Genomic DNA, 109,753 nt, shown 5'->3' with positions numbered 1-109,753 from the left:
AACAAGGGCTCACAGAAAATTTCGTGTCACTACAACGCATCGACAACCACGGACGCCAAGTGTTTGATCTATAAGGTGCTCTGGGTCGAAATTGCCTCAAATTCCGGCCGGAAATGTCGAACTCGGGAGTTCCATACCGGATTTGAAAAATTCAAAGGCGTATCCGGATGCATGATCCACCATATTGCATTGGCAAAGATGGCCAGCGCGAGGCATGGGCCGACGGCGAGAAAAATCAGAATCCTTTTCATGCCACAATCAATTCGTCATATACTTTAAGCCGCGACCCGGCAATGGGTACTTTCGGCGTGTCGGTAAATATAGAGCGGATACGATTCCAGTCAGTCAGCCGTTCAATCGTTACGCAACCCTCGCTTCTCCCCAGTCTTCCTTTCGGGTGCAGCCTGAACTGGCCGCGAACGATGCCATTGCAGATAACCTCGTCGTCGATATTCCCGTCGATGGCATAGAGCGAATACCATTCGCCCTTTTTATTGCCATTCAGGTCAAGCCGCTCCTTTAGCGGACCGAGGAGGCCGCCCGACTGCCGATCAAAAATGTAGTAGCGGGCGATGGGAATGGCACCATATCCCGGCGTACACATGAGAGCAGGTTGATTGATGTCATTTTCCTGGCCGGAAAAAGCCGGAAACGATAAAGCACCGATTTTTAATTCGCTCATCGGCTTACCATTCAATTTGAATGAGCATTGAAGCATCGGTTCCCCGGATTGACCATTCGGTGCCAAATTCCGAATAGTCAGATGTGATAGGCGGACGCATTGTATCGGCGTATTTTTTTGAGAAGGAAACTGTTTCAGGTTGGATTCGTTGCGCTGGTATTCTCGCGGTCTCGAAACGCGTCAAACCGGGAAACGCGGGGCAATGCATCGGTTTCGAGCCGGCTCCGTCGGCTGGATCGGCAGGCAGAGCCGCCTTGCGCTCGCGCTTCCAGGCGTCGGCTTCGCGTGATAGCTTGTCGATTCGGGTCACTTCGGGTCGCCCGGCGTCGAGGTGGTACAGTGACTCCGGGCCCGCGGCTGTGACTATCTCGTGTCCACCTCTATACAATACGGGCCAATACGGACCGAAAAAACCCGCAAGGGCCGCAAGACGGCGCAGTCTCCATGCCGATCGGCGCGAGGCTTTCCCGTTGAAAATCAGTTCGTTGCAATCTAAACGCTAATTCTGTCCTGACGTGTCCCTTCTGAAGAAATGCTTCATTGCCGGCGCAGTCGTCGTTGTGCTGGCCGCGGCGGCCGTCGCCGCTGGATATCACTGGGCCACGAGCCCGCTCGAACTGAACCCGGCGCAACTCGACGTCACCGTCAAACCGCATAGCAGCCTGCGCAGCGTCACGTTGCAACTCAAGCGCGGCGGCGTGCCGCTCGAACCCGAGCTGTTTATCGCGATGACGCGCGTGCTCGGCCTGCAAAGCGAACTGAAATCGGGCAACTACGAGTTCAAGAGCGGCGTCACGCCCTACGAGGTGCTGCAGAAAATCGCACGCGGCGACGTCAACGAATACGTGGCGACGATCATCGAGGGCTGGACCTTCAAGCGCATGCGCGCCGAGCTCGACGCGAATCCCGCGCTCAGGCACGACACGGCCGGCATGAGCGACGCCGACCTGATGAGCGCGATCGGCGCGCCGGAGGCGTCGATCGGCAACGGCGAAGGGCTCTTTTTCCCCGACACCTATCTGTTCGACAAGAACACCAGCGACCTCGACATCTACCGCCGCGCGTACCGTCTGATGCACGTGCGTCTCGACGAGGCGTGGCTCGCGCGCGCGCCGAACTTGCCCTACAAGACGCCGTACGATGCGCTGACGATGGCCTCGATCATCGAAAAGGAAACCGGCAAGCCGGGCGACCGGCCGCTCGTCGCTGCGGTATTCGCGAACCGCCTGCGCGCGGGCATGCCGCTGCAGACCGACCCGAGCGTAATTTACGGAATGGGCGAGAGCTACACCGGCCACATCAGGAAAAAAGACCTGCAGACCGACACTCCCTACAATACCTACACCCGCATGGGCCTGCCGCCCACGCCGATTTCGCTGCCGGGCGTCGCGTCGCTGCAGGCGGCCCTGAATCCGGCGCAAAGCAACGCGCTGTACTTCGTATCGCGCGGCGACGGCGGCAGCATTTTTTCTGACACGCTCGGCGAGCACAACAAGGCCGTGGACAAATACATTCGAGGACAATGATGGCGCGCGGCAAATTCATTACGTTTGAAGGCATCGACGGTGCGGGCAAGACCACCCATCTGGGCTGGTTCCGCGAACGGCTCGAGGCCAGGATCGCGGCGACCGGCCGCTCGGTCGTCATGACGCGCGAGCCGGGCGGCACGCCGCTTGGCGAGCAGATTCGCGAGATCGTGCTGCATCAGAAGATGGACCTCGAAACCGAGGCGCTGCTGATGTTCGCGCTGCGCCGCCAGCATCTGGCCGAGGTGATCGAGCCGGCGCTCGCGCGCGGCGACTGGGTGCTGTCGGACCGTTTCACCGATGCGACCTTCGCCTACCAGGGCGGCGGCCGCGGCTTGCCGCGCGACAAGCTGGAAGCGCTCGAGCGCTGGGTGCAGGGCGGTTTTCAGCCCGACCTCACGGTGCTGTTCGACCTGCCGCCCGCCGTCGCGAACGAGCGGCGCAGCGCGGCGCGCAATCCGGATCGCTTCGAAAGCGAGTCAGCGGCGTTTTTCGAGCGCACGCGCGCCGAATACATGCGCCGCGCGGAAGAGGCGCCGTACCGTTTCGCTATCATCGATTCGTCGCAAAGCATCGCGCGTATCCAGAAACAGCTTGAGGAATTGATTGCAGTTCTTTGATTTTTAAAGAATATAATTTCAAGCTTATAACGTTGTGCGAGCGCGTACCGTATTTGAGGACAAATCTCGGGAAGCGCTGTCAACCCACTGATTCAAAAAGAGAAACGATGATCTATCCGTGGCAAGCCGATGACTGGAACCGCCTGCAGCAGCTGCGCGGCCACTGGCCGCACGCGTTGCTGCTGCATGGCCAGGCGGGCATCGGCAAGCTGCGTTTCGCGCAGCACCTCGCCCAGGGGCTGTTGTGCGAGGCGCAGCAGGCCAACGGCGAGCCGTGCGGCGCCTGTGTGGCCTGCAACTGGTTCGCGCAGGGCAATCATCCCGATTACCGCATCGTCGTGCCGGAAGCGCTTGCCGCCGAAGCCGGCCCGGCCAACACCGCCAATGCCGCCGACGAGAAAGCCGACAAGGCCGACGCAGACGAAGGCAAGAAGACCCGTACGCCGAGCAAGGAAATCAAGATCGAGCAGATTCGCGGTCTGCTCGATTTCGTCGGGGTCGGTTCGCACCGCGGCGGCGCACGCGTCGTCGTGCTGTATCCGGCCGAAGCGCTCAACGTCGCGGCTGCCAATGCCTTGCTGAAGACGCTCGAGGAACCGCCCGCGGGGGTCGTATTCCTGATGGTGTCGGCGCGCATCGACCGGCTTTTGCCGACCATCATCAGCCGCTGCCGCCAATGGCCGATGAGCGTGCCCGCGCCCGAGGCGGCCACGCAGTGGCTCGCCGCGCAAGGCGTGGCCGATGCGCCGGCATTGCTCGCCGAAGCCGGCGGGGCGCCGCTCGCGGCGCTCGCGCTCGCCAGCGACGAAAACCGTCCGCTGCGCGACTGGACTTTGAAGCAACTGGCGGCCGGCGCCGGGTGCGACGCGTTCGCCTGCGGCGAGGCGCTGCAGAAGCTGCCGGTGCCGCTCGTGCTCGGCTGGCTGCAACGCTGGATGTACGATCTGCTCGCGCAGCGCACGGCCGGTGCGCCGCGTTATTTCCCGCAGGCGTCGGCGGCGCTTGCGCAGTGCGCGTCGCAGGCCGAGGCCAATGCGTTCGCGCGCTTTCTGCGCAGTGTGACGCGCCAGCGCGCGGTCGAAAACCATCCGCTGAATGCGCGCCTCGTGTTCGAGGAACTGTTTATCGGCTATCGCGCGCTGTTTGCATAACACCTTTTTTGGCCTTTTTGCGCTGTTTTCCCGTCTCCACGTCAACGTTTCAAGCCAACGCACCATGAGCCTTTCCTACCGCGACGCCACGCTCGACGATCTGCCCGCGATCGTCGCCATCTACAACTCGACCGTCGCGTCGCGGCAAGTCACCGCCGACCTCGAACCGGTCAGCGTCGAAAGCCGGCTCGCGTGGTTTCACGCGCATGGCCCGCAGAAACGTCCGCTGTGGGTCGTCGAAGATCCGCGCGCGCCGGGCCGCGTGATCGCGTGGCTGAGCTTTTCGGATTTCTACGGCCGCCCGGCCTACCAGCGCACCGCCGAGGTCAGCATCTATCTCGACGAAAGCGCGCGCGGCCAGGGGCTCGGCAAACAGTTGCTGGCCGCGTCGCTCGAAGCGGCGCCGGGCCTCGGCATCGACACGGTGCTCGGTTTCGTCTTCGGTCACAATGAGGCGAGCATGCGGCTTTTCCGCGGCTTTGGCTTCGACGTGTGGGGCTCGCTGCCGCGCGTCGCGGTGCTCGACGGCGTCGAGCGCGATCTGGTGATTCTCGGCAAGCGCCTCGCGCAGGCCGGCTAGGCAAAGCCAGCGGGACGGGCGAGCGAGGCGTGCAACCGGGCAAGGCTCCGCAGCCGGCCGCGGCCGCGCCATGTCCTGGCTACCTGATCGTCCGCCCGTCCGCCGGTCAGCTCACCAGCCCATTTTTTCGCAGGACCTCATCATGTTTGTCGACTCGCACTGCCACATCAACTTCGAAGGACTCGCGGACCGTCTGCCGCAAATCCTCGAAAACATGCGCAGCCATTCGGTCACGCACGCGCTGTGCGTGTCGGTGGACCTGGAAACGCTGCCGTCCGTGCTGGAGATCGCCGCGCGCCACGACAACGTCTACGCGTCGGTCGGCGTGCATCCCGATCACGAGGACATGCGCGAGCCGAGCGTGGCCGAACTGGTCGAGCTGGCCGCGCATCCGAAAGTCGTGGCGATCGGCGAGACGGGGCTCGACTATTACCGCCTCGAAGGCCGCTCGATCGCCGACATGGAGTGGCAGCGCGAGCGCTTTCGCACGCACATCCGCGCCGCGCACGCGACGAAGAAGCCGCTGATTATCCACACGCGCTCGTCGTCGGAAGATACGCTGCGCATCATGGCCGAGGAGCGCGCGGGCGAGACGGGCGGCGTCATGCATTGCTTTACCGAGCCGTGGGCCATCGCCGAGCAGGCGCTCGCGCAGAATTTTTACATCTCGCTATCGGGCATCGTCACGTTCAAGAACGCGACCGAGGTGCAGGACGTCGCGCGCCGCGTGCCGCTCGCGCGCCTGCTGATCGAAACCGACTCGCCGTATCTCGCGCCGGTGCCGTATCGCGGCAAACCCAATGAACCTGCGTACGTAAGTTATGTCGGACGCTTCATCGCGCAGCAACGCGAGATGTCGGACGAGGCGCTGGCCGCCGCGACCACGCAAAACTTCTTCAGGCTGTTCGGGATTCCGGCGCCGGTCGGCGCTTGAGTGTAAAGTCGAGTAACATCAAATGGATAGGGAAGTCTCCTAAAGCAAAACATGAAAAATATTTCGATGTCGTCCGCTGCTTTCCAACCCGCTTCGGCACCGGCCGCGCGCCGTGGCGCGGGCCTTGCCGCGGCGTTCGCGCCGGTGCGGCGCGCGGCGTTTGCCGCGACGCTCGCCTGCGCGGCGCTGACCACGCTGGTCGCCGCGCCCGCGCAGGCCGCACCGATCGACTCGCTCATCAAGGCGGTCAAGTTCGACGACATCGACGGTGTCAACAAGCTGATCGCGAAGGGCATGGACCCGAACAGCGTCGACAACCAGGGCATCCCGCTGCTCGTGATCGCCGCGCGCGAAAAGTCGGACAAGGTGGGCGCGGCGCTCGTCGCGAATCCCAAAACCAATATCGAGATCGAGGACAAGTCGGGCGAAAACGCGCTGATGATGGCCTCGCTTGTCGGCGACATCAACTTCGTGAACCTGCTGCTCGCGAAAGACGCCGAGGTCAACAAGAAGGGCTGGGCGCCGCTGCACTACGCGGCCGCGAACGGTCATGACGACATCGTCAAACTGCTGCTCGATCACTCGGCCTACGTCGACGCGGGTTCGCCGAACGGCACCACGCCGCTGATGATGGCCGCGCGCGGCGGCCACATGTCGACGCTCAAGCTGCTGCTCGACAACGGCGCGGATATCGGCGTGAAGAACCAGATCGGCATGACCGCGCTCGATTTCGCGAAGCAGTACAAGGAGCCGGACGCCGTCGAAGGGCTGACGGCGCGCATGCAGCAGGCGCAGCAGCAGAAGTAACCGGCGGCGAGCCGGCACGGGCAGTGTGCGGCGCAAACTCGCCGTGGGTGAATCAGCCGATGAGTTCGCCAGTGAATTAGCCAGTGCGCCCGGTTGGTCGCCGCCATTTGCCGGTGCGTGATGGCGGCCTGCCTGCTGCCGTCGCGTAAAACAGTGCAGAATGACGATCTCGGCGCGCCACGCGGTGTGCCGTCTGGACGCGGCGAAAGACCGCGTGATAAACAAACCTGGAAAGGAGCACCATGCTGCGGGCTTTGATTTTCGCCGGCGCGCTTGCTTTGCCGCTATCGGCAGCCGCGTTTACGGGAGGCGACCTCAACAAGCTGTGCACCAAGACCGACGTGGCTTCGCGCAGCGCATGCGCGGCCTATATCGAAGGCGCGGCTGACGGCATCTTCAACACGATCGATGCGATCGGCGGCACCACCGGTCCGCGCGTCGGCCAGTATTTCTGCCTGCCGGCGGACGCACGCTCGGCGCAATTGACCGACGCGGTGCGCCGGTACATCGCCGACAATCCGAACGCCGCCGGCTACAACGCGAGCACGGCGATTTCGCTCGGACTCGGCAAGGCGTTTCCCTGCCGAAGCGGCGGCTGATCCGCCGCGCCGGGCCTTCCGCCCGGCATCCCGGTAGCCCGGCAAACGCGCGCCGGGTGCCGCGGCGGCCGTTCTCCCTCAGGCGGGAGCGGCCGCCCGGGAAGTGAGTAGTCCCGCAGGCGTGCCGCCGTCGCTCGAGCCCGGAGGAAGATGCCCGTTATGCCTACTTTCGACGACTTCAGCCGCGTGGCCGCCGCGCCGCTGCACTCATGGCTCGGCGCGCTGGTCGTCACGGCCATCGTGACGGTGGTGGCGATCGGCTTTCATCGCTTCGGCTCGCGCATCGTCATGCGCATCGCCGAGCCGCATACGCTCACGAGCGTGGTGCTGCGCTACATCGACAAGCCGACCCTGTTCGTCCTCGTGATCTTCGTCTTCGCGTGGGTCTGGTCCGAGGCGCCCGATTCCCTCCATTTCATCGAACCCGTACGCGACGTCACCTCGATCGCGCTGATCGCCGCGCTCACGTGGCTGTCGGTGCGATCGGCGGCGGCGATCGGCGAGGCAATCATTCGCGCCCATCCGCTCGATACCGCCGATAACCTGCAGGCGCGCCGCATTCACACACAGGCGCGCGTGCTCGCGCGCTCGGTGATGATCGTGATCGTTATCGTCGGCATGGGCGGCGCGCTGATGACCTTGCCGGGTGTCCGGCAGATCGGTGCGAGTCTGCTCGCATCGGCCGGGGTGGCCGGTCTCGTCGCCGGTATCGCGGCGCGGCCGGTGCTCGGCAATCTGATCGCGGGCTTGCAGATCGCGCTTTCGCAACCGATCCGCCTCGACGACGTCGTCGTGATCCAGGGCGAGTGGGGGCGTATCGAGGAAATCACCGGCACGTACGTGGCGGTGCGTCTGTGGGACCAGCGCCGCCTGATCGTGCCGCTGCAATGGTTCATCGAAAACCCGTTTGCCAACTGGACGCGCAGCAGCTCGCAGATCATCGGCACGGTGTTTCTGTTCGTCGATTACCGGATGCCGCTCGCGCCGCTGCGCGAAGAGCTGGCGCGCATCGTCGAGCACGCGCCCGAGTGGGATCGCCGCGTGCAGGTGCTGCAGGTCACCGAGGGCACCGAGCGCGCGATGCAGTTGCGCGCGCTCGTCAGCGCGTCCGATTCCGGCCTCGCGTGGGATCTGCGCTGCCGCGTGCGCGAAGGGCTGCTCGATTTCATTCAGCGGCACTATCCCGAGTACCTGCCGCGCGCGCGGGCCGAGGTGTCGGCGGAACCGGAAAGCGGCGACGGCGCCCGTCTCGACCGGCTGCCGCGCGGCAGGCAGGCGCCGGCCGGCAGCACGGCCGCGCATACCGAAGCCGATCCGGTGGCGAGCCGCGTCGGCCGGCCGGAGGGCACAGCCGATGCCGCTGCTCTCGCTGCAGCGAGGAAGGCGCAGGAGCGGGCTTAGCCACGCGCTGGTTCGTGCTATGGGTACATTTGGGTAGGGCTTCGGCTGAGGGGCGCCCGGCAATGCAAGCCGTAGCCGTAATCGTTCGCACGGACCGACCAGCGCAATTCGACCAGGCACACGGTTTGCTGTCCATGCGTGCGCCGCGTCCACAGCCGCGAACGAGCCGGACCGGCGCGCATCCCGGCAACCCAAGGAGGATAGGCAAGATGGGCCGACTGATCGTCGTGTCGAATCGCGTCGCGACGCCGACGGAGACCAAAGGATCGGCGGGCGGGCTCGCCGTCGGCGTATTCGGCGCGCTGAAGGACGCGGGCGGCGTCTGGTTCGGCTGGAGCGGCGACGTAGTCAGCGAAACCGTCGCCAATGCCGGGCCGACGCTCGACCAGGACGGCGCCGTGACCTTCGCGACCGTCGGCCTCACGCGCAAGGACTACGACCAGTACTACCGCGGCTTTTCCAACGCGACGCTGTGGCCCGTGTTCCACTACCGCAACGACCTCGCGCGCTACGAGCGCGAGGAGTATGCGGGCTACCGGCGCGTGAACGCATGGCTCGCGCACAAGCTCGTCAAGCTGCTCGAACCCGACGATATCATCTGGATTCACGACTACCATCTGATCCCGTTTGCCGAGGCGCTGCGCAACGAGGGCGTCGCGAACCGCATCGGCTTCTTCCTGCATATTCCGTTTCCCGCGCCGCAGATCCTGCTCAACATTCCGCCGCACGAGGAGCTCGTGAAGTCGATGTCGTGCTACGACCTGCTCGGCTTCCAGACCGCCACCGACCAGCAGGCGTTCCACGACTACGTGGCGCGCCATGCGCGCGGCACCGTGAGCGCCGATGGCGTCGTCGAGGCGTTCGGGCGCAAGCTGCGCACCGGCGTCTACCGGATCGGCGTGTTCCCCGACGAAATCGCCGTGCAGGCGAAGCGCTACGAGAGCCGCCAGCATGTGCTCGACCTCAAGCAGAGCCTCGAAGGGCGCAAGCTCATCATGAGCGTCGACCGGCTCGATTATTCGAAGGGGCTCGTCGAGCGTTTCCGCTCGTTCGAGCTACTGCTCGAACGCTCGCCCGAATGGCGCGGCAACGTCACGCTCGTGCAGATCGCGCCGCCGACACGCTCGGACGTCGCGACCTATCAGAAGATTCGCCAGGACCTCGAATACGAAGCAGGGCGCATCAACGGCCGCTACTCGGGCCTCGACTACACGCCGATCCGCTACCTGAACCAGCAGTACGACCGCTGGAAGCTGATGTCGCTGTTCCGCGAATCGCAGATCGGCTTCGTCACGCCGCTGCACGACGGCATGAATCTCGTCGCGAAGGAGTACGTCGCCGCGCAGAATCCCGACGACCCCGGCGTGCTCGTGCTATCGATTTTCGCGGGCGCGGCTGCGGAGCTCTCCGGTGCGCTACTCGTCAATCCGCACGACTCCGTCGGCATGTGCGAGGCTCTGCAACGCGCCTTGCAGATGCCGCTCGACGCACGCCAGCGGCGCCACGAGATCAACATGGCGGCGCTGCGCAAGAACGACCTCGGCGTGTGGCGCGACACCTTTCTCGACGATTTGCGCCGCGTGCCGCTGCGCAAGCCGGGCGAGGGCGGCGGACATGGCTAGGCGCGGGCCGCCTGGCTCGCCCGACCTGTCGTCTTCGGCCGCCCGCTTGCGCGCCGCGTGCCGGGCGGGTTGCGGCCCCGCTTTGTCGTCCTGCCTGGTCGTCCCGCTTTGCCCCCCTCGCTACACTTCGCCGCGCCCGTCACCGGATGTAAGCCGGGTGTAACAGCACCGAGCAAATGCAAGACCGGCGGCTTTTCCCTGGCCGCCAGGAAATAATGAGCCTTGTCCGACGATGTGCGAACGATGGACGCCTGCCTGGGCGAAGCGCGCATTGATCGCGGGTAACGGCGCTGTCATACTCGGCGTCGCCGGCGCGCACCGCCACGAGGCGCAAGCCGCCGGCTCATGGAGACAGACTATGAAGATTGCGCAGATCGCCCCGTTGACCGAATCCGTGCCGCCGAAACTCTATGGCGGCACCGAGCGCGTCGTGTCGTACATCACCGAGGCGCTGGTCGAACAGGGCCACGACGTGACGCTGTTCGCGAGCGGCGACTCCGTCACGAGCGCGAAGCTCGAAGCGGTTTGGCCGCGCGCGCTGCGTCTCGACCCGGGCATTCGCGACCGCATCGCGCCGCATATGCTGCTGATGGAACTCGTGCGCCGCCAGGCCGAAGAGTTCGACGTGCTGCACTTCCACCTCGACTATTACTCGTTCTCGGTCTTCAAGCGGCAGGACACGCCGTTCGTCACGACGATGCACGGCCGGCTCGATCTGCCCGAGCAGCAGCCCGTGTTCGACACCTTCAACACCGCGCCGGTGATTTCGATCTCGAATGCGCAGCGTCATCCGCTGCCGCAGGCGCGGTGGCTCACCACCGTCTATCACGGCTTGCCGGAGCAGTTGTACACGCCGCAGCCGGTCGAGCAGAAGTACCTCGCGTTTCTCGGCCGGATTTCGCCGGAAAAGCGCGTCGATACCGCGATTCGTATCGCGGGGCGCTGCGGCATGCCGATCCGCATCGCCGCGAAAGTCGATGCGGCCGACCGCGAATACTTCGAGCGCGAGATCCGGCCGTTGCTCGATCTGCCGTATGTCGAATACATCGGCGAGATTGCCGACGGCCAGAAGGCCGAGTTTCTGTCCGGGGCGCACGCGCTGCTGTTTCCGATCGACTGGCCGGAGCCGTTCGGCCTCGTGATGATCGAGGCGATGGCGTGCGGCACGCCGGTCATTGCATTCAATCGCGGCTCGGTGCCCGAAGTGCTCGAAGACGGCGTGACGGGCTTTATCGTCGAGGACGAGATCGGCGCGGTCGCAGCGGTGGCCCGGCTGCACAAGATGCCGCGCGCGGGTGTGCGGCGCCGCTTCGAGGAGCGCTTCACTTCGCACCGGATGGCGCGGCAATACGTGGAGGCGTATCAGTCGGTGATTCGCGCGCAGAAGCGCTCGCGCTTCAAGGTGATCGATACGTCGGGAAGCTGATCTTCGCCGGCGGCGAGGCTGACTGCGGAGCGGTGAAGGGGGAAAAGAAAAAGCGGCGGTGCATCGACAGACGCACCGCCGTTTTTATGGCCGCACTAGCGCATTCGGACCCGCGCTCAGATCTTCAGGCGCGTGACCTTCGTACCTTGCAGCGACACGTCGCCCATCAGGCCCGCGTTGGTCATGACGAAGACCTCCACCGGGGCCGTGGCCGTGTTCGTGTCGATCGCGCCATTCGCACCGACCTTCACGAGCGCGACCGATGCATCGGCGCCGGCCGACCAGCCGTCCGCGTTGCGGAATTTGTCGAGCGAGTCCTGCGTCATGAACATGAAGATGAGCGCCTTCGACTGCGCGCCGGCCTGCAGGCCGAACGAGCCCGACACCGTGCTGTAGTAGCCGACCGTGGCACCGCCCACGCGCAACGCGCCTTCGCCATACTGGCCGCCGACGATGAAGCCCGCCTGCAGCACCGAAGGGAACACGAGTACGCCGCGCGCCTTCGAGACCAGCTCACGCGAGCCCGGTACGGTGGTGAACAGCTTGGACATCGTGCCGTCGACGCTGGCGTCGATCGATTGACGCTTCGAGGCGTTCGTGGCGGCGGTGGGATTGCTGTTGCCCGTCGTCGTGCAGCCAGCGAGTGCAAGGCCTCCGACAGCGAGTGCGGCGGTCGTCTTCAACATGAAGTGTCGTCTTTGCATCGTTTTTCTCCATTTTCTTCATCATGGATCCGTGGCGCAACCGCGAATGGCTTCGCCCGGTCGCTTTTAAGTTATAACACAGGCGACGCATAAAGGCGTGTGGCATGCGCATGCGAAAGCCTTATGGGATGGGGCTTTGAGGCCGATGGAGACCGACCGGCGAGTAATTTTGACTGGCTTCGAAGGGCGCAATGGAGGACATGGAAAACCTCCAAAGGTGCTGCGCGAGCGGGGCGTGGACGTATTGACGGCGAGATGCGCGCTGCGTACCGCGATCCTGGCGATGCGCCGGCGAGGCATGGACGAAGCGACACGGAGGCCCGTTTTTACCGATTTTCTGCGCAATGCGTGACGCGATTGGCATCGCATTGAAATGGCCGCGCTCGTGCAGCCATTTCGCGAGGCAAGCCGCACATGCCGCTTACCCGTGATTCGCCGGACTCTTGACCGGCGGCGGACGCCGCAGCGCGCGGCGCACCATGCCGATAATCACGCCGATCAGGAACAGGATCGCCGCCGGCACCACCCAGTAGCCGACGAACGCGTGCCACAGATAAGCCATCAGCGTCGAGCGTCGCACGCTGTATTCGTTGATCGCGTCCTGCTGGCGCGCCGCGTTGGCAGCCAGCACGTCGGCCGGGCAGCCGGCGGCTTTCGCTTCGTCGGGCTTGCCGTGGCAATGCGCGGGCGCGCCGGCCGCGCGTTGCGCGTCGGTGAAATTCCAGGTGGTCAACGCGCGGTCGAGGTCGACGGCGTTATACGACATTTCCTCGCGGATCTCGTTGACCGCAACGATCGCCACGGGCACGGCCCAGAATACGATGACCAGCAACCACCGCCTCAGCCAGCGGTTTTTATACTTCGATACCATCCTTGCCTCCGGTCGATGCTCAGCAGCACGAACGACAAGATGGCGGCCCGTTTGATCCGGTTGTGTCGGGTAGGTGAGGGTGGGCCGTCTCCGCAGCCATCATAGAAGAAAAACGGCGGGTTCGTGCGGGCGGACAGCGAAGGAAGACAAAGCGCGAGCCGTGCCGGCAAGCGCGCGGCCGGGCCGCGATGGGCGAGGCAGGCCCGATGCGCCGGCGCCCGCGTGCTCGACACAGGCGCCGGCGGGCGCCGGCAGATGCCGACGCCGTGGGAGACGGCGATTTCGTGCGGACGTTCTAGTTGGCAGCCGCCGGCGCCGACGACGACAGGCAGGTCTTCATGAACGCCTTGCGGTCGTCGCCTTTCTTGCCGGTGGCCTGGGCGTTGCACGCCTTCATCTTGTCCTGTTGGCTCATCGGCGCGGCGGCGGCCGGCTTCGCGGACAGGCAGGTCTTCATGAACGCCTTGCGGTCGTCGCCCTTCTTGTCGCCGGCCTGCTTGTTGCAATCGGCCATTTTGGTCTGCTGGCTGTTCTGCGCGAACGCCGGTGACACGAGTACCGCGCCGAGCACCAGCGCAGCGATAGCGGATTGAATCTTCATGGGACACTCCATCGGTGGTGAAAACGTTTTTGGTCGTTCATGCGCGCGGGCGTCGATAACGGAGAGGCCCCGGCGCATCCATTATGGCGAATGCCGTCTGCGAGAACGTAGAAAAATGCCATCCGGTTGACAAGGGGCGCCGCTCGTTTTCCCTTAGGGGCCCGGTTCACGCGGCATGGTCATGTGCTGTCCATGCACTCTGCGGTGCTGTACGGCCCCGTACCCGAGTGCAAAAAGAGCGGCATGAGAAAGCCGTGAGTCCGCTCTTCCCAGGCTGTTATCGAAGCTCGAACCCGCGCTTACCCGCGCTTTGACGATCAGCAGGCTTCATCCCGCCACAGGCCCAGGAGAAAACCATCGGGCATGAATAACGGCAGTTCTTTCCCGAACTTGAGCCCATATCGGCCTCTGAAAATTTTTTTTCGGCAAATCCTTAAATCGCACTCTTTCACGGGGATTTCGTCACGTCCTCGTCACACGCCCGCGACGATAATCCCCGCGCCCGCAAGTACAAAATCACACGGGCGACCCGCAAAAAGCGGGGGATTTTGCATTTCCAGATCTCGGGGATCTTCAGATGACCATCCGTCACTGCATCACGCTTCTCGTCGTTCTGATGCTCGTTGCGCTATCCGCCATTGGCGGCTACGCCGTGCTTCAGACCCGCAGCAGTGCCGTCAATGTGCGGCAGGTTACTCAAGGTGTCGTGCCGAGCGCGCTCGCGTCGGCGGACCTCGTCTCGCAGGTCAAGGACGTGCAGCTCGCGATGATGACGCTCGTCTATGCGCCCGACGCGAATATGGTTGCGCAGGCCCAGGCGCTTCTGAAGAGCAAGGAAGCCTCGTTGCAGGCCGCACTCGATGTGCAGGCCCGGGCCGCGCAAGGTCAGGCGCAAACGGGGCTCGTGAGCCAGGCGCGCGAGAGCCTCGCGAATTATTTCAACGCGGTCAATGACACCGCGAAGATGAAGGCCGAAGGCAAGAACGAACTTGCGCAGGCCTATCTGTTCGCGAACGTCGCGGAGTATCGCGACGAACTCGAAGGTATCGTCGAGACGCTGCGCATCGAGAAGAATCGCCAGAAGGACGCCGCGATCGGGACGCTGAACGACGCGCTCGCCACCACCACGACCGCGATCGCCGCCGCGACCGGCGCGGCCATCGCCGTGCTGGTGCTGATCAGCGCGCTGCTGTATCGCCAGATTACGCGTCCGCTGAGCCGCATGCAGGTCGAGATGAGCGAGATCGCGGCGAGCCAGGACTTCACGCGGCGCGTGCCGGTCGGCCGCATGGACGAGATCGGTCATTCGATCGTCGCGTTCAACGGCATGATCGAAAAGATCCAGCAAAGCTCGCTGCAACTGAAGCAGAAGACCGCCGACATCCAGGCGATGCTGCAGAACATGCAGCAGGGCATTCTGACCGTGGTCGAAGGCGTGGTCGTGCATCCGGAGTACTCGGCCTATCTCGAAGCGATCTTCGAAACGCGCGAGATCGCGGGGCGTCCGCTGCTCGATCTCGTGTTCGGCGGCACCGGCATCGGCAGCGACAGGCTCGCGCAAATCGAGGCCGCGCTCGCAGCATGCATTGGCGAAGACAGCATGAACTTCGAGTTCAACCAGCATCTGCTCGTCAACGAAATCACCAAGCCGATGGCCGATGGTCGCGTGAAGACGCTCGATCTGAGCTGGTCGGCCATCACCGACGAAAACGATGTCGTATTGCGCCTGATGCTGTGCGTGCGCGACGTGACCGAGTTGCGCGCGCTCGCTGCCGAAGCCGGCGAACAGAAACGCCGCCTCGAAATGATCGGCGAAATTCTCGCGGTGAGTCAGGAGAAATTCCATCACTTCGTCGAAAGCGCAACGGGCTTTATCCACGAGAACGAGCGCATCATTCGTCAGCATCACGAACCGAGCCACGAGGCGGTGGCCGAACTGTTCCGCAACATGCATACGGTCAAGGGCAATGCGCGCACCTACAGCTTTGCGCATCTGACCGGCGTCGTGCATGAAACCGAGCAGCGCTATGACGCGTTGCGCCGAGAGAACAGCAGCGAAACGTGGGACCAGCAGTTGCTGATCGAAGACCTGCAACGCGTGAAGGCGGCGCTCGAAACCTATGCGACGATCAACGAGGTGAGCCTCGGCCGCAAGGGGCCGGGCCAGCGCGGCGCGATGGAGCGCTATCTGATGGTCGATCGCGAATTGATCCAGAAGCAGTTGAACGTGCTCGACATGCTCGGCAGCGCGGACCCGGCCGATCAGCGCGAACTCGCGACATTGCGCGAATCGTTGCAGCGCGAGTTGCGTCTGCTCGGCACCGAATCGATCTACGAGGCACTCGCGGGCGTGATCGAATCGCTGCCGTCGCTGGCAGCCGAACTCGGTAAAGAAGCGCCCACGGTGCGTATCGACAGTAACGGCTATCGTGTGCGCAGCGAGGCGAGCAACACGCTGCGCAACGTGTTTACGCATCTGCTGCGCAATTCGGTCGATCACGGGATCGAGGCCGCCGTCGAGCGTCTTGCGAACGGCAAGCCGGCGGCCGGCGTTATCGATCTGGAAGTCGGTGTCGATCATCACGCGCTGCAGATCACGATTAGCGACGACGGGCGCGGCCTCGCGCTCGCGAAGATTCGCGCGGCCGCCGTCGCACGCGGCTGGATCGAGGCCGATGCCGCGCTCAGCGACGAAGCGATTGCGGAGATGATTTTCCGTCCCGGCTTCTCGACCGCGCAAAGCGTGAGCGAGATTTCGGGGCGCGGGGTCGGCATGGATGCGGTGCGCGATTTCGTGCGGCGCGAGCAGGGCCGCATCGAATTGCGTTTTACCGACGAGCGGCGCGGCGCGGACTATCGCCGCTTCCAGACCGTCGTGTATTTCCCCGAAAACTGGGCCGTGGACAGTCTCGACAAATCCGCCGATGCAGCGCAATCGCACGAGCGTGACGCGGATGCTGCCGCGGGCCGGGTCGTGTGTTGAGCGTATGTTGAATGTAGCGAGGGGAGCCGGTCGTGCTTGAACATTATCTTCTGACGGTATGCGTGGGCGGCATCGTCGCCGCATTGGTCACGGGAATTTTTTATCGCCGCAAGCTCAAGGCAGGCGAACAGGTGCAGCGCCTCGCGTGCGAGCGCGTCGCGGCGCTCGAAGCGCAACTGGAAGCCGCGCACGGCCTCGCTGAAGAGGCCAGCCGCGAGCATGCCGCGCTCGAAGCGAGGCTTGCCGATCTGCGCGCCGAGGCACAGCAGGGCGCGCACGAGCGCGATGCCTTGCAGACCTCGCTCGACGCCGCGCGTGCCCACGGTGACGAATGGTTGCAGCATGCCACGCGGATCGCTCAGGAAGCGGCTCGTCTGAAGACGCTGTGCATCACCTTCGAGCGCTGGCACGAGCAGATGATTTCGCTGATGTCGCAGAACCGCGACATGCACAAGAAGAACCAGGAACTGTCCTCGATCGTGCAGCACGTGCTGATCGTCTCGCTCAATGCGTCGATCGAAGCGGCGCGCGCCGGCACGGCCGGCCGCGGCTTCTCGATCGTCGCGGGCGAAGTGCGTTCGCTCGCGTCGCGTTCGCAGGACCTGTCGAAAAGCTATCGCGAGAGCCTGCATCGCAACGATCTGACGACGGCCGCGACGTTTCAGGATATTCAGGCGGGCGGCAAGATGATTACGGCCTCGCTCGGCGGCGTCGAGGCGCTGGCGACGCAGTTTCAATCCCGCCTCGAACAGGCCGCGGCGTGATTACCGATCAGGCGAAGCAAAGCATCGTGGACATCTTCTGCCACGCCGCGCGCGCGCGTTTGCCCGCGACGCCAGGCGATGCGTGCGAGATCGCCGCCGTGCCGAGGTGGAATCGCGATCGTCCGGCCGCGCCGTGCGCGACGGTCCTGACGATCTCGTCGATCGGCTTCCGGCTGCTGTTCGTGCTGCATTTCAGCAATGACGAAGCGACGCGCGCGTATTACGTCGGCGACGACACGACGCGCCCGCTGCCGGAAACGCTGATGGAACTCGGCAACCTCTGTTGCGGCTATATGAACCAGCAACTGGTGAACGTCTTCCCCGATCTCGGCATGTCGACGCCGTATGAACTGCATAGCGCATGCGTCGAGTATCTCGACGAATTGCGGCCCGATCAGGTGTGGACGTATGAGTTGACGATCGGCGGGGCGGTCCGGCTCGGCGTCACCTTATGTCTGTGCGCCCAGGCGCCGCTCGATTTCAGGGCCGAACTCGCCACGGCGGACGAGAGCGAAGGCGCACTCGAACTTTTCTAGCGACACTGCATTCGCACACTGAATACGATGAATCTCAGCAAGCCCGTCAGTAAGGTGCTCGTGCTCGACGACAGTCCTGCACACGCGGAAGCCCTGAAGCTCTTTTTCGATGAGCACAATCTAATTGCGCTGAAGGTGCGCGACAGCCGCCGCCTGAGCGCGGTATTGAGCACCAGCATCGACCTCGGCGGCGTGCTGCTCGCGGACGATTACGGCGGCTCGCTCGACGAGGCCGCTGCGGCTGCGGCGCGTATCAATACTTTGCGTCCCGAACTGCCGGTTATTCTGCGCTTGAGCGGCAACACGCCGCCCGAACAGTTGCCGCACGCATTGAAGAACGCGGCCTGCGCGAGCTTCGATGCCGCGAACATGAGCGCATTGTGCGCGGCTGTCGATCAATACATCTTCAGCCTCGACTTTCCGAATGCGCTCGTGCGCGGTATCGCGGAGATCACGGAAGCGCGGCTCGCGACGCTATTCGACGGCGTCACGGTGCGCCGCGACGCGCCTAGCGTCGTGCGCGATCGCATTATCTTCGGCGAGGTGTTCAGCCTGATTCCGCTCGAAGGCACATGGTGCCGCGGCTACATGCTGATGCAGGCGCAGGAGGACCCGCTGCTCGCGATGATCGAACGCGACCGCGCGGCGCGCCGGAGCGGTGCAAATGGTGCAAGCGGTACAAGTGGTGTGAGCGGCCCGGGCGCGGCGGAAGCGGGCTTTCGCGATCTGAACAACCTGCTCGGCGAGTTGACCAATCTGATCTGGGGCGCCTTCAAGGACCGCTTCCTCGGTCCGCAGAGTGCGCGCGAAGCGAGTCAGGTGCAGGTGCCGCTGCTGGTCAATCACAAGCATCGCTACATCTCGTTCGGCTCGGATAATCCGCAACTGCGTTTCCAGTATCTGTTGCACGACGAGACGAGCGGGCAATCGGTCGCGATCGACCAGCGCTTCGTGTTCAACCTGAGCTGGTCACCCGAAGATTTCTCTGAAAACACGCTGGATGTCGACGATCTCGTCGAATCGGGCGAGCTCGATCTGTTTTGATACAACGCGTCGGCGACGCAAGGACATTGGCATGGCAAAGATTCTGGTGGTGGACGATTCGAGCACCGTTCGCGATGAAGTCGCGGGCTTTCTGACCAAAAACGGTCTGGACGTCGCGACGGCCATCGACGGCAAGGAGGGTCTCGCGAAACTCAGGACGGATTCGAATATCCGGCTGATCGTGAGCGACGTGAACATGCCGAATATGGACGGCCTGACGATGGTCGAGAAAATTCGCGGCGAACTCGCGAACAAGACCGTCAACGTCATCATGCTCACGACCGAAAGCAGCCCGGCGATGAAGGAGCGCGGCAAGGCGGCCGGTGTGAAGGGCTGGATCGTCAAGCCGTTCAAGGGCGATGCGGTGCTCGAAACGTTCAGGAAGCTGGCGGGCTGAGCGGCGGCGGACCGCCGATCGCCGGCCTGTGGGACGTCAGGGCGGTGCGCGGCGGCCGCTCACCGATGCGACATCGGAACGTCTCGTGGTGCTCGTTGCGCACGAGGTTCGCCTGCCTCATCTCTCGCGGTCATTGATCGCGAGAGATGAGGCAGTCAGGCATGACGCGAAGGCTGATCGCCTGCGATCGTCGGCAACGGCAAGGCCGACCTGAACACGTTGTCCGGATCGAACCGGCGCTTCAGCTCGACGATACGCGCGGCATTTGCGCCGAAGCTTGCCGCCGCACGTGCCGGATCCCCATTCGCCAGCAGATTGGCATAACACCCCGGCAACGCATGCGTGGCTAGTGCGCTCGACAGACGGGCAACCCAGTCGGCGTGGCGCGCCTCATCGTCGTCACTGCCGGCGTTCCAGCCGGCGACGATCTCGATCAACAGGTGGGGCTCGCGCATCGCGAACGCGGTCGCGTCGGTGGCGATGCGCGTGGCTTCACCGCGGAACTCGTGCGTAACGATCGCGCAGCCGCTGGATGGACGTCGCGCGAACGCATCGAGCAGGATCTCGATCACGGCAGGAGACAGGGCAGGCAGCGAACGGGTGTCCATCAGCACGCGCTGGCCGTTCACGATGTGTGCGTCGAAGAGGGTATTCGATGCACCGTAAGGCTGATGCGCGATCATCGACATGAGTGGATCGCCGGCCGCGAGGAGTGGCGCGACCTGCGCCTCGGCGTCGCCGGGCTTACCACTCCACGTCGGCGCGACGAGCAGCACCGGCGAACCGTCGGGCCCACTGAGCAGACCGAACTGGACTGTCAGCGCATCCGGCCGGTCCGAGGCGATGCTCGCGTAATTCGCCAGCACGGCAGGTGCGGCTTGAATCGGGTAGAAGAGCGGACCGCTGTAGACCGTTTCGAGTCGATGCAGCCGGTGCTCCATCGAAACGACGACACCAAAATTGCCGCCCCCGCCGCGCAACGCCCAGAATAGATCCGCGTGTTGCGTGTCGCTTGTGTGGACGACGGAACCATCGGCCAGCACAACCTCGGCAGACACCAGATTGTCGAGTGCGAGCCCGAAACGGCCAACCAGCGACCCGTAGCCGCCGCCGAGCGTCAGTCCGGCCATCCCGACGGCACCCGACGCGCCGGTTACGACAGCCATCCCTCGCGGATCAGTCGCCGCGAACACGTCGGACGCCAGCGCACCGCCGCCGATCTGGATCGTTCGACCATGGTCGTGGGGCTGCACGTTGCGCATCGAGGTCAGATCGATCACCAGCCCGTCGCACAGCGCGCGACGCGCCCAGTCGTGGCCTCCGCCTCGCACCGACACGGCAAGCCCGCAGTCGCGCGCGATACGCAATGCGGTCTGGACGTCGGCGGCCTGACGGCATACATAGACGCCGGCAGGCCGGCGGTCGCGGCCGCCCGCCCAGATATCGATGGCGTTCTCATAGGACGGATCGCCGGGTATGGCGATCGGCGCATCGGGAAAGGTTTGCCGAAACGTACGGCTCGGGAACGGAGAAGCAGGGGGCATGGCTTGATCTCGCAAGGACAACGAACACGGGGAATATGCGCAAGCGGCGCGAGCCGCTGGCCGCGCCGCTTTGCGTGGGATACGTCAACGGGAACGGGCCGCTGGCCGGGGCGTGCCGATCGCGACAGGACGCACGATCGAACCCGACGCGCCGCGCAACGCGAGCGGGACGACGATGGCCGCGAAGAGCCAGACGCGATCTCGCGCGAGGTCGTCGAGCTTCAGGTTCTGGATTTGCAGTACCCCGGCTTCGACGAGATTGAAGTGATGCGTACCGAACGGCGCATCGGTCCGCATGCCGGCAGGCGGCGCGCTCGCACCCTGGAGCTGCCCGTCGTTCACCGGGTCGGTGAACGGGTTGTCGAGCCCAACCACCACGGGTTCGGACGCAGCGAGGAATGCCGCGCCCGCGGCAGACAACCCCGGGCCGCTGGTGTAGTAGGCGCCGTATCGGGCGTCGCTCCAGCGTCGCCCCCAGCCGGTGTGGATGAACACGATATCGCCGGGAAGAATGCCGCGCTCGAGCAGGTCCTGACGCGCCAGCATCGCGGTGAGATCCTGCTCGGTGATTTCGAAACCTGGCGGCAGTTCGTCGACGCCGTGGTAGCCCGCTGCATCGAGCAGAATTCCCGTGCTCAGGAGCGGTGGCACCTCATCGATTCCCAATCTCGCGAGACGTCCGTGCGGATCGGGTTTGACGACCCGTTGCGGCAGGCCGCCGAAATAGCTCACCTCGTCGGCCGGGAGCGGGCCATGCCCGTCCCAGACGTCTTTCAACACGCCGAAATGACCGAGCGCGTCGATATGCGTGCCCTGCTGGCCAAGCGAGCCGGTGACTGTTTCGAGATTCCCCGCGTGAAGGGTTCCGGGTATCCCCTGTGTCGAGCCGAATTCGAACGACAGCGGTTGCGCGAACGGCGACGACGGTGCGGTGTCGTCGATCGGGTGCGCGAGGTCGTAGCAGCGGGCGCCGCCGGAAAGGAATGGCGCGCAACGTGTCCATGTATCGGGGCCGATGTAGCGCCAGTTGCCGCGGATATCGTCAGGATAAGAAGGGGGCATGTCATCTCCATAGAGACGACCGATATTGGATGTAACGCCAGATTCTGTATTGGACGGATGTGCTCAGGCCGCGACCGGGGCCTGCTTTTCAGTTCCCGCTTTTTCAATTCCCCCTTCTCAATTCCCCCGGCGCCATGCCGTGGACCTGGCGCATCCATCGCGACAGATGGCTCTGATCGGTAAAGCCGGTCGCGGCGGCAACCTCGGAGAGAGGCTGCGCGCTGCCGCGCAGCAAGTCCACGGCATGCGTTACGCGCAGGCGCATCACGTAGCGATGCGGTGTCATGCCGGTCGCGTGCCGGAACAGCCGGGAAAAATGGAAGCGACTACAGCCCGCCACCGCGGCGAGTTCGGCCACTCCGATCGGTTCGCCGATATGCGCATGAACATAGTCGGACAACATGTTCAATGCCCGCCGACTCAACGCGCCGTGCACGGGGACGAGCGGCGCGGCGACGTGATGCGTGGCGACATGCCGGAAGATCTGGTCCGACACGCTGCTCCAGAACAGTGGGCCGTTCGGAAGCCCCGCTGCGGTTTCCGCGAGCAGCAGGCGCGCGAGGCGCAACAGAGGGGCGTCACGGCCGTGCAGGCGCTCGACCAGGCGCGGTTCGGCGATGTCCGCCCGCAGTGCCTCCATCGCGAAGCACTCGGACGACAGGACCAGCGATACGGCATCGATATCGTCCGGTGCTTCGACGCCACAATCCGCGTTGGCGGGGCAGATGGACAGCGAACCCGCTACCGCCCGATGTTCAAGGCGGCGCCCAGCGATTGCACACCGCAGCATCGACGGTGCCGACATATGGAAGCTGATCAGATGTTCGCCGCAGTGGCCGGCAAGATGCGCGCCGCCGGCAAAACGCAGTGCCGCGACTGCCACCCCGAGGTCGCCCGGCGAGCGCCCGTCGACGAGTACCGCAGGTGCCGCGCCGTCCGCCTGGATAGCGTGCAGGCCTTGTCCGTTCAGCGTTCGTTGTGCATCCAATCACCGCCTCCTGAATGAGCGAATCCGCCCGTGTCGATACACGAGCGCCGTGCATTCACATCCATGAGCAGATTCGCAAACGCGTCGAATGTAACCTGGAAATGAAAAACGGGCGCTGCATCATGCAGCGCCCGTCGACGTTTCAGCCCTGCTTCTGCCGGAACCTCGTCCCGGCAGAAACGGCATCAGCCCTGTTGCTTCACCTCGAGCCGGAACTTGTGCAGCAGCGGCTCCGTGTAGCCGCTCGGCTGCTGGCGTCCCTCGAACACGAGCGCCTGCGCGGCCTTGAACGCGATCGTGTCGTAGCCCGGCGCCATCGGCTGGTAAAGCGGGTCGCCCGCGTTCTGGCCGTCGACGACCTTCGCCATGCGCCGGAACGTCTCCTCGACGAGCTCGCGCTGGATCACGCCGTGATGCAGCCAGTTGGCGATGTGCTGGCTCGAAATACGCAGCGTCGCGCGGTCTTCCATCAGGCCGACGTCGTGAATGTCCGGCACCTTCGAGCAGCCGACGCCCTGGTCGATCCAGCGCACCACGTAGCCGAGAATGCCCTGGGCGTTGTTGTCGACCTCGGCGCGGATTTCCGCGTCGCTCCACTGCGCCTTTTCGACGACCGGAATCGTCAGCAGGCCGTCGAGCAGTTCGTCGCGCACGCTCGCATAGTCGGTGCGTTCGAGTTCCTGCTGAACCGCCTGCACGTCGACCTGGTGATAGTGCAGCGCATGCAGCGCGGCGGCGGTCGGCGAGGGCACCCATGCGGTGTTCGCGCCGGCCTTCGGATGCGCGATCTTCTGTTCGAGCATCGCGTGCATGAGGTCCGGCATCGCCCACATGCCCTTGCCGATCTGCGAGCGGCCGCGCAGGCCGGCGCTCAAACCGACCAGCACGTTGCTGCGCTCGTACGCGGCGATCCACTGGCTCGACTTCATGTCGCCCTTGCGCATCATCGGGCCCGCTTCCATCGCCGTGTGCATCTCGTCGCCGGTGCGATCGAGGAAGCCCGTATTGATGAACGCGACGCGCTCCGACGCTTCGGCGATACAGGCGAGCAGGTTCACGCTGGTGCGGCGCTCCTCGTCCATGATGCCCATCTTGATCGTGTTGCGCGGCAGCTTCAGCAGGTCTTCGACGCGCGCGAACAGCTCGCTCGCGAACGCGACTTCGGCCGGGCCGTGCATCTTCGGCTTGACGATATAGATCGAGCCGGTGCGCGAATTGAGCTTGTTGTTACGGTCGTGCAGCGCGCACAGCGTCGTGATGACCGCGTCGAGAATGCCTTCCGGAATTTCGCGGCCGTCTTTCGTGAGCACGGCCGGGTTGGTCATCAAATGGCCGACGTTGCGAATGAACAGCAGCGAGCGGCCATGCAGCACGACCGGCGCGGCGCCGTTCGCGGCGACGTACACGCGGTCTTCGTTCAGGCGGCGCGTGAAGGTCTTGCCGTTCTTCGTGACCTCTTCGGTCAGGTCGCCGTTCATGAGGCCGAGCCAGTTGCGATAGAGCTGGACCTTGTCGTCGGCATCGACGGCCGCGACCGAATCTTCGCAATCGATGATCGTGCTGACCGCGGCCTCGACCACGACGTCCTTCACGTGCGCGGCATCGGTCTTGCCGATCGCGTCGTTGGCGTCGATCTGGATGTCGAAGTGCAGGCCGTTGTGCTTGAGCAGCACCGACGACGGCGCGCTTGCCTCGCCCTGATAGCCGATGAACTGCCCGGGCGTCTTCAGCGCGCTCGTGCCGTTCTTCAGCGTGACGACAAGCTGGCCGCCCTCGACGCCATAACGCGTTGCATCGGCGTGCGAGCCGTTCGCGAGCGGCGCGGCTTCGTCGAGGAACTTGCGCGCATAGGCGATCACGGCCGCGCCGCGTACCGGGTTGAAGTCCTTGCGCCTGTCGGCGCCGTTCGTCTCGGGAATCGCGTCGGTGCCGTACAGCGCGTCGTAGAGGCTGCCCCAGCGCGCGTTCGCCGCGTTCAGCGCATAGCGCTGGTTCGACAGCGGCACGACGAGTTGCGGGCCGGCCTGTTCGGCGATTTCGCTATCGACGTGGTCGGTGGTCGCTTTGACCTGGGCGGGCACCGGCACGATATAGCCGATGCTTTCGAGAAACGCGCGATACGCGCGCAGATCGCGCACCGGGCCGGGATTGGCGCGATGCCAGTTGTCGAGTTCGGTTTGCAGGCGGTCGCGCTCGGCCAGCAGAGCACGGTTTTTGGGCGCCAGCTCGTGCACGAGGGCGTCGAAACCCGACCAGAAAGCGGCGCTGTCGAGTCCGGTGCCGGGCAGGGCTTCGGTTTCGACGAACTGGTCGAGATTGGCGGCGACCTGCATTGCGCCGCGCGGGTTCATCTGGGTCATCGACTGCTCCATCAGTTTGAATGGGACCGGCGAGGGGGCACCGGTCCGGGCTTGACAAAATTGCACTACGGGATTGCTCTACGCACTCGCGTCAGACCGCGAGCGCCTGAATGCCGGCCTTCGCGATCTGCACGTCCTGCTCCGACTTGACGCCCGACACGCCGACCGAGCCGATCACCTGGCCGTCGACGATGACCGGCACGCCGCCTTCGAGCGTGCCGAGCAGCGGTGCGCTCAGAAACGCGGTGCGGCCGTTGTTGATCATGTCCTCATACACCTTGGTCTCGCGACGGCCGAGCGCCGCGGTGCGCGCTTTCTCGGTCGCGATGTAGGAGCTCGCCGGCGCGCAGCCGTCGAGACGCAGCAGCGCGAGCGGATGGCCGCCGTCGTCGGCGACCACGATGGCGACGGCCCAGCTGTTTTTCTCGGCTTCCGCGCGGGCGGCGTCGAGAATGCGGGTCGTGTCGGCCACGCTCAATACGGCTTTGCTCAGCATGATGATTGTCCTGTCTCGGTGAGGGTAGGGAAGCGTCTAACGGTTTCTTGTCCGGTGAGCGGCGCGGCGGCGTTGCCGAGGCGCGCGATGAGGGCCGGGCGTGGGCCCTCGGGGGCCTCTCGGCGGCGTCGGGTCTCGATCCGGGCGCCTTCCGGCGGCCTTCCCGCGCGCGTGATGCCCGGGGATTTTACGTCCAAGCGCGCCGGGGCGATACGGCGGCTTCCCTGGGCGCGAGGCAAGCCGCCGGCGCCGCGCCCGACAACCCCGGCCTCCCGCACACGACGCACACCGGCTTCGGCGCTACTGGAAGCCCGCATGCGCGGCGTCTTACAATCGCCTCTCGACCTTAAAAACGCGCTTTTCACGCGCCGTACCGATCATGCCGACCATCCGCGAACTGTTTGTTTATCCGATCAAATCCTGCGCGGGCATTGCGCTCGACGCGGCGCGGCTGTTCGCGACGGGCCTCGAATACGACCGCGGCTGGATGGTCACCGACCCGCACGGCGCGATGCTCACGCAGCGCGCGTATCCGCGCATGGCGCTGATTCGCGTCGAGATCGGCGCGCAGGAACTGATTATTCGCGCGCCCGGCATGAGCGAGTTGCGCACGCCGCTCGATGCCGCGCGGCTTGGCGCCGCGCCGAAGGTCGAGACCGTGGTGTGGCGCGATGCGGTCTACGGCCTCGACACCGGCGCGCAAACCGCCGCGTGGTTCACGGCCTTTCTGGGGCAGCCCGCGCGGCTTCTGCGCTTCGATCCGGCGCGCGAGCGCAGCGTCGATGGCGATTACACCGCGAGCGTCGGCGGCGCCACGACCTTGTTCGCCGATGGCTTTCCGCTGCTGGTGGTCGGCCAGGCCTCGCTCGACGACCTCAATGCGCGCCTGAACGGCAAGGGCGCGCCGTCGATCGGGATCGACCGTTTTCGGCCCAACATCGTGCTCGACGGACTCGGCGCCTACGAGGAGGACTATGTGGAGACGCTGAGCGCCGAGGCGCAGGCGCACGGCGAAGCGGGCGTCGAGTTGCGGCTCGTCAAGCTATGCACGCGCTGCCCGATGCCGACCATCGATCAGGCGCGCGGCGCGCCCGATCCCGACTGGCCGAACGAGCCGACCGATACGATGCTCGGCTATCGCGGCAGCGCGCGCTTCGACGGCGCGGTCACGTTCGGCAACAATGCGCTCGTCGCGAGCGGCAGCGGCGCATGGCTGCGGGTCGGGCAGCGGATCGAGGCTGAGCTGGGGTTTGGCGATTGAGCGGTGCGATCAGCGTTGCCCGGTTGAACCCGTGCGGGATGGCTGGGTGTTTCTGGCCGCATGCGCATGTGTGGTCGCTGCCGCTGACTGTTGCTGACTGCATGAGCGTGGCGTCAATGCATGCCCCATCGAGCAGTCGGTAGGTCGCCCGCTACTTTTCCCCACTGCGTCACCGATCCGCATCACGACGAGATTGCCGGGCTGCCGAAGCCCATGCTCGCTCCTGGAACTCGCTCTTATTCTCCCTGCATGCAGGCTCGCAGCGCGCACGCGCACAGTGCTGCGTCGCACCATCGCTGTGCCTGGCCGCCTCGGAACGCGTCGCCTCAGCCCATTCTTCCGGACAGGCACGATCCGGCGCGAAGTCCCACCGCACGGTGCTCAAGCGCACCTTGAGCTCAACCCGAGCGCAGGTTTCGCGCGATTGGCACAGCCTTTGCGTTAAGCATCGCCAGCTACTCAAGGACATCGCGCTCATGAAAATCATCGTTATCGGTCACGGGATGGTCGGCCACAAGCTGGTCGAATGCCTCGCGCGGGACGGCGCGCACGGCCTCGACATCACGGTGCTCGGCGAGGAATCGCGGGCGGCCTACGATCGCGTGCATCTGTCCGAATTTTTCGCGGGCAAGACCGCCGACGATCTCTCGCTCGTCGAGCCCGGTTTCTTCGAGCGCCACGGCATCCGCCTGAAGCTCGACGCGCAAGTCGTCGCGGTCGATCGCGACGCGCGCACGGTGACGATCGCCGGCGGCGAAACGCTGCCCTACGACCGGCTCGTGTTCGCCACGGGCTCGTACCCGTTCGTGCCGCCGGTGCCGGGCCGCGAGCGCGCCGATTGCTTCGTCTACCGAACCATCGACGATCTCGAAGCGATGCGCGAATGCGGTGCGCGCGCAAAGACGGGCACCGTGATCGGTGGCGGGCTGCTCGGTCTCGAATGCGCGAAGGCACTGCGCGACATGGGCCTGCAAACGCATGTGGTCGAATTCGCGCCGCGTCTGATGGCGGTGCAGGTGGACGAGGGCGGCGGGCGCGTACTGCGCAGCCGGATCGAAGACCTCGGCGTGACCGTGCACACGCAGAAGAACACCACGGCGATCGTCGACGGCGAAGCGGGCACGCATCGCATGCAGTTCGCGGACGGCAGCCATCTCGACACCGACATGATCGTGTTCTCCGCGGGCATCCGCCCGCGCGACGATCTCGCGCGCGCCTGCGGGCTCGAACTCGGTGCGCGCGGCGGCATCGCGATCGACGACACCTGCCGCACGAGCGATCCGCACGTCTATGCGATCGGCGAATGCGCGCTGTGGAACGGCCAGGTGTTCGGGCTCGTCGCGCCCGGCTACGAGATGGCGCGCGTGGTCGCGAAGCAACTGCTCGGCACGGCCGCCGCCTTTGCGGGCGCCGATATGAGCACCAAACTGAAGCTGATGGGCGTCGACGTCGCGAGCATCGGCGACGCGCACGGCAATACGCCGGACAGCCGCACCTGGCAGTTCAGCGACGAACGCAAACAGATCTACAAGAAGCTCGTCGTGTCCGGTTGCGGCAAGCATCTACTCGGCGCGGTGATGGTCGGCGACGCGAGCGAATACGGCACGCTCCTGCAGATGATGCTGAACCGTATCGAACTACCCGAAGCCCCCGAATTCCTGATCCTGCCGCAAGCGGACGGCAACGCGAAACCGGCGCTCGGTGTCGAGGCCTTGCCGGCTGCCGCGCAAATCTGCTCGTGCAACAACGTCTCGAAGGGCGCGTTGTGCGCGGCCGTTTGCGCGGGCGCGGCCGATATCGGCGCGTTGAAAAGCGCGACCGGCGCGGGCACGTCGTGCGGCGGCTGCGTGCCGCTCGTCACGCAGGTGATGAAAGCCGAGATGAAGAAGCAGGGGCTCGCGGTCAACAACCACCTCTGCGAACACTTTCCGTATTCGCGCCAGGAGCTCTATCACCTCGTGCGCGTCGAGGGTCTGCGCAGTTTCGGCGCGCTGCTTGCGAAGCACGGTCACGGGCTCGGCTGCGATATCTGCAAGCCGGTCGTCGCGAGCATTCTCGCCTCGTGCTGGAACGAATTCGTGCTGAAGAAAGAGCACGCGTCGCTACAGGACACCAACGACTACTACCTCGCCAACATCCAGCGCGACGGCACCTACTCCGTCGTGCCGCGCATGGCGGGCGGCGAAGTGACGCCCGATGGCCTGATCGCGGTCGCCCAGGTCGCGAAGAAATACGGCCTCTATACGAAGATCACCGGCGGCCAGCGCGTCGATCTGTTCGGCGCGCGCGTCGAGCAGTTGCCGTCGATCTGGGAAGAGCTGATCGCAGCCGGCTTCGAATCGGGCCATGCGTACGGCAAGTCGCTGCGCACCGTGAAGTCGTGCGTCGGTTCGACGTGGTGCCGCTATGGCGTCGGCGATTCGGTCGGCCTCGCGGTCGAACTCGAGAATCGCTACAAGGGACTGCGCGCGCCGCACAAGATCAAGTTCGGCGTCTCGGGCTGCACGCGCGAATGCGCGGAAGCGCAGGGCAAGGACGTCGGCGTGATCGCGACCGAGAAGGGCTGGAATCTCTACGTGTGCGGCAACGGCGGCATGAAACCGCGCCACGCGGAACTGCTCGCGGCGGACCTCGATCACGCGACGCTCGTGCGCTATATCGACCGCTTCCTGATGTTCTACGTGCGCACCGCCGACCGTCTGCAACGCACGAGCGTGTGGCGCGACAACCTCGAAGGCGGGCTCGACTATCTGATCGACGTAATCGTCAACGATCGCCTCGGTGTCGCCGCCGAACTCGAAGCGGAGATGCAGCACGTGATCGACACCTACGAGTGCGAATGGAAGAAGGCTGTCACCGATCCCGAGACGCGCAAGCGCTTTCGCCATTTCGTCAACAGCAGCGAAGCCGACGGCCATGTCGCGTTCGTCGAGCAACGCGGCCAGATCCGGCCGGCGACGCAAGCCGAGCGGCAGACGCGGCTCGGCGAGAGGCCGGTTATTCCGGTGGTTGCCGAGACGGTTTGACGGCGCCGCTGCTGCTGTTCCGTTGTTATTCCGCTGTTTGTCTACTGTTTGCCCGCTGTTCGCCCGTAGCTTTCCCGCTTGTTCGACGATCTTTCAACGAGGACCCGAGCCATGAAAAACGACTGCCTGCCGCGCCCCTGGACCGCGATCTGCCCACTCGACGACATCGTGCCGAACACCGGCGTCTGCGCCCTGGTGAACGGCGCCCAGGTCGCGGTTTTTCACGTGGACGACGGCGCGGACGACAGCACCGTCTACGCGATCGATAACTTCGATCCGGGTTCGCATGCGGCGGTGCTGTCGCGCGGGCTGGTCGGCAGTGTCGGCGAGCGCATCGTCGTGGCGTCGCCGATCTACAAGCACCACTTCGATCTGCGCACGGGCGAGTGCATCGAGACGCCGTCGTATTCGGTCAGCGCCTTCGCCGCGCGCGTCGAAAACGGCCAGGTGTGGGTCGCGGTTTGACGCGGAATTCGCGCATGTCCGCCACGAACGTAAAAACCGTGTGTCCGTATTGCGGCGTCGGCTGCGGCATGGTGCTGCACGTCGAGGACGGCCAGGTCGTGAAGATCTCCGGCGACCGCGAGCATCCGGCCAACTTCGGCCGGCTCTGCACGAAAGGGCAGTCGGCGCACATCGCGCTGCGTCAATCGGGCCGCCTCGAAGGCGCGTTCGTGCGCCGCGCGCGCGGCGAAGACCCAGTGCCGCTGCCGATGGCGCAGGCGCTCAGCAGCACCGCGGCGCGCTTGCGTCGCCTGCTCGACGAACACGGTCCCGATGCGTTGTCGTTTTACGTGTCGGGACAGATGTCGCTCGAAGCGCAGTACCTCGTCAACAAGCTCGCGAAGGGCTTTATCGGCACCAACAACATCGAGTCGAACTCGCGTTTGTGCATGGCGAGCGCGAGTAGCGGCTACAAGCTGTCGCTCGGCGCGGACGGGCCGCCCGGTTCGTACGACGACATCGATCACGCGGACCTGTTCTTCGTGAGCGGCGCGAATATGGCCGACTGTCACCCGATTCTGTTTCTGCGCATGATGGATCGCGTGAAGGCGGGCGCGAAGCTGATCGTCGTCGATCCGCGCCGCAACGCGACCGCCGAGAAAGCCGATCTGTTTCTGCGGATCAAGCCCGGCACCGATCTCGCGCTGCTCAACGGCCTGCTGCATCTGCTGCACGAAAACGGCGCGACCGATGCCGCGTTTATCGACGCCTTCACCGAAGGCTGGGACGCGATGCCCGCGTTTCTCGCCGACTACACGCCGGAGAACGTCGCGCGCATCACGGGCCTCGCGGCCGACGACATCCGCCGTGCGGCGCAGATGATCGGCGCGGCGCAAGAGTGGATGAGCTGCTGGACCATGGGCCTCAATCAGAGCACGCACGGCACCTGGCACACGAACGCGATCTGCAATCTGCATCTGGCGACCGGGCGCATCTGCCGGCGCGGCAGCGGACCGTTCTCGCTGACGGGGCAGCCGAATGCGATGGGCGGCCGCGAAATGGGCTACATGGGGCCCGGCTTGCCGGGGCAGCGCTCGGCGCTCGTCGCGCAGGACCGCGCGTTTGTCGAAGACCTCTGGGACATTGCGCCGGGCACGCTGAAACCCGACGCGGGCACGGGCACGATCGACCTGTTCGCGCGGATGGCGGCGGGCGAGATCAAGGCGTGCTGGATCATCTGCACGAATCCGGTGGCGAGTCTCGCGAACCGGCAGAACGCAATCGCCGGTCTGCGTGCGGCCGAACTCGTGATCGCGCAGGACGCGTTCCTCGACACCGAGACCAACCGTTACGCGGACGTGCTGCTGCCCGGCGCGCTGTGGGCCGAGGCCGAAGGCGTGATGATCAATTCCGAGCGCAATCTGACGCTGATGCAGAAGGCGCTCGAACCGCCGGGCGCGGCCTTGCCCGACTGGCAGATCATCGCGCGCGTCGCCTGCGAAATGGGCTTTGCCGATGCGTTCACCTATGCGAGCGCCGACGCAGTATTCGACGAGATCGCGCGCGCGTCGAATCCGGCAACCGGCTACGACCTGCGCGGCGCGAGCCATCGCCGCCTGAAGGACACGCCGCTGCAGTGGCCGCTGGCTTCCGCGGCTTCGGACTCGCGCAATCCGGTTCGCTATCTGAACGACGGCGTGAGCCAAACGTTGCGGCTCGCCGCCGATGGCACCTATCCACGTCTCGCGTTTCCGACCGCGAGCGGCAAGGCGAAGTTTTTCGCGCGGACCTATGCGCCCCCGGCCGAATTGCCGGACCACGCATTCCCGATCGTCCTGAACACGGGCCGCGTGCAGCATCAATGGCACACGCTGACGAAGACCGGCAAGGTGGCGATGCTCAACAAGCTGAACCCGGGTCCGTTCGTCGAGATTCATCCCGACGACGCGGCCGCGCTCGGCATTCGCGCGAAAGACCCGGTCGAGATCCGTTCGCGCCGGGGCCGCGCGGTCCTGCCGGCCGTCGTGACCGAGCGCGTCAGCGCGGGCCAGTGCTTTGCGCCGATGCACTGGAACGACGTATTCGGCGACGACCTCTGCATCAACGCGGTCACGAACGATGCGACCGACCCGATTTCTCAGCAACCCGAACTGAAATGCTGCGCGGTGGCGTTGAGTCCGGTGACGGTTCCGGTCAGCGCCGATGACGTTGCGGACGCATTCGAGCGCCGCGCCGAGGCCGTTACTAAGACTTCTGCCGATGCCTCTGCCGAAGCCTGTGCGGATGCACACACAGCAACGCCGACCGCCAGCGCCAAGGACCTACCCATGCCCCGTATCGAAGCCCTCACGAGCCTGCTGCAACTGCGGCCCGAGCCGGCGCCGTCGCTCAGCGAGGCCGAGCATGCGTATCTGGCCGGCTTCGTGAGCGGCTTGCGTTCGGCCGAAGCGCAGGGCATCGAGAGCGTGCCGGTGCTGCCGGGCAGCGCGCCGTTCGACAGCGCGAAGCGATGTTACGTCGACGGTTTGCTCGCCGGTCTTTATAGCCGCAGCATGACGAACACCGCTTCGTCCGCGGCATTGACCGGCAGCGCACTGGCGACGCGGGGCGCGGAACCGCGCGAAGCCGGCGCGCCCAATATACGGATCGTCCGCGCGCGTCCGAAGGTCACCTTGCTGTGGGCCTCGCAAACCGGCAACACCGAATCGCTGACCGAGCGCTACGCGACGCGTCTGATGGAATCGGGCTTCGAAATCCGCACCGCGTGCATGGCGGACTATCCGTTCGCGACGCTCGCGAAGGCGCAATACGTGCTGCTGATGACGAGCACATTCGGCGACGGCGACGCGCCCGACAACGCCCAGGACTTCTGGACGCAGTTGCAGGCCGACACGGCTCCCAGGCTCGACGGCGTGCGCTTCGCGGTGCTCGCGCTTGGAGACCGCAACTACGACCCGTTCTGCGGCCACGGCCGCCGGCTCGACGAAAGGCTCGCCGCGCAGGGCGCGCTGCGTCTCGCCGCGCGCGTCGATTGCGATACCGACTACCAGGAGGTGGCCGATGCGTGGCTCGAACGCGTGATCGCGCGCATCAAGGAAGAAGATGCGGCGCTGCATGCGGTGCCGCCGGGCGGCATGATCAACGCGGTGGTGCCGGGCATCGTGCCGACGAAAGCGCGGCCGGCCGCCTCGCGCCTCGTCGGCAATCTGCGCCTGAACCGGCAGGGCGCCGCGAAGGACACGCGCTACGTGTCGTTGCATACCGCCGAGGCGAACCTCGAATACGAAGCCGGCGATGCGCTCGGCGTGTGGCCGAGCAACTGCCCCGAGCTCGTCGACGAACTGCTGACGCTGAGCGGCCTGCCGCGGGAAGCGCCGGTACAGGTCGCGGGGCTCGGCGAGATGCGGCTCGCCGATGCGCTCGCGAGGCACTACGAGATCGCGCGGCCGAGCCCGGAAGCGCTTGCGTTTGTCGCCGCACGCAGCCGCGACGGCGCGCTGCGCGATCTGCTCACGCCCGCGCGCAAGGCCGATCTCAAGCAATGGCTATGGGGACAGCAGCTTGCCGACGTGCTGCACGAGTTTCCGGTGAGCCTCACGGCAACCGAACTCACGAGCGTGCTCAAACGCCTGCAGCCGCGGCTCTATTCGATCGCGTCGAGTCCGAAAGCGCATCCGGGCGAAGTGCATCTGACCGTTTCGGCGGTACGCTACAGCAATGGGCGGCGGCATCGTAAAGGCGTGTCGTCGACGTTTCTCGCGGACCGCGCCGACGAGACCGACGTGCCTGTTTTCGTGCAGACATCCGCGCATTTCCGGCCGCCTCGCGAGGCCGGCACGCCGGCGATCATGGTCGGCCCCGGCACCGGCATCGCACCGTTTCGCGGCTTTCTGCACGAGCGGCGCGCACGCGGCGACCGGGGTCGCAACTGGCTGTTTTTCGGCGAGCAGCATGCCGCAAGCGATTTCTACTATCGCGACGAACTCGAAGCGATGCGCGCGAGCGGTCTGCTGACGCAACTCGACGTCGCCTTCTCGCGCGATCAGGCCGACAAGGTCTACGTGCAGGACCGCATGCGCGAGCACGGTGCGCAACTGTGGGCATGGCTCGAAGACGGTGCGCATTTCTACGTGTGCGGCGACGCGAACCGGATGGCGCGCGACGTCGACGCGGCGCTCAAGGACGTGATCGCGACGCACGGCGGCATGAGCGAGGAGAGGGCGCTCGAATACGTGAGCCGCCTCACGCGTGAAAAGCGTTACGCCCGCGACGTGTATTGATCGCGCTGCGCCATGAAGCGTGACGCAAGCGCGCCGGCACACATGGCATGAGGCTTGCATATTCATGCGCGACGGCGGAATGAGCAGCTCGCGCATATCGACGCGCGCTGCAACGAATCCGATCGTTCGACGACAGGCAATCAGTTTGATAAGGATCTCTGATGAACAACGTGATGAACTCTCTTAAAAGCGGAGACTGGCGCGCACTCGTTGCCTGCTTCCTGTATTTCGACACCGGCTTTACCGTCTGGGTACTCTATGGACCGCTCGCGCCGTTCATCAGCAAAAGCATCGCGATGACGCCCGCGCAACAGGGCCTGCTCGTCGCGGTGCCGGTGCTCTCGGCGGCGATTCTGCGCGTGACGCTCGGCAATCTCTATCAGTCCGCGCATGGCAAGCGCATTGCGCTGATGGGCGTGCTGCTCTCGGCCGTGCCGACGCTCGTGCTGCCGTCGTTGCAAACGGTGCCGTCGTACGAGATGCTGCTCGTGCTCGGCGTGTTCCTCGGCGTCGGCGGGGCCAGCTTCGCGGTGGCGTTGCCGATGGCCGGCAGCAACTATCCGCCGAAAGTGCAGGGGCTCGTCCTGGGACTCGCGGCGGCCGGCAATATCGGCGCGGTGCTCGACGGCTTCCTGTTTCCGCAACTCGCGACACGCTATGGCTGGCAGATGGCCGCCGGCGGTGCCTTGCCGCTGCTCGCGATCGCCGCGATCACGCTGTATTTCTGGGCCAACGACGCGGGCGTCAAGAGCGGCAGCGTGCTGCGCGCGTTCGGCAGCTTCGCGGCAACGCTCGTCGGCCTGATCGTGCTCGTGCTGTTCGTCGAAGCGGGGCTGTTCGGCGCCGGCAAGAGCGGCGTGCTGCTGTTGCCGGTGATCGGCGCCTTGCTCGCGATCGCGGTGCTGCCGAAGCGCTATCGCTCGGTGCTCGGCGAGCGCGATACGTGGGTCATCATGCTTGTCTACAGCATCACGTTCGGCGGCTTCGTCGGCATGTCTTCGTATGTGTCGCTGCTGCTGACGAGCCTCTATCAGCTGAGCAAGATCGACGCGGGTCTGTTCATGGCGCTGCTCGCCGCGACCGGCGCGATGGTGCGTCCGCTTGGCGGACTGATCGCCGATCGCGTGTCCGGCGTGCGCGCGCTGACCGTGCTGCTCGCGATCATCGCCGTGTGCGACTTCGTGTTCGCCGCCGCGATGCCGTCGCTCGCGGGCGGCATCGCGCTGCTGCTGTGCCTGTACGTCGCTTTCGGGCTCGGCAACGGCGCGACGTTCCAGCTCGTGCCGCATCGCTGGGCGGGCCGCACGGGCCTGATGTCGGGCATCGTCGGCGCGGCGGGCGGTATCGGCGGCTTCTATCTGCCGGTCGTGATGGGTATCGCCAAGGAAAGCACGGGCAGCTATCAGATGGGCTTCGCGACGTTCGGCGCGCTGGCCGCCTGCGCGTTCCTCGCGATCGTCGCGCTGCGCCGGCCGTGGATGGCCTGGTCGATGCACACGGGCGTCATGCACGCACACGTCGCCGAATAACGCGCCGAGAAATGTGCCGAGAAACGTGCGCCGGGAGAGAGCCTGCTCCGATGCAGGCTCTCATGGCGATGCCTCAAAAAAAGCGCAGCCAAACACTTGCATATCGCGGGTCGTGTTTCTAATATGCAGTCAGGAGGCTGCATATGAACTCATCGACCGATCGCATCGAAAAACAGATTCTGCTGAATGCGCCGCGCTCGCGCGTTTGGCGCGCGCTCTCGAACGCCGAGGAATTCGGCCAATGGTTCGGCGTGAATCTGACCGGCAAGCAGTTCGTCGCCGGACAATCCGTGCAAGGGCACATCACCTATCCGGGCTACGAGTATCTCGTCATGGACGTGTTCGTCGAACGCGTCGAGCCCGAGCATCATCTGTCGTGGCGCTGGCATCCGGCCGCGGTCGATATGGCCGTCGACTACACCCCCGAGCCGACCACGCTGGTCGAATTCGATCTGAGCGAGGTCGGCTCCGGCACGCTGCTGCGCGTCGTCGAATCGGGCTTCGATCGATTGCCGCTCGCGCGCCGCGAGGCAGCGTTCCGTCTGAACGACGGCGGCTGGACGCAGCAGATGGGCAATATCGAACGACATGTCGCCCAAGGCTAAGGCCACGCCGGCGCGATCGGGCCTCGATAGACCGGGCCTCAAGGCCGCGACGCTGCGCAACTGCGCGCCGGTGTTCGCGGCGCTCGGCGACGAAACGCGTCTGCGTTTGCTCGCCGCCCTGTGCGCGGGCAGCGCGATGTCGATCGCGCAACTGACGGCCGGCACCGAGATCACACGGCAGTCGGTCACGCAGCATCTGCAGGTGCTGGCCGACGCGGGCCTCGTGCGCGACGTGAAGGTAGGGCGCGAGCGCCTGTGGGCGTTCGAGTCCGCGCATCTCGATGCGGCGCGGCGCGCGCTCGACGCGATTTCGCAGCAATGGGATCAGGCGCTGCTGAAGCTGAAGGCCGCCGTGGAACCGTGAATGGCGCGGCGGATTAAAGGGCGACGAATGTTGAATTCGCCTTTTAGATCCGGGTTCTAAAACGGGATTTTCAATCGAAATACAACAGCCCGTGAACGACGCCACATGCGCCCCGGATTTTTTAAGGGGTCAAGACGCAACGACAACCCGGACACGGCCCGCTCACGCCCCAACCACCGAGCCCCGCCGGATCGGCCGCGCCAGCGGTTTTCAAACAGTCCCGCCGAACGCCACCGGCTCCGAGGCATCGAGCTAGCAGATTGGCGAGCCAAAAAAAAGAGACAAATTTGCAACGGTGAAATATTTTACGAATAATCCGTTACGCATCCTGCGATCTTGTAAGTGGATGCTATAAACCGGAAGCCAAAATATTCAACTTCAGGGACAAGAAGAATGAAACGCAACGTGTGGAGTGCGGGACTGTGGGGTGGCGCGTTCCTGGCCGGCGGCATGCCGGTCTACGCGTGGGCGGCGTGCTCGCCGCCCAACACGTCGCCGTCGAGCAATGCGACCATCGCCTGTAGCGGCGCGAGCGTGCCGTCCGTCGTGGCGATGACGGGCAGCACCAATGTCACGATCAATCTCGATGGCACCGCGAGCGGCAGCTATGTGCTCTCCAGCACGGCCACGCCGTTTTCCGTCGATACGTCGAGTTCGATCACCAATAACGGCAATCTTTCGCTGTCGGGTAACGGCACGGGCGTCGCGAATCGCGGCGCGATGCTGATCGGCATGAGCAGCGGCAATACCATTACCAACGGCGCGAGCGGCGTCATTTCGACCACGGGCGCCTACAACGACGGCATCGCCGCGAACGGCGACAACAACACGCTCGTCAACAACGGCACGATTACCACGAGCGGCGCGAACTCGTACGGCATGACGGCCGCGTGGGGGCAAAGCAATACCGGCGCGTCGGGCAATACGCTCATCAATACCGGCTCGGTGACGACCTCGGGCAGCAACGCGCGCGCGGCGTCATTGCTCGGCGGCAGCGGCACCATCAACAACAGCGGCACGCTGACGGCCTCGGGCAGGGACAGCACTTCGGTCTACATGCAGGGCAACAACGATACGCTCGTCAACAGCGGCACGATTCGGACCACCGGCACGGCATCGAGCAGCGGCAACGTCGACGCGGTGGTGTCGAACACGATCGGCAGCTCGTTTACGGCCACCATCACGAACGAGGCGGGCGGCCAGATCATCAGCGACAACGGTATCGGCGTGCGCTCGACCAACGGCAATACGACGATCACCAACGCGGGCCTGATTCAGGGCGGCGGCGGCACGGCCATCAAGAACGGCAACGGCAACGACTCGCTGATCCTGCAAACGGGCTCGCAGATCATCGGCACAGCCGATGGCGGCGGCGGCGCCAATACCGTGCAGCTGCAAGGCAGCGGTACCGCGTCGAACGCGTTCGTGAACTACCAGAGCCTGACGATGGCGGGCACCGACTGGACGTGGGCCGGCACCGGCACGTTCGCGACCGCGCTCGTGCAGAGCGGCACGCTGAACCTGACCGGCACGCTCGGCACGACGACCGCCACGGTCGTCGCGACCGTCGATAGCGGCGCGACCTTGCAGGCGAATGCGGCGAACCTGCCGCTCTCGGTGACCGACAACGGGCTCGTGCGCTTCCAGCAGGACAGCGGCGGCACCTACACCGGGCTCATCTCCGGGACGGGGGCGGTCGAGAAAACCGGCGCGGGCACGCTGACGCTCGCACCCGCGGCGGCGGGCGGCAACACCTACTCGGGCGGCACGACGATCACTCAGGGCACGCTCTCCGTCGCGGCCGACAATGCACTGGGCGCAGCAACGGGCGCGCTGACGCTCAACGGCGGCACGCTGCAACTCGGCGCCAGCTTCGATCCGGCGGCCAGCCGCGCGCTGTCCATCACCGCGAACAACGGCACGATCGACACCCAGGGGTTCCAGTCCACGATCGCGCAGAACATCACGGGCGCGGGCTCGCTCACGAAGCTCGGCACCGGTACGCTCACGCTCAATGGCACCGCCAACAGCTACGCAGGCGGCACCCAGGTCGACGCGGGCACGCTGGTCGTGGGAGACGCGGGCAATGCAGCCGCGCTGCTGTCGGGCGGCGGGCCGGTCGGAGTCGCAACGGGCGCGACGCTCGGCGGCTATGGCGGCGTGAACGGCAACGTCACGAACAACGGCACGATCGCGGTGGCGAATGCAATCACCAGTCTCGCGAGCGGCCCCGTCGGCAATTTCCAGATCAACGGCAATCTCACCAATGCGGGGCTCGTGCGGCTCGGCGGCAGCGGCGTGGGCAATACGCTGACCGTGGCGGGCAACTATGTCGGCCAGAACGGGGCGATCGCACTGAACACCTATCTGGCGGGCGACGGCGCGCCCTCGGACCGGCTCGTCATCAGCGGCGGCACGGCAAGCGGCGCGAGCACGCTGAACGTGACGAACGTCGGCGGCCCGGGCGGCGAGACGCTCGCCAACGGCATCGAGGTCGTGCAGGCCGCGAACGGCGCGACCACTGGCGCGAACGTGTTCTCGCTCGCGGGCGGGACCGTCAAGGCGGGGGCCTACGAGTACTACCTCGCGAGAGGCGGGGTCAGCGCCGGCACGGGCGACAACTGGTATCTGCGCAATACGATTCCGGAAGCCACCCAGCCGCCGATCACCACGGCGCCGGGCACGCCGGAGTCGATCGTCGACGAGGTCGACAAGGCCGAAGAGGGCACGCCGGTCTACCGCACCGAGGTGCCGCTTTATACGGAAGCGCCGAGCGTGGCGCGTCAATTGGGTCTCCTGCAGATCGACACCTTCCACGACCGTCAGGGCGAGCAGGGCCTGCTGACCGAAAACGGCCGCGTTCCCGCTGCATGGGCGCGCGCGTGGGGGGCGTACAGCAATATCGCGCAGGGCGGCACTGTGAAGCCCTCGTTCGACGGCTCGGTGTGGGGCATGCAGGTCGGCCAGGACCTCTACGCGGACACCCGCGCGGACGGCTCGCGCAATCACTATGGCTTCTTCCTCGGCTTCGCGCGCGCGGTGGGCAGCGTGAACGGCCTCGCGCTGGAGCAGTACGACTACGATGCCGGCTCGCTGCAGGTCAATTCGTACAACCTCGGCGCCTACTGGACGCACATCGGCGCGGGCGGCTGGTACACCGATGCGGTCGCGATGGGCAGCGCGCTTACGGTACGCACCCATTCGACCGACGGCATCGGCGGCTCGACCGACGGCAACGCGTTTACGGGTTCGCTCGAAGCGGGCTTGCCGATCGCGCTGGCGCAAGGCGTGACGCTGGAGCCGCAGGCGCAGCTGGTGTGGCAATGGCTCGGGCTGAGCCGGTTCAACGACGGCGTCTCGGACGTGAACTGGAATAACGGCAACACCTTCCTCGGCCGCCTCGGCGCGCGCCTGCAATGGGCATTCGACGCGAACGGCGTCAACTGGAAGCCGTATCTGCGCATGAACGTGCTGCGCTCGTTCGGCGCCGACGACAAGACCACCTTCGGCGGCGTGACGACGCTGGGTACGCCGGTGGGGCAGACCATGGGGCAGGTCGGCGTGGGCGTCGTCGCGCAACTGACGAAGCGCGGCAGCGTATTCGTGACCGCGAGCTATCTGACCAACCTCGGTGGCGAGCATCAGCGCGTGATCGGCGGCGACGCCGGCGTGCGCTGGGCGTGGTGAGCATGCGTGAACATGCGTGAGCGAGCATGAAGGGGCCTCTTGAGGGGACTTCGACCCGAGGGGCCCTGATAAGCGGGGATTGAGGCCAGAGACTGGATTGCGGGGCTGAAACCGCAGGACTGAAACCCGTAACCGGGAAGAGGGAGCAGGACGCGGGAACGATGCCGGGAGCCCCGCCGCGAGGGCTCCGCTTCCAGGGGAGGCTAGTCTGCGAGCCGCTTGTCCGCGAGCGCGTTCTGGCAGTCGGCCAGCACCTGCTTGAGCAGCCGGGCTTGCGGGTCGATTTCGTCGGTATCGAGAATTTCTTCGACCGCATCGCGCGCCCAGTCGGCCTCGACGAAGCGCGCGTGGCGCCGCGCGATTTCGACCGCGGTGGCCGACAGCTTCGCGATAGAAAGCCAGTCGGCTTCGCGTGCGCGGCGATCGAGCCACTTGTGCGCGGACTGCACGTGAAACGCCGCGTCGGGCCAGTCTTCGTTCAGATAATAAGCGCCGAGGCTTCCGCACGTGAGCCAGCACAACAGCTCGAGGCGGTCACGGGGACTCAGATGTTGGCGTACATCACTCATGGCGACGCTCGCTGCGGTAAATGGCTTCCCGGTGAGGACGGCGCTGCGCCATCCCCGGCTTTCATCAAACGCTTTAATCAAACATTAGCACGCGCTCTTCCCGGGCGGCAATTCCTGACCTACCCTGGCGCGCAGCATGGCCGCGGGCCAGGGTAGGAGCGGGGAATGCGCGGCTCGCAAGGCCGATGAGCCCCGCGTTTGCCGCTCGAAATAGCCTGCCCGGAATGGCCTCGTGTGCCTTGTTTGCCGTTTTCCGAAGTCCTTTTTCCGAAACCCCGCGGCCCAACGAGGCCTGACTACCCGCGCAACTCGGTCCCCAAGGCCGTTGCCGCGCCGGCGAACGTGGAGGCCATCGCCGCGTAGTGGTGCCACTCCAGCTTGTGGCCGAGCCGGAAGACCATGAAGGCGTTGCTGAGCGCCATTCTCAGGGCTTCCATCATGAGCCGGTCGGTGGTGACTGACGGGGTGGCCCGCAGCGGCGCCTCGGGAATCTGGCCCTTCAGCTTGCTGCCCATTTCGGCGAGTGTCGTCGAGATCGTCAGCGGCACGAACTCGATGGGCAGGAACCGGGTGTTGCGTCCCCAGTCCTTGGCGAACTGGAGGACCGGGTTGTCGTTCTCGCTGTCGAGGCCGATTTTCAGAACACGCATCAAACGCCCGTCCTCGGGTTTCGCGCCGCCGAGGAACTGGCCGAGGTTGGCGAGGTTCTGCCCGATAGAGGACGTCAGGCCCGCGATCGCGGCGCGGTTGTTGACGTTCGACAGCCACTGGTTGCCGGTGGGCGGCCCGATGAAGCTCAGCAGCAGGCCGGTCGCGCCCAGGCTGGTCATGCCGCGCAGGAACGCAGTCTCGTGCGTCGTGAGGTTCTTCGACGCCTTGGTCACCGCCTCTGCCATCTTTGTCGCATCCTCGAACACCGTCTCGATCTGGGCCCGCAGTCCGTCGTTCTTGGGCAGGCTGTTGCTCACGTCAGTCGCCGCCTTCCGGATCGAATCGAGGTCCTGCTTGAATTTCTCCATCTGCGCCTCGTGATCGTGGGGCGAGACGGACTGCAACATGGCCCGGCTGGTTTCCATTGCCGCCGCCTCGGCGATGTCCTGCGCCGATCCGGCCGGGGCGGTGAGGGCCCGATGCACGCCGGACATGGAGTCGAAGGCCCGGACGATGTGCGCCTGCATGGCCGGGACCTGACTCGTCCACAAGTCATTAATCAGGGTATTCACATCGGTATTGCCGCGCCCGCCTTGCGTCACGAGCCCGCGGCCGTCTTCCAGGTCGATGTCGGATGCTTCGATCGGAAGAGCCCCGGCGGGTGCCTGCTGGCTTTGGGCCGCTCTCAGCTCGTCGGTATTGACGAATTCGATGGGCTGTCCGGCCTTATCGCTGCCGCCGCGCAGATGGCCGATGGCGCCGAGGACCGGCTTGTTCAGCGCGCCCGTCTGCAGCACGCCGCCCAGCCCAACCAGCCCGAAGCCGGCGATCTGCCCGAACGAGGGGGCGGCCTGTCCGCTCGCCGCATTGGTTCCGAATTGCCCGGCGAGTGTAATGAGCTGATCGATGGCCTGGCCGAATCCCTGGATCGTTTTGATATCTCCGCCGGCTTTGGCCCAGCGCCTCGGCCCATCGGTACCGGGGATGTACTCGCCGACCCCGGCGAGGGTCAGGGATAGCAGGATGCGCTGCGTGACCAGCAAGGCGGTTTTGGCGGTGGTTTCGAACGCGCTGGCCTTGCCCGGGAGGATGGCCTCCACGCCGTACCAGGCACCGAACTTGAACCCCATCGCGATGGCAACTTCCGCGGCGGCGATCGCTTTCTGCACCGGAGTGGACTTCAGCCATTCGGTCCAGCTGCGACTCTTCGCCGTGTCGGCCTTGCCGGACCCCAGGGACTGGGTCAGGTGGTCGCGCAAGTGGTCCAGCCCCTGTTTTTGCAACTGCATCATGGATATCCAATGCTGGACCTCTTCAAGATGCCGGATCTGGGTGTCGTGCGGGACGGGGCGATCCGCCTTGTTCAACGCCGCCCTCACACGGCCGTGCATCTTGCCGATGTCGCGCAGCGAATCCGTCAATGTCCTGGACAGATCGTCGAGGTTGCTCAGCATCGTTTGCGCTTCTTCATGGCCGAGGCGCGCGAGCTGACCGGTCGACATATTCCGCAGTTCGATCTCGGGCGCCGTGCCGGCGCTCGCACCGGTGGCGGCCGGCGTCGCGGCCTCCGTCGAGGAGCGTTCCCGGCCGGACAGAGGCAACGACCCGCGCGGCCTGTTGGCGGTGGCCAGGCTCGGGTTCGAGCTCGGGCCTGAGTTCGTCGCGTCGCCCGAGTTCTGTGCCGTGTCCTGCGCCGGATTCTGCGACCTCGCACTGTTCTTCCTGCTGGTGCTGCGCGCAGGCAGGTGCGAGAAACGATCGTCCTGCGATCCTCGGGGCTGGACGGACGGAGTCGTCGTTCGTCGCGCGTCCTGAACGTCGTTGTCGTGCCCGGATGAGAGCACGCTGGCGGCTGCGCTGGAATCGCTGAAACGGGAGGAGGAGGTGCGGATTTCGGGCATGATCGGATGTCGGGTTGGGGAGTGGGACAAACGGCCTGTCCATCACCACTCCGGCCTGACGATCGGAAAAGATCGCGGACCCTGCACGCAGACTCATGCAGTGCTCGATGTGAACATACGGCTCGTCGACTATCGTTGCGAAAAAGACTGGCAGCGATAGTCGGCCTCCTGACGATTTCGTTCTTCCCTGGTCGCGAAATTACGGACGATAATCCGAATCCATCGGCTCAACCTCGCTCCACCCATAACAACCCATGCTGCGAATACTCGGCAAGACCACCTCGATCAACGTGCGCAAGGTGCTGTGGACCTGCGCGGAACTCGGACTTGCGTTCGAACAGGAAGACTGGGGCTCGGGCTTTCGCTCGACCGAGGTCGACGCATTTCGCGCGCTGAATCCGAACGCGATGGTGCCGGTGCTGTGCGACGGCGACTTCGTGCTGTGGGGGTCGAATTCGATCATCCGCTACCTCGCCAACCGTTATCGCGGCGCGTGGCTTTATCCCGCCGATCCGTGCGAGCGCGCGCGTTGCGATCAATGGATCGACTGGCAGGCGAGCGAGCTCAATCGTTCGTGGAGCTACGCGTTTCTGGCGCTCGTGCGGCGCTCGCCCGAGCATCAGGACCCGCGGCAGATCGAGCTGTCGCGCGCGAACTGGGCGAAGCATATGGGGATCGTCGAGCAGCAGCTCGAACGCACGGGCGCGTATATCGCGGGGCCGGCGTTTTCGCTCGCGGATGTGCCGATCGCGTTGTCGGCCAATCGCTGGCTCGACACGCCGATACGGCATGACGATTTTCCGGCGCTGGCCGCGTATATGGCGCGGCTGGCCGGGCGGGACGGTTATCGCGCGTATTGCCGCAACGGCACGCCTTGATTGGCGAGCTTTTACGCTTGGGTTTTCAGCGCGCGGTGTACTGCATGAGGTGTGCTGCGCGCGATGTACTGCATGAGGTGGCAGAGCGGGTCATGCAGTCACACCGCATGCAGCCACACCGCGAGCGCGGCGAAGAACCGCAGTAGGGACAAGACCAACCGGAACGCAACACCGGGCGCGGAATCGACAGCTCGACTCCGCGCCCTCGCTTCATCAAACCTGCACGAGATTCGGAATCTGCACGTCCGGGTTGACGTCCGCGTCGTAATCGACGCCCTTCATCTCGAAGCCGAACAGACGCAGAAAATCGCTCTTGTAGCCGGCGAAATCGGTCAGTTCGTAGAGGTTGTCGTTGGTCACCTGGTTCCACAGTTCCTGCACGCGGCCTTGCACCTGCGGATCGAGTTCCTTGTAGTCGGCACGCAGACGGCCTTCGTCGTCGAGATGCGGCTGGCTGCCGTAGAGGCTGTCCTTGTAGAGGCCGTAGACCTGCTCGATGCAGCCCTCGTGCGTGCCTTTTTCCTTCATGACCTTGAACAGCAGCGACAGATAGAGCGGCATCATCGGGATCGCCGAGCTGGCCTGCGTGACGACCGCCTTCAGCACCGCGACGCGTGCATCGCCGCCCTTGGCCGCGAGCTTTTCGCGAATGCCGAGCACCTTCTGGTCGAGGTCCTTCTTGGCCGCGCCGATCGAGCCGTTCCAGTAGATGTCGTGCGTGATCTTCTCGCCGAGGTAGGTGAACGCGGTGGTTTTCGCGCCGTCGGCGAGCACGCCGGCTTCGGCCAGCGCGTCCATCCACATCTGCCAGTCTTCGCCGCCCATCACCGCGACCGTATGCGCGATTTCTTCCGGCGTGGCCGGTTCGAGCACGGTTTCCTTGATGACTTCCTTGTCGGTGTCGATGCCGCGCAGGTTCACTGCCTTGCCGATCGGCTTGAGCACCGAGCTGAATACCTCGCCCGTCTTCGGATGCTGGCGCTTCGGCGCGGCGAGGCTATAGACGACGAGATCGACCTGGCCGAGATCGCGCTTGATGGCTTCGATCGTGCGCGCCTTCACCGCGTCGGAGAACGCATCGCCGTTGATGCTGGTCGCGTACAGGCCTTCGGCCGTGGCGAACTTCTCGAACGCGGCGGTGTTGTACCAGCCGGCCGTACCCGCCTTGGTTTCGCTGCCGGCGCGCTCGAAGAACACGCCGAGCGTCGCCGCGCCCGAGCCGAACGCGGCGCTGATGCGGGCGGCGAGACCATAGCCCGTCGACGCGCCGATCACGAGCACCTTCTTCGGGCCGTTGGCGATGGGGCCGCGTGCCTTCACATACTCGATCTGCTCCTTGACGTTGGCTTCGCAGCCGGTCGGATGGGTCGATACACAGATGAAGCCACGCACACGCGGTTTGATGATCATGAAGCACCTCTTGTCGGAATTGCCGACATTATAGTGGCCCCGCCGCCGTGGCCGGGCATTCGCGCGGGGGCGGGTCGGCGCCGGTGCAGCGCGTGTTGCCACTCCGCGCAGCGCCGGGCAGCCTCAACCGAACCGTCCGTACGTGCGGACGTGCGAACCATCAGGCCAAAGGCCTATGCCGTTTCGAAGCGTGATTCGCATTCCGCAACCAATCTTCGGTATCCGGATATGTCACGCATAGTCGAGCGCGACACTACAGACACCATCCTTTATGTTTGGTTTGCCGAATCCGTGCACCTTTTTCGGAGATTTCCATGCGCTCCCGCATTCCGCCGCAAATGCCGCAAATGCCGCGAGTTACCGATCATCCTCAATGGGCCCAGGATCCCGGTCACCCCGTCGTCCCACAACAACCGGTCTGGCGAGGTCCGGCTCCAAACGAGCTCTTCCAGAACATGCCGCAGACAAGACAACGGCGGCCGTCCCTGGCGCCGGCAGGTCCGTTTCCGGTGATGGTGCATCAGCCCGTTATACCCGTCCTGCCGCCGGCCAATATCGCTCATCCCCGTGTTCCATTCCCCGTTGCGCAGACAAGGCAGCGGCGGCCGTCCTTGCCGGCAGGCCCGTTTCCGCTGATTCCGGGGACGGCGCATCAGCCCGTTATCCCAGTCACGCTGCAGACCCATATCGCTCACCCCCATCTTCCATTCCCCGCTATGCCGGTCATACCGACTGAGGCAGAGATGGCTGGGAATAAAGGTCCGGCGAAACTCGTCAAGAGGCCGCCACTGCGTGACCGTTCGAACAGCTTCTCGGAAGCCGTCAGTACGGTGGTCAAGTCGGCGAAACAGGCGTCCGCGGCAATCGGAAGTATCTTGCCGAATAAAGGCAAAGCGCCGGTCGAAAGCACGAAAGACGGCCTTATCGTGCGAGGTGGCGCACACCTTTCTCATGTTCTGTCCTTTCTCATGAAAGAGGACGTGCCGGAGCAATCAGTTTTGATCGCCGTAAAAAAGGGCGACGAGATTAGCTTGAAGTGGGGACGGGAGTACGATAACGAGACGGATACCGACCGGGACAGGGCGAGAACGTGCCTCGAGCAGATCCTGTCGGAATCCATTCAGCCGGATGGAGGGGGAGTCAGTACACGCAGTGAAAAAGGCTGGGAAATTATCGAGAACCGTCCGGGACGCGGCAGAACGCTCAGCCAGGTAGGCGCTGATCGAAGGATCGTAAAAGAGAACCGCCCAACCCAGAATAAGCTCCTCAAGAACACACTTCGGACTCTGTCAGGGACAAGACCGCTTACGGCCAAAAAACTGCGTGGCATTTTGCCGAAAATGTCTGAAGAGATTTATAAAACGATGGCTTCAAAAATTCCGGCGGCGCAACGACGCACGGATGAAGCACCACGCCCCTTGGGCGATTGTCTGGCGGAATGGATGGACGCCCTCGACACCGCGCTTTCGAAGGCGAATAAAAGAAGTACGCCTGTCATTGAAATCATGAAGAACCAGGCTCGGGAACAATGGCTGTCACATGGGCTCGGCGATGAGCAGACTGCGAATTACTTCTACAGAATGATCGCTTACTGCAATAGAAATGGGCTGGGCGAACTTTCCGGGCTATGCGGTAAGCTGTCTACAGAATTATCTCGTGCCGTCGCCATGAAATCTACCGCTGCCGAGCGGATTCGGTGGACCGGCGCCATGGATGGCGACACGGGAATGAACGCTCGGGCATATGGCAGTCAAATGAGGAAAACATGGGAAACAGCGCTAATCCTTCATTTGACAGAAAAAGGGACGCCGCCTAAAGCCATTCGAGCCGCCGATAGTTTCAGAGCTTCTCTGCGCTGGATACTGACAGATGTAGCGGCCAGGCGGCCCGCTGATTTCGATGCGATTGCAGGTTTTATTCAGCACAGCTCGATCGGATACAACCCTCAACTCCAGCTACATTCGAACCCGGCCCTCAAGAAATTTGTCGAGCCGGGCTCGGCTAATGCGGGGAACAAGCTGCTCGCCTATCTCAATCAGAAAATCAGGACCGGCGCAGATATTGGACCCATTTATCTGATGGATGCACCTATTGTTGAAGGCCTGCGTGCGTTCCAGGATCCATTGGCCTGGATGTGGGAGCCGCAAGAAACCTTGGGAGCAGTTGAGGAGCTCACAGCGGAACGTGACCGAAACATTGCTAGTGTTGAGAAGACGAACGTGGCCGGGCGTGGAATTCAGCCGATTCATATGCCCCCGCTAAGACACGACCCGATGAAAGATTCGACCACATCGAAGCCTTCCAATCACTACAGATTGAACCTCACCAATCCGACGAGAACAAACTCCATTTCGCTCGAGCATGATTTGCCAATGGCGAGCGGGGTTTCGGGGTCGGCCCTGCTTGTCGCGAAACTGATGCTGTCAGTGAACAAGCAATTGCCGGGGCAGCTCGACCCCGAACATGTGATTCTGGGTACAGCCATGTCGCTACTCAATGACGGAGGTCATTCTCTTTCCGAGGTCATGTGGCCACTCAATCAGCTCAAGGCACGCGGGATCAACCTGGGTTTTATCGACCAGCCCGTTAATCCGGCAAACTACGTCGCTGATTATCGCCACTTCTTTAACGCTTTCAGCCATGATGGCGAAACAATGGCCGCGTTGAACGATGCGCAAGACTACGCTTATACGGAGATGATTGCCCACCGCCGAAAGATTACCAGCGATAGCCTGGCTGTCGACGACCTGTCGGCGCGCAAGTAAGAATAGATAAAACGCGCCCGTGGCCGGTTCGGATCGCCTTGATCGCGGATGGCCTCGAACATGAACCGTGCGGTGCGCCGGTCTCGCTTCGGGCGATGACGGTCCGCACGCAGCCGGCTCGCCAGTTGCGCCGCCCACTCGTCGTCGACGCTCGGGCTGGCGTGCGTCGGACACGTCGGCTCGACGACATTTCTCGAAGTCCCGATACAGCGATCCCTGACATGGAAGACGGTGAGCACGCGCGAAACGCATGGATGGAAGAATTGCCGCCGTGCGCGGCCCACATAACAGGCTATTGAAGCGGCACTGAGCATTCGAGCATCAAAAATCGGCGCCCACCCCACATCTTGGTACGATTGCGCCTTTCCCCGCGGACGACAGCAAGCGTGAAGCGCCTCATCTCCTCATTTCTGGCCGCCCTCAACCAAGGGTTGACCCTCGCGAACCCGCTGATCGCGCGGGGCTGGTGGCATCTGCGCCATCCGACCCGCCGTACCGTCGCCTGGGGCTTCGCCGCGCTGCCGGTGCTGTTCGTGCTGTATGTGCTGCTGCTGATTCCGTTCACGCCGAGCATCGGCGACATCCGCAAGGCGAAGATCGAGCAGCCCGCGCAGATTCTCTCCGCGGACGGCAAGCTGCTCGCCGAATTCAAGCCGTCGAACCGCGAGTGGGTCAGCCTGAAGGACATCTCGCCGACCGTCGTGAACGCGCTGATCGCGACCGAGGACCACCGCTTCTACGAGCATTTCGGCCTCGACTGGCGGCGCACCGCGTCGGCCGCGCTGCACACGTTTTCGGGCGAGCGCCAGGGCGGCTCGACGATCACGCAGCAGCTCGCGCGCAATCTCTATCCCGACGAAATCGGCCGGGCGCCGACGCTCACGCGCAAGCTCAAGGAAGCGATCACAGCGGTCAAGATCGAGATGCTCTATACGAAGCCCGAGATTCTCGAGACCTATCTGAACACGGTGCCGTTTCTCTACAACGCGTACGGCATCGAGATGGCCGCGCGCACCTATTTCGACAAGTCGGCGGCCGATCTGAACGTGCTCGAAAGCGCGACGCTCACGGGCATGCTGAAGGGCAACAGCTACTACAACCCGGTGCTCAATCCCGAGCGCGCGCTGCAACGGCGCAACACGGTGCTCGGGCAGATGGTCAAGTACGGCAAGCTGACGCCCGCGCAGTACGACATCCTGAGCCGCAAGCCGCTGCGCCTCGATTTCGAGCGCCAGATCGAGCCGCCTGGACCCGCGCCGCATTTCACGCAGCAGCTGCGCAAGTGGCTCGTCGCATGGGCCGATCGCAACGACTACAACATCTATTCCGATGGACTCGTCGTGCGCACGACGCTCGATTCGCGTTTGCAGACGATGGCAACACAGACCGTCAAACTGCAAGGCAACCAGTTGCAGGGCATCGCGAACTCGGCATGGGGCACGCGCACGGGCTGCTCGGCGGACAAGGATCTGCTGCGCACGTTTCTGCGCGAAACGCCCGACTTTCGCGCCGCCAGAGACACGGGCCTGTCCGACGACGATGCCCTGAAGCATCTGCTCGCCGACCGCCCGCTCGTGCAGAACGTCTGCGAGACGAAGACGCGCGTGCAGGCCGACTTCCTCGCGATGGATCCGCGCACCGGCGAAATCAAGGCGTGGGTCGGTAGCCGCGACTTCAGCGAGGACCCGTTCGATCACGTGCAGCAGGCACGCCGTCAGCCGGGCTCGACCTTCAAGCCGTTCGTCTACGCGGCGGCGTTCGAGGCGGGTGCGAAGCCCGACGATAAGCTGCCCGACAACCCCGTCGAAATCCAGTTGGCAGGCGGCGAAGTCTGGAAGCCGAACGACGAGGACGAACCGAGCGGCCGCATGATCAGCCTGCGCGACGCGCTCGCGTATTCGCGCAACCGCATCACCGCGCAGGTGATGGAATCGGTCGGACCGCACAAGGTCGCGAGGCTTGCGCGCGCGATGGGCGTGCGCGACAGCGAGCTCGATCCGGTGCCGTCGCTCGCGCTCGGCACGAGCCCCGTCACGCTGAAGGAGATGGTCTCGGCGTACGGCACGATCGCGAACCTCGGCAATTACGTCGAGCCGCTGATGGTCACCCGCATCGAGGACCGCAACGGCAACGTGCTGGCCGAATTCGCACCGGCCGCGCCGAAACGCGAGCTGCCCGCCGATACCGCGCGTACGCTCGTCGACGTAATGCGCGACGTGGTCAGCCGCGGCACCGGCGCGAGCATCCGCACGCGCTTCGGCGTGCGCGGCGACGTCGCGGGCAAGACCGGCACGACCCAGGGCAACGCGGACGGCTGGTTCATCCTGATCCAGCCGCAACTGGTGGCGGGCGCGTGGGTCGGCTTCAACGACAGCCGCGTGACGCTGCGCAGCGATTACTGGGGGCAGGGGGCGCATAGCGCGCTGCCGATCGTCGGCGATTTCTTCCAGCGCGCGCAGCGCTCGCGGCTCGTCGATCCGCGCGTGAAGTTCGATACCGAGCAGCCGCCCGGCTGGTTCGCCGAGCGCGCGGAGCGGTTGCGCGACTGGATCGAGCATCTGTTCGCGCGCACGCCACAGAAGCAGGTGGTTGTGCATGCGCCGGCGCGCAGGGCGCCGGTGGCGTCGGCGGGGACGTCCGGGGAGGCGTCCGTTAGTTCGCCTACTCCGCTTACTCAGGTTATTCCGGTTGTTCCGGTTGTTCCGGCTCAACCGGGGTCTGCGGCGGCCGGCGCTTCGGCGGCGCTGGCCGAACCGCGCGAATTGCCGCCGTTGTTGCCGACGCCGGGAACCGCTCCCGCGCCGGCCACCGGCAATGCCGTCGACGGCGAAACGCATGGCGGCGGCGCAGCGGCCATCGCGCCGACGCCCACGCCCGACGACGTCGTGCCGCCCGATGCGGCAGGTCAGGGCGGACAAGGACAAGGGGCCGCCAACTTCTGAGTGGCACGGCACCTGCATTGTTAAAAGACACGCAACAGTGTTTTCGGCGCGAGCGGCTGATCTCGCGCGATCGATTGCCGATAATCGAGGCTTGCTAAATCAGGCCGGGCAATCGGTCAAAAAATGCAGGTGCTGCACAATGTGTGATCTGAATTCGAACGGTATTCCCGGCTCGTGCGCGCGAAAGCCTGAGCCGGCAGAGAAGAGGGCGCCGCTCGCGGCCCGCATGCGTGGTTTCGCCGCGGCGGTGCTCGCATGCGCGAGTCTCGCTGGATGTGCATCGAGTACCGACGTCGTCGCGACCGATAAACCCGGCACTTACACGGTCGCGGCAAGCGCAACCGGTGGACGCATGGCATGGGCCCGCGCGCATGAACTCGCGATGAACGAAGCGCGCGACTATTGCGAGCGCCGCGGTATGCAAAGCAGCGTAATGGCGGAAACCGTGAGCGGCGTGAGCGTGATGACCGAGCATGGATCGTCGGTCAATTTCGAGTGCCATCCGAAGTTCTGACGACAATGCCTGCGCTGAGGCGCAAGCGCACGCCGGTGCAGGTGTATCGACGAGGCTGGCGATATAGTCAGCGCCCCTACAGGTTCGATTCCTGTGTCGTTTGAATCCCCGACGAAAATCGCGAGCCGTTTTGCGGATGCGCTCGCATTCTCTTTAATCATATGAGTCATGTGAGGCGCGCCGGGGTTTCAGGTCCACGATTCGCCTTGCTGCCACTGTGCTCACTTCCTGGTACTCGTTCCCCGTTTGACGAATGACGCGCCTGCAAAGTCTGTCGTCGTTCGCCCCTGCGAGGCGTTTTTTTCACGCGAACGACGGGTAGGGCGTGTGGACGTTTTCGGCGCCCGTGCCGCTTCCAGCTTCCGCGACATCGTCTCGATGCGCTGCCGCAAGAGATCGGCCGTGGCAGCGCGTTCGGCCAGCAGTGCGTCCTTTTCCGCGAGTTGCGCGCCGCTCAGCGCATGCCGTGCGTTCGATGTGGCCAGCTCGGCCTTCGTCGCCGCGAGTTCGTCACGTAAGCCGTCACGCTGCACGCGCGATTCGGCCTCTAGCGTCGCCGCCCGCTCATGGCTGGCCTGAAGCTCCTTGCGCAGCCGCTGCGCCACGGCCCGTTCGCTCTCGATTTCGAGCAACGCGCGCTTTTCGGCGGCCGCAAGCCGTTGTTCGTTCTGTTCGTGCGCGCGGCGCAGCTTGGCCAGTTCGTCGGCGAAATCGCGACGGGCGTCGGCCAGCGCGGCGATGCCCGCCGCAGTTTCCTGCTTCGACGCGGCAAGTTGCGCCGTCAGCATCGCGTTGGCGGTTTGCAGCTCGACGATGCGCGCTTCGAGCCCGCCGATCTGCGCACGCAGCGCGGCGGCGTCGTGCGCCGCCTGTTCCGCCTGCTGGCGCGCGTCGAGCCGCTGCGTTTCCCGTTCCCGTGCCTCGTCGCGTGCCGCCGCGATTTCGCTCTGCGCGTCCTGTCTGAACACGTCCAGCGCTGCGCTTGCGACGTCGTTGGATAGCCGCCAAAGCTGGGCCGCCAGATCGCCGGCCGCCGCCGCGACCTCGGGCGGCAGGTCCGGGCGTCCAACGTCGACGCGAGTCTTGTCGCGAACCTCGCCCCAGAAATCGCGCAAGGCCTTGGCCGGCGCGCTCATGCTGCCTTTGCGCACCAGTTGATAAAGCCGGTTCGCGGTCGGCGTTTCGCCGTAGCGGAAAAACAGCAGCGCGCAGACCTCGCGGTATAGCATCTGAGTGTCGGATGCGCGTTCGCGGGCGGCTTCGATGTCGGATTCGAGCGTCATGGCGTGTTTGAGGCTACGGAATGAACGATAAATTGATAATACAACGTAATACGATAAAAATACTACACTTTCACCTCTTAAACACGACATTAGTACTATAATGTCGTGTTTAAATTTATGGGAAAGCATCGACGGCGGTTCGCTCATCCCTGGGCGCGGCGACGTACAGAACGGGATTGCGATCCGTGTGACGTGGTAGCCGCCAACAGTAAAACGACCGCACCGGACTTTCCTGCTTCGCCGCATTGCACGGCTATTCGTCTTTGGAGCACCAAAAGATATTCAACGCGAGAAACTGTCTAGCCGGTCATCCGAGATGTATTCGCATCTAAAGAAAGAGTCATGAGCCCAACAATCGACGGACTCCGCAACCGGTCCGTATCGGCGTCACACCTTGCTGACGAGGCGTCTTCCGAGACGGCCAAGCCTGAGTCAAGTGCGATAGGAAGCTCGGCAAGTCCCCGGAGTCATCCCGCACTCAATGGCTTGAGCCCCCGGCCAAAGAAACTGCTGACATCCGCCGAGGCGCCTTTGGCCGCCTATGCGGCAGCCAGAACCCTTGTCGGCGAGGCGCTCGATCCCGAGTCAACTACCCAGCTTCGCAAGGCGAATGACGCGATGGACAAGGCGCGTCGCGCATTGTCAGCCGGAGCGGGCAATATCGCGCGAACCGGGAGCCCTGGCAACATGGATGCGCTACGGCGTACGAACGCGACGCGTGCGTTAGCAAAGGCGTTGAGTCACTCGCTGTGCAATCCAGGCGAAGAAACGGCGGCGCTCGTCCGTTGCTGGCCGCGCCAGATGCTCAGCGAAGTCTTGCGGGACATGAGCGCAGAGGAAAGGAGCGACTTGCTGAATCATGTGGTGGCGGCAGCAACGGCGTTGTCGCTTTCCGCACCTACAGAAACCGCAGCGAGGGACGCATCAAATATTTAACGATCTTTGTTCGCGGACAACCAGCGCTATCCTGAGCGCAACCCGTCTGGTCCCGTCCTGTGGCTCGGCCACCGGCGTATCATCACGGACTATCTGCTGGCTCGCCGCGAAACCGTGCTGCACATCATGGACGCGCATTACACGAGCGCCGCCACGATGACGCCGGGCGCGCAACCGCAAGCCGACGGCACGTTGATCTATCCGGCTTAGTCACCGGGCTGAGCCGTTCCAGGGCACCCCGGCCCATCCGTCACCTTGCCCCACAGAATGGCTGTCAAGAAACCCACAACGCTCGAAATCCTGCTCCGCGACATCCGCTCCTGCACCCTGTGCGCGCCGACGCTGCCGCATGCACCGCGACCGGTGCTGGCTGCCTCCGAGCAGGCGCGCATTCTGATCGTCGGCCAGGCGCCGGGCGCGCGTGTGCATGCGTCCGGCGTTCCGTGGAGCGATGCGAGCGGCAAGCGCCTGCGCACGTGGCTCGGCGTCGACGACAGCACCTTTTACGACGCGTCGAAATTCGCCATCGTGCCGATGAGTTTCTGTTTTCCGGGGCGCGGCCCGAGCGGCGATCTGCCGCCGCTGCCCGCGTGCGCCGAGCGCTGGCATCGCGAGCTGCTCGGCCACCTGAGCGCCGTGCGGCTCACGCTGCTGATCGGACAGTACGCCCAGCGCTTCGGTCTCGGCGCCGCCTATGGACCCAGCATGACCGATACGCTCGTCCGCTGGACCGAGTTTGGACCACGGATCATGCCGCTGCCGCATCCCTCGCCGCGCAACATCGCCTGGTTCAAGCGCAATCCGTGGTTTGACGCCGATGTTTTGCCGACATTGCGCGAGCGGGTATCCGCGGCCCTGGCGGCTCACTAAAATAGGCGCAATTACGCAACCGGCGTTCGCCCTCAGGAACTCTCCGAATCGTGTCCAAAGCCTTGCCGACAGCCGCATCCAGCGCCGACCTCGTCACCGTTCAGCCCGTCGAATCGCTCGTCGTGCCGGAACTGCTCGATGGCCGCGACGGCACCAATCGCGGTGCGAGCGAAAACTCGCAACTGTCGGCGCGCAACGACCTCGACGCCGTGCGCGCATGGCTCTCCAATTACGCGGACACCAAGACCACCTTCGACAACTACCGCAAGGAAGCCGAGCGTCTGCTGCTGTGGGCCGTCGTGCAGCTCGGCAAGCCGCTGTCGTCGCTGACGCACGAGGATCTGCTGCTATTCAAGGCGTTCATCGCCGATCCGCAGCCTGCCGCGCGCTGGGTGTCGGCGAGCGGCGGCAAGTTCGCCCGCAGCGACGAACGCTGGCGGCCGTTCAACGGCCCGCTGTCGCCGGCCAGCCAGCGCCAGGCGCTGATCATCCTCAACGCGATGTTCACGTGGCTCGTCAACGCCGGCTATCTGCGCGGCAATCCGATGGCGCTGCTGCGGCAACGCGCGAAGCGCTCGGCGCCGCGCGTCACGCGCTATCTGTCGACGTCGCTATGGGACGAGGTGAAGCTGTTCGTCGAGCAACTGCCGCAGGACACCGACGCGCAACGCGCCTACCACGCGCGCTGCCGCTGGTTGACCACGCTGTTCTATCTGCAAGGCATGCGGATTTCGGAAGTCGCGGGCGGCCAGATGGGCCAGTTCTTCAGACGGCTCGGCGCCGACGGTCAGGACCAGTGGTGGCTCGAAACGCTCGGCAAGGGCGACAAGGAGCGGATCGTGCCGGTATCGGTGGAGTTGATCCAGGAGCTGCGCAATTACCGCACGCTCAACGGTCTCGCCGCCCTGCCCACGCGCGCCGAGGAAACGCCGCTCGTGCTGCCGTTCAAGGGCCGAAGCCGCTGCCTGTCGCGCTCGGCGGTGCATGATGCGATCAAGGGCATCTTTGCCGGCGCGGCGATGTGGCTGCGCGCGCGCGGCCCGGAATTCGCCGATCGCGCCGATGAGCTCGAACGCGCGTCGGCGCACTGGCTGCGCCACACGGCCGGTTCGCATCAGGCCGACGGCGGCGTCGATCTGCGCACGATCCGCGACAATCTCGGCCATGTTTCGCTGAATACGACCAGCCTTTATCTGCACACCGAGGACGATGCGCGGCATACGGAAACCGTCAAGCGTCATCGCATGAACTGGGATGCGGCGAAATCGAAAGACGGCAATTGATCAACCCGCTGCTTGAGCCGCCCTCCCGCTTTCCCCGCATTTGCCCGTTCTTCCTCCGGCTTGGCGCCAATCCCGCCCCATTGCCCGCTAGAATTGCCGGCTTTGCCCGCGTCGGGCGCGCCGCAAGGCAAAATACGGGTTTTGCGCGCGCCGCACGCGCCGCGTTGGCGTATTGAGAATTGTCGCGGAGTACTGCGGATTGCCTTGCAGCGCCGGCCTGCCCGGTGGCCGAACGGCGTTTTTCCTGCGGCGCGCGAATCCGCATCATCACGGCCCTGCCCGGCCCGTCAAGGTTTCACGGCCTCTGACGCCCGTGGCGAGGCGAGGACGGCTCGTCCTTTGACAGAGCCCATCAGGAGCATTTATGAGCAATTCGAACCCATCCTTCCTCGGCCGGATTTCACTGGCTGTCGGCACGTTTTTCAGCATCCTCGGCAATGGCGGCTTCGCGGCCGACGTGCTGCGCCTGCGCAACGGCGAACCGGTCGGTGCGGCGCCCGCGCCCACGCCAGCCCCCGCCGAAACGCCTGCACCGACGCCGGCGCCCGCCCCGCAACCGAAACCAGCACCGGTGCTGAAAGAAGCGACGCCCGACGCCGCCCTGCAACTGCTCGGTCTGCTACAACGCGATGCGCGTTTCATCGACTTCGTCGAGGAAGACATCAAGGGCTATAGCGACGCCGACATTGGCGCGGCCGCGCGCCTCGTCCACGAAGGCTGCCGCGCGACGCTGCGCGAGCACTTCACGATCCGCCCGGTGCGCGACGAAGCCGAGGGCAGCCGCGTCACGCTGCCCGCGGGCTTCGATGCGAGTTCGGTGCGGCTGACCGGCAACGTCGTCGGCAGCGCGCCGTTTAACGGCAGCATCAGCCATCGCGGCTGGCGCGTCGACGAGGTGCGTCTGCCGAAGCTCGCGGACGGCCATAACGCGAAGGTCATCGCCCCGGCCGAGGTGGAGCTATGAGCGACGCCCGCTATTCGATCGGCATCGACCTCGGCACCACGCACTGCGCGCTGTCCTACGTGGACACACACGCGAGCGACGGCGAGAAAACCACCCAGGACGTACTGCCGATCGCGCAGCTCACGGGCCCCGGCGCGATCGACAATCTGCCGCTGCTGCCCTCGTTCCTCTATCTGCCGCACCCCGACGAACTGGCCTCGGGCGACCTCTACCTGCCGTGGACCGGCCAGCGCGAATTCGCGGTCGGCGAGTTCGCGCGCAGCCGCGGCGCCGGCACGCCGATCCGGCTCGTGTCGAGCGCGAAAAGCTGGCTGTGCCATCCGGGCGTCGACCGTCGCGCGGGGATTCTGCCGAACGATGCACCGCCCGAAGTCGCGCGCGTCTCGCCGCTCGAAAGCTCGGTGCGCTATCTGACGCACCTGCGCGAGGCGTGGGACCACACGCACCCGGACGCGCCGTTCGCCGACCAGGACGTCACGGTGACGATTCCCGCCTCGTTCGACCCGGCCGCGCGCGAGCTGACCGCCGAAGCGGCCCAGGCCGCCGGCTTCACGCGCATGACGCTGCTCGAGGAACCGCAGGCGGCGCTCTATAGCTGGATCGAGAAAAGCGGCGGCCAGTGGCGCAAGCAGGTGCGGGTCGGCGACATCATCCTCGTCGTCGACGTCGGCGGCGGCACGACCGACCTCTCGCTGATCGCGGTGATCGAGCGCGACGGCAATCTCGAACTGCATCGCGTCGCGGTCGGCGATCACATCCTGCTCGGCGGCGACAACATGGACCTCGCGCTCGCGCACGTGGTCGCACGCAAGCTCGCCGCGCAGGGCACCCAGGCCGACGCGTGGCAGTTGCGCGCCCTCACCTACGCGTGCCGTTCGGCGAAGGAAACGCTGCTCAGCGACCCCGCCACCGACACCGTGCCGCTCGTCGTGCCGAGCCGCGGCTCGAAGCTGATCGGCGGCTCGATCCGCACCGAACTGACGCGCACCGAACTGACGCAGACGATCCTCGAAGGCTTCTTCCCGCAAGTCGATAGCGCGGCGCGTCCGGTGAGCCGCGCGCGCGTCGGTCTGACGCAGCTTGGTTTGCCGTATGCGCAGGACGCCGGCATCACGCGGCATCTGGCGGCGTTCCTCGGCAGGCAGGTCGGTGCGCTGGCCGAACTCGCAGGGTTCGGCGGTGTGGCCGCCAATGACGCGGCCAACGCGGCCGCGCAAAATGCGAGCTTCCTGCATCCGACCGCGGTGCTGTTCAACGGCGGCGTGTTCAAGTCGGCGCTGCTGGTCGAGCGCCTGATGGGCACGCTGAACGGCTGGCTCGCGGCCGAAGGCGCGGCAAGCGCGCGTCTGCTCGAAGGCGCGGACCTCGACCTCGCGGTCGCGCGCGGCGCGGCCTACTACGGCTACGTGCGGCGCGGCCGCGGCGTGCGGATTCGCGGCGGCACCGCGCGCGCCTACTACATCGCGATCGAATCGGCGATGCCGGCCGTTCCCGGCCTCGAACCGCCGGTACAGGCGCTGTGCGTCGCGCCGTTCGGCATGGAAGAAGGCACCGAGGCGGAACTGCTCGCGCAGGAGTTCGGCCTCGTGGTCGGCGAACCCGTGCATTTCCGCTTCTTCGGTTCGTCGGTGCGTCGTCAGGATCAGGTCGGCACCTTGCTCGATTACTGGAGCCCCGAGGAATTGCAGGAGCTCGAGGAAATCCAGGCGACCCTGCCGGCAGCCGGCCGCGCGACGGGCGAGGTCGTGCCGGTGAAGCTGCACGCGCGCGTGACCGAGGCCGGCACGCTCGAACTCGAAGCGATCCCACGCGGCTCCGAGGAGCGCTGGAAGGTCGAGTTCGACGTGCGCGGCGGCGCGCAGGCGTGAGCGAGCGGGTAAGAAGGCTGCGCAGATGAAGCGATACAGCGTCGGCATCGATCTCGGCACCAGCAACACGGTGCTCGCCTACGCGGAAACCGGATCGCACGAGATTCGCGTGTTCGGGATCGAGCAGCTCGTGAGTCCCGGCGAAGTTGCGGCGCGTCCGCTGCTGCCGTCGGTGCGCTATCACGCGGCCGAGGGCGAGCTGAGCGCGGCCGATCTGCCACTGCCGTGGTCCGCTGCGAGCGCCGCCGTAGGCCACGGCAAGGACGCCGCGCAGCCGGTCGTGGTGGGCCGGCTCGCGCGTCTGCTCGGCGCACAGGTGCCGGGCCGGCTCGTCGCGAGCGCGAAAAGCTGGCTCTCGCATGCTTCCGTCGATCGCGTTGCGCCGATCCTGCCGTGGGGCGCGCCCGACGAGGTCCACAAGGTCTCGCCGGTCGAGGCAAGCGCGAGCTACCTCGCGCACGTGCGCGCCGCGTGGAACCAGCAGTTCGCCCACGCGCCGCTCGAACAGCAGGACGTCGTGCTGACGGTGCCGGCTTCGTTCGACGAAGGCGCGCGCGCGTTGACCGTCGAAGCGGCGCGGCTCGCGGGTCTGCCGTCGCTGCGGCTGCTCGAGGAGCCGCAGGCCGCGTTCTACGACTGGCTGTTTCATCATCGCGAGCGCCTGGCCGGCGAACTCGCGAAGACACGGCTCGTGCTGATCTGCGACGTCGGCGGCGGCACGACCGATCTCACGCTGATCGAAGTCGCGTTGCGCGGCGACGGCGAGCCGCAGTTGACGCGCATCGGCGTCGGCAATCACCTGATGCTCGGCGGCGACAACATGGACCTCGCGCTCGCGCATCTGGTCGAGGCGCGGCTGCCGGGTGGGGCCGGCGGTGCCGCTGGCTCCGGTGACGTCAGGCAGGCGCCGCAGCGCTTGTCGGCGGCGAGCCTGTCGCAATTGGTCGAGCGCTGCCGCAGCGCGAAGGAACAACTGCTTGGCGCGCAGGCGCCGGAGTCGGCCTCGATCACGCTGCTCGGCGCCGGGTCGAAGCTGATCGGCGGGGCGCGCAGCGCGCAGGTCACGCGCGACGAGGTCGAAAAGATCATCGTCGACGGGTTCTTTCCGAAGGTCGCGGCGCACGAACGGCCGGGGCGGCCGCGCGGCGCGATTGTCGAATTCGGTCTGCCCTATGCAACCGACGCGGCGGTCACGCGCCATATCGCGGCGTTTCTTGAGCGCTTCGCGGCGCAGTCGCGCAAGGCGCTGGCCGTGGGTGCAGAAGCGGATGCGAACGCAGATGCGCCGGCGGATACGGCCAGCGCGTCGGGCCCTGGCAACGCAACCGCCCTGCCCGTGCCCGACACGCTGCTGCTCAACGGCGGCGTGTTTCGCGCCGACGCGTTGTCGCGCCGTCTCGCCGAAACGCTCGGCGACTGGCGCGGCGCACCGCTCAACGTCCTGCACAACGACAATCCCGACGTTGCGGTGGCGCGCGGCGCGGTGGCCTATTCGCTCGCGCGCGCGGGCTTGGCGCCGAAAATCGGCGGCGGTTCCGCGCGCAGCTATTTTCTCGTGCTCGACGAAACCGGCGCGGGCAAGCCGGATTCGGCACACGGCTCAACCCAGGATTGCGCGCCGAACCCGCCACACGACACCCCACCCGCATCGCGCGGCATCTGCCTGCTGCCGCGCGGCACCGAAGAAGGCCACGAGATCCTGATCGCGGAGCGTACCTTCGCGTTGCGGCTCGGGCATCCGGTGCAGTTTCACCTCGTGTCGTCGAGCGCGGACACCGTTTATCAGCCCGGCGAACTCGTCGATCTCACGGGCGGCGACTTCATTCGTCTGCCGCCGGTCGCGACCGTCGTGCAGCCGCGCGACGGCCAGAATGCGCGCGAGACCACCGTGCGCATCGCGACGACGCTGACCGAAGTCGGCACGCTCGACGTGCACTGTCTCGCGCTCGACCACCCCGCGCAACGCTGGCGGCTCGAATTCCAGTTGCGCCGCGACGCCGCGCAGGTGGATCTGCCGGCGGATGCCGCGCACGAACGCCATCCCGCGCTCGATCGCGCGATCGAACTGATCGACCGCTGTTTCGGCTCGCGCGCGCAAAACGTCGATCCAAAGGAAATCAAACGGCTGCGCGCGCAACTCGAACAGCTGCTCGGACCGCGCGATAGCTGGAACAGCGCATTGCTGCGCGAGCTGTTCGGCGCGCTCTGGGAACGCGCGCGCCGCAGACGGCGCTCGGCCGATCACGAACGGCTCTGGCTCAACCTCGCCGGCTATTGCGTGCGGCCGGGCTTCGGCTATCCGCTCGACGAATGGCGCGTCGAGCAGCTGTGGTCGCTGTTCGACGACGGCATCCAGTACGTCAACGATAGCCAGGTCTGGTCCGAATGGTGGACGCTGTGGCGCCGCGCGGCGGGCGGCCTCGGCGAGGACGCGCAACTACGCGTGCTCGAGGCGATGGACTATCTGGAGAAGACCGCGCAAGCGCGCCACAAGCTGCCGTTCGATGTCGCCAAGACCGGTTTTGCCGATAGGGTGCGGCTGTCCGCCTCGCTCGAACGGATTCCGGCCGAGCGCAAGATCGAACTCGGCGAGGCCGTGCTCGCGCGCCTGAAGAAGCCCGCGGAAAACCACCAGAGCTGGTGGGCGGTCGGGCGTATCGGTGCGCGGCAGCCGTTTTACGGCAGCGCGCATAGCGTCGTGCCGCCCGCGGTCGCCGCGCAATGGCTCGACGCGATTCTCAAGCTCGACTGGAAGAAGATCGACCCCGCCGCATTCGCCGCCGTGCAGATCGCGCGCATGACCGGCGACCGCTCGCGCGATCTGCCTGACGATCTGCGCGCGACGGTCGTGCGGCGGCTCGAAGCGGCGAGTGCGCCGCGCGCGTGGGTCACGATGGTCAGCGAAACGGTCGCGCTCGATAACGCCGATGAAGGTCGTGTGTTCGGCGAGTCGTTGCCGGCGGGGTTGAAGCTGATCGGCACTTGAGGCTTGAGGTTGGAAGCCTCAAGCCGAGGCGTTTTTTGCGGGCAGCGCGCCTGCGCTGTTCCGCCCCGGTTTTCCCGCGCTCTATTGACGCAATCTGAAACTCAATACCGCCTGCGCCGCGTCGAGATCGCCTCGCTCCTGGAGTCTTTCCGCGAGCAGTTCGCGAAACATCGGCAGCTTGTCTGCGTCGTGTTGCTGGCTGAACTCGCGCAACACCTCGGCAATTGCCGCATGCTGGCTTTCCGGCGTCAGCGTACTCGCGACGTACGAACTGCCGCGCGCCAATTCCAGCAGATAAAGCAACCGGCAATGCGTCTTCTCGGCTTGCCGGCCAGGTTTGCGTCCACGGGGCATCGTTATTGTTCGCAGCCGTTATTCATAAGGTTATCTCAACAGTGCAAGCTTAAGAAAACCTTATGACCGTTCGTGCAGCGGCAATTTGCGCGTACGATTTTGATCGTACGCATTAACGGGGAAGTAATGGGGAATGCGTTGCCTGCGATAGGCAGGCATGGTACGCATCGCCGGCCGGAAACGGGAAAACAGCGAACAGCAAGCGCAGGCAGCGCTCAAGGCAAGCCAACTGCGTGCCCGATCGTCAGGATCGCTGATGATCGGGCACGCCGCGCCGTACTATGGTTTTACGCTTTACGCCATCGTTACGCGGTTGCGCCCGCTATGCTTCGAGCGATACAACGCCTGATCCGCACTCGCGAAACCATCGCGATGCGCGGGCCGCGACGACTCCGTGATGCGCGTCAGCGACGCGCCCACGCTGACGGTCACGATGCCGAGCGGCGACGCGCCATGCTCGATCGCGAGGTCGGCGACACCACGGCGCAGCGCTTCGAGCGTGTCTTCGAGTTCGAACGCTCGCGCCTGCAGCACGAGCAGCCCGAACTCCTCGCCGCCCATGCGTCCGGCGACGATGCGCTCGTTGTCGGCGGCGGCCTGCATGACCGAGGCGACCTTGCGCAGACATTGATCGCCGGCCTGATGCCCGTACGTGTCGTTGTACTGCTTGAACCAGTCGACGTCGACCACCACCGAGCCCATTACGTCGCCCTCTTGCGCTTCTTTCCAGCGGCGCGCGATGCTGTCGAGCAGGAAGCGGCGGTTATAAAGCTGCGTGAGCGGATCGATCGCGGTGGCGGTGCGCATCTTCAGATCGTTTTCGATCATCGCGCGCAGATGGTAGAACACGCCGCGTTGCCCGGCATCGAGCCGGCCCGGCGACGGGTCCATCGCGCACAGCGCACCGACGATCTCGCCGTTCGGCGCGCGTAGCGCAATCGCCGCATAAAACCGCACGAACGGATGACGCCGCACGAGCATGCATTCGCGGAAGCGGTGGTCGTGATGCGCGTCTTCGATCACGAACAGATCGGCGTCGCGCACCGCATAGTCGGCGAGCGAGCAGGCGCGCGTGACGAGCGGCATCGCCATGCCGACTTCGGCGCGGTAATGCTCGTGCTCTTCGTCGAGCAGCACGATCGCGGTGATCGCCGCGCCGGTCACGCTCTTGAGAATCTCCGCCGCGTGCGTGAAGCATTCGCGCATTACCTGATCGTCATGCAACAGCCATTCGATGACCGAAGACTCCACCTCGGCTTCGCCGGTCGCGGGGGGCTCGATGGGCATCCGGCTGGCCAGGCGGTCGTTACTGTAAGCGAGTTGCACGGCAAGGTTCCAGAATGGGATTAGCTCATGTCAACGGCATAGGCCGGCGAAACTTGAGCGCCGATCGAGCGATCGCGAGAAAAGATGACGAGGGGGCGTGATTGCGCGAACCAGGCCTCGTTGCGAGGCGATTTCACGCCGTATTCAGCAGACAAATACGTCGTACGAAGCTGTCGTGCGGAGCCGCTTCGACGTCGCGGCGATCAGGCGGATCGATGAAAGATTGGCTGCGGAAAAACGCAGCAGCGAGGAGGCAAAAGCACGAACGGACGGCGGAAAAAAGAAAACGGGGAAGGACATCCCTTCCCCGTTCTTCACGAGCCTGCTCCGGATTGACGCCCGGATTTACTCTCGCACGGACTCGCGCATTGACTCTGGCAGTTACTCTTTATCCGACTTCACCTGCGGCAGCGCCGAGACGTCGTTCGACGACAGCAGACCCACCTGCGAGTAGATACGCAGCTTGTCGCGCGTATCGGTGATGTCGAGATTGCGCATGGTCAACTGACCGATGCGGTCGCGCGGCGAGAACGTCGACGCAACCTTCTCCATCGACAGACGCTCGGGCTGATACGTGAGGTTCGGCGACTTCGTGCTGAGGATCGAGTAGTCGTTGCCACGGCGCAGCTCGACCGTCACTTCGCCGGTGATTGCGCGCGCGACCCAGCGCTGTGCAGTTTCACGCAGCATGATCGCCTGCGGATCGAACCAGCGGCCCTGGTACAGCAGACGGCCGAGACGGCGGCCGTTTTCGCGGTACTGCTCGATCGTGTCTTCGTTATGGATGCCGGTAACGAGACGCTCGTACGCGATGTTCAGAAGCGCGAGGCCCGGAGCTTCGTAGATGCCGCGGCTCTTCGCCTCGATGATGCGGTTCTCGATCTGGTCGCTCATGCCGAGACCATGACGGCCGCCGATCCGGTTCGCTTCGAGCAGCAGCTCGACCGCGTTCGGGAACGTCTTGCCGTTCAGCGCGACCGGCTGGCCTTCCTCGAAGCGGACCGTCACTTCTTCCTTCGCGACCTGCACGTCGTCGCGCCAGAATGCGACGCCCATGATCGGGTTGACGATCTTGATGCCCGATTCGAGGCTTTCGAGGTCTTTCGCTTCGTGGGTCGCGCCGAGCAGGTTCGAGTCGGTCGAATACGCCTTCTCCGCCGACATCTTGTAGTCGAAGCCCGACTGGCGCATGAACTCGGACATTTCCGCGCGGCCGCCGAGTTCGTCGATAAACAGCTGGTCGAGCCAGGGCTTGTAGATTTTCAGGTCCGGGTTGACGAGCAGACCGTAGCGGTAGAAACGCTCGATGTCGTTGCCCTTGTACGTGCTGCCGTCGCCCCAGATGTTGACGCCGTCTTCCTTCATCGCGGCGACGAGCATCGTGCCCGTCACGGCGCGGCCGATCGGCGTCGTGTTGAAGTAGGTGACGCCCGCCGTCGAGATATGGAACGCGCCGCATTGCAGCGCCGCGATGCCTTCCGCGACCAGTTGCGCGCGGCAGTCGATCAGGCGCGCGCCTTCGGCGCCGTATTGCGTGGCGCGACGCGGGATCGAATCGTAGTCGTCTTCGTCGGGCTGACCGAGGTTGGCCGTGTAGGCATACGGCACGGCGCCCTTCTTGCGCATCCAGTGCAGCGCGGCGCTGGTGTCGAGGCCGCCGGAAAACGCGATACCGACCTTCTGGCCGATCGGAAGACTTTCAAGGATTGTGCTCATAAGCAGTAGCGTTAAACTCGACGTACGGGGAGATTGGGGGTAACAGCTGAGTATCGGGCAAGCCTGGCGATCAGGCAAGTTCGCGGGAGTATACCGTGAACAGGCGCTCAGCCTTGGTTTTTGCCCGCCGGCGGGGGCTTGCGCGGCCCGTATCGCCGTCTGTCCGTCGCGTCGCGAGCGGCCTGCGTTGCTTGCGCTTGAAACCGCTGTGCAATCGCTTTGTAGTCGCTTGGCAGCCGCTTTCATTGTCCCTGTCCTCACCCTCTTCCACTCGACGCCGCCATGACCACGACCGCCACGCCTCTCACGACGAACGCCTCGCTCATCACCAACGTGCGTCTTGCCGACGGCGCGCGCGTCGACGTATCGATTGCCGCCGGCCGCATCGCCGCGCTCGGTCCGGGCCTCGCGCGCGAACCCGGCATGCGGATCGAGGACGGTGCGGGCGCGCTGCTGCTGCCCGGTTTCGTCGAAGGCCATACGCATCTGGACAAGACCCACTGGGGCATGCGCTGGTATCGCAACGAGGTCGGCCCGAAGCTCACCGACCGTATCGAGAACGAACGGCGCTGGCGCGCGCAAAGCGGCCACGATGCGGGCGCGCAGTCGCTTGCGCTCGCGCGCGCGTTCATGCAGGCGGGCACGACGCGTTTGCGCACGCACGTCGATATCGATACCGACGCGGGTCTGCGTCATCTCGACGGCGTGCTCGCGACGCGTCAGACCCTGCGCGACGTGTTCGACCTGCAGATCGTCGCGTTTCCGCAATCGGGGCTGCTCGGCCGGCCGGGCACCGACGCGCTGCTCGATCGCGCGCTGGCCGCCGGCGCCGACGTGCTCGGCGCGCTCGACCCGGCGCTCATCGACGGCGATCCCGTGCAGTCGCTCGACCTGACGTTCGGCCTCGCGCAGCGGCATCAGAAGCCGATCGACATTCATCTGCACGAGCCGGGGGAAATCGGTGCGTTTACGCTCGGCCTGCTGCTCGATCGCGTCGCGGCGCTCGGCATGCAGGGGCAGGTGGTAGTCAGTCACGCGTTCTGTCTCGGCGCGCTGCCCGAGCGCGAACGCGATGCCCTGCTCGCGCGTCTCGCGGACCTGCGCGTCGCATTGCTGACCACCGCTCCGCCGTCGGTGCCGGTGCCGCCGCTCAAGGCGTGCCTCGAACAGGGCGTGACGCTGTTCGGCGGCAACGACGGCATCCGCGATACGTGGACACCCTACGGTTCACCCGACATGCTGGAACGCGCGATGCTGATCGCGATGCGCTACGGCCTGCGCCGCGACGACGACCTCGCGCTCGCGTTCGATTGCGTGAGCGGCGTGGCCGCGCGTGCGTGCGGATTCGAGTCGTATGGATTGCAAGCCGGTGCGCGCGCCGACCTCGTGCTGGTCGACGCGGACACGCTCGCGCATGCGATCGTCGCGCGGCCGGTGCGCAAGCTCGTCATGGCCAACGGCAAGGTGGTCGCGCGCGATGGCGCGCTGGTTGCTCAGTAGACGCGCAGCAGGTCCAGTTCAGCGCGGAGAAAACCTCAGGGCCGCTCGCCACGCGCGAGCCGCGCGTCGATTTCGTGCACGACCGGCAGCAGATCGGCCACGCTGTCGATCACGTAATGCGCGCCCGCCGCCTTGAGCTTGCCGATCGCGGCGTGACGGCGCGCGGCGAACTCGTCGGCGGACAGTGCCTTCACTTCCGCTTCGCTCATGCCGAACGCGTTGCCGCTCACCGCGACGCCGACCGCCCACGTGCCGCCGTTGATGCCCTCTTCGATGCCGACCTCGGTATCGTCGACCTTGATCGTCTCGCGCGCGCGCCATACGCCCAGTTGCGGCAAGGTCTTGTAGATCATGTACGGCGACGGCCGCCCTTCCGGCGTATCGCCGGTGCAGACGATGCTGTCCGGCGAGAAGCCCTGCGCGGCCGCGCCCGGCACGATTTGGTCGATGATCTCGCGCGTATAGCCGGTGGTCGTGCCGATGCGCACGCCGTCGTGACGCAATGCGCTCGCGACTTCGGCGACGCCGGGAATCACCGCGCTATAGCTGGCCGCGACCGCGATGTTCTTCGGCACGAACACGTCGTACACGGCATCGATATCGGCCTCGCCCGGCGCGTGGCCGTAGCGCTCGGCCCAGGCTTGCGCGACGCGCGGCAGCGCCATCAGCGCCGCGATATGCGGGCGCTTGGCCATGCCCATCGGGCCGCGCGCTTCGTCGATCGTGACCGGCACGCCGAACTGCGCGAAGGTTTCGACGAATGCACCCATCGGCGCGCGCGAACCGTAATCGACCACTGTGCCGGCCCAATCGAAAATCACCGCTTTAACGTGCTTCATCTTTCCCGATCCTTTGCAATCCGAATGTGTTGCGCGAGTGCCGCACAAGTGCCTGTTGCACCTGTTGTGCCTGTTTACGCGGCCTGCGCGAGTTGCTTGCGTTCTTCGAGCGCGGCGGCCGGCGGCGCCGCGTGCGGCACGCCCATCGTGCGCAGCGCCTGCGCACAGGCGTCGACGACGCGGCGCATCACGGACGCGTCGACCTGGCCGATGCAGCCGATGCGGAAACTGTCCACCACCGTCAGCTTGCCTGGATAGATGATGAAGCCCTGCTGCTTCATCAGTTCGTAAAACTGGGCGAATTCGAACGACGGATGGGCCGGCGAGAAAAACGTCACGATGATCGGCGAGCGCCAGTGCGCATTGAGCAGCGGCTCGAAGCCGAGCCCCTGCATGCCGGCGACCAGCACGTCGCGATTGTTCTCGTAGCGCGCGAGCCGAGCCGGCTGTCCGCCTTCGAGCGCGTAAAGACGCAGCGCCTCGATAAATGCCGCGACCGTATGCGTGGGCGGCGTGAAGCGCCATTGGCCCGTGCGGTTCATCACGTCCCATTGATCGTGCAGGTCGAGCGCGAGCGAATGGCTGCGGCCCTTCGCTTCCTGCAACGCGCTCTTGCGCGCGATCACGAAGCCGAAGCCCGGCACGCCCTCGATGCACTTGTTCGCCGACGAGACGAACGCCTCGCAGACGATCTGCCGCACGTCGAGCGGCACCGCGCCGAAGGCGCTCATCGAGTCGATCAGCAGCTTGCGGCCTTTCTTCGCGACGGCGGCCGCGATTTCTTCGAGCGGGTTCAGGATGCCCGAACTGGTTTCACAATGAATCGCGACGACGTGCGTGATCGACGGATCGGCGTCGAGCATGCGCTCCACCTCGATGCCGCGCGGCGGCAGATAGTCACCCTTGTCGAGCAACGTGCAGGCGCGGCCGAGATAGCCGAGCGTCGTCGCCGCGCGCTTGCCGTAGGCGCCGTTCGCGAGCACGAGCGCGTGGCCGTCGCGCGGGATCAGGCTGCCGAGCATCGCTTCGACGCAGTAGCTACCGCTGCCTTGCAGCGGCACGCAGTCGTACTCGCCCGCGGTGTCGCCGGCAATTTCGAGCAGGCTCGCGCGCAGCTGCGCGGTCATCGCGCGGAAGTCGCCGTCCCACGAGCCCCAGTCGCGCAGCATCGCCTGCCTGGTCGCGAGCGCCGTAGTCAGCGGCCCCGGCGTCAGCAGATAGGGCTCACCGCCGGCCGGCGCGGCGCAGGCGTTTTGAGCGCGGGTGGCCGACGGCGCTGCCGGCGTGCCTGCCGGTGACGCCGGTTGTGCCGACGTGGCTGCTGCCGCTGCTGAACCGCCGATCACGCTTTCCATGTCCGCCACTCCGCTAGAACTGATGTCGATAGCCGACACAGTATAGAAAGCCTGTCCATCGGTAAAATCGATATAATTGATAGAGGTATCGCTAAAACTTATTCGATGGCGAGGCACACGTGCAATATGCGCAATTACGGGCGTTTCATGCGGTCGCGGAACATGGCGGGTTTTCGAAGGCGGCGCAGGCGTTGTCGCTGACGCAGCCGGCCGTGTCGGATCACGTGCGGCGGCTCGAACAGGATTACGGCGTCAAGCTGTTCGAGCGCGGGCCGCGCGGCGTCGCCACGACGGAACTCGGCTTGCGGCTTTTCAGCGTAACGCGGCAGATGCTCAGCTGCGAGCGCGACGCGCGGCAATTACTCGAATCGGCGGGCGGGCTCGAATCGGGCTCGCTTTCGCTCGTCGCCGACGCGCCCGATCTCGCGGTCGCGCTGATCGGCGCGTTTCGCAAGCAGCACCCGGGCATCGTCGTGACGCTGTCGGTCGCCAATGCGGCCGAGTGCATGCAGCGCGTGCTGTCGAGCGCGGTCGACGCGGCGATCACCGCCGCGCCGCAGGTGCATAGCCGGCTCGAAGCGCGCGTGTTGCGGCGCGACCCGCTCGTCGCGATGGTGCCGGCCGGCTACGCGGTCGCAAAAAAGCGCCGGCTCAGCTACGCGGAACTCGTCAGGCAGCCGATGATTTTCCGCGAGCCGCAATCGGTCACGCAGCAACTGCTCGAAATCGAACTCGTGCGCGAGTCGTTGCAGGTCGAGCCGGTGCTTTACGTCGACGGGCGCGAGGCGCTGGAAGAAGCGGTCGCGCAAGGCATGGGCGTCGGCGTGATCGCGCGCGCGGAATTCAAGGAGTCGCGGCGCATCCGGATGGTGCCGCTACAGGATTGCCAGGTGCAGATGACCGAATCGCTGACGCGGCTCGCCGAACGGCCGGGCTCGAATCTGCTCGATGCGTTGTTTGCGGTGGAGTTGGCGGGGGCGGTCGAGGGGGAGCCGGAGTCGATTAAGGCCGATTCCACGCTGGTGCCGCATAGTTCGTAAAATTTCTGTGCGCTGGAAAGACGGACAGCAAAAAGCCGACCCGCGAGAGTCGGCTTTTCGTTGATAGGCATGCGAATGGTGAACTACCGATACTCGTCAATCTCAAGTGTCTCGAACTCGACAGCCAACTCCGCGCCGGCCGTTGCAAGGATTATCGCGACCTGGCGCCCCGGCGTGTCAGAAAAGCGCTCGCTTTTCGAAAGCATGGCAAGTGCGAGGTCGTAATTCGTATCCTCCGGCTTGAGAAGCTTTAACTCGAAGACAATGTTATTGGATACGCTGAAATGTTCAACGGTGCAGCGACTGGTTCCGCTAAAAGTGGCGGTTGCCCGCTTCCCGTCATCTTCCAGCAGGACAATGAGTTTGTGCCTGTCGCGAACGGCAAGAGCACTGATATTCCAGTCGTGGAAGTAGTTGAATTGAGTTAACTTGTCCATCAAACCAATCCCTTTTCAAGGCAGCCGGGAATACTCATTGAACGACAAACAGAAAACGCGCTAAGGCGCTGGCGTGACCGAAATGAACTGCTTCAACTCCGGCTTGTATTCAGCCAGCACGCTCAGAATGGCCGCACCGAAACGACGTGCGAATTCGTCGTCAATGTTGAAATCGAACTCTTCCAGCAGCACGGGAATATCCAGTTTCCCCTCACACAGGGGACGTACCTCAGCCTCGGCGACAGCATTGCACACCAGCATTTTTTGCTCGGTATCGTAACGAACGACAATCGAACTGGGGGTTCTTTGCTTGCTCATATTGGTCTCGTGTATCCCATGCAAGTGTTGGCATGGCTTGACGCACATTCAACGTAACCGCTACTGCCTCGTACAACACTTGTTAGGGCAGTCAGGCTCAAACGAGATTTCAACGCGCCGACCGTTTTCGACATCGTTCTTCGAATAGACTCGTGAACTTGCCTTTACCGTTCCACGCAAGAAGCCAAATTGATCGAGCACGGCTCTACCCGCTATCAGGCGCGCTTGGGCCAATTGCGCTGGATTCCGTTCGCGTTCCTCAGCATGCCCGCTTACCCACGTTATTTCTTTGGTTTTGTGATTCGCGTAGGTAATCTTTTGATCGGCTACCCAGTTGACTAGTCGTAAAACCTCATCGGCGAGAATAATCGCGCTATCTGGCGGGAAATAGATATCGAAATTCTCGCCAGGCATACATGCGAAAACGGATCCCGATATCAGCATCGAAAGAATGGCATAGAGCTTATGCATTGTAGGTGACATATCCGGCGATGCTGTCAGCGTTATCGATTGCTCTTTTAAAGTCATTCCGGCAAAACATGAGGACTCCGCTGCACAGCAGCTTTCGGGCGAAACGCTGATCGTAGCAGTTCATAGGCACCCAGCGGTACATCTACAACGAGCCTTGACAACTTTTAACTTCGCATAGGAATGCGATTGGTTTTTGATCTGTGCCAAGGCGAATTTGATATATCGCAAACACGCAAAGCAAACGACAAACCCAACGACAAACGGCGCGGCCTTCCCCACTTCAGGCCACGCCGCTCGCAACGAGCGTTACATCCAATCAAACCAACGCCAAATCAATACCCCGCCCCCCCACCTCACCGCAGCCCGCCACTCGCGATCAACGATTCCCCCGTCAACCAGCGCGAATCGTCCGAGGCGAGGAACGTCACGACATCGGCGATATCGTCGGGCCGGCCGATGCGTCCGAGCGGCGTTGCGCTGAGCGTCCACGTTTCGAGGTCGGAGCCGATCACGCCGGCGCTATGCGCGCCCTCGGTCTCGACCATGCCCGGATTAACCGCGTTGACGCGAATCCTGCGCGGGCCGAGTTCCTTCGCGAGCACGCCCGTGATGCCGTCGACCGCGCTCTTGGTCGCCGTATAGACCGCACTGCCCGACGGCGTGATACGGCTCACGATCGAGCCCACGTTGACGATGCTCGCGCCCTCGCCGAGATGCTTGACGGCCGCCTGGGTCACGAGCAGCAGACCGAGCACGTTGATATTGAAGTGGCGATGAAAATGCTCCTCAGTGATCGCTTCGATCGGCGCGAATTCATAGACGCCCGAGTTGTTGACGAGGATATCGAGCCGGCCATACGTCTCGACGGCCGCATCGACAATGCTCTGCGCGTCCGCAGCCTTCGACACGTCGCCGCCGACGGCGACCGCCTTGCCGCCCCCTTCGGCGATGTCGGCGACCACCTTGTCGGCGCCCGCGCGGCTCGACGCGTAGTTCACCACCACCGACGCGCCCTGCGCCGCCAATGCCTTCGCAATCGCCGCACCGATGCCTTTCGATGCGCCCGTCACAACCGCTACCTTGCCAGTGAGCTTGCTCATGATGTGTCCTCTGAAGGGTTCGCGCCGGCGTGCCGCTGCGGGAAACCGCAGGGTCCACGCCGATGAAGCTGCCAATGCAGTAGCGCTGTCATTGAACACAATGTAGGTAGCGCGGCGAGCCGGATAAAGCGAATCGAGCCGAACAGATACGCCGGTTGCGGCGAACAATCGACCAGGCAACCAGCCGGCTTGCGCCGGATCGCATCATTGACTCGAGCCTGATGGCCATTGTTTTCCGCTTTGCGCGTCCAGCCGATGCTTCTATAATCGTCCCATCTGTAAATCGTCGTTTCACATATAAAACAAAAGACGCTTATCCCTTCGAGCCGCCATTCGGCGAATCCCATCGAATCCATCGCGCTCGCCGTCTTCTGAACGAGAACCTGTCATGTCTGCCTTGCGCCCCACCCGTGTGCGTTACTGGATGCTGTTGCTGGTGTTCGTCGGCACCGTCGTCAACTATCTCGACCGCGCGAATCTCGCCGTCGCCGCGCCGCTGATGAAAAACGAGTTCGGGCTCGGCCCGGTCGAACTGGGCTTTATCTTCTCCGCGTATTCGTGGACCTACGTGATCGCGAACATTCCGGGCGGCTGGGTCGTCGACCGTTTCGGCTCGCGCGTGATGTATGCGTGCGCGATCTTCATCTGGTCCGCATTCACGTTCGCACAGGGTTTCGCGGGTCGCTTCGCGACGCTGTTCGGTTTGCGCCTCGGCGTGGGCGTCGCCGAAGCGCCGACCTTTCCGGTCAACAATCGCGTCGTCTCGATCTGGTTCGCGCAGCACGAGCGCGGCTTCGCGACGAGTGTCTATCTGGTCGGGCAGTACGTCGGCATGGCGGCGCTCACGCCGCTGCTGTTCTGGATCGCGCATCGCTTCGGATGGCGCGAGATTTTTCTGTTCACGGGCGTGCTCGGCATCGTCTGGGCCGCGGTCTGGTACGCGATGTATCGGGACCCGGAGCACAGCCGGTGCGTCAATGCGGCCGAGCTCGACTATCTGCGCGAAGGCGGCGCGCTGATCGACCGTCAGACCGGCACGCGGCAACATCACGCGTTTCCGTGGCGCAAGCTCGGTGTGCTGTTTCGCAACCGGCAGATCATCGCGATCTGCGCGGGCAAGTTCGCCTCGCTATCGTCGCTGTATTTCTTCCTGACGTGGTTCCCGACCTATCTGATCTCCGAGCGCCACATGACGATACTGAAGGCCGGCAGCGCGAGCGCGGTGCCGTTCGTCGCGGCGTCGGTCGGCGTGGTCGCGGGCGGGCTGTTATCGGACTGGCTGCTGCGGCGTGGCGCCTCGGTCGCGACCGCGCGCAAGACGCCGATCATGACGGGCCTGCTGCTCGTGCCGACGATGACGCTCGCGGTGCTGACCGACACCAACTGGATCGTGATCGCGATCATGTCGTTCGCGTTCTTCGCGCAGGGTGTCGCGTCGGCCTCGTGGTCGCTCGTCGCCGACATCGCGCCCGAAGGCATGGTCGGCATCACGGGCGGCGCGGTCAATTTCGCGGGCAACCTGTCGGGCATCGTGACGCCGATCGCGATCGGCTTCATCGTGCGCGCGACCGGTTCGTTCGGCTGGGCGCTCGGGCTCATCAGCCTGTTCGCGATCATTGCCGTGCTGTGCTACACGTTCCTGCTCGGCGAGGTGAAGCGGATCGAGATTGGAGATGAGCGGCGCAATGCAACTGACAATGCGGGGCCGCGTGACGCCGCGCGGGATTCGGCTGATGAAACGCGTGTGTGAGGCGAGTCCACGGTGGTGAGTCAACGCGGATGAAGTGAAGCCGGTTGAAGTTGCCAGGGTATGCCAACGAGTGCCGATGCGTGCCGATACGCAACATGCGCAACGTGCACATCATGCGCACCGGCGCTCGGCAAGCCACACCGCCGCTCACCGCCTGCGCATGAGCGCAATCTGCACGGCCACGCTCGCGAACACCGCGAGCGCGCCGAGCGTATCCAGAATAACGGGCCACACGATCTCCCTCCTTCGATATCCACTGCGCTCCTGTCTTGTCAAACGAACGCGCGCGCGGTCAATTGAACGCCGAGGCCGAGCAGACAGACGAAGAACCAGCGCCGGAAACTCGCCGCGCCGATGCGTCCGCGCACGCGCTGGCCGAGCCACATGCCGACGAGCGCCGGCAGCACGGCGGCAAGCGAGTTGCCCAGATCGTCGAGCGCGAATGCATGCGCGCCGGCGAGTCCGATCGCGAGTGCGAGCGTCGACACCGTGAACGACAGTCCGAGCGCCTGCACGAGGTCCTCTTTTTTCAGGTCGAGCCCCTGCAGATAGGGGACGGCCGGCACGACGAACACGCCGGTTCCACCGGTCAGCACACCGGTCGCCACGCCGATCACGGGCGAGAGCCAGCGCTCGTGGCGCGCCGGCACCGGAAAGCGCCACGCGAGCAGGCCGGCCGCCGCATAGAGCATCAAGGCGGCGCCGAGTCCCGCGACCGCCCATGCGCCGCCTCCGCCCGCGATGAACGGCGCGGCCACGAGCGTGCCGACGACGATGCCGGCCATCATCGGCCAGAGGCGCTGCGCGAGCGCGCGCACGCTCGCTCCCGCGAACAGTTGCCACATGTTCGTGACGAACGACGGCAACAGCAGCAGCGCGGCCGCCTGCGCCGGCAGCATCAGCGTGCCGAGCACGCCCATCGCGACCGTCGGCAGCCCCATGCCCGTTACGCCCTTGACGAAGCCGGCCACGACGAAGGTGACGGCCACGGTGCCGACACGCGCGACGACAGGCAGGGCAAGCAGCGGCGCAAACGAAGAGGCCATCGGCGGAATTCCGTTGAAGAAGCGATGCTGGCGATTTTCAAGCGCCGCAACGCGCTCCACAATACGTAAGATACGTAGCGTGGCTTAGTCTGGGGCTAAGGCAGAAGCTCAAGCTGAAACGCTGAAGCTTTAGCGATGCCGTGCTGAAGCCAGCGCCCCGGATCGAACCACCCCAACGCTTCGAGCTTCACCCACCCTCTCTCGCGGCTTGCCCCGCCCCCTCGCCCATGCGCTTCGACCTCATCGATCTGCGGCTCTTTCTGCACATTCTCGATACCGGCAGCATCACGCACGGCGCCGCGCGCACGCATATGTCGCTGCCGTCGGCGAGCGCTCGGCTGCGCGGCATGGAAGAAACGCTCGGCATGCCGCTGCTCGAACGCGGCCGCCGTGGCGTCGAGTCGACACCGACCGGCGACACGCTCGCGCATCATGCGCGGCTCGTGCTCGGCCAGATCGACAGAATGCAGGGCGAGCTCGGCGAGCATCAGCAAGGACGCAAGGCATGCATCCGGCTGTGGACCAATACCGCGGCGATCACCGAGTTTCTGCCGTCCGCGATCGGGGTTTTTCTGCGCGAGCATCCGAACGTGCAGGTCGATCTGAAGGAGCGCCAGAGCAGCGAGACGGTCAAGGCGGTGCTGAGCGGCACGGCGGAGATCGGCATCGTCTCCGATGCGGTCGAGCACGGGGCCTTGCAAACGCTGCCGTTCGCGGTCGACACACTCGTGCTCGTCACGAGCCGCGACGATGCGCTGGCCGCGCGCCGGCGCGTCGCGCTCGCGGAAGTGACGGAGCGTGAGTTCATCGGCCTGAGCGCGGACAGCGCGCTGCAAACCTATCTCGGCGAACGCGCGTTGCTGGCCGGCCAGGCGCTCGCGTTCCGCGCGAACGTGCGCACTTTCGACGGCGTTTGCCGCATGGTCGAACAGGGCGCGGGCATCGGCATCGTGCCGGCCACGGCCGCGAAGCGCTATCGTGGCACACCGGGTATTCGCACAATCGAACTGAGCGATCCGTGGGCCACGCGCCGTTTGCTGATCTGCATGCGCGACCTGAATACGATGCCGCGCGCGGAAAAAGCCTTGGTCCGGCATCTGGCGGGCATCTAGCGAACCTGCTTCGCATCGCTTCAGACGATGCGCGGCCGCGCTCGCGATTTCACGGCTATTGCTATCATTCGTTGCCGTCCCGGACCGCTGCACCGGGAGCACGGGCGGGCATGCTCAAGCGTGCTCGGGCACCAGCAGGCGTAAGCAGGCACAAGCAGGCACGCCCAGACAGACAAAAAGGAAACACACCCGGCATGCCGTCCGGCACGCACGAGAGGTATGCATGGAATTTCGCCAGCTTCGCTACTTCATCGCGGTCGCAGAGGAAATGAACATCACGCGGGCGGCCAACCGTCTGCATATGACGCAGCCGCCGCTCTCGCGGCAGATCCAGCAGATCGAGGAAAGCGTGGGCCTGCCGCTCTTCGAGCGCGGCTCGCGGCCCTTGCGGCTCACCGAGGCCGGGCGCATTTTCTACACCCAGGCGAAACGGCTCGTCGACGAAGCCGACGAACTCGCGCCGCTCACGCGCCGGCTCGCGCAGCTGGCCGAGCGCATCGTGATCGGCTTCGTGCCGTCGACGCTCTATGGCGCCCTGCCCGCCGTGATCCGCGCGTTTCGCGAGGCCGCGCCGAATATCGAGCTCTCGCTGATCGAAATGTTCACGATCGAGCAACTGGCCGCGCTCAAGGGCGGCCGTATCGACGTGGGCTTCGGCCGTCTGCGTTTCGACGACGAACAGCTCGCGCGCGAAGTGCTCGTCGAGGAACGCATGATCGCCGCACTGCCGCAAGACCATCCGCTCGCGCGGCAAAAGAAGCCGTTAACGCTCGCGGCGCTGGCTCAGGAAACGCTGATCGTCTATCCGAGCACGCCGCGGCCGAGCTATGCCGACCAGCAGCTTTCGGCGATGCACGATCAGGCGCTCGAACCGAAGGCGATTCATGAAGTGCGCGAATTGCAGACCGCGCTCGGTCTCGTCGCGGCGCAGGTGGGCGTGTGCCTCGTGCCGGAGAGCGTCGAGGGGCTGCGCGCGCATGGCGTCGCGTACCGGCAGATTCCGTCGGCCAATGCCGCGTCGCCGATCATCATGAGCCGCCGTCTGCAGGACGAATCGCCCGCGACGACGCTCATGTGCTCGCTCGCGCGGCAGTTGTTCAAGCGGAGCTAAGGGTCAACTGAGGGTCAACCGGGGGCCGCGGCGCGGCAAGCGCGGCGCGTCAATCCGTGCCGTACTTCGGCGAACGCGGCCCATACAGCAGCCCGTTCGGCGGCCCTGCCGACAGCAGACGCGCGCTCGTCAGGCCCGCCACCTCGTGGCCTTCGTCCATCAGCGAATGCGCGACCTGCTTGACCGCCGCCTGCACGAGCATCCCGACGAGCCCGCCTCCTATGTTGACGTTCATGCCGACCTCTTTGCCGGTTGCGCTGCCGAGGCCTTGCCAGAGCACGTCGCCGGTTTTCAGATCGACGAGTTTCGCCGACGCGGCGACGACCGTCGTGCTGTCGATGATCTGGTAGACCGAGCCGTATTGCGTGATCTTCGAATACAGCACGGCGTCCGCGCCGAAGATGTCGCGCAGCTTCGCGGGCGCGACCTGCTCGATGTCATTTGGCGTCGTGAGGCCGTTCTGTTTGAAGGTCTCGTCCATCAGCGCGACCGGAATCACGTAGTAGCCGGCTTCCGCGAGCGGCAACGTCATTTGCGACAACACGCTCGACGACGCCTTCACGTCCGCCGTCTCATTCACGGGCGGCAACACGAGAATCGCGCGCGGCTGTGCTTTCTTGAACGCGGTGTAATCCGCATGATGCGGCTGGCTCGCGCACGCGGCCAGCAGGCCGAGAATCGACAGCGCCGACACGAGCTTCAGGGAAATCAGTTTCAGCATGGCGTAGCTCTTATTGTGGTTTGGACTTCTTCAACAGAAAGTCCATGTACGTCGACGATTCGGGGAACAGCTGCTCCTCGGCCACGAATTCCTGCTGCGCGTCCTGGTCCTTGCCGACGCTCGCGTACAGCATGCCCAGATGCGCATGGAAACCGGGCGGCGGCGTCTTGCCCTGGGCGCGGATCGTCTGCCGCGCTTTTTCGAGCGCGTCGATCTGCTGCTGCAGGCTCGACTGTCCCTTGAAATATTCGTAGACCTGCGGCTGATAAGCGTCCCATTGGTACAGCGGCGCGGGCCGTTGCGCCGCGCATCCGCCAAGCAGTGTCGCGGCGACGAGCGGCAACCATGCGCCTTTCGTCATGAAGGTGGTTTTCATTGGATCGATGAGGTGAGTCGAAAAAAGAGTGGGCAGCGCGATGCGGAACGTGGGGAGAAATTCGGTATGAAGTGTGATTTCAAGCGTGATTTCAAGCGCGACTTCAAACGTAATTTCAAACAGGATTTCAAGCGCAGCTTCGGACGTGAAGCGAATCGCGCGCCGCGCCGCATTGCGCTATTTGTGAGGTGTTCCGTTCTGGCGTGCGCTTATCTGGCGGCATTCAACGCGCCGGCATCGACCTGCTCGACGAGATGATTGACCGCTTCCTGAATCGCCAGATCGAGCACCTTGCCGTTCAGCGTCGAGTCGTAACCGGCGGTGCCGCCGAAGCCGATGATCTCGCGGTTCGACAGGCTGAATTCGCCCGCGCCCTGGCTCGACAGCACGACTTCGGACGTCGTCGTGTCGACGATATTGAGGTTGACCTTCGCGTAGGCGATCTGATTTTTGCCGCGGCCGAGAATGCCGAACAGTTGCTGATCGCCGACTTCCTTGCGGCCGAACTCGGTCACGTCGCCGGTCACGACGAAACGCGCGCCCTTCAGGTTCTGCGCTTTCTTCATGAACGCGGCTTCCTGCCTGATCTCGTCGAGATTGTCGCGATCGAGCACGTTGAAGCGATGCGTCTGTTGCAGACGCGTAATCAGGATTGTTTTCGCCTGGCTGCCGAGACGGTCGATACCGTCCGAGAAAATGCCGCGCATATAGCTCGAACGATTATCGAATTTGCCGAGCGAGACTTCGACCGGCTTGCCGGCATAAGGCGTTTGCGCACTGGAGACCACCGGCACCGGCAAGGTTTGCGACGATTCGGTTGCACAACCGCCCAAGGCGCCGGCGATGGAAAACAGCGCCAGCACGCCGAACTTCATAGACGTTTTCAAAGGATGGACCCCGATGGAAAGACCAGATAAACAGCTTCGCGAAGCGTCCGTTTCTTTTGCAGCGGACGTCGCCTGATCTGAATGATGAGCAATGGATCGCTTCGCAGCGGTGCTGCATGACGACGCGAACGGCAGGCGTTCGCGCGATGCCTGTCGCGCCGCCCAGCGGATCGCCACCTTATCGTGGCCGGCTGGCGCGAACTGTCACGCTTTGCAAAATACGTCGTACGTGTACAACGATTTCAGGAAATAAGCCTTGTCTGATTGATTCGAACTACTGCAAATCGGCTCGGCTTTTTATATGGTGACTCGGCGTTGGGATAGATGTTCTGGAACAGGCGAAATATGAGCCGCGCCATCGATGCTTTTAAAAACCCGATGACGCGGCCTGGCTTTTTAACCGGTTTTTCTACTGTTTTTTCCGGCGTCCTATCTCAGTCTTATTTCACCTCATTGCCCCGACTTCATTTACTTCACATCGAACCCATAATCGCCATGCGTGCGATGTCCATCCGATGCGACGGCCACCCAATGCACGGTGTAGTGTCCCGCGGCGAGCGTCGGCAACGGCACCGTCATCACGTCGGCCTGCTGCGCATCGACCGCGGACTTCTGCGCGTTGACCTGCTTGCCGCTCGCATCGGTGACGGTCAGCGAGCTGAACGCCGGTTCGAGCGGCCCGTCGAACGTGATCCGCACTTGCGCAGGCGAGGCGATCGTCGCGCCCGCGCCCGGCTCCTGCTTCTGCGGAAACACATGCGCGAATGCGGCGCTCGCGAGCGTGGCGCCGGCGAGCAATACGGCCGCGCGCAATGCGCGAGTCTTCAGGTTCTGTTTCATCATCGTTCTCCTGCGTTACTGAAAGAGTGGTTTGCCGAGCGTGGCGGGCGCGATATCGTCGAAGAACAGGTGCGCCTGCACCAGAATGCCGACGTGCGAGCCGCTTGCCCGGTTGAGCGGAATCTGCGCTTCGATGCCGAATTGCCCGTAGCGATTCATCCAGATGAAGCCCGGATTGACCGTGCCGGTCGTTTGTCCCTGGCTGCGCGACAGCGGAATTTCCACGAGCGGAATCAGGTTCGCGAACGGCTGCGGCAGACCGGTGTCGTGGACGTGCTGCTGCAGATACGGCAGGCTGTACTGCACCGTGAAGCCATAGTCGAACGCGTTCGGCTGACCCGCGCCGGTGGTCAGCGCGGAGCCCGCCTCGGCCGTTACCGCGACGGGCCGCAGATAGGCGAGCGAGTCCGGCAGATCGCCCATGCCCTTGCCGACGTAGACGGTCGGCGAGATCGTCGAGAAGTTGTCGGCAATCGCGCGACTGCCGGTGCCGCCGAGTTCGGCGTTCACGCCGATCGAGGTCATCAGTTCGTGCGGCTCGTTCACGTACAGCAGGTACTTGAGGCCGACGCCGAAGTTGTCGAAGCCGCGCGCGCCCGGGTTGTTCTGCATGACGTAGCCGCCGTCGACCGAGACCGCGAGGCGCGGCGTAATCAGCTTGTCGTATTCGAAGCTGAACGTGTTGACGCTCTGGTCGCCGTTGTCGCCCGGTACGCGTTGATGGCCGTACTCGAAGTCGGCTTCGTCGCCGACGCCGGGGTCGTCGACGGCAAGCGTCGAGGGAAAGACGCGGTCGCCCGCGATTGCATGGGCATGGGCGAGCGACGGCGCGCCCAGCGCGATCAAGGCCGTGAGCAAGGCCGCCGGCATGGCATGCGAGGCCGCGCCGACGGTTGCGTTGCAGGCCGCATTGAAGGCCGCGCCCGGCAGCCCGGCCGCGAAAGCGGCGACCGATGTGGTAACCGATACGGTAGCTGATGCGGCCGAAGCGCCGCACCGCGCCGGCGCGGCGGCCAACGCGAAAGCGGTGCGCGGCGCAGAGCCGCCGCGCGTTGCTGGAGTGTGCATGTGTGATCCTGTCTGTTCGGTTGCGACGGGCCGGCGCACGTCGGCGTATGAGCGTGCGCGAGCGGACGCGCGCGGCTGGGCGCGGCGCGTCGTCGAAAATGCGAGTCAGGAAGCGAACGGCGGGGCGCGAGGTTGCGCGAAGGCGAGCGGCTCGGCACGGCGTACGCTGTCGAAGCGAACCGCGACCTGCTGCCGATGCGTAGGGATCGCGACGGCGAACAGCGTCTCGATGCCCGGCATCACGGGCAGATGCGCGAGCAGACTGCAATAGCCGCAGGCGTCGCCATCCGACATCCACGCGTGCTTGCCGGGCGCATCGCCGGGCGCGCCGTCGTGCATCGGCATCGACATCCGCATGGCCGGCATCGATGCCCTAGCGCCGATCGCGTCGGCCTCCATGCCGTCCATCGACGCCCGGCAATGCGCGCCGGACAGCGCGGCAGCGGTGTCGCGGGCCGCGAGCGTATGCGAGATCGTCGGCGCGAGCGTCGTCATCAGGATCGCGAGCAATCCAAGCCAACTGCCGATCTTCCGGTGCAAACGGGTCAACATGCGGGGTAACGGGTGCGCGGCGCCAGGCGACGAAGTGACGGTCCTCGATCGATAGACCGCGAGATGCGCGAAATTATGCCATGCAAGAGCCCCGCGGCTCGTCCGCGCGCCGGCCTCGTCGCCTAAGCGCCACCGACGCGCCCGGGCGCGGTCAATAGAGCAAACTGCCGACGGCAAACCCGCCGCGCACAGGCGACAATGCCTGATCCCGGCTTCCGGCACGGAGTGTTCATGAAAGCGCAGCGCCCGCGTCCCTTGCCTCTGCCTCGCGAATCCACGCGTGCCGAATGGCGCCACCACGTGATGCCCTACTTCCTGACGGCGCTCGCGATCACGCTGGTGGTCGTGCTGATCGTCTGGATCGCGAACCCGGCGCCGCCGCGCACGATCACGATCAGCGCCGGCCCGCGCGACAGCTCGTTCATCGTCACCGCGAACCAGTACCGCAAGATCCTCGCGCGCAACGGCATCCACCTGAACGTGCTCGAATCGGAAGGCTCGGTGCAGAACCTGCAACGGCTGCTCGATCCGAAACAGCACGTCGATCTCGCGTTCGTGCAGGGCGGCGTCGCCGAGGGCGTCGATACGTCGTCGCTGGTGTCGCTCGGCAGCCTGTTCTATGTCCCGGTCGTCGTGTTCTATCGCGGCACGGGTTTGACGCAGCTCTCGCAGCTCGAAGGCAAAAAGATCGCGGTGGGCCGCGAGGGCAGCGGCACGCGGCTGCTCGCGCTGCAACTGCTCGCGGCCAACGGCATCGAACCCGGCGGCACGACCACGCTGGTGCCGAGCGACGGCCTGCAGGCCGCCACGCAACTGGTCGCGGGCAAGGTCGACGCGGCGATCCTCAGCGGCGATTCCGCGACGCGCGGGCTGATGCTGCGCCTGCTCAAGGTGCCCGGCATTTCGGTGATGAATTTCGACGAAGCGGCCGCCTATACGCGCCTCTTCCCGTTTCTCGACCAGATCGAATTGCCGCCCGGCGTGCTCGATCTGAAGCGGCGCATTCCGCCCGAGACCGTATATCTGGTCAGCCCGACCGTCGAACTCGTCGCGCGCAGCACGCTGCATCCGGCGATCTCCGATCTGCTTATCGAGGCGGCGCAGGAAGTGCATGGCCAGGCGGGGCTCCTGCAGCACGCGGGGCAGTTTCCGAATCCGGTCGCGCACGAGTATCAGATCAGCGACGACGCACTGCGCTACTACCGGACCGGCAAGGGCTTCCTGTACCGCACGCTGCCGTTCTGGATCGCCAGCATCGGCGACCGCACGCTCGTGCTGCTGCTACCGGTCGCGGTGCTGCTCCTGCCCGCGATGCGGGTGGTTCCGGCGCTCTACCGCTGGCGCGTGCGCTCGCGCATCTATCGCTACTACGGGATGCTGATCGCGATCGAACGGCACGCGCTCGCCGGGGCCACCGAAGAAGAGCGCGCCCATCTTCTCGCGCGCCTCGATCAGATCGAGGCGGCGCTGAACCGCCTGCGCATGCCGCTGGCGTACGCGGATGCGTTTTACGTACTGCGCGAACATGTGGGCTTCGTGCGCAGCCGGTTGTCGGCGGCGCGGCCCGTGATGGAGGCCTGAGGGGGGCCTGAGGGGGCCTTTTAAGTCTGAAAGTGCCGGGGGCAGTGCGTCGAAGCGGTGCCCTGACATGGGCACCTTGCCGTTCATGCGTGAAGCGGTGCCCTGCAACGGGCCCCTCGCGGTTTATGCCTCCGAGGGCGGTGCCGCCGGGGTATCGGCTTGCGTGCTTGCCGGCGCGGCTTGCTCACCGCCGGCTTGCGCGGCAGGCTGCGAACCGGCTTGCAGGCTGGTTTGATCGGCCTCGGCCGCCGCTACGGCATGGGCCTCGACCGGCGCGCTCGCGGGTTCGACCGGCATCACGGTCGCATCGACGATCGGTGCCTGCTGCGTCCCCCACAGCAGGCTGCCGCAGCCCGACAGCGCGGCGAGCGCGAGCAGCGAGAACACGGCGATGAGCGAGCGGAGCGGGCGGAATGAACGAAGAAGCGAACGAAGAAGCGAACGAAGCGAACCAGGCCGCTCGGGCGAGTGAATCGGCAGACGCCAGGCACGCGAGGCAGGGCGCGGAAAACCGCCAGTCATCAGGAAAAACTCCATGGGCCAGTGCGGACGGGCGCGATAAGCCGCCGCGGTTGGGACAGGTACGGGCCAGAGTTTAACCTGTGCGGCCGCGCCGGCCGCTTTCCGGGGACCGGGCGCGGGCGTCCGCGGGCCGTCGCGCGGCGTTTCGACGCATGCGGCGTGCCGCGCGAACCCGGCGGATTCGGGGGGCCGGGCCGTAGGTGTAAACGCGCGGCGCCCGCGTACGAGCCGCCGTCGCGTCAAAGATATAAGCCGCGCGACATGTCCGGCATGCCATTCATGCGATTGGACACATATTTGTCTTCGCCTACATTGCGAGACAGAAAAAGCGTCACCCCATTAAATCAATCCACGAGACGAACCTGATGATGGCTGCGGCAAGCGGCCGTTTCAGCGCGCTGATAAAGGAGGCACTCACCATGATGGAACCCCAGGCTCTCGCGAATCCCGAAGTCGCGAGCGAATCGTTCGACGCCGAATCGTTCGGCGCAAAGGGCTTTCTCGACCGCTATTTCGAAATCTCCGCGCGCGGCAGTTCGCAGCGCCAGGAGATCGTTGCGGGCATCACGACCTTCCTCGCGATGGTCTATTCCGTGTTCGTCGTGCCGGGCATGTTCGGCAAGGCGGGCTTCGACACCAGCGCGGTGTTCGTCGCCGTCTGTTTGACGACGGCATTCGGCTCGCTCTTGATGGGCGTGTGGGCGCGCCTGCCGATCGCGATCGGCTGCGCGATCTCGCTGACCGCGTTCACCGCATTCGGCCTCGTGCTCGGCAAGGGCCTGCATCCGACCGTCGCGCTCGGCGCGGTGTTCCTGATGGGCGTCGTGTTTACCGCGATCTCGGTGACGGGCGTGCGCTCGTGGATTCTGCGCAACCTGCCGACCGGCATCGCGCACGGCACCGGCATCGGCATCGGGCTCTTTCTGCTGCTGATCGCCGCGAACGACGTTGGGCTCGTCGTCAAGAATCCGGGCGCCGGCTTGCCGGTGTCGCTCGGGCATATCACGGCGTTGCCCGCGCTGATGTCGGTGGTGGGGCTCGCGGCGATTTTCGGGCTCGTGCGGCGGCGCGTGCCCGGCTCGATCCTGATCGTGATCGTCGCGATTTCGGCGCTCGGGCTCGCGATCGATCCGGCCGTCGCGTTTCACGGCGTGTTCGCGGTGCCGTCGCTGAGCGCGCCGGGCCATGCCTCGCTGATCGGCGCGATGGACGTGAAGGGCGCGCTGTCGATGGCGGTGCTGCCGAGCGTGCTCGCGCTCGTGATGACCGCCGTGTTCGACGCGACCGGCACGATCCGCGCGGTCGCGGGCCAGGCCGGGCAGCTCGACGCGAACGGCCGGATCATCAACGGCGGCCGCGCGCTGACCGCCGATTCGCTCAGCTCGATTTTCTCGGGCCTGCTCGGCGGCGCGCCGGCGGCTGCGTATATCGAGTCGACGGTCGGCGTGGCGGCGGGCGCGAAGACCGGCATGGCGGCGGCGGTGGTCGGCCTGCTGTTTCTGGTCGTGATGTTCTTCTCGCCGCTCGCGGGTCTGGTGCCTTCGTATGCGACGGCGCCCGCGCTGATGTACGTGGGTCTGCTGATGCTGTCGAACGTGAGCAAGCTGCATATGGATGACATGGTCGACGCGATGGCCGGGCTCGTGTGCGCGGTGTTCATCGTGCTGACCGCGAATATCGTGACCGGCATCATGCTCGGCTTCGCGACGCTCGTGATCGGACGTGTCGTGAGCGGCGAATATCGCAAGCTCAATATCGGCACGGTGGTGATCGCGGTCGTGCTGGTCGGGTTCTATCTGGGCGGCTGGGCGATCTGAGTTGCGTTGCAGGGAGTCGTTGTTTTTCAACGGCTGTTTTCACCAGCAGTTCTTCACCGGCTGTTCTCCACCCGTTGTTCTCCACTTTCACGCGGTACGTCGCGGTTCGATGCTTTGAGCCGCGGCGTACCGCGTGTCTTTTTCGCTCGCATTCCTTGCCGCACATGGCATGCCGTGCGAGTGCGCCGACCTGTCCTTGACTTTCGCGCTAGCGTTTCTAAACCATAAGTTCATGGTCAGGGCCCGCATCGCGCGGGAAAGGAGACGCAAATGGAACCGCAACACCGTATCGGCACGCGAGACGAGTGGCTGGCCGCGAGCCGCGCGCTGCTCGCCGAGGAAAAAGCGCATATGCGCGCCGGCGACGAACTCGCGCGCAAGCGTCGCGCGTTGCCGTGGGTCAAGGTCGACCAGACCTATACGTTCGACACGCCGCAAGGGCGCCGGACACTCGCGGAGCTATTCGACGGCCGCAGCCAGCTGATCGTCTATCACTTCATGCTGGGCGAGGATTGGGAAGAGGGCTGCGTCGGCTGCTCGTTCCTCTCGGATCATATGACCGGCATCGTCACGCATCTCGAACATCACGACGTGAGCTACGTGACGGTGTCGCACGCGCCGCTCGCGAAAATCGAGGCGTTCAGGCGGCGCATGGGCTGGACGTTTCCGTGGGTATCGTCGAACGGCAGCGAGTTCAATTTCGACTACCACGTGTCGTTCACGCCCGAGCAGCTGGCGAGCAGGACGGCGTTCTACAACTTCGTCGAGCAGGACGTCGGCATCGACGAGCAACACGGCCATAGCGTGTTCTACAAGGACGAAAACGGCGACGTGTATCACACGTACTCATGCTACGGACGCGGCGACGAGCGTTTCGTCGGCGTCTACGCGCATCTCGACATCGCACCGAAAGGCCGCAACGAGGCGAGCAATCTGACCGACTGGGTCAGGCATCACGATCGCTACGAGGACAAGGCGGGCGGCGCGTGTTTCGCGTGTGGTTCGTGAGCGATGCGATGAGGTGAGGCGCGGCTGCTGCGTGGCCTGTGCGTTGGCGTTGCGAAAAAGCGGCTGGAGATGGGCGTGTACGCGGCCGCTGTGCCGCGCGTGCCACCGATGCGTCGGTGCAGTATCGACGCGCTATCGGCGACGTTATAACGCCATGTCGAAGGCGGGCTTGAGGAACAGCTCCATTGCCATCACGGCGAGGCTCATCGCGGCAGCGGCGAGGGTCAAGACGCCGTATTCGTCGTAGCGCGCGTCGTAGAGGCACGCGATAACGAACAGAATCGCCAGCAGGTTGGTCAGCCAGTCGAAATTCAGCGCGAGGGTCATCGATTGGGTCCGGGCTCGTGTGCGATGCGGACGGTCGAATCGCACGGTCAAATCGGCGCGATTCTATCGAAACGAGCTTACGGATTCGCAACGGCTGCGCTTACACAGATTACGGGGCGCCACGCCCGGCGCGGCGCCCCGTCCGGCGTCCGGTTACGCCGCCATCATGTCGTGCTCGATCCACTCGATCACCGAGGTGCGGCGCGGTTGCCAGCCGAGCAGCGTGCGTGCGCGCCCGCCGCGCACGCGGCTGTTCGAGCCGAGGCCGTACGACGCCATTTCGTAGCCCCATTCCTGCTTCGCGTCTTCGAGCGGCCAGTCCTGCGGCGCGCCGAGCTTCATCGCGCGCGCGATCGCGGCGCTCATGTCGCGGAACGACGCTTCGCCGCTTTCGACGAAATAGAACGTGCCGGCCGGCGTCTTGTCGAGCGCGAGGCGATACAGCTCGGCGACGTCGTCGATATGCACGTTCGACCAGACGTTGCCGCCGCTGCCCACGTGCCGCACCACGCCGCTCTTCTGCGCCTGACGCACGAGCCGCGGCAGTTGCACGCTGGCGCTGCCCGCCACCGCGCCGTGGCCGTAGATCAGCGTGTTGCACAGCACGGCCGAACGGATGTTCCGCTGTGCCGCGTCGAGCACGAGCCGGTCGATCGCGACGCGCGGGGCCTTGTCGGCGGTCGGCGTGGGCAGCGCGTCTTCGTGATAGACGCTAGCTTCACCGGCTTCGCCGCCCGAGGCATCGCCGACGATGCTCGAACCGCTCGTATGCAGGAACACCTTGCCGGAGCCGGCGAGCCCGTCGATCAGCGCGCGCACCGCGCCTTCGTGGTCGCTGCTCGCGGTGTTGATGACGGCGTCGGCCGCTTGCGCTTCGGCGCTCAGCAACGCGCTGTCGTCGAGCGTGCCGATGACGGGCTCGATGCCGAGCCGCTGCAACTCCGCGCTCTGTTCGGGATTGCGGATCAGACCGCGCACGTGATGGCCGGCGCGCACCAGATGCGCCGCGATCGAGCCGCCGATAAAACCGCTTGCGCCTGTAACGAAAATCTTCAAGACATTCTCCTTGATGCAATGACGGGGACAGGCACGCAGTATCGCCCGCATCGATTTTCGCAAAAAGCGTGTTAGTCTCAAATCAATCTTGATTTCGAGTCAATAATGAAAACGTCCACCGACGAATTGCTCGTGTTCGTCACCGTGATCGACTGCGGCTCGATCACGGCGGCGGCCGAGAAGCTGGGGCAGACTGTCTCCGGCGTGAGCCGCGCGCTCACGCGCCTCGAACAGAAGCTCGATACCGCGCTCGTGCGGCGCACGACGCGCCGCCTGCATCTGACCGAAGAGGGCGAGGCGTTCCTGCGGCGCGCCCGCGCGATTCTCGACGCGCTCGAAGAAGCCGAGGAGTCGGTCGCGCGCGGCCGCGAGCGGCCATCGGGGCGCTTGCGCGTCGATGCGGCGTCGCCGTTCATGCTTCACTGCATCGCGCCGCATATGACGGCGTTTTCCGCGCTGTATCCGGAGATCCGGCTCGAACTGACGAGCAACGAGCGCATCGTCGATCTGCTCGAACAGAAGGTCGACATCGCGATCCGCATCGGCGCATTGCAGGACTCGACGCTGCATGCGCGCGCGCTCGGCAGCAGTAAACTGCGCGTGCTCGCGAGCCCGGCGTATCTCGCCGAATACGGAGAACCGGCGACGCTCGACGCGTTGCGCGCGCATCGGCTGATCGGCTTCACCGCGCCCGAGCATCTGAACCGCTGGCCGTTGCGCGAGGGCGGCAAGGGGCGCAAGCGCGGCCAGGCTCACGACGACGCGGCGCCACGGCTGAAGATCGAGCCGTCGATCACCGCGTCGAGCGGCGAGACGCTGCGGCAACTGGCGCTGTCGGGCTGGGGCATCGCCTGTCTCGCCGATTTCATGACTGCTGCCGACGTGCGCGAGAACCGCCTCGTGCCGATTCTCGGCAACCTGCTCGTCGACGAGCGGCAGCCGGTAAACGCGGTGTACTACCAGAGCGCGTCGCTCGCGGGGCGCGTGCAGTGCTTTCTGGATTTCATGGCGGGCAGGGTGACGCTGTAGCGGGGCGCGAATCATGGAAATCCCCAGGCGGGAAAGCTTGAAAAAGAAGTTGTATATACAAGATCGCCGAGCTAGACTTATTTGAACTTGTATAGACAGGACCCCACCACCATGATGCTGAAGCCCGGCCACCTGACTCTCCCGCAACTGCGCCGGATCGCCCGCGAGCCGGTCACGCTGCAACTCGATCCCGCGAGCCACGCCGCCATCGACGCCTGCGCGCAGGCCGTCGCCGACATCACCGCGAAGGGCGAGCCGGCCTACGGCATCAACACCGGTTTCGGCCGCCTCGCCAGCACGCATATCCCGCGCGAACAACTCGAACTGCTGCAACGCAATCTGGTGCTGTCGCATGCGGTCGGCGTCGGCGAGCCGATGTCGCGCCCGGTCGTGCGTCTGCTGATGGCGCTGAAGCTGTCGAGCCTCGGCCGCGGCCACTCGGGCATTCGCCGCGAAGTCATGGAAGCCCTGCTCGCGCTGTTCAACGCCGACGTGCTGCCGGTGATTCCGGTCAAGGGTTCGGTCGGCGCATCGGGCGACCTCGCGCCGCTCGCGCATATGTCGGCGGTGCTGCTCGGCGTCGGCGAAGTGTTCGCGAAGGGCGAGCGCCTGCCGGCCACCGAAGGTCTTGCACTCGTTGGCCTCAAGCCGCTCACCTTGCAGGCGAAGGAAGGTCTCGCGCTACTCAACGGCACGCAGGCGTCGGCCGCGCTCGCGCTCTACAACCTGTTCGCGATCGAAGACCTGTACCGCACGGCGCTCGTGGCCGGCGCGCTGTCGGTGGATGCGGCGATGGGCTCGGTCAAGCCGTTCGATGCGCGCATTCACGAACTGCGCGGCCATCGCGGCCAGATCGACGCGGCGGCGGCTTACCGGTCGCTGCTGCAAGGCTCGGGCATCAACGTCTCGCACGCCGACTGCGACAAGGTGCAGGACCCGTACAGCTTGCGCTGCCAGCCGCAGGTGATGGGCGCCTGTCTCGACCAGATGCGCCAGGCTGCCGCAACGCTGCTGACCGAAGCGAACGCGGTCTCCGACAACCCGCTGATTTTCCCGGACACCGGCGAAGTGCTGTCGGGGGGCAATTTTCACGCCGAACCGGTCGCGTTCGCGGCCGATAATCTCGCGCTGGCCGCTGCGGAAATCGGCGCGCTCGCCGAGCGCCGCATCGCCTTGCTGATCGACGCGACGCTGTCGGGCCTGCCGCCGTTCCTCGTGAAAGACGGCGGCGTGAACTCGGGCTTCATGATCGCGCACGTCACGGCCGCTGCGCTCGCCTCGGAAAACAAGACACTCGCGCATCCGGCCTCGGTCGATTCGCTGCCGACGTCCGCGAACCAGGAAGACCATGTGTCGATGGCGACGTTCGCGGCGCGCAAGCTCGGCGACATCGCCGACAACACCGCCAACATTCTCTCGATCGAACTGCTGGCCGCGGCGCAAGGCGTCGATCTGCGCGCGCCGCACCGCACCAGCCCGAGTTTGCAGAAAGTGATGGACGTGGTGCGCAAGAACGTGCCGCACTACGAACTCGATCACTACTTCGCGCCGGACATCGCGGCCGTCACGAAGCTCGTGCAGGACGGCACGATCGCCAAGCTGAGCCCGTTCTCGTTCGTCTCCGAGCAGTAAGCCAACCCGGTAGGCCAACCCGGCCGTCACCGCTACTATCCGGCACGCGGATCACGCCAATGAACGCACCCGCTTATCAGGGCATCAAGGACTTCATCCTCGCGCGCATTCATGCGGGCGAATGGGCCGAAGGCGACCAGGTGCCGTCCGAAAACGAACTGGCGCGCGAGTTCAACGTCGCGCGCATGACGGTCAACCGCGCATTGCGCGAGTTGACCTCGGAGCAGGTGCTCACGCGCGTGCAAGGTTCGGGCACGTTCGTCGCCCGTCCCAAGTACGAATCGACGCTGGTCGCGATCCGCAGCATCTCCGATGAAATCGTCGCGCGCGGCCATCGCTATCACGCCCGAGTGCTCGACATCGGCGCGAGCATCGCCGATGCGGAGCTTGCCGACGAAATGCAGGTGAGCGCGGGCAGCCGCGTATTTCATTCGCGCCTGCTGCATTTCGAAAACGACGAGCCGGTGCAGCTCGAAGCGCGCTGGGTCAATCCGGCCGTCGCGCCCGAGTATGCGTTGCAGGACTTCACGAACACGACGCCGAACCAGTATCTCGTGCGCGTCGCGCCGCTGCAGCGGGTCGAGTACCGCATCGAGGCGCTGGCGGCCGACGACGGCACGCGCCAGTTGCTGAGCATGGATGAACGCGAGCCGTGCCTCGTGCTGCATCGTCGTACGTGGTCGCAAAGCCAGGTCGCCTCGATCGCCAATCTGTGGCATCCGGGCAGCCGCTACCGCTTCACCGGGCACTTCTGATCCGATTGCGTTTTTTTACCATCGCCGAATTCGTTATCGAACAGCTTCAAGCATCCGAGGGACATCATGAACAATCCTAAGCATATCGATCCGCGTCTCGACCCGACCCGCACGATCCGCGCACCGCGCGGCGCGGAAAAGACCTGCAAGACGTGGATCGCGGAAGCCGCGTACCGGATGATCCAGAACAATCTGGACCCCGAAGTCGCCGAGCATCCGCACGCGCTCGTCGTGTACGGCGGCATCGGCCGCGCCGCGCGCAACTGGGATTGCTTCGACCAGATCCTCGCGTCGCTGAAGGACCTGAACGAAGACGAAACGCTGCTGATTCAATCGGGCAAGCCGGTCGGCGTGTTCCGCACGCATGCCGACGCGCCGCGCGTGCTGCTCGCGAACTCGAACCTCGTGCCGCACTGGGCGACGTGGGAACACTTCCACGAACTCGACCGCAAGGGTTTGATGATGTACGGCCAGATGACCGCGGGCAGCTGGATCTACATCGGCAGCCAGGGCATCGTGCAGGGCACCTACGAGACGTTCTTCGCGGTCGCGAACCAGCACTTCAACGGCGCCCCGCAAGGCCGCTGGATTCTCACTGGCGGTCTCGGCGGCATGGGCGGCGCGCAGCCGCTCGCGGCAACGATGGCGGGCTTCTCGATGATCGCGGTCGAATGCGACGAGACGCGCATCGACTTCCGTCTGAAGACGCGCTACGTCGATAAAAAGGCAAAGACGCTCGACGAAGCGCTCGCCATGCTAGACGAAGCGAAGCGGAGCGGCACGCCGGTATCGGTCGGGCTGCTCGGCAATGCGGCCGACGTGTTCGCCGAGTGCGTCGCGCGCGGCATCACGCCGGACTGCGTGACCGATCAAACCAGCGCGCACGATCCGATTCATGGCTATCTGCCGCAAGGCTGGACCGTCGAAGACTGGCGCGAGCGTCAGAAGACCGCGCCCGAGAGTATCGTCACGCCGGCCAAGCAGTCGATGGCGAAGCAGGTGCAGGCGATGCTGACGCTGCAGGAACGCGGCGCGGCGACGCTCGACTACGGCAACAACATCCGCCAGATGGCGCTCGAAATGGGCGTCGACAACGCCTTCGATTTTCCGGGCTTCGTGCCGGCGTATATCCGCCCGCTGTTCTGCGAGGGCAAGGGCCCGTTCCGCTGGGTCGCGCTGTCGGGCGATCCGGAAGACATCTACAAGACCGATGCGAAGGTCAAGGAGCTGATTCCCGACGACCCGCATCTGCATAACTGGCTCGACATGGCGCGTGAACGCATCGCGTTTCAGGGGCTGCCGGCGCGGATCTGCTGGGTCGGCGTGAAGGATCGGTATCGGCTCGGCCAGGCGTTCAACGAGATGGTCCGCAACGGCGAACTGAAGGCACCGATCGTGATCGGCCGCGATCACCTCGACACCGGTTCGGTGGCGAGCCCGAACCGCGAAACCGAATCGATGAAGGACGGCTCGGACGCGGTCAGCGACTGGCCGCTGCTCAACGCGCTGCTCAATACGGCGGGCGGGGCGTCGTGGGTCTCGCTGCATCATGGCGGCGGCGTCGGTATGGGCTTCTCGCAGCACGCGGGCGTCGTGATCGTCGCGGACGGCACCGATGCCGCGCACCAGCGTCTCGGCCGCGTGCTGTTCAACGATCCGGCCACCGGCGTGATGCGTCACGCGGATGCGGGCTATGAACTCGCGCAGCAGACCGCGCGCGAGGCGGGCCTCGATCTGCCGATGCTCGGCCGCTGACATGACCGTGGCCCATGGTGCGGGCGGCACGGCACGCGTTACGCTGATTCGCGGCGCCGACCTCGTGGCGGCGCCGTGGAAAAACGGCGGCGGCATGACGCGCGAGGTGGCCGCGTTTCCGTCGCGCAGCAGCGGACAGCGCGAGGCGCCGGGCGATTTCGTGTGGCGTGTGAGCGTCGCCGAGGTCGCGCAGGCCGGGCCGTTTTCGCGCTTCGAGGGCGTGGACCGCACGCTCGTGCTGTTGTCGGGCGCGGGCATGTTGCTCGACGAACTGGATGATGCAGAGGTCGTGAAGTCGCATGCATTGAAGCAGCCGCTCGACGTCGCGCGCTTCGACGGCGAGGCGCGTATCGAGGCGCGGCTTATCGATGGCGCGACGCGCGACTTCAACCTCATGGTGCGGCGCGACCTCGCGCTGGGCGTGCTCGACGTGTGGCGATGCGAGGCGAAGCGGGCTGTGTCGCGCATGATCGAGGGCGACGTGGTGCTGCTCTATTGCGCAAGCGGGTCGGTGGCGCTGGGGCTCGCAAGCGGGGTGGAAGCAGAAGCGGGAAGAGAAGCGACGCAACTGCAACTCGAAACAGGAGACACGCTGCGCATCGACATACCGAGGGCGCTGACCTGCACGCTCGAAGGCACGGGCGCCGTGCTCGCGATTAGCATCCGCTATACGCGGCGGTGATCGCGCACTGACTTCAACTCGCCTGCACGCACAGGGATGGCAGGACGGGCTCAGACGAGCCGACCCACGCGAACAGACACGAACGCACACGAACGCACACGAACACGCAACCAGCTGCACCGCGCAGCAAAGAGCATGCGATGAAGCAAACCGTTTGGCATCACCTCAAACTGTGCCCGCAGGGCGACCCTCGCCATACGCTCGCCGATGCCGCGATCGCCGTCGAAGACGGCCGCATCGCGTGGCTCGGCGCCGCGGCCGAGTTGCCCGCGTCCTACGCCGCCTGGCCGCGCGAAGATTTGCGCGGCGCGTGGGTGACGCCTGGCCTCGTCGATTGTCATACGCACCTCGTGTACGGCGGCCAGCGCGCCGATGAATTCGCGCAGCGGCTCGCGGGCGTCAGCTACGAAGAAATCGCGCGGCAGGGTGGCGGTATCGTCTCGACCGTGCGCGCGACACGTGCTGCAAGCGAAGCCTCGCTGTTTAGCCAGGCGGCCGCGCGGCTCGAACCGCTGCTCGCCGAAGGCGTGACGGCCATCGAAATCAAATCCGGCTACGGCCTCGATCTCGCGAGCGAGCGCAAGATGCTGCGTGTCGCGCGGCAACTCGGCGAGCGCTATCCGGTCACGGTCTATACGACGTTTCTCGGCGCGCATGCGCTGCCGCCCGAATTCGCGGGCCGCGCCGATGCGTATATCGACGAAGTCTGCAACACGATGCTGCCCGCGCTCGCAGACGAAGGGCTCGTCGACGCGGTCGACGTGTTCTGCGAGCGCATCGGTTTTTCGCTCGAACAGAGCGAGCGCGTGTTCAACGCGGCCGCGCGCTACGGGCTGCCCGTCAAGATGCACGCCGAGCAGTTGTCGAACGGCGGCGGCACCGTGCTTGCGGCGCGGCATCGCGCGCTGTCCGCGGATCACCTCGAATTTCTCGACGAAGCCGGCGTTGCCGCGATGAAGGAAGCGGGCACGGTGGCCGTGCTGTTGCCGGGCGCGTACTACTTCATCCGCGAGACGCAGTTGCCGCCGCTCGATCTGCTGCGGCGCTACGAGGTGCCGATTGCGATTTCGACCGACAGCAACCCCGGCACCTCGCCGGTCACTTCGTTGCTGCTGATGATGAACATGGCGTGCACGCTGTTTCGCATGACCGTGCCCGAGGTGCTGCAAGGCGTGACCGCGCATGCGGCGCGCGCGCTCGGCAGGAGCGACACGCACGGCGCGTTGCAGGCGGGACGCGCGGCCGATTTCGCGGTATGGCCGGTCGATTCGCTGGCCGAGCTGGCTTACTGGATCGGGCGTCCCTTGTGCGAGCGAGTCGTGCGCGCGGGCGAAACGGTTTATACGCGGCGTGAGTCGAGTGCGGCTTGAGCTAAAGGTCCGAGAGATGACGCAATCCAGGCAATCGCTGTTCGCCGCTCACGCGTACCTGCCCGATGGCTGGCACCGCAACGTGCTGCTCGAATGGGACGCGAACGGCACGCTGAGCGCGGTCACGCCCGATCATGCGGAGGCACCCGCCGGCGTGCCGCGGGCCCAAGGGCCCGTAATGCCCGGCATGCCGAATCTTCATTCGCACGCGTTCCAGCGCGCGATGGCGGGGCTGACCGAATATCGCGCGGCATCGGGCACCGGCGCCGCCGATAACTTCTGGTCCTGGCGCGACCTCATGTATCGCTTCGCGGCGCGCATCACGCCCGAAGGGCTCGCGAGCGTCGCGCAGTGGCTCTACATCGAAATGCTGAAGGCCGGCTATACCTCGGTGTGCGAATTCCACTACGTGCATCACGCGCAGGACGGCGGCCGTTACGCGAATCAGGCCGAACTCGCGCAACGCGTGGTCGAGGCGGCGGCGGAGAGCGGCATCGGCATGACGATGCTGCCGGTGCTCTATCAGTACAGCGGTTTTGGCGCGCGCGCGCCGCGCGACGATCAGCGCCGCTTCATCAATACGCCCGAAAGTCTGCTCGATCTGCTCGGCACGCTGCGCACGGCGCGTCCTGAACACGCCGCGCTGCGTTACGGTGTTGCGCCGCATTCGCTGCGCGCGGTGTCGGAAGCGTCGTTGCGCGCGCTGCTCGGCGGCATCGACGCGACGGCGCCCGTGCATATCCATATCGCCGAACAGACCGCCGAGGTCGAGGCGTGCCTCGCAACCGAAGGTGCGCGTCCGGTGCAATGGCTGCTCGACCGCTTCGAGGTGGACGGCCGCTGGTGCCTTGTGCATGCGACCCACGTCGACGGCAACGAAACGCTCGCGCTCGCGAACAGCGGCGCGGTTGCGGGCCTGTGCCTGACCACCGAGGCCAATCTCGGCGACGGCATTTTTCCGGCGCGCGACTATCTCGACGCGCAAGGCCGTATCGGTGTCGGTTCGGATAGCCATATCGGCGTCGACTGGCGCGCGGAATTGCGGCTGCTCGAATACGGCCAGCGTCTCATGCACCGGCAGCGCAACGTGCTGGCGTCGGCGCAGGCCACGCACGTCGCGGACCGTTTGTTCGATGCCGCGCTCGACGGCGGCGCGCGGGCCACCGGCCGTGCGGTCGGCGCGTTGCGGGCCGGCCATCGCGCGGACTGGCTCGTGCTCGATGCCGATCATTCGAGCATCGCCGGGCATGCGCCGCACACGTGGCTGTCGGGCGTCGTGTTCTGCGAGCACGGTGAGACGCCGATTCGCGATGTCTACACGGGCGGCGTCAAGGTCGTCGACAACCGCAGGCATCGCGACGAAGAGGGCGCTTATGCGCGCTATCGCGTGGCGCTCGCGGACCTGCTCGCCTAGGCGGCGCCGCATTCGCCCAATGCGATCATGCGTCGGCGCTGCTTCGCAAACCTCGAAGATCAGACGTGTAACAGCATGTGTCCATGATTGCGCGCCGGCGTTTTCGCGTGGAATGTAGGGGGCGTCGTGCGCCGGCGTGAGGTCGCGCGGCGCTCGCCGGTCGCCGCGAGTGCGGCTCGCCATAAGAAAAGCCCCGTGAAAACGGGGCTTTCCGATGCGAGCCTTGTCTCATCGACGCGGCATCGCGGATCAGTGGCAGCGCGTTACCAAATGGTGGTGAACGCGCTCCTTGTGGCATTCGCGATGATGATGCGGGGCGGCTTGAGCAGGAGCGATCGCGCTCAGGGTGGCGACAGCCGCGGCAATGGCGAGAACGATTTTCTTCATTACAGAACCCTTAAGTCGATGTTGTGGAGCGACCGGTACAGCACGGCACGTGCCGTCTCGGCGCGTAAGCATGCCACATTTCTGTAGCCAAACGGCGGAACGCCGTGCGAATTCGTGTGTCGATGCAACACGCGGCATGTTGTCAACGCATTGTCATAGGTATCGGTGTGCATTCGCGCGTAACGTCGGCATGAAAGCGACGCCGGTGCACGCCTCGGCAAGCCCTGATTGCACGCAGCGCACCGCAGCGACTAAGCTTTCAGAACGATGACATGCGCGATGCGGTCATCGGTTCATCGGGCAACAAGATGGAAGACCCAGCGATGGAAGATTCCGACGAATTGCTGCTGCCGATCTGGCGCGCGAACCTGGTGCTGCTAACCCGCGAGGTTGGCGCCGCGAGCCGGCTCGCGCGCATGATGACGTTCTCCGCGAGCTATCTGAAGCTGATGCTGGCGGGCCAGCGCGAATTCAGCGAGGAATTCGTGCGCGGCGTCGAAGCGGTCACCGGTCTGCCGGGCGGCTGGATGAACGTGCCGCATACCGAACCCGAGATACCGTCGAACGCGCGCGAGGCGATCGACAACGAGCAGCCGCTTGCGCGTTTTCGCGGCACCGCGCATCCGGTGCGCAAGAAGACGGTGCTGCGGCCGCCCGAGCCGATTTTCGGGCAGCCGGGCGCGACCCGGCGCATCGAGGAAGACACGCTCGACGTGGAAGCGCATCGGCGGCAGGCGCATTTTCGCAAGGTGCGCGATCTGGCGACGCAGGACGTGCGGCGTTTCGAGCGGCATCTGCTGCACGCGCCGGTGGAGCTCGCCTCGATGCGCGCGAAGGTCGAGGACGTGATCGCCGCGACCGAACTCGACGATCGCATTCAGGCTGATCTCGCGGGACGGCTCGAACAGATCGAGAAGCATCGCCACATGCTGCTCAGGCACGTGGAAAAGCTCCAGGAACTGCTCGGCCAGCTTGGCGATGGCGACCGGGGAGAGTGAGGCGGTCGGGGTTGCGGCCTGGCTGGCTATGCTGTTCACCGCCTGCGTCGTGGCCTTGCCACTCCTAGCGTTCGCCGACGAAATCACCACCGCCAACGACGAACGCGCGCCCGCGACGATCGAGCGCGACGTCCATCTCTTCACGATCGGCAAGGACGGCTCCGTCGAGGAATACGACGACACGGTGTTGCGCGCCGACACCGCGAGCGGCGTCGACGATATCGCGCAGCGCTACGTGTGGTTCAACAGGGACATCGAGCAGGTGCAACTGCTGAGCGCCGAAACCATCGCGCCCGACGGCAGCGTGCATCCGGTCGGCCCCGAGGCGATTCGCGACGTGCAGGAGCCGCGCTCGGCCGGCGCGCCGAGTTTCGAGGACGGCGTGTTGCGCACGGTGATTTTCCCCGCTGTGGAGTCGGGCGCGCGCGTACACCTGGCGTTTCGCAAGACGCGCGCGAAGCCGCTGCAGGCCGGCACGTTCGCGTACCTCGTCGAGCCGGCGCGGGTTCCCGTGGAGTCGCAGCGGCTCATCTTCGATCTGCCCGCCGACGTGCCGCTCCATGCCGACGCGCGCGGCTATGTCGCGCTGCCGCCGGTGAGCGAAAACGGCCGCACCCGCTACGAATTCGACTACCGGCACGGCCCGTATGCGCGGCTCGAAGCGGGCGCGGTCGGCTACGCGAACTGGGGCGACCGGCTGATGGTATCGACGGTGCCGGACTTCGCGAGCTTCGCCGCGCGCTATCGCGAGCCCGCCGCCGACGACGCGACGCGCGATGATCCCGCGATTACGCAGCTCGCGCAGAGCCTGACGGCGGGCCTCGCCGATCCACGCGCGAAAGCCCGCGCGCTCTACGACTGGGTGCGCCTGAATATCCGCTACGTGGCGCTTTTTCTCGGCGAGACCGCGGCGATTCCGCACAAGGCGGCCGATATCCTGCGCAACCGCTACGGCGACTGCAAGGACGACGTCGCGCTCTACGGCGCGCTGCTTGCGGCGGTCGGCATTCGCAGCGAGCCGGTGCTGCTCGATCTCGGGCCGTACTACAGCTTGCCGGACGTGCCCGGTTACGGCGCGAGCGCGATCAATCACGCGATCATCTGGATTCCTGAGCTCTCGCAATTCGCGGATGCGACCGCGGGCGGCACCGAATTCGGCTATCTGCCGTCCGGCGTGATGGACCGGCCGGCGCTGCTCGTCGACGATGGCGTGCTCGCGCGCACGCCGGCCACGCAGCTGCGCGAGCGCACCGCGCGCATGCAGATCGACGTCGACGAAAACGGCACTGCGCATTACGCGTACCGCGTCGAGGACGCGGGTTTTACGGCCGAGGTCGAGCGCAACATGTTCCGGCGCGCGACGCGGCAGCGCGCGCAGCAGATCGCGGCGAGCCGTCTGTTGCAAACGGGTTTGCACGGCAGCGCGCAATTGCGTACCGGCGACGTGGCCGCAACGGGCGGACCGTTCGCGGCCTCGATGCAGGGCAGTGTGCCGCATCTGATCTGGCCGGACGGCACGAGCGCGGTGCCGGCGTTGACGAGCCTCGCGGGCGGGATGGGCTCGCAGGTCGAGGCGTGGCTGGCCGAGCCGCTTAGAACGCAGCCGTGGGTCTGCATCGGCGGCGAGTTCGACGAGACGTTGGAGATGACGCTGCCGCGTTTCGCGCGCGTGACCGACTTGCCGGGCGACAGCACGGTCGAGGATCGCATGCTCGCGTTTTCTTCGCGCTATGTGTTCGATTCCGCGACGCGCACCTTGCAGGTGCGGCGGCATCTGCGCGCCGCGTTCGGCCATCAGATGTGTTCGGCCGACGAATTCGCCGCGCTGAAAGACGACCTCGTGCGCATCGAGCGCGATCTCGACGCCGAGGTCGTGGTCAGGGCGGCGGGGGCGAGATAGCGAGAAAAGGAGAGACGAAAAGGGCGGCCCCGCGTGCCGGCCTAGCGCTCGCCCTGCTGGCGCAGCAGTTCTTCGCGCAGACGCAGGAGCGGCGCCTTGGTGTCTTCGTCGGCCCAGGTGTCGAGGTCGTCGATCGCGCGCTGGCAGCCGTCGAGCACGACGTCGAGATCGACCGGCACGCCGTTGTTCAGCGCGAATTCGATCGTTTCCGCGAACTGCTGGCACTCGTCCTCGCCGTAGGAGATGTCGAGATTGTCGGCGATGACGTCGGCGATGTTGCTGCGTGCCTTGTCGTCGGCCGTCACCATGTCGACGATGCCGCGCGCGACGGCCGGCGAGTAGTAGAGCGCGATGTCGAGCCATTGCGCGGGATCGAAATCGGGCTGGTCGAACTGGTTCTCGAAGAACTCGATCGCTTCCTGTTCGTGCGCTTCGTCCGCATCGACGCTCATGCACAACTGCTCAAAAAATTCTTCCCGCTCGCTGCGGATATGACCGTCCATCGATGCCTCGTCTGCTGAATGCCGGATGCCTGAAAAATACCGTGGACGCTGGGGTGTTGCCCCGGTCCACGCGGCACGCATTATAGGGCGGCCGTCGTCGGGGCGTGGCCGGGGGCTTCAGCCGGCACTGCAAGCGGTATTACAAGCGGCACTGCAAGCGGCACTGCAAGCGGCCTCCCGTTCCCACCGCCGCCGCCCTGCGGCCACGGATGGCCGCGGCAACCGGCTCAAGCCGTCTCGGCCACCCAGGCATCGAACCATTCGCGCGGCTGCGCGATTTCGTTTTGCGTCGCCACGAGTTCGAGTTCGTAGCGGCCGGCCTGCCACGTCGCCTTGACCACCGCGTTGACCGCCGCGAGCGTGTGCTCGAACGCGGAGCGCACGGAATCGCCGAGCAGCGTGCGCGCGACGAACACCGCGCTGGTCAGATCGCCGACGCCGACCGGCTGGCGCGCGAACGGATAGAGCGGACGTTGTCCCATCCAGGCTTCGCGCGCCGTGACGACGAGCATGTTGAAGCGGTCGGCGGGACTGTTGCGGTCGAGCAGATGCTTGACGAGCACGAGCTTCGGCCCGCGCGCGATCACTTCGCGGCACGCGCTCACCGCTTCCTCGAGCGTCTCGATCTCGCGGCCGACGAGGCGTTGCAACTCGGTATGGTTCGGCGCCATCGCGTCGGCGACTTCCGGCATCGCGCTCACGAGAAACGCCTGGATGCCGGGCTCGACCTTGCAGCCGCTTGCCACGCCCATCACCGGATCGCAGAAGTACCACGCGCGCGGATTGGCCGCCTTCACGGCCTTGACGATTTCGATCACCGAGCGGGCCTGCTCCGGCGTGCCGAGATAGCCGGACAGCACGGCGTCGCAGCGCGGCAGCATGCCGATCGCGCCGATGCCCTCGACGAGTTCTTCCATCTGCGACGCGTCGATCGCGCTGCCGCTCCAGTGCCCGTACTGCGTATGGTTCGAGAACTGCACGGTGTTGAGCGGCCAGACATTGACGCCGAGCCGGCTCATCGGAAACACGGCTGCGCTATTGCCGGCGTGACCGAACACGACATGGGACTGGATGCTCAAAACGTTTTTGGTCATGGTGAGGCTCGCGCAACGGGGCGGGCGCGATCAAGGAAACGGGAAGGCGCGCCGTGCCGGCGCTTCGAATGGTCTCGCCGTGGTGCGGCATGCCTGCCTGCTTCAGAGGGTGCAAGAAAAGTGCACGGTCTGCATCGTCAGCAAACAATACAGGAGTTTCGCGGACGCGAGTTGATCCGGCCCCGTGTTGTTGCGCCGAACCATCAAACGAGCCGGCGCGCGGGGCGGGGTATGGGGCTAGGCAAGAACCCGCGCGCCGATCCGCGCATGAAGCCGCAAGCTTGACGAAAGCCGACCGAGCCGCACCATGCCGGGCCACGCTCTCCTCAGACCAGTTCCCGATACAAGGCCAGATAACGCTCGGCCGATGCGCCCCAGCCGAAGTCCTGGCGCATCGCGCGGCGTTGCGCGGCCTTCCATTCGGTGCGGCGCTCGTAGAGCGCGAACGCGCGCCGGATTGCCGCGGCGATGCCCTTCGGCTCGAAGCGTTCGAAGACGAAGCCGGTCGCGAGATCGTCGGCGAGATTTTCGAGCGATGCGTCGGCGACCGTGTCCGCGAGACCGCCGACGCCATGCACGAGCGGCAGCGAGCCGTAGGCGAGCGCGTAGAGTTGCGTGAGCCCGCACGGCTCGAAGCGCGACGGCACCGCGACCACGTCGCTGCCCGCGATGATCGTATGCGCGAGCGCTTCGTCGAAGCCGAGCTCCACGGCCACCGATTCCGGATGTGTCTGCGCGACGCGCTTCAGGCCGTTCTCGAGCGCCGGGTCGCCGGTGCCGAACACGACGAGCTGGCCGCCACGTCTGACGATTTCGGGCACGGCTTCGAGCAGCAGGTCGAGGCCCTTCTGCTCGGTCAGGCGGCTCACGACGCCGAACAGCAGCGCGTCGCTTTTCTGCGCGAGGCCGAAGCGCTTCTGCAGCGCTTCCTTGCAGGCGAGCTTGCCGGCGAGGCGCGAGGCGCTGTAGTGCGTCGCGAGCAGCGCGTCGCCGGCGGGATTCCACACCGTGTAATCGACGCCGTTCAGGATGCCGCTCAGATCGTGCGCGCGATGACGCAGTAGCGCGTCGAGCCCGCCGCCGTGCGCGAGCGTCTGGATCTCGCGCGCGTAGGTCGGGCTGACGGTCGTGATGCGGTCGCCGTAGTAGAGGCCCGCCTTCAGGAACGACAGTTGTCCGTAGAATTCGACGCCGTGCATGCTGAAGAAATCGTCGGGCAGGCCGAGCATGCCGAACTGCTGCGCGGGGAAAATCCCCTGGTAGGCGAGGTTGTGGATCGTAAACACGCTGCGCGCGAGCACGCGGCCTTGCTGGCGCTCGGCCGCCTTCAGATACGCGGATGCGAGCCCCGCGTGCCAGTCGTGCGCATGGACGATCTGCGGCGACCACGCCGGGTCCAGCTGTTGCGCGAGCTGCGCGGCGACCCAGCCGAGCAGCGCGAAACGCTGGGCGTTGTCGCCGTAGGGCACGTGCTCGTCGTTCAGATACGGATTGCCGGGCCGGTCGTAGAGCGTCGCCGCGCGGATCACGTAGACGGCGAGGCCGTTGGCGGGCAGGGTGCCGCGTTCGAGCAGCGCTTCCGGCGTGTCGAAGCGGCGCCCGAGCCGTGCCACCGGCTGCAGGTCCCGCAAACCGGCGAGCACGGCCGGAAACCCCGGCAGTAGCGCTCGCACGTCGGCGCCGCGCTCGATCAGCGCGGACGGCAGCGCGCCCACGACGTCGGCGAGACCGCCCGTTTTGAGAAGGGGGTACAACTCGCTTGCGACATGCAGGGCGCGAATCGTCATAGGCCAGGTCTCTTTCGGGTTGCGAGGCTTGTTCGGGGTTGGGCTCGTGCGGTTGCGATCGCGCGGCCGCAAGCGGCCCGGCGCTTAAGCCGGCCGCTTGAGCAACGCTTCCTGCGTGACAAGCACGACGCCGTCGTCGGTGCGATAGAAGCGCGCGGCGTCGCGCGCCGGGTCCTCGCCGATCACCGTGCCTTCCGGAATCGTGCAGCCGCGGTCGATCACCACTTTCTGCAGGCGGCAGCTCGGGCCGACCGTGACCTGCGGCAACAAGACTGCCTCATTGATATTACAGAACGAATGCACTTTCACGTTCGACGACAGCACCGAGCGCGAAATCTGCGAGCCCGAGATCACGCAGCCGCCGCATACGATCAGGTTGTTGCCCGAGCCCTGCAAGCCCTTCATGTCGCGCACGAACTTCGCGGGCGGCAACTGTTCCTGATACGTCCAGATCGGCCAGCTGCGGTCGTAGAGGTCGAGCGTCGGGATCGTCGAGGCGAGGTCGAGGTTCGCGGCCCAGTATGCGTCGATCGTGCCGACATCGCGCCAGTACGGCTCGACGTTCGGGTCCGAGGAGACGCACGACATGCTGAACGGGTGCGCGATCGCCATGCCCTCGGTGACGACGCGCGGCAGGATGTCCTTGCCGAAGTCGTGGTCGGTGTCGATCGAGGCAATGTTCTCTTCGAGCAGTGTGTACAGGTAGTCGGCGTTGAACACGTAGATGCCCATGCTGGCGAGCGCGGTGTCGGGGCGGCACGGCATCGCGGGCGGGTCGGCCGGTTTTTCGACGAAGCCGGTCACGCGGCGGTTCTCGTCGACCGCCATCACGCCGAACGCGACCGCGTCCATGCGCGGCACCTCGATGCAGCCGACCGTGCAATCGCAGCCGCTGTCCGCGTGATCGGCGATCATGCGCGTGTAGTCCATCTTGTAGATGTGGTCGCCCGCCAGCACGACCACGTACTTCGGGCGGATCGAGCGGATGATGTCGAGGTTCTGGAATACCGCGTCGGCGGTGCCGCGATACCAGTGCGCGCCTTCGACGCGCTGCTGCGCGGGCCACAGGTCGATGAACTCGCCCATCTCGCCGCGCAGGAAGCTCCAGCCGCGCTGCAGATGGCGCAGCAGCGAATGCGCCTTGTACTGCGTGACGACCGCGATGCGGCGAATGCCCGAGTTCAGGCAGTTGGACAGCGCGAAGTCGATGATCCGGTATTTGCCGCCGAAGTGCACCGCGGGCTTGACGCGCTTGTTGGTGAGCGGCCCGAGGCGGGTGCCGCGTCCGCCCGCGAGGACGATCGCGAGGGTGGTGCGTTGTAGGTCGTTCAGCCGTGCCGGAGTGTTCATGTCTGTCTCCCGATTGGATTGGTATGTGCCGTATGTGTCTGTTCCCCCGGATGATTCTGAGCTGGTCGTCCGCGCTGTGCCGATCGCTGTGCCGATGAATCGTGCGGCCAGCCGGCATGGCCTGGTCGCCTGGTTTTATCGCGTTGTTTTTTGCGGGCCCGTCAGCTAGTTCTAGCACCGATTCGAGGCGAGCGAGTAGTGCAAATTGAGCGGGCCGTGGTTCCCGTGATCCTTGTACGATCGGCGCTTGCCGCGCGCCTATCCGTGCGGCGCGTCACATAGCGCGAGGCCGTGTGCGGGACGCTGCGTGGCCGGATGGGCGGCAATATGCGTGCCAATGTCCGTTACTCCTCGTATCGGCCCGTGTCGATCCGTGTCGGCGTGTGTCGGGCGCGTCGCCGCTGAGTGCGTGGATGAGATCGCGCGACGAGATCGTGCGGTGCGGGTCGTGCGACACGGGCCGTATAACGCAGGCCGTGCGACGCGGGCCGCGCCGCTCATGCGCGCTTGCCGCCATGTTCCAGCGGGGCATCGTAGAATCGAGCGCTGGCGCCCGAGCCTCGTACGCGATTCTCGTCTGTTCACTCTTTGCGTTTTTCCAGAAAAATCCCCATGAGTCTTCGCCGCCCACCCCTGCTTGCCCTGCTGAGTGTTTGTGCCGCGGTATTCACGGTGTCCGCTGCTTCAAGCGCGGCGGCTTCCACGCCGGCCAGCGCCGCTGCCGCCGTCAGTCAGGCGAGCCCGGTCGCCGCGAGCGCCGCGGCTGCGTCCGTCGCCGATTCCGGCCCGGCCTACGGCCCCGAGTTGCAAGGCTTCAACTATCCCGCGCCGGTGCAGCGTTTCGAATTCACCTCGCAGGGCGTGCCGCTCTCGATGGCTTACATGGACGTCAGGCCCGCGCATGCGAACGGCCGCACGGTCGTGTTGCTGCACGGCAAGAACTTCTGCTCGGCGACGTGGGACGCGACGATTCATCGGCTCGCCGATGCCGGCTATCGCGTGATCGCGCCGGACCAGATCGGCTTCTGCAAGTCGAGCAAGCCCGAGCACTACCAGTACAGCTTCCAGCAGCTCGCGCGCAATACGCATGCGCTGCTCGAATCGCTCGGCGTGCGCGAGGCGACCATCGCCGGCCACTCGACGGGCGGCATGCTCGCGATCCGCTATGCGCTGATGTATCCGCGTGAAACGCAGCAACTGGTGCTCGTGAACCCGATTGGTCTGGAGGACTGGAAGGCGAAGGGCGTGCCCTCGCTATCGGTGGACCAGTGGTATCAGCGCGAACTGAAGACGACCGCCGACGGCATCCGCCGCTACGAGCAGAGCACCTATTACGCGGGCCAATGGCGCGCGGACTACGAACCGTGGGTGCAGATGCTCGCGGGCATGTATCGCGGACCGGGCAAGCAGATCGTCGCGTGGAATTCCGCACTGCTGTACGACATGATTTACACGCAGCCGGTGGTCTATGAGCTTGGTGATCTGAGCATGCCGACGTTGCTGCTGATCGGCCAGAAGGACACCACCGCGATCGGCAAGGACGCCGCGCCGCCCGAGGTGCGCGCGAAGCTCGGCCATTATCCTGAACTTGGGCGCGCGGCGGCGAAGGCGATTCCGCATGCGACGCTGGTCGAGTTTGCCGATGCCGGCCACGCGCCGCAGATGCAGGATCCGGAGGCGTTTCACAAGGCGCTGCTGGAAGGGCTCGCGGCGGTGCCTGCGAATCGCTGAGCGCACGACCTCACACTCAGCTAACCGGGCCGGCAGGCTCGGCGGAACGTAAGGAAAGCCGTTCCCTGAAGCGAGTGCCGTTCAGTTGCCTGACTGAACGGCACTCCGGTACGAACCGCCTTTCCCCTACACAGGCCGGTTCGTCCTTCGACTACCTCACCGCTATCAACTCATCGCGCACCTGCGCGCCGATCTCGAACGAGCGCAGCCGCGCCTTGTGATCGTAGATCTGCGCGGTCAGCATCAACTCGTTCGCGCCGGTCTGCTCGATGATCGATTGCAGACCTTCGCGGATCGCGTCGCGATCGCCGAGCACCGTGCAGGCGAGCGAATGCGCGACGTTGCTCAACTCCATCTCCGACGCTGCGAGCCGCTCGACCGGCGGCTGCAACAGCCCCGGCGTACCGCGCCGCAAATTGATGAACTGCTGCTGCAGCGACGTGAAAAGACGCGCGGCTTCCTCGTTGGTATCGGCCGCGAACAGATTGACGCCGACCATCGCATACGGCTTGTCGAGTGTCGCGGACGGCCGGAACTGCGCGCGATACATCTGTAGCGCGGTCATCATGTAATCGGGCGCGAAGTGCGACGCGAAGGCGAACGGCAGGCCGAGCGCCGCCGCCAGTTGCGCACTGTAGAGCGACGAGCCGAGCAGCCACAGCGGTACGTTGAGGCCCGCGCCGGGCACCGCGCGTATGCGCTGGCCCGCCACCGGATCGGCGAAATAGCGCTGCAACTCGACGACATCATCGGGAAACGAATCGGCGCTAGTCTGCAGATCGCGGCGCAGCGCGCGGGCCGTGGTCTGATCGGTGCCGGGCGCGCGGCCGAGGCCGAGATCGATACGGTCGGGATAGAGCGAGGCGAGCGTGCCGAACTGTTCCGCGATCACGAGCGGCGCGTGGTTCGGCAGCATGATGCCGCCCGAGCCGACGCGAATCGTCTTCGTGCCGCCGGCCACGTGGCCGATCACGACCGAGGTGGCGGCGCTCGCGATGCCGGGCATGTTGTGATGCTCGGCGAGCCAGAAGCGCCGGTAATTCAGTTTTTCCGCGTGCTGGGCGAGTTCGAGCGTGTTCCTGAACGCGTCCGCCGGCGTGGCGCCCGCGGTGACCGGCGAGAGATCGAGGACCGAGAAGGGGATCATTGTCTGTTGATTGACGGTTTGCGGCGCTTTCGCGCGATGCGGCATTGTGGCAAAGCCCGCATTTTTCTGCAGACGGCGCGCGGATGCCCACGTCGGCCGAAGGGTTTGTCGGGGTGTCGCTGAGAGGGCGATACAGTGTTGCCGAGGTGTCGCCGTGCTTGCAGGGTGGCGGCTTGCGTGGCGCGGAAATTGCGCCGCTGTCATGTGCCGAGGCATGCGCGAGTGCAGGAGTCAGCTGCATGAGTGCTTGCATGAGTGGCCGCATGAGTCCATGCACGTACGAGCCCGCGAGCGTACTTCTGGTACGCGCCATACGAGCATCAGGACGTTCGATCGAATGACGCGGCGCGACCGTGCGCCGGGCGGTATTCGAGTGTACGGTGGAACTGTCGGTGCGGTGACGTGATGTGAGCCGATGCGGCGTATCGCGCGTTGCCGGATATCTGCCATGTTGCGAAGGAGTCCCCGATCCCATGAATGTCGTCAAAGAGTTTCGCACCCGATCATTCGAAGACGTGTGCCGCGCCTTGATCGGTCGCGAGGAAATCGCGCTCGTCGACGTGCGCGAGGAAGATGCCCATGCGCGCGGTCATCCGTTGTTTGCCGCCAATCTGCCGCTCTCGCGGCTCGAACTCGACGCGCCGCTGCGTCTGCCGCGCCTCGCGGTGCCGGTCGTCGTGTTCGATGCGGGCGAGGGGCTCGCGAGGCGCGCGGCCGAACGTCTCGCCGAACTCGGCTATACCGGCGTCGCCTTGCTCGAAGGCGGTCTGCAAGGCTGGCGCGAAGCGGGCGGCGAACTGTTCAGGGACGTCAACGTGCCGAGCAAGGCGTTCGGCGAACTCGTGGACAGCGTGCGTCATACGCCGTCGCTGTCCGCTCACGAAGTGCAGGCGCTGCTCGATCGCGAGGCCGACGTCGTCGTGCTCGACGCGCGCCGTTTCGACGAATTTCAGGCGATGAACATTCCCGGCAGCATCAGCGTGCCGGGCGCGGAACTCGTGCTGCGCGCGCGGCAGCTCGCGCCGAACCCGGCCACGCGGATCGTCGTCAATTGCGCGGGGCGCACGCGCAGCATCATCGGTGCGCAGTCGCTCATCAATGCCGGCGTGCCGAATCCGGTCGCGGCGCTGCGCAATGGCACGATGGGTTGGTCGCTCGCGGGCCAGCCGCTCGCGCACGGCAGCACGCGGCGCGTCGAAGGCGCCGTCGACAACGCGCTGCGCCTCGCCACTGCCGACGGTGCCCGCGCGGTCGCCGATCGCGCCCGGGTGGGCC

Annotated in this window: 93 protein-coding genes and 2 pseudogenes; 54 read left to right on the top strand and 41 right to left on the bottom strand. The window is 65.2% G+C overall.

Annotated elements, in window-relative coordinates; translation table 11 throughout:
• Positions 1-247: 247 nt before the first annotated feature.
• Together G3N58_RS10805 and G3N58_RS10800 are read right to left on the bottom strand one after the other, a co-directional pair.
• Positions 248-682, bottom strand: a complete 435-nt coding sequence (locus G3N58_RS10805; protein WP_241017064.1) for a DUF2778 domain-containing protein — start codon at positions 680-682, stop codon at positions 248-250.
• A 4-nt stretch (positions 683-686) separates the two neighbouring features.
• On the bottom strand, positions 687-992 hold the full coding sequence (locus G3N58_RS10800; protein WP_205999148.1) for a hypothetical protein: 306 nt from the start codon (positions 990-992) through the stop codon (positions 687-689).
• Between the two features lie 205 nt (positions 993-1,197).
• On the opposite strand from G3N58_RS10800, the gene mltG reads away from it, so the two are divergent.
• The 10 genes from mltG (at position 1,198) to G3N58_RS10750 (ending at position 11,348) form a co-directional block, all read left to right on the top strand.
• Positions 1,198-2,208 (top strand): endolytic transglycosylase MltG, encoded by a 1,011-nt coding sequence (gene mltG / locus G3N58_RS10795; protein WP_205999147.1) that lies wholly within the window; start codon positions 1,198-1,200, stop codon positions 2,206-2,208.
• The gene (gene tmk / locus G3N58_RS10790; RefSeq protein WP_205991020.1) at positions 2,208-2,828 is read left to right on the top strand and encodes a dTMP kinase; all 621 of its coding nucleotides are present in this window, start codon (positions 2,208-2,210) and stop codon (positions 2,826-2,828) included. The genes mltG and tmk overlap by 1 nt, the downstream gene beginning before the upstream one ends.
• 107 nt (positions 2,829-2,935) lie before the next feature.
• On the top strand, positions 2,936-3,979 hold the full coding sequence (locus G3N58_RS10785) for a DNA polymerase III subunit delta' (protein ID WP_205999146.1): 1,044 nt from the start codon (positions 2,936-2,938) through the stop codon (positions 3,977-3,979).
• Positions 3,980-4,043: 64 nt separating this feature from the next.
• Positions 4,044-4,559 carry a GNAT family N-acetyltransferase gene (locus tag G3N58_RS10780; RefSeq protein ID WP_167038219.1) on the top strand — a complete coding sequence of 172 codons (516 nt, stop codon included), beginning with the start codon at positions 4,044-4,046 and terminating at the stop codon, positions 4,557-4,559.
• A 142-nt stretch (positions 4,560-4,701) separates the two neighbouring features.
• Positions 4,702-5,493, top strand: coding sequence for a TatD family hydrolase (locus G3N58_RS10775; protein WP_167282858.1), 792 nt, complete (start codon positions 4,702-4,704; stop codon positions 5,491-5,493).
• A 51-nt stretch (positions 5,494-5,544) separates the two neighbouring features.
• Positions 5,545-6,300 carry an ankyrin repeat domain-containing protein gene (locus G3N58_RS10770; protein WP_167038215.1) on the top strand — a complete coding sequence of 252 codons (756 nt, stop codon included), beginning with the start codon at positions 5,545-5,547 and terminating at the stop codon, positions 6,298-6,300.
• 242 nt (positions 6,301-6,542) lie between these two features.
• Entirely contained in the window at positions 6,543-6,899 is a 357-nt protein-coding gene (locus G3N58_RS10765; RefSeq protein WP_167038213.1) for a Rap1a/Tai family immunity protein, read from the top strand.
• Between the two features lie 159 nt (positions 6,900-7,058).
• Positions 7,059-8,300: a mechanosensitive ion channel domain-containing protein gene (locus G3N58_RS10760; protein ID WP_205989346.1), complete on the top strand. Its 1,242-nt coding sequence runs from the start codon at positions 7,059-7,061 to the stop codon at positions 8,298-8,300.
• Positions 8,301-8,509: 209 nt separating this feature from the next.
• Complete coding sequence (otsA, locus tag G3N58_RS10755; RefSeq protein WP_205999145.1) at positions 8,510-9,922, top strand: alpha,alpha-trehalose-phosphate synthase (UDP-forming); 1,413 nt, start codon at positions 8,510-8,512, stop codon at positions 9,920-9,922.
• 358 nt (positions 9,923-10,280) lie between these two features.
• Positions 10,281-11,348 carry a glycosyltransferase family 4 protein gene (locus G3N58_RS10750; RefSeq protein WP_167038209.1) on the top strand — a complete coding sequence of 356 codons (1,068 nt, stop codon included), beginning with the start codon at positions 10,281-10,283 and terminating at the stop codon, positions 11,346-11,348.
• A 116-nt stretch (positions 11,349-11,464) separates the two neighbouring features.
• On the opposite strand, the gene G3N58_RS10745 is transcribed toward G3N58_RS10750, so the two are convergent.
• The 3 genes from G3N58_RS10745 to G3N58_RS10735 form a co-directional block, all read right to left on the bottom strand.
• Entirely contained in the window at positions 11,465-12,052 is a 588-nt protein-coding gene (locus G3N58_RS10745; protein WP_167038207.1) for a YSC84-related protein, read from the bottom strand.
• 421 nt (positions 12,053-12,473) lie between these two features.
• Complete coding sequence (locus G3N58_RS10740; protein ID WP_167282855.1) at positions 12,474-12,923, bottom strand: hypothetical protein; 450 nt, start codon at positions 12,921-12,923, stop codon at positions 12,474-12,476.
• A gap of 295 nt (positions 12,924-13,218) precedes the next feature.
• Complete coding sequence (locus tag G3N58_RS10735; protein WP_167038203.1) at positions 13,219-13,524, bottom strand: PsiF family protein; 306 nt, start codon at positions 13,522-13,524, stop codon at positions 13,219-13,221.
• A gap of 577 nt (positions 13,525-14,101) precedes the next feature.
• Here G3N58_RS10735 and G3N58_RS10730 point away from each other — a divergent pair.
• The 5 genes from G3N58_RS10730 to G3N58_RS10710 are packed head-to-tail and all read left to right on the top strand — an operon-like array spanning position 14,102 to position 19,248.
• On the top strand, positions 14,102-16,507 hold the full coding sequence (locus G3N58_RS10730; protein ID WP_205999144.1) for an ATP-binding protein: 2,406 nt from the start codon (positions 14,102-14,104) through the stop codon (positions 16,505-16,507).
• Positions 16,508-16,539: 32 nt separating this feature from the next.
• On the top strand, positions 16,540-17,271 hold the full coding sequence (locus G3N58_RS10725) for a methyl-accepting chemotaxis protein (RefSeq protein ID WP_205999143.1): 732 nt from the start codon (positions 16,540-16,542) through the stop codon (positions 17,269-17,271).
• Positions 17,268-17,807, top strand: a complete 540-nt coding sequence (locus G3N58_RS10720; protein ID WP_205999142.1) for a hypothetical protein — start codon at positions 17,268-17,270, stop codon at positions 17,805-17,807. Before G3N58_RS10725 ends, G3N58_RS10720 begins: the two co-directional genes overlap by 4 nt.
• A gap of 27 nt (positions 17,808-17,834) precedes the next feature.
• On the top strand, positions 17,835-18,851 hold the full coding sequence (locus G3N58_RS10715; protein WP_205999141.1) for a chemotaxis protein CheX: 1,017 nt from the start codon (positions 17,835-17,837) through the stop codon (positions 18,849-18,851).
• A 31-nt stretch (positions 18,852-18,882) separates the two neighbouring features.
• Positions 18,883-19,248 (top strand): response regulator, encoded by a 366-nt coding sequence (locus G3N58_RS10710; protein WP_205999140.1) that lies wholly within the window; start codon positions 18,883-18,885, stop codon positions 19,246-19,248.
• Positions 19,249-19,403: 155 nt separating this feature from the next.
• Here G3N58_RS10710 and G3N58_RS10705 read toward each other — a convergent pair whose 3' ends face one another.
• The 3 genes from G3N58_RS10705 to G3N58_RS10695 all read right to left on the bottom strand — a co-directional run bounded on the left by G3N58_RS10705 (position 19,404) and on the right by G3N58_RS10695 (position 22,659).
• Entirely contained in the window at positions 19,404-20,792 is a 1,389-nt protein-coding gene (locus G3N58_RS10705; protein WP_205999139.1) for an FAD-binding oxidoreductase, read from the bottom strand.
• 84 nt (positions 20,793-20,876) lie between these two features.
• Positions 20,877-21,854 (bottom strand): cyclase family protein, encoded by a 978-nt coding sequence (locus G3N58_RS10700; RefSeq protein ID WP_167038190.1) that lies wholly within the window; start codon positions 21,852-21,854, stop codon positions 20,877-20,879.
• Positions 21,855-21,957: 103 nt separating this feature from the next.
• Entirely contained in the window at positions 21,958-22,659 is a 702-nt protein-coding gene (locus G3N58_RS10695) for an AraC family transcriptional regulator (protein ID WP_205999138.1), read from the bottom strand.
• On the opposite strand from G3N58_RS10695, the gene G3N58_RS10690 reads away from it, so the two are divergent.
• On the top strand, positions 22,660-22,860 hold the full coding sequence (locus G3N58_RS10690) for a hypothetical protein (RefSeq protein ID WP_205999137.1): 201 nt from the start codon (positions 22,660-22,662) through the stop codon (positions 22,858-22,860). It begins immediately after the preceding gene.
• 167 nt (positions 22,861-23,027) lie between these two features.
• On the opposite strand, the gene G3N58_RS10685 is transcribed toward G3N58_RS10690, so the two are convergent.
• Together G3N58_RS10685 and G3N58_RS10680 are read right to left on the bottom strand one after the other, a co-directional pair.
• Positions 23,028-25,202, bottom strand: a complete 2,175-nt coding sequence (locus tag G3N58_RS10685) for a malate synthase G (RefSeq protein WP_205999136.1) — start codon at positions 25,200-25,202, stop codon at positions 23,028-23,030.
• 91 nt (positions 25,203-25,293) lie between these two features.
• Positions 25,294-25,698 carry a heme-binding protein gene (locus tag G3N58_RS10680; protein WP_167282838.1) on the bottom strand — a complete coding sequence of 135 codons (405 nt, stop codon included), beginning with the start codon at positions 25,696-25,698 and terminating at the stop codon, positions 25,294-25,296.
• 379 nt (positions 25,699-26,077) lie between these two features.
• On the opposite strand from G3N58_RS10680, the gene G3N58_RS10675 reads away from it, so the two are divergent.
• The 8 genes from G3N58_RS10675 (at position 26,078) to G3N58_RS10640 (ending at position 40,894) form a co-directional block, all read left to right on the top strand.
• A complete protein-coding gene (locus tag G3N58_RS10675; RefSeq protein ID WP_205999135.1) occupies positions 26,078-26,959 on the top strand; it encodes an MOSC N-terminal beta barrel domain-containing protein in 882 nt (293 codons plus the stop codon).
• Positions 26,960-27,435: 476 nt separating this feature from the next.
• Entirely contained in the window at positions 27,436-29,985 is a 2,550-nt protein-coding gene (gene nirB, locus G3N58_RS10670) for a nitrite reductase large subunit NirB (protein WP_205999134.1), read from the top strand.
• Between the two features lie 111 nt (positions 29,986-30,096).
• Positions 30,097-30,450, top strand: coding sequence for a nitrite reductase small subunit NirD (gene nirD / locus G3N58_RS10665; protein ID WP_167038178.1), 354 nt, complete (start codon positions 30,097-30,099; stop codon positions 30,448-30,450).
• 14 nt (positions 30,451-30,464) lie between these two features.
• Positions 30,465-34,709 (top strand): bifunctional nitrate reductase/sulfite reductase flavoprotein subunit alpha, encoded by a 4,245-nt coding sequence (locus tag G3N58_RS10660; protein ID WP_205999133.1) that lies wholly within the window; start codon positions 30,465-30,467, stop codon positions 34,707-34,709.
• Between the two features lie 161 nt (positions 34,710-34,870).
• Positions 34,871-36,238: an MFS transporter gene (locus G3N58_RS10655; protein WP_167282829.1), complete on the top strand. Its 1,368-nt coding sequence runs from the start codon at positions 34,871-34,873 to the stop codon at positions 36,236-36,238.
• 143 nt (positions 36,239-36,381) lie between these two features.
• Positions 36,382-36,843, top strand: coding sequence for an SRPBCC family protein (locus G3N58_RS10650; RefSeq protein ID WP_167038172.1), 462 nt, complete (start codon positions 36,382-36,384; stop codon positions 36,841-36,843).
• A complete protein-coding gene (locus G3N58_RS10645; RefSeq protein WP_167282827.1) occupies positions 36,827-37,207 on the top strand; it encodes a metalloregulator ArsR/SmtB family transcription factor in 381 nt (126 codons plus the stop codon). Before G3N58_RS10650 ends, G3N58_RS10645 begins: the two co-directional genes overlap by 17 nt.
• A 393-nt stretch (positions 37,208-37,600) precedes the next feature.
• Positions 37,601-40,894, top strand: coding sequence for an autotransporter outer membrane beta-barrel domain-containing protein (locus tag G3N58_RS10640; RefSeq protein WP_205999132.1), 3,294 nt, complete (start codon positions 37,601-37,603; stop codon positions 40,892-40,894).
• 203 nt (positions 40,895-41,097) lie between these two features.
• Here the strand turns inward: G3N58_RS10640 and G3N58_RS10635 are convergent, their stop codons facing one another.
• Together G3N58_RS10635 and G3N58_RS10630 are read right to left on the bottom strand one after the other, a co-directional pair.
• Positions 41,098-41,463 carry a hypothetical protein gene (locus tag G3N58_RS10635; protein WP_167038166.1) on the bottom strand — a complete coding sequence of 122 codons (366 nt, stop codon included), beginning with the start codon at positions 41,461-41,463 and terminating at the stop codon, positions 41,098-41,100.
• A 296-nt stretch (positions 41,464-41,759) separates the two neighbouring features.
• The gene (locus tag G3N58_RS10630; RefSeq protein WP_205999131.1) at positions 41,760-44,015 is read right to left on the bottom strand and encodes a hypothetical protein; all 2,256 of its coding nucleotides are present in this window, start codon (positions 44,013-44,015) and stop codon (positions 41,760-41,762) included.
• Between the two features lie 254 nt (positions 44,016-44,269).
• Between G3N58_RS10630 and G3N58_RS10625 the strand changes: the two genes are divergently transcribed.
• Positions 44,270-44,893 carry a glutathione S-transferase gene (locus tag G3N58_RS10625; protein ID WP_205999130.1) on the top strand — a complete coding sequence of 208 codons (624 nt, stop codon included), beginning with the start codon at positions 44,270-44,272 and terminating at the stop codon, positions 44,891-44,893.
• Positions 44,894-45,106: 213 nt separating this feature from the next.
• Here G3N58_RS10625 and fabV read toward each other — a convergent pair whose 3' ends face one another.
• A complete protein-coding gene (gene fabV, locus G3N58_RS10620; protein ID WP_205999129.1) occupies positions 45,107-46,303 on the bottom strand; it encodes an enoyl-ACP reductase FabV in 1,197 nt (398 codons plus the stop codon).
• 314 nt (positions 46,304-46,617) lie between these two features.
• Between fabV and G3N58_RS10615 the strand changes: the two genes are divergently transcribed.
• The 3 genes from G3N58_RS10615 to G3N58_RS10605 all read left to right on the top strand — a co-directional run bounded on the left by G3N58_RS10615 (position 46,618) and on the right by G3N58_RS10605 (position 52,524).
• Positions 46,618-49,068, top strand: coding sequence for a hypothetical protein (locus tag G3N58_RS10615; RefSeq protein WP_205999128.1), 2,451 nt, complete (start codon positions 46,618-46,620; stop codon positions 49,066-49,068).
• A gap of 386 nt (positions 49,069-49,454) precedes the next feature.
• Entirely contained in the window at positions 49,455-52,010 is a 2,556-nt protein-coding gene (locus G3N58_RS10610; protein ID WP_205999127.1) for a transglycosylase domain-containing protein, read from the top strand.
• Between the two features lie 226 nt (positions 52,011-52,236).
• Entirely contained in the window at positions 52,237-52,524 is a 288-nt protein-coding gene (locus tag G3N58_RS10605; protein WP_205989325.1) for a hypothetical protein, read from the top strand.
• Between the two features lie 221 nt (positions 52,525-52,745).
• Here G3N58_RS10605 and G3N58_RS10600 read toward each other — a convergent pair whose 3' ends face one another.
• Complete coding sequence (locus G3N58_RS10600; protein ID WP_241017062.1) at positions 52,746-53,954, bottom strand: DNA-binding protein; 1,209 nt, start codon at positions 53,952-53,954, stop codon at positions 52,746-52,748.
• Positions 53,955-54,338: 384 nt separating this feature from the next.
• Here G3N58_RS10600 and G3N58_RS10595 point away from each other — a divergent pair, with 384 nt between their 5' ends.
• The 7 genes and pseudogenes from G3N58_RS10595 to G3N58_RS10565 all read left to right on the top strand — a co-directional run bounded on the left by G3N58_RS10595 (position 54,339) and on the right by G3N58_RS10565 (position 62,714).
• Positions 54,339-54,743 (top strand): hypothetical protein, encoded by a 405-nt coding sequence (locus G3N58_RS10595; protein ID WP_205999126.1) that lies wholly within the window; start codon positions 54,339-54,341, stop codon positions 54,741-54,743.
• A 69-nt stretch (positions 54,744-54,812) separates the two neighbouring features.
• A pseudogene (locus G3N58_RS10590) lies at positions 54,813-54,953 on the top strand (DUF488 domain-containing protein); the annotation flags it as partial.
• A 57-nt stretch (positions 54,954-55,010) separates the two neighbouring features.
• Positions 55,011-55,613, top strand: a complete 603-nt coding sequence (locus G3N58_RS10585) for a uracil-DNA glycosylase family protein (RefSeq protein ID WP_167282815.1) — start codon at positions 55,011-55,013, stop codon at positions 55,611-55,613.
• 50 nt (positions 55,614-55,663) lie between these two features.
• Complete coding sequence (locus G3N58_RS10580; protein WP_205999125.1) at positions 55,664-56,896, top strand: tyrosine-type recombinase/integrase; 1,233 nt, start codon at positions 55,664-55,666, stop codon at positions 56,894-56,896.
• 364 nt (positions 56,897-57,260) lie between these two features.
• Positions 57,261-57,860, top strand: a complete 600-nt coding sequence (locus tag G3N58_RS10575) for a DUF2760 domain-containing protein (RefSeq protein ID WP_205999124.1) — start codon at positions 57,261-57,263, stop codon at positions 57,858-57,860.
• Positions 57,857-59,728 carry an Hsp70 family protein gene (locus G3N58_RS10570; protein ID WP_205999123.1) on the top strand — a complete coding sequence of 624 codons (1,872 nt, stop codon included), beginning with the start codon at positions 57,857-57,859 and terminating at the stop codon, positions 59,726-59,728. Before G3N58_RS10575 ends, G3N58_RS10570 begins: the two co-directional genes overlap by 4 nt.
• A 25-nt stretch (positions 59,729-59,753) precedes the next feature.
• Positions 59,754-62,714: an Hsp70 family protein gene (locus G3N58_RS10565; RefSeq protein WP_205999122.1), complete on the top strand. Its 2,961-nt coding sequence runs from the start codon at positions 59,754-59,756 to the stop codon at positions 62,712-62,714.
• Between the two features lie 81 nt (positions 62,715-62,795).
• On the opposite strand, the gene G3N58_RS10560 is transcribed toward G3N58_RS10565, so the two are convergent.
• From G3N58_RS10560 to argG, 4 genes are all read right to left on the bottom strand, one after another.
• Positions 62,796-63,068, bottom strand: coding sequence for a hypothetical protein (locus tag G3N58_RS10560; protein ID WP_167038145.1), 273 nt, complete (start codon positions 63,066-63,068; stop codon positions 62,796-62,798).
• A 294-nt stretch (positions 63,069-63,362) separates the two neighbouring features.
• Positions 63,363-64,355: a sensor domain-containing diguanylate cyclase gene (locus G3N58_RS10555; protein WP_167038143.1), complete on the bottom strand. Its 993-nt coding sequence runs from the start codon at positions 64,353-64,355 to the stop codon at positions 63,363-63,365.
• 183 nt (positions 64,356-64,538) lie between these two features.
• Positions 64,539-64,712, bottom strand: a complete 174-nt coding sequence (locus G3N58_RS10550) for a hypothetical protein (RefSeq protein WP_205999121.1) — start codon at positions 64,710-64,712, stop codon at positions 64,539-64,541.
• Between the two features lie 63 nt (positions 64,713-64,775).
• Complete coding sequence (argG, locus tag G3N58_RS10545) at positions 64,776-66,110, bottom strand: argininosuccinate synthase (RefSeq protein ID WP_167038140.1); 1,335 nt, start codon at positions 66,108-66,110, stop codon at positions 64,776-64,778.
• Positions 66,111-66,392: 282 nt separating this feature from the next.
• Between argG and G3N58_RS10540 the strand changes: the two genes are divergently transcribed.
• On the top strand, positions 66,393-67,610 hold the full coding sequence (locus tag G3N58_RS10540; protein ID WP_205999120.1) for an amidohydrolase family protein: 1,218 nt from the start codon (positions 66,393-66,395) through the stop codon (positions 67,608-67,610).
• A gap of 35 nt (positions 67,611-67,645) precedes the next feature.
• Here the strand turns inward: G3N58_RS10540 and phnX are convergent, their stop codons facing one another.
• Together phnX and G3N58_RS10530 are read right to left on the bottom strand one after the other, a co-directional pair.
• Complete coding sequence (gene phnX, locus G3N58_RS10535) at positions 67,646-68,449, bottom strand: phosphonoacetaldehyde hydrolase (RefSeq protein WP_205999119.1); 804 nt, start codon at positions 68,447-68,449, stop codon at positions 67,646-67,648.
• Positions 68,450-68,523: 74 nt separating this feature from the next.
• On the bottom strand, positions 68,524-69,804 hold the full coding sequence (locus G3N58_RS10530; protein ID WP_205999118.1) for a 2-aminoethylphosphonate--pyruvate transaminase: 1,281 nt from the start codon (positions 69,802-69,804) through the stop codon (positions 68,524-68,526).
• A 119-nt stretch (positions 69,805-69,923) separates the two neighbouring features.
• Between G3N58_RS10530 and G3N58_RS10525 the strand changes: the two genes are divergently transcribed.
• Positions 69,924-70,844 (top strand): LysR substrate-binding domain-containing protein, encoded by a 921-nt coding sequence (locus G3N58_RS10525; RefSeq protein ID WP_205999117.1) that lies wholly within the window; start codon positions 69,924-69,926, stop codon positions 70,842-70,844.
• An 83-nt stretch (positions 70,845-70,927) separates the two neighbouring features.
• Here G3N58_RS10525 and G3N58_RS10520 read toward each other — a convergent pair whose 3' ends face one another.
• The 5 genes from G3N58_RS10520 to G3N58_RS10500 form a co-directional block, all read right to left on the bottom strand.
• Positions 70,928-71,281 carry a hypothetical protein gene (locus G3N58_RS10520; protein ID WP_205999116.1) on the bottom strand — a complete coding sequence of 118 codons (354 nt, stop codon included), beginning with the start codon at positions 71,279-71,281 and terminating at the stop codon, positions 70,928-70,930.
• Positions 71,282-71,341: 60 nt separating this feature from the next.
• Positions 71,342-71,599, bottom strand: coding sequence for a hypothetical protein (locus tag G3N58_RS10515; RefSeq protein ID WP_205999115.1), 258 nt, complete (start codon positions 71,597-71,599; stop codon positions 71,342-71,344).
• 60 nt (positions 71,600-71,659) lie between these two features.
• Positions 71,660-72,070 carry a hypothetical protein gene (locus tag G3N58_RS10510; RefSeq protein WP_205990608.1) on the bottom strand — a complete coding sequence of 137 codons (411 nt, stop codon included), beginning with the start codon at positions 72,068-72,070 and terminating at the stop codon, positions 71,660-71,662.
• 353 nt (positions 72,071-72,423) lie between these two features.
• Positions 72,424-73,170, bottom strand: a complete 747-nt coding sequence (locus tag G3N58_RS10505; RefSeq protein ID WP_205999114.1) for a glucose 1-dehydrogenase — start codon at positions 73,168-73,170, stop codon at positions 72,424-72,426.
• Positions 73,167-73,526: a hypothetical protein gene (locus tag G3N58_RS10500; protein ID WP_205999113.1), complete on the bottom strand. Its 360-nt coding sequence runs from the start codon at positions 73,524-73,526 to the stop codon at positions 73,167-73,169. Before G3N58_RS10500 ends, G3N58_RS10505 begins: the two co-directional genes overlap by 4 nt.
• 32 nt (positions 73,527-73,558) lie before the next feature.
• Between G3N58_RS10500 and G3N58_RS10495 the strand changes: the two genes are divergently transcribed.
• On the top strand, positions 73,559-74,920 hold the full coding sequence (locus tag G3N58_RS10495; protein WP_241017061.1) for an MFS transporter: 1,362 nt from the start codon (positions 73,559-73,561) through the stop codon (positions 74,918-74,920).
• 272 nt (positions 74,921-75,192) lie between these two features.
• Here the strand turns inward: G3N58_RS10495 and G3N58_RS10490 are convergent, their stop codons facing one another.
• Positions 75,193-75,966 (bottom strand): sulfite exporter TauE/SafE family protein, encoded by a 774-nt coding sequence (locus G3N58_RS10490; RefSeq protein WP_167038120.1) that lies wholly within the window; start codon positions 75,964-75,966, stop codon positions 75,193-75,195.
• 227 nt (positions 75,967-76,193) lie between these two features.
• Here G3N58_RS10490 and G3N58_RS10485 point away from each other — a divergent pair, with 227 nt between their 5' ends.
• Entirely contained in the window at positions 76,194-77,078 is an 885-nt protein-coding gene (locus G3N58_RS10485; protein WP_167038118.1) for a LysR family transcriptional regulator, read from the top strand.
• A gap of 223 nt (positions 77,079-77,301) precedes the next feature.
• Complete coding sequence (locus tag G3N58_RS10480; protein ID WP_167282782.1) at positions 77,302-78,189, top strand: LysR family transcriptional regulator; 888 nt, start codon at positions 77,302-77,304, stop codon at positions 78,187-78,189.
• 49 nt (positions 78,190-78,238) lie between these two features.
• Here G3N58_RS10480 and G3N58_RS10475 read toward each other — a convergent pair whose 3' ends face one another.
• The 6 genes from G3N58_RS10475 to G3N58_RS10450 form a co-directional block, all read right to left on the bottom strand.
• On the bottom strand, positions 78,239-78,910 hold the full coding sequence (locus G3N58_RS10475; RefSeq protein ID WP_205999112.1) for a DUF799 domain-containing protein: 672 nt from the start codon (positions 78,908-78,910) through the stop codon (positions 78,239-78,241).
• A gap of 10 nt (positions 78,911-78,920) precedes the next feature.
• Positions 78,921-79,286, bottom strand: coding sequence for a DUF4810 domain-containing protein (locus G3N58_RS10470; RefSeq protein WP_205999111.1), 366 nt, complete (start codon positions 79,284-79,286; stop codon positions 78,921-78,923).
• Between the two features lie 209 nt (positions 79,287-79,495).
• The gene (locus tag G3N58_RS10465) at positions 79,496-80,161 is read right to left on the bottom strand and encodes a CsgG/HfaB family protein (RefSeq protein ID WP_167038673.1); all 666 of its coding nucleotides are present in this window, start codon (positions 80,159-80,161) and stop codon (positions 79,496-79,498) included.
• 480 nt (positions 80,162-80,641) lie between these two features.
• The gene (locus tag G3N58_RS10460) at positions 80,642-81,016 is read right to left on the bottom strand and encodes a copper resistance protein CopC (RefSeq protein WP_205999110.1); all 375 of its coding nucleotides are present in this window, start codon (positions 81,014-81,016) and stop codon (positions 80,642-80,644) included.
• Positions 81,017-81,028: 12 nt separating this feature from the next.
• Complete coding sequence (locus tag G3N58_RS10455; protein WP_167282891.1) at positions 81,029-81,883, bottom strand: hypothetical protein; 855 nt, start codon at positions 81,881-81,883, stop codon at positions 81,029-81,031.
• A 303-nt stretch (positions 81,884-82,186) separates the two neighbouring features.
• The gene (locus G3N58_RS10450) at positions 82,187-82,633 is read right to left on the bottom strand and encodes a DUF2946 domain-containing protein (protein ID WP_205999109.1); all 447 of its coding nucleotides are present in this window, start codon (positions 82,631-82,633) and stop codon (positions 82,187-82,189) included.
• Positions 82,634-82,864: 231 nt separating this feature from the next.
• On the opposite strand from G3N58_RS10450, the gene G3N58_RS10445 reads away from it, so the two are divergent.
• Positions 82,865-84,214 (top strand): TAXI family TRAP transporter solute-binding subunit, encoded by a 1,350-nt coding sequence (locus tag G3N58_RS10445; protein WP_205999108.1) that lies wholly within the window; start codon positions 82,865-82,867, stop codon positions 84,212-84,214.
• A gap of 255 nt (positions 84,215-84,469) precedes the next feature.
• On the opposite strand, the pseudogene G3N58_RS34135 reads toward G3N58_RS10445, so the two are convergent.
• Positions 84,470-84,736, bottom strand: a pseudogene (locus G3N58_RS34135) (PRC-barrel domain containing protein); the annotation flags it as partial.
• Positions 84,737-85,158: 422 nt separating this feature from the next.
• On the opposite strand from G3N58_RS34135, the gene G3N58_RS10435 reads away from it, so the two are divergent.
• A complete protein-coding gene (locus G3N58_RS10435) occupies positions 85,159-86,553 on the top strand; it encodes an NCS2 family permease (protein ID WP_205192734.1) in 1,395 nt (464 codons plus the stop codon).
• Positions 86,554-86,823: 270 nt separating this feature from the next.
• On the top strand, positions 86,824-87,561 hold the full coding sequence (locus tag G3N58_RS10430; RefSeq protein ID WP_205999107.1) for a thioredoxin family protein: 738 nt from the start codon (positions 86,824-86,826) through the stop codon (positions 87,559-87,561).
• A 144-nt stretch (positions 87,562-87,705) separates the two neighbouring features.
• Here G3N58_RS10430 and G3N58_RS10425 read toward each other — a convergent pair whose 3' ends face one another.
• Both G3N58_RS10425 and G3N58_RS10420 read right to left on the bottom strand, forming a co-directional pair.
• A complete protein-coding gene (locus G3N58_RS10425; RefSeq protein WP_167040339.1) occupies positions 87,706-87,888 on the bottom strand; it encodes a hypothetical protein in 183 nt (60 codons plus the stop codon).
• Positions 87,889-88,041: 153 nt separating this feature from the next.
• Entirely contained in the window at positions 88,042-88,944 is a 903-nt protein-coding gene (locus G3N58_RS10420) for an NAD-dependent epimerase/dehydratase family protein (protein ID WP_205999106.1), read from the bottom strand.
• Positions 88,945-89,049: 105 nt separating this feature from the next.
• Here G3N58_RS10420 and G3N58_RS10415 point away from each other — a divergent pair, with 105 nt between their 5' ends.
• From G3N58_RS10415 to G3N58_RS10385, 7 genes are all read left to right on the top strand, one after another.
• Positions 89,050-89,973: a LysR family transcriptional regulator gene (locus G3N58_RS10415; protein ID WP_205999105.1), complete on the top strand. Its 924-nt coding sequence runs from the start codon at positions 89,050-89,052 to the stop codon at positions 89,971-89,973.
• Between the two features lie 111 nt (positions 89,974-90,084).
• The gene (hutH, locus tag G3N58_RS10410) at positions 90,085-91,605 is read left to right on the top strand and encodes a histidine ammonia-lyase (RefSeq protein WP_167284612.1); all 1,521 of its coding nucleotides are present in this window, start codon (positions 90,085-90,087) and stop codon (positions 91,603-91,605) included.
• Between the two features lie 59 nt (positions 91,606-91,664).
• On the top strand, positions 91,665-92,360 hold the full coding sequence (gene hutC, locus G3N58_RS10405) for a histidine utilization repressor (protein WP_205999104.1): 696 nt from the start codon (positions 91,665-91,667) through the stop codon (positions 92,358-92,360).
• Between the two features lie 66 nt (positions 92,361-92,426).
• Positions 92,427-94,115 carry a urocanate hydratase gene (gene hutU, locus G3N58_RS10400; RefSeq protein ID WP_205999103.1) on the top strand — a complete coding sequence of 563 codons (1,689 nt, stop codon included), beginning with the start codon at positions 92,427-92,429 and terminating at the stop codon, positions 94,113-94,115.
• A 1-nt stretch (position 94,116) separates the two neighbouring features.
• Positions 94,117-94,797: a HutD family protein gene (locus tag G3N58_RS10395; RefSeq protein ID WP_205999102.1), complete on the top strand. Its 681-nt coding sequence runs from the start codon at positions 94,117-94,119 to the stop codon at positions 94,795-94,797.
• 140 nt (positions 94,798-94,937) lie between these two features.
• Positions 94,938-96,167 (top strand): imidazolonepropionase, encoded by a 1,230-nt coding sequence (hutI, locus tag G3N58_RS10390; RefSeq protein WP_167040326.1) that lies wholly within the window; start codon positions 94,938-94,940, stop codon positions 96,165-96,167.
• Positions 96,168-96,183: 16 nt separating this feature from the next.
• Complete coding sequence (locus tag G3N58_RS10385; protein WP_205999101.1) at positions 96,184-97,581, top strand: formimidoylglutamate deiminase; 1,398 nt, start codon at positions 96,184-96,186, stop codon at positions 97,579-97,581.
• A 249-nt stretch (positions 97,582-97,830) separates the two neighbouring features.
• Here the strand turns inward: G3N58_RS10385 and G3N58_RS10380 are convergent, their stop codons facing one another.
• Positions 97,831-97,968: a hypothetical protein gene (locus tag G3N58_RS10380; RefSeq protein WP_167040322.1), complete on the bottom strand. Its 138-nt coding sequence runs from the start codon at positions 97,966-97,968 to the stop codon at positions 97,831-97,833.
• Between the two features lie 323 nt (positions 97,969-98,291).
• Between G3N58_RS10380 and G3N58_RS10375 the strand changes: the two genes are divergently transcribed.
• Both G3N58_RS10375 and G3N58_RS10370 read left to right on the top strand, forming a co-directional pair.
• Positions 98,292-98,966: a hypothetical protein gene (locus G3N58_RS10375; protein ID WP_205990176.1), complete on the top strand. Its 675-nt coding sequence runs from the start codon at positions 98,292-98,294 to the stop codon at positions 98,964-98,966.
• Between the two features lie 28 nt (positions 98,967-98,994).
• The gene (locus G3N58_RS10370) at positions 98,995-100,866 is read left to right on the top strand and encodes a DUF3857 and transglutaminase domain-containing protein (RefSeq protein ID WP_241017060.1); all 1,872 of its coding nucleotides are present in this window, start codon (positions 98,995-98,997) and stop codon (positions 100,864-100,866) included.
• 41 nt (positions 100,867-100,907) lie between these two features.
• Here G3N58_RS10370 and G3N58_RS10365 read toward each other — a convergent pair whose 3' ends face one another.
• The 4 genes from G3N58_RS10365 to glgC form a co-directional block, all read right to left on the bottom strand.
• Complete coding sequence (locus G3N58_RS10365) at positions 100,908-101,369, bottom strand: hypothetical protein (RefSeq protein ID WP_167040318.1); 462 nt, start codon at positions 101,367-101,369, stop codon at positions 100,908-100,910.
• 227 nt (positions 101,370-101,596) lie between these two features.
• On the bottom strand, positions 101,597-102,463 hold the full coding sequence (gene pdxY / locus G3N58_RS10360; RefSeq protein ID WP_167040317.1) for a pyridoxal kinase PdxY: 867 nt from the start codon (positions 102,461-102,463) through the stop codon (positions 101,597-101,599).
• Between the two features lie 326 nt (positions 102,464-102,789).
• Positions 102,790-104,250, bottom strand: coding sequence for a glycogen synthase GlgA (glgA, locus tag G3N58_RS10355; protein WP_167040316.1), 1,461 nt, complete (start codon positions 104,248-104,250; stop codon positions 102,790-102,792).
• Positions 104,251-104,334: 84 nt separating this feature from the next.
• Positions 104,335-105,600, bottom strand: coding sequence for a glucose-1-phosphate adenylyltransferase (gene glgC, locus G3N58_RS10350; RefSeq protein WP_205999099.1), 1,266 nt, complete (start codon positions 105,598-105,600; stop codon positions 104,335-104,337).
• Between the two features lie 612 nt (positions 105,601-106,212).
• Here glgC and G3N58_RS10345 point away from each other — a divergent pair.
• Positions 106,213-107,331, top strand: a complete 1,119-nt coding sequence (locus G3N58_RS10345) for an alpha/beta hydrolase (protein WP_167284604.1) — start codon at positions 106,213-106,215, stop codon at positions 107,329-107,331.
• A 151-nt stretch (positions 107,332-107,482) separates the two neighbouring features.
• Here the strand turns inward: G3N58_RS10345 and G3N58_RS10340 are convergent, their stop codons facing one another.
• Complete coding sequence (locus G3N58_RS10340) at positions 107,483-108,478, bottom strand: LLM class flavin-dependent oxidoreductase (RefSeq protein WP_205999098.1); 996 nt, start codon at positions 108,476-108,478, stop codon at positions 107,483-107,485.
• 473 nt (positions 108,479-108,951) lie between these two features.
• On the opposite strand from G3N58_RS10340, the gene G3N58_RS10335 reads away from it, so the two are divergent.
• Positions 108,952-109,753: rhodanese-like domain-containing protein (locus tag G3N58_RS10335; protein WP_277396971.1), on the top strand; the 802-nt coding region annotated here is incomplete at its 3' end.

Source organism: Paraburkholderia sp. Ac-20342 (assembly GCF_017104985.1).
In the GTDB taxonomy this organism is placed as follows: Bacteria; Pseudomonadota; Gammaproteobacteria; order Burkholderiales; family Burkholderiaceae; genus Paraburkholderia.
Note: the sequence above shows the minus strand (reverse complement) of the source record. Positions and strands in the feature narration are given on the sequence as shown.

Bases quoted from the DNA above. Each gene is read 5' to 3' on its own strand.
- G3N58_RS10470 (WP_205999111.1), bottom strand. From the start codon at position 79,286: ATGAAAACCACCTTCATGACGAAAGGCGCATGGTTGCCGCTCGTCGCC.
- G3N58_RS10460 (WP_205999110.1), bottom strand. From the start codon at position 81,016: ATGATGAAACAGAACCTGAAGACTCGCGCATTGCGCGCGGCCGTATTG.
- G3N58_RS10715 (WP_205999141.1), top strand. From the start codon at position 17,835: ATGAATCTCAGCAAGCCCGTCAGTAAGGTGCTCGTGCTCGACGACAGT.
- nirB (WP_205999134.1), top strand. From the start codon at position 27,436: ATGAAAATCATCGTTATCGGTCACGGGATGGTCGGCCACAAGCTGGTC.
- G3N58_RS10365 (WP_167040318.1), bottom strand. From the start codon at position 101,369: ATGGACGGTCATATCCGCAGCGAGCGGGAAGAATTTTTTGAGCAGTTG.
- G3N58_RS10780 (WP_167038219.1), top strand. From the start codon at position 4,044: ATGAGCCTTTCCTACCGCGACGCCACGCTCGACGATCTGCCCGCGATC.
- G3N58_RS10455 (WP_167282891.1), bottom strand. From the start codon at position 81,883: ATGCCGGCGGCCTTGCTCACGGCCTTGATCGCGCTGGGCGCGCCGTCG.
- G3N58_RS10630 (WP_205999131.1), bottom strand. From the start codon at position 44,015: ATGCCCGAAATCCGCACCTCCTCCTCCCGTTTCAGCGATTCCAGCGCA.
- G3N58_RS10575 (WP_205999124.1), top strand. From the start codon at position 57,261: ATGAGCAATTCGAACCCATCCTTCCTCGGCCGGATTTCACTGGCTGTC.
- G3N58_RS10480 (WP_167282782.1), top strand. From the start codon at position 77,302: ATGGAATTTCGCCAGCTTCGCTACTTCATCGCGGTCGCAGAGGAAATG.
- G3N58_RS10640 (WP_205999132.1), top strand. From the start codon at position 37,601: ATGAAACGCAACGTGTGGAGTGCGGGACTGTGGGGTGGCGCGTTCCTG.
- G3N58_RS10540 (WP_205999120.1), top strand. From the start codon at position 66,393: ATGACCACGACCGCCACGCCTCTCACGACGAACGCCTCGCTCATCACC.
- argG (WP_167038140.1), bottom strand. From the start codon at position 66,110: ATGAGCACAATCCTTGAAAGTCTTCCGATCGGCCAGAAGGTCGGTATC.
- G3N58_RS10635 (WP_167038166.1), bottom strand. From the start codon at position 41,463: ATGAGTGATGTACGCCAACATCTGAGTCCCCGTGACCGCCTCGAGCTG.
- G3N58_RS10445 (WP_205999108.1), top strand. From the start codon at position 82,865: ATGAAAGCGCAGCGCCCGCGTCCCTTGCCTCTGCCTCGCGAATCCACG.
- G3N58_RS10450 (WP_205999109.1), bottom strand. From the start codon at position 82,633: ATGTTGACCCGTTTGCACCGGAAGATCGGCAGTTGGCTTGGATTGCTC.
- G3N58_RS10585 (WP_167282815.1), top strand. From the start codon at position 55,011: ATGGCTGTCAAGAAACCCACAACGCTCGAAATCCTGCTCCGCGACATC.
- G3N58_RS10555 (WP_167038143.1), bottom strand. From the start codon at position 64,355: ATGCCCATCGAGCCCCCCGCGACCGGCGAAGCCGAGGTGGAGTCTTCG.
- G3N58_RS10570 (WP_205999123.1), top strand. From the start codon at position 57,857: ATGAGCGACGCCCGCTATTCGATCGGCATCGACCTCGGCACCACGCAC.
- G3N58_RS10490 (WP_167038120.1), bottom strand. From the start codon at position 75,966: ATGGCCTCTTCGTTTGCGCCGCTGCTTGCCCTGCCTGTCGTCGCGCGT.
- G3N58_RS10685 (WP_205999136.1), bottom strand. From the start codon at position 25,202: ATGACCCAGATGAACCCGCGCGGCGCAATGCAGGTCGCCGCCAATCTC.
- G3N58_RS10690 (WP_205999137.1), top strand. From the start codon at position 22,660: ATGGAAGCTGATCAGATGTTCGCCGCAGTGGCCGGCAAGATGCGCGCC.
- G3N58_RS10530 (WP_205999118.1), bottom strand. From the start codon at position 69,804: ATGGAAAGCGTGATCGGCGGTTCAGCAGCGGCAGCAGCCACGTCGGCA.
- G3N58_RS10745 (WP_167038207.1), bottom strand. From the start codon at position 12,052: ATGCAAAGACGACACTTCATGTTGAAGACGACCGCCGCACTCGCTGTC.
- G3N58_RS10805 (WP_241017064.1), bottom strand. From the start codon at position 682: ATGAGCGAATTAAAAATCGGTGCTTTATCGTTTCCGGCTTTTTCCGGC.
- G3N58_RS10475 (WP_205999112.1), bottom strand. From the start codon at position 78,910: ATGCTGAAACTGATTTCCCTGAAGCTCGTGTCGGCGCTGTCGATTCTC.
- G3N58_RS10500 (WP_205999113.1), bottom strand. From the start codon at position 73,526: ATGGATTCGATGGGATTCGCCGAATGGCGGCTCGAAGGGATAAGCGTC.
- hutI (WP_167040326.1), top strand. From the start codon at position 94,938: ATGAAGCAAACCGTTTGGCATCACCTCAAACTGTGCCCGCAGGGCGAC.
- G3N58_RS10560 (WP_167038145.1), bottom strand. From the start codon at position 63,068: ATGCCCCGTGGACGCAAACCTGGCCGGCAAGCCGAGAAGACGCATTGC.
- G3N58_RS10565 (WP_205999122.1), top strand. From the start codon at position 59,754: ATGAAGCGATACAGCGTCGGCATCGATCTCGGCACCAGCAACACGGTG.
- G3N58_RS10730 (WP_205999144.1), top strand. From the start codon at position 14,102: ATGACCATCCGTCACTGCATCACGCTTCTCGTCGTTCTGATGCTCGTT.
- G3N58_RS10520 (WP_205999116.1), bottom strand. From the start codon at position 71,281: ATGGACAAGTTAACTCAATTCAACTACTTCCACGACTGGAATATCAGT.
- G3N58_RS10695 (WP_205999138.1), bottom strand. From the start codon at position 22,659: ATGTCGGCACCGTCGATGCTGCGGTGTGCAATCGCTGGGCGCCGCCTT.
- tmk (WP_205991020.1), top strand. From the start codon at position 2,208: ATGGCGCGCGGCAAATTCATTACGTTTGAAGGCATCGACGGTGCGGGC.
- G3N58_RS10415 (WP_205999105.1), top strand. From the start codon at position 89,050: ATGAAAACGTCCACCGACGAATTGCTCGTGTTCGTCACCGTGATCGAC.
- G3N58_RS10435 (WP_205192734.1), top strand. From the start codon at position 85,159: ATGGAACCCCAGGCTCTCGCGAATCCCGAAGTCGCGAGCGAATCGTTC.
- G3N58_RS10710 (WP_205999140.1), top strand. From the start codon at position 18,883: ATGGCAAAGATTCTGGTGGTGGACGATTCGAGCACCGTTCGCGATGAA.
- G3N58_RS10505 (WP_205999114.1), bottom strand. From the start codon at position 73,170: ATGAGCAAGCTCACTGGCAAGGTAGCGGTTGTGACGGGCGCATCGAAA.
- G3N58_RS10750 (WP_167038209.1), top strand. From the start codon at position 10,281: ATGAAGATTGCGCAGATCGCCCCGTTGACCGAATCCGTGCCGCCGAAA.
- G3N58_RS10675 (WP_205999135.1), top strand. From the start codon at position 26,078: ATGCCGACCATCCGCGAACTGTTTGTTTATCCGATCAAATCCTGCGCG.
- G3N58_RS10660 (WP_205999133.1), top strand. From the start codon at position 30,465: ATGTCCGCCACGAACGTAAAAACCGTGTGTCCGTATTGCGGCGTCGGC.
- G3N58_RS10605 (WP_205989325.1), top strand. From the start codon at position 52,237: ATGCGTGGTTTCGCCGCGGCGGTGCTCGCATGCGCGAGTCTCGCTGGA.
- hutC (WP_205999104.1), top strand. From the start codon at position 91,665: ATGAACGCACCCGCTTATCAGGGCATCAAGGACTTCATCCTCGCGCGC.
- fabV (WP_205999129.1), bottom strand. From the start codon at position 46,303: ATGATCATCAAACCGCGTGTGCGTGGCTTCATCTGTGTATCGACCCAT.
- G3N58_RS10465 (WP_167038673.1), bottom strand. From the start codon at position 80,161: ATGAAGTTCGGCGTGCTGGCGCTGTTTTCCATCGCCGGCGCCTTGGGC.
- G3N58_RS10680 (WP_167282838.1), bottom strand. From the start codon at position 25,698: ATGCTGAGCAAAGCCGTATTGAGCGTGGCCGACACGACCCGCATTCTC.
- G3N58_RS10340 (WP_205999098.1), bottom strand. From the start codon at position 108,478: ATGATCCCCTTCTCGGTCCTCGATCTCTCGCCGGTCACCGCGGGCGCC.
- G3N58_RS10655 (WP_167282829.1), top strand. From the start codon at position 34,871: ATGAACAACGTGATGAACTCTCTTAAAAGCGGAGACTGGCGCGCACTC.
- G3N58_RS10700 (WP_167038190.1), bottom strand. From the start codon at position 21,854: ATGCCCCCTTCTTATCCTGACGATATCCGCGGCAACTGGCGCTACATC.
- G3N58_RS10345 (WP_167284604.1), top strand. From the start codon at position 106,213: ATGAGTCTTCGCCGCCCACCCCTGCTTGCCCTGCTGAGTGTTTGTGCC.
- G3N58_RS10705 (WP_205999139.1), bottom strand. From the start codon at position 20,792: ATGCCCCCTGCTTCTCCGTTCCCGAGCCGTACGTTTCGGCAAACCTTT.
- G3N58_RS10395 (WP_205999102.1), top strand. From the start codon at position 94,117: ATGACCGTGGCCCATGGTGCGGGCGGCACGGCACGCGTTACGCTGATT.
- G3N58_RS10485 (WP_167038118.1), top strand. From the start codon at position 76,194: ATGCGCTTCGACCTCATCGATCTGCGGCTCTTTCTGCACATTCTCGAT.
- G3N58_RS10775 (WP_167282858.1), top strand. From the start codon at position 4,702: ATGTTTGTCGACTCGCACTGCCACATCAACTTCGAAGGACTCGCGGAC.
- G3N58_RS10370 (WP_241017060.1), top strand. From the start codon at position 98,995: ATGCTGTTCACCGCCTGCGTCGTGGCCTTGCCACTCCTAGCGTTCGCC.
- G3N58_RS10625 (WP_205999130.1), top strand. From the start codon at position 44,270: ATGCTGCGAATACTCGGCAAGACCACCTCGATCAACGTGCGCAAGGTG.
- G3N58_RS10650 (WP_167038172.1), top strand. From the start codon at position 36,382: ATGAACTCATCGACCGATCGCATCGAAAAACAGATTCTGCTGAATGCG.
- G3N58_RS10600 (WP_241017062.1), bottom strand. From the start codon at position 53,954: ATGAGCGAACCGCCGTCGATGCTTTCCCATAAATTTAAACACGACATT.
- pdxY (WP_167040317.1), bottom strand. From the start codon at position 102,463: ATGACCAAAAACGTTTTGAGCATCCAGTCCCATGTCGTGTTCGGTCAC.
- G3N58_RS10765 (WP_167038213.1), top strand. From the start codon at position 6,543: ATGCTGCGGGCTTTGATTTTCGCCGGCGCGCTTGCTTTGCCGCTATCG.
- glgA (WP_167040316.1), bottom strand. From the start codon at position 104,250: ATGACGATTCGCGCCCTGCATGTCGCAAGCGAGTTGTACCCCCTTCTC.
- G3N58_RS10740 (WP_167282855.1), bottom strand. From the start codon at position 12,923: ATGGTATCGAAGTATAAAAACCGCTGGCTGAGGCGGTGGTTGCTGGTC.
- G3N58_RS10770 (WP_167038215.1), top strand. From the start codon at position 5,545: ATGAAAAATATTTCGATGTCGTCCGCTGCTTTCCAACCCGCTTCGGCA.
- G3N58_RS10645 (WP_167282827.1), top strand. From the start codon at position 36,827: ATGTCGCCCAAGGCTAAGGCCACGCCGGCGCGATCGGGCCTCGATAGA.
- G3N58_RS10495 (WP_241017061.1), top strand. From the start codon at position 73,559: ATGTCTGCCTTGCGCCCCACCCGTGTGCGTTACTGGATGCTGTTGCTG.
- G3N58_RS10785 (WP_205999146.1), top strand. From the start codon at position 2,936: ATGATCTATCCGTGGCAAGCCGATGACTGGAACCGCCTGCAGCAGCTG.
- G3N58_RS10760 (WP_205989346.1), top strand. From the start codon at position 7,059: ATGCCTACTTTCGACGACTTCAGCCGCGTGGCCGCCGCGCCGCTGCAC.
- hutU (WP_205999103.1), top strand. From the start codon at position 92,427: ATGAACAATCCTAAGCATATCGATCCGCGTCTCGACCCGACCCGCACG.
- G3N58_RS10515 (WP_205999115.1), bottom strand. From the start codon at position 71,599: ATGAGCAAGCAAAGAACCCCCAGTTCGATTGTCGTTCGTTACGATACC.
- hutH (WP_167284612.1), top strand. From the start codon at position 90,085: ATGATGCTGAAGCCCGGCCACCTGACTCTCCCGCAACTGCGCCGGATC.
- G3N58_RS10425 (WP_167040339.1), bottom strand. From the start codon at position 87,888: ATGACCCTCGCGCTGAATTTCGACTGGCTGACCAACCTGCTGGCGATT.
- G3N58_RS10510 (WP_205990608.1), bottom strand. From the start codon at position 72,070: ATGCATAAGCTCTATGCCATTCTTTCGATGCTGATATCGGGATCCGTT.
- G3N58_RS10735 (WP_167038203.1), bottom strand. From the start codon at position 13,524: ATGAAGATTCAATCCGCTATCGCTGCGCTGGTGCTCGGCGCGGTACTC.
- G3N58_RS10380 (WP_167040322.1), bottom strand. From the start codon at position 97,968: ATGAAGAAAATCGTTCTCGCCATTGCCGCGGCTGTCGCCACCCTGAGC.
- glgC (WP_205999099.1), bottom strand. From the start codon at position 105,600: ATGAACACTCCGGCACGGCTGAACGACCTACAACGCACCACCCTCGCG.
- phnX (WP_205999119.1), bottom strand. From the start codon at position 68,449: ATGAAGCACGTTAAAGCGGTGATTTTCGATTGGGCCGGCACAGTGGTC.
- G3N58_RS10385 (WP_205999101.1), top strand. From the start codon at position 96,184: ATGACGCAATCCAGGCAATCGCTGTTCGCCGCTCACGCGTACCTGCCC.
- G3N58_RS10615 (WP_205999128.1), top strand. From the start codon at position 46,618: ATGCGCTCCCGCATTCCGCCGCAAATGCCGCAAATGCCGCGAGTTACC.
- otsA (WP_205999145.1), top strand. From the start codon at position 8,510: ATGGGCCGACTGATCGTCGTGTCGAATCGCGTCGCGACGCCGACGGAG.
- G3N58_RS10430 (WP_205999107.1), top strand. From the start codon at position 86,824: ATGGAACCGCAACACCGTATCGGCACGCGAGACGAGTGGCTGGCCGCG.
- nirD (WP_167038178.1), top strand. From the start codon at position 30,097: ATGAAAAACGACTGCCTGCCGCGCCCCTGGACCGCGATCTGCCCACTC.
- G3N58_RS10375 (WP_205990176.1), top strand. From the start codon at position 98,292: ATGGAAGATTCCGACGAATTGCTGCTGCCGATCTGGCGCGCGAACCTG.